Consider the following 98,738-nt stretch of genomic DNA (forward strand, 5'->3'; position numbering starts at 1 on the left):
GCAATGGCCTCCGGCAGGATCAACCGGAATGGGTCTCCCCCGTAGTGGGGGAGGGGTGTGGCGGGATTTCCCTCTCGGAGAGAGGGAGATCACCATATATCATTGCGTGGTCCGTTCGTGGTTCAGTAGACACCAGACAGGTGTCACCGAACCATCAAGGCTAACATCAGATTCCATCTGTACGGCGGACCGCAGGGGTGGAATCCTCATTCCGTGTCCGACTCAAGCGAAACGTCGGATGGGTATAAACCCATTGAATCCGTTTCGCCCCGCGGCGTCGATCGCCACGGACGTCGGAATGCGAGCGCGGACGGAGTTCAACCGCCCGCAGTCGCGTAGTGTTCTTCGCATTACTGTCTGATGCGTGGGTTGTACTTAACCCCGTTGATTCCGAACGATTTTCGAAAAATGGTGTTAGATATGTGTGTTCGTCTAACAACGTCCTGGCAGAGTACCGGTAGGATGGACGTTCGACCAATTGGTATTTTGACGCGATCGACGACTGGTCACGCGCGAGCGCACGTGAAACAAGTAACTGGCAACGACCGACTTCCGAATAGCCGGAGACGAGCGAACCGACCCTCTTTATAACGGGGGCCTTTATAAGGGAGGGCAGAGATAATCCGACAGAGTATGAGTGCGCCGGCAGATTCCATCGAGATTCAGAACGTTGTCGCATCGACCGGTATCGGCCAAGAGCTCGATCTCGAAGCTCTCGCCGAGGACCTCCCCGGAGCCGACTTCAACCCGGACAACTTCCCCGGGCTCGTCTATCGAACGCAGGAGCCGAAGGCAGCGGCCCTGATCTTCCGTTCGGGGAAGATCGTCTGTACGGGCGCAAAGAGCATCGACGACGTCCACGAGGCGCTCGGAATTATCTTCGAGAAGCTCCGTGGCCTCAGCATCCCGGTCGACGAGGACCCCGAGATCACCGTCCAGAACATCGTCTCCAGCGCCGACCTCGGTCACAACCTGAACCTAAACGCGCTCGCGATCGGTCTGGGCCTCGAAGACGTTGAGTACGAGCCCGAACAGTTCCCCGGTCTCGTCTACCGGATGGACGAGCCCGAAGTCGTCATCCTGCTCTTCGGGTCCGGAAAGATCGTCATCACCGGCGGGAAGCGGACCGACGACGCGAAGACCGCCGTCGAAGAGATCGTCAAGCGCATCGACGATCTGGGCCTGCTCGGATAACAGACCCGAACGTAACGCGGCGGCCGCCGACGGGTGGGAGCCGACGAGGAGCGACAGCGTAATGACAACCGCAGTATAACGTTTTGATCGAATGACCGCGCGCGAGGATGTCGCGTTTTTGACCGGATCGGAGATCCGGATAGCCGTGCTACGGGCGCTTCGTTCGGGCGATGCCCGCCCGAGCGAACTGGCTGCGGAATGCTCGTGTGCCCGCGAGACCGCCCAGCGTGCGGTCACGGCGTTCGTCGAACGCGGGTGGGCCGAGAAGGTATCCACGAGCGACGGGTATCGTCTCACGCGTGCGGGGGAACTCGTCGCGAGAAGTTACGACGAGTTCGAGGAGTGTATGGACGTTGCCAACCGCTTCGAACATCTCCTCTCGAACCTGCGTGGGACCGCCGAGGAGATAGAGTGTGAGACGCTATCGGGGACGACGTACGCCCAGTCGACAGCGGAGAATCCACACGCACCGATCGACCGGTTTCTCGCCATCGTCGGAGACGAACCCGTAGAGCAGTTCCGTGGGGTCACACCGATCGTGAGCCGCGTTTTCAACGAGGCTGCTAGCAGCGTCATCGGACCGGAGACCCAGGTGGAACTAATCGTCGATAAGGACGTGCTGCAGACCTCCGCTACGGAGTATCCGGAGTCGCTCGAACGGGCGAAAGGCCTGGACGGATTCACGCTGTACGTGTCACAAGAGTCGCTGGAGTTCGGACTCCTCCTCGTCGACGGACACGCCTATCTGGGTGCCTACGACGAGCACGGGAACCTCGTTGCGAGTGCGGACAGTGCAGAAGCCGGGTTCGTCGAGTGGGTGACTGAGGCGTTCGCGCGCGTTCGAGCGAACGCGACGGAGTGGGACTAGGTCCGGAGAAATCGCCCTGCAACCGGGAAAAAGTGTTTTACCCACACTCCCGTGTATACTGCATAGCGTCAGGGAGTCCTATGGATCTCACAGAACGCATCGAACGCCGCCGAAACCGGAGCAGCAACAACGAGCTTATCGTCGATCGCGACTCGCTGAATCCCGCGATGCATCTCTCCGAGCCGGTCGGCCGAGAAACCCTCTTCGAGGCCTTACTGGACGCGATCGACCCACTTTTCGATCACGCCGTGCCGCCGAACACCTACGTCTGGGGACCACAGGGCTCCGGAAAGTCGGCCATCGTGACCGCGCTCGTATCGGTGCTCGATGCGGAGATGAGTGCCCGCGACCCGTTCTACACCGCCACCCGGAGCGGAAGCGACCGCGACGACGTCCGTGTCGTCTATCTCGACGCACGGCGGGCCGCGAGCCGCTTTCGACTCTATCGGGAGCTGCTCGACAGTCTCCTCGTAGAGTCGGTCCCGAGACGCGGGGTGAGCACCGATGCGCTGCGCGAGCGGATCGAGACCGTCACGGCCGCGAGCGAAACCGTACTGGTCGCCGTCGATCACCTCGGAGAACAGACGACAGTCGATCTGGCGGACCTCTATACGTTCTTCGAGCCGTTCGAAGACCTCGCGTGGATCGGTGTCGGGCGGACGTCGCCCGAGAAACTGTCGCTCCCGATGCCGGAACAACAGGTCCACGTGCCCGCGTACACGTACGAGCTCGTCGACATCCTCACGGTCCGCGGGTCCCGAGGGCTCTCACAGACACTCGATCACGTCCACGCACAGCGACTTGCGGACTGGGCCGACGGCGACGCCCACAACGCGCTCGCGGCCCTGTTCCTCGCCGCGAGCAACGCGGAAACCGACGGGGCAACGCGGCTCCGTGACGAGGACATCGACGCCGGGAGAGCAGCCGTACCGAGAGATGGCGTCCCGATCGGGCAAGTGCTGGCACTCTCGGACAACGAACGACTGGTTCTCGACCAGCTACTGGAACTCTCACTCGACGGCGAGGCGCGGATCGAGACCGCGGCCGAGCAGATCGCCGAGCGGACCGACCTGACTCACGGGACGGTCAAACGACTACTGTACGAACTCGCGCAGTTCGGCGTTCTGGAACGGCGGGAGGTCTCCGTCGGCGCCCGGGTGGCCGGGCGACGACCGAGCGGCGTCGCGCTGAACTTCGCCCCCCGACTGCTTACTGCACTGCAAGGCGGATGAGCACGACCTACATCGGCGCGCTGGATCAGGGGACGAGCGGAACCAGATTCGTCGTCTTCGACGAACGCGGCGATCCGATCTCGGAGGCGTTCACCAGTCATCGTCCGACGACACGCGAGGGCGACCGCGTCGAGTACGACCCCCTCAAACTGTGGGGCTGTGCGACCGACGCGATCCGGCGCGGACTGGTGCAGGCCGATGTCGGCTCGGCGAGTGCGCTGCGTGCGCTCGGCGTGTCGAGTCAGCGCCAGACGGTGCTGCTGTGGGAGGCGGAGTCCGGAACGCCGGTCACGAACGCGATCAGTTGGCGCGACCGGCGGACGACCGAGCAGATCACGGAGCTGACTGACGAGGAGCGACGGTTGATCCGCGAGCGAACCGGGCTCGAACCGGACCCGTACTTCGCCGCGCCCAACGCCAACTGGCTCCTCGATCACGGTCGCGGTCGGTGCGGCGACGAAGGCGACTACCGGGGAGAGGGTAGCAGCCGTCTGCACCGCGGCAGTGAGGATCAGAGCGGCCTCCGTGAACGGGCGGAAGCCGGCGAGGTACTTCTCGGCACCGTCGACTCGTGGCTCCTCTACAATCTCACGGGCACGCACGCGACGGACGTAACCAACGCCGCCCAGACGATGCTGTTCGACATCCACGAGTTGCAGTGGGACGACGACCTCCTGGACCTGTTCGACGTGCCGCGAGCGGCGTTGCCTGCGGTACGCGCTTCCAGCGACCCGTCGGGGTTCGGCACGACCGATCCGAACGGTATCCTCAACGCTGCCGTTCCTGTGACGGGCGTGATGGGCGACCAGCAAGCGGCGCTCCTCGGACGGGTCGCGTGCGGCGAGGGCGACGCCAAAGTCACCTACGGAACGGGGAATTTCTTCCTGCAGAACACCGGGAGCGATCCGGTCGCGGCCGACGGCGACCTTCTGACGACGATCTGGTTCCAGCGGGCGGGTGCGGAACCACGCTACGGGCTCGAAGGCCCGGTCTTCGCCACGGGCGCGGTGTTAGAGTGGTTCCGAACGATCGGGCTGCTCGAAGACGCGAGCGGACTCGCAGAACTCGATAGCACGGAGTCGCCGGGTGATCTGCAGCTCGTGCCGGGCTTCGGCGGGCTCGGTGCACCTCACTGGGTGCCGGACCTCCGGGCGGGAGTGTTCGGGCTACGCAGAGAAACCGACCCCGACGACGTACTGCGAGCGGTCGTGGAGGCGATCGCATTCGGGACGCGGGCAGTCCTCGAAGCGGCCGAAGCCACGACTGGAATCGAACAGCGCCCCCTGCTCGTCGACGGCGGCGCAATCCAGGACGACGAGTTCGCGCAGTGGCAGGCCGATCTCCTCGATCGGCGACTGGTTCGCTCGAACGTGACGCAGACGACGGCACTGGGCGCAGGGTTCGCGGCGGGTCTCGCGACAGGAGTGTGGGATTCGCTCGACGACCTCGCGCCCTGTCAACCGACCGGGCGGGCATTCGCGCCGTCTGGAGACACGAGTGCAGTCGAGACGGCGTACCAGAACTGGTGCGACCTCGTCGACACCATCGTCGGGCGGCACGACACACGATAATATTTATCTTCGATAGGCTAGCTACGAATAATCTATTTAGAAAGGGCTATTTCACGCGATAGAAGTCCCAAGACGGTTTCAGATGCATACACGGGATCAGCAGCGAGCGGAGCACGGCAACGCGAGCAATCCTCAAGACAGCCGACTGCCGCAAAAGAGCGTCCGGTAACGTTGTGTACTGGACGAGTAAACGAGCGTTTCAGCTATTAATAGCGCTATTTTCGGAGATGACGAGTAACATACACCTATGTATTATGTTTATTCACCAAAGATTTATTGCAATTTCTCGTCAATACCTTTATTGCTGGTAGCTATGTTCTCAATGAAAGACTCCGCGACGCGACGCAAGATCCTCGCATCGGGCGGTGCAGTCCTCGGCGGGAGTCTCGCTGGGTGCCTCAGTGGCGGCGACAGTGGAAGCGGTACTGGGGACGGCGACACCGGCGGCGGGACGACGGGCACGGGAGGCGACGGCACCGCTGGGGGGAGCGGGAGTTGCTCGGGTGAGACCTACGAGGTCGGCTACGGCGACTCCCAGACGACCGTCTGTTCGGATGCCTTCCCGACCGACGAGAAACTGTACGTGTACGCGGTTCAGTCGGGGTGGATGAACTGGCCGGAGGTAATGCAAGCGTTCAAAGAGCAGTACGGCGTCCAGCTCAACGACGACGACCGGTCGTCGGGTGAGGCGCTACAGGACGCCCGCTCGCACGCGCAGAACCCCACGCACTCGGCGTTCAACGGCGGGTACACCTACGCAATCCAGGCGATGCAGGACGGATTGACTCAGGCGTACAAACCGGCGAACTGGGACAAAGTCCCCGACAGCGCGAAGACCGACAACGGCCACTGTACGGGGACGCGGAAGGTGACGACGGCGCTCACCTATCGGAAGGACCTCTTCGAGGAGCGCGGACTCGACGAACCGCAGACCTGGGAGGACCTGAAGCACCCAGACATTATGCAGGACCTCGCGCTGCAGACGCCGCAGGCGGCCGTCGGGCTCGCAGCGGCCCTCTCGATCAACAACGCCTACGGCGGGTCCCTCGACGACGTCCAGCCGGTGATCGACTACTACAACGAGATCCAGGACGGGGGTGCGGAGTTCACCGACAACTTCCTGGCGCAGTTCACGAGCGGCGAGTACGGCTCGTTCATCCGCTACGACTACTCGGGGCTGGACCTGAAGTACAACGTCGAAGACATCGCCGAGGAGAACGTCGGCGTCGCGCTCCTCGAAGGGCCGAACGGGGAGGCCGGCGCGTTCAACGCGCTGTACGGCTACGCGATGCTGGCGAACGCACCGAATCCAGAGGCGGTGAAGAAATTCATGGACTACGTGCTCTCGCTGGAAGGCCAGCGGAAGTTCCTCAAGGCGTACGCGCGGCCGATCCGGGCCTCGGAGATGGAAATGCCCGACGAATTCCCGCCGCAGAGCCGATACGACAAGACACAGTTCACTGTCGATCAGTCGGCGCTGGTCGAAAACCAGGAGACGATCATCCAGGACATCACGCGCGGAGCCGGCCTGTAAGCGATGGCGGCCGATCAAGTATCGATGGGCACGCGGGCGACGGGTGCGGTCCGGACCGCCGTCGGATCGGTAGTGTCCCCGACGTCCGAGCGACAGCGGGAGATACGGCGCATCGTCGCCCTCTGTCTGCCGTTCTCTGTGCTCTTGGTGTTCTCCGGCGTCTTCCCGCTGACGGAGATGTTTCGAATCAGTTTCTCCGAAAGTCGGCTCGTGACCGAGGGCTTCACCCTCGAGTACTATCGGACGATGGTGAACGATCCGTACTATCGGAACATCGCCTTCAACACGCTGTGGTTCGCGGCCGCGACGACGGTCGCGTCGATCAGCATCGCCGTCCCCGTGGCGCACGCGCTCGAAAAGTACAGCCTTCCGGCGAAGTCGGTGATCCTGACGATCCTGTCGTTCCCGAACAGCCTCCCCGGGATCGTCGCGGCGTTTATGATCATCATCCTGTTCGGAAACACGGGCGTGTTCACCAACCTCCTCGCGTTCCTGTCGGGGCAATCGCGGATCGACGTCGCCATCTCGACAGGCGTGTTGGGGCTGTTCTTCGCGTACCTCTACTCGATGATCCCGCGCGCGCTCCTGTTGCTCCGTGGAACCTACTCGGAGATCAACACGGACGCCGAGGAGGCGGCCCGCGTGTTGGGAGCGACGCCCCTCCAGACGTTCCGCTACGTGACGCTCCCGCAGATCAAACCGGGGTTGATCGGCGCGTTCATCCTCGTGTTCCGGACCGGACTCGCCATCTTCGGAACCGTCCTGATCCTGAAGGGACTGCTCGTCTGGACGCTCCAGATCGACCGTGAACTCGCCCAGGGCTTCAACATCGCGCAGGCCTCGGCGATGGCGACGATCTGGTTCGTCTTCGTGTTCGGGTTCACGGTGCTCGCACTTCGGTACACGAGTGCGGAGGTGAGCATATGACAGAACGATTCCAACAGGGCAGCCTCTCTGCCCGCTTCGGGCGGCCAGTCGTCACACTCGTGTTGGTGCTGACGCTCGTCTTCCTCGCGTTCCCGGTCGTGATGACGTTCGTCAGTTCGTTCGCCTCCGATTGGTTCGGCGTCTTCCCCAGCGGCTTCGTCACGGTACAGAACTGGGAAGACGTCATCGTCGGTACCGGCGTCGGTGCCGACGTCGCAGTCGGGTCCTCGCTGGCGTACAGTACCGGGCTCGCTCTCGGTGGAGTCGTCATCAACCTCATCGTCGGCGTGCCGATCGCGTACGCGGTCGCACGCTACGACTTCTGGGGGCGAGACTGGGTCAACGTCTTCGCGATTCTCCCGCTGGCCCCCGGGATCATCCTGGGTGTGGCCTTCCTCCGGACGTACCCGGACCTCTCGACGTCCGGTATCGCCCTGATTATCGGCTACTCGCTACTGAAAGCGCCGTACATGGTGATGGCGGTGCAGTCGAGTTTTCAGTCGATGGATCTCCAACAGATCGAAGAGAGCGCCCGCTCGCTCGGTGCGTCGTGGCCGCGCACGTTCCTCACGGTGATCGTCCCGAACGCCCGGACGGGCATCATCGCCGGCTCGATCATCTCCTGGACGCTCGCGGCCGCGGAGTTCAACTTCTCGTACATCGTCTACTCTCGCGGGACGCCGCCGCTCGCGATCTTCCTGTTCAACAACATCACGAACGCCTCGTTCCTGAACGCCGCCGCCGCCGTCTCGGTGTTCTTCCTGCTCATCGCACTGGTCACGATCACGCTGCAGATCGTCGGTAACAGAGGGACGATTCGGAGGGTCTAACGAATGGCAAAAGTCTCACTCGAAAACGTCACGAAACGCTTCGATTCGACGGTCGCCGTCGACGACGTCTCGATCGACATCGCCGACGGCGAAGTGATGGGAATCGTCGGCCCGTCCGGCTGTGGGAAGACGACGGCGCTCCGGCTGGTCGCCGGCTTCGAGACCGCCACGGACGGGACGATCCGCTACGACGACGAGGACGTCACGCCCGTCCCGCCGGAGAATCGAAACGTCGGCTTGGTCTTTCAGTCCTACGCGCTGTTCAACAATATGAGCGTGCTCGGGAACGTCACGTTCGGCCCGAAGATGCACGGCGTCGGCAAAGCTGAACGCCGAGAACGCGCGCGTGAACTACTCGAGCTCCTCGACATCGAGGAGTTGGCCGACCGCGACCCCCAGACACTCTCGGGCGGCCAGCAGCAACGCGTCGGCCTCGCCCGCGCGCTCGCGATCGAACCACGGATTCTGCTGCTCGATGAGCCGATGACGGGGCTCGACGCGAAGCTGAAACAGACCCTACGGCAAGAACTCGGCCAGCTGCTCGACGATCTCGGCGTGACGACGTTGTACGTCACGCACGACCAAGAGCAGGCGATGTCGATGTGCGATCGGATCGCCGTGATGAACGACGGCCACCTCGAACAGATCGGCACGCCGGCCGAGATCTACGAGGAGCCGGCAAACGAGTTCGTCGCGGGCTTCATCGGCACCGCGAATCTGCTCGATGCGACAGTCACGGACGGGCGGATCTCGTTCGGATTCGGCGACGTCGACGCGCCCGACGGACTCCGATCGAGCGGCGACGTGACGGTCCTCGTTCGCCCGGACGACATCCGCGTCGGCGACGGTGAAGGCGACGCCGCTGTCGAAGTGACGAACCTGTTCTATCAGGGCGAGCACATCCAGGCGACGGGGACGCTTGCTGACGGCCAAGAACTGACGCTCCAACTGGATCGGTCGCTGACGAACGTCGAAACGGGCGACACCCTGTCGGTCGGCTTCGATCCGGAGACGCTCCACGTCATCCGCTCGACCAAGTGACTGGTGAGGAACGACCAGATGGCTGTGGAAGAACGGCCAGATGGATGTAGGAGAGCGGCCAGATGGCTGTGGGGGACGCCGAGCGCCATCTAGCGCCCCTTATTTACTGTCACTACCCGTATTGGTGGTAATTTTTAAGATGACGACCCGAGAAGATGTTTGTTGGGCAAATGACTGATCCAAGCCTCGAAGACGCGCTGGACGCGGCGGGTAGTCCGATGGACTTGCTCCGTGAAAACCGGGGCCGACACCCCTATCCGGTCCCCAGTGAGCACACGAACTGGATCGAGGAGGAACGGAGTTGGCGAGAGACGTGCAGCCTGTCGGACCTCTCTCACCACCAGAAAGACCTCTACGTCGAGGGCCCCGACGCGCTGGCCGTATTCGTCGACCTCGGAGCCAACGACTTCGAGGGGCTCGAGCCCGGTCAGGCCAAACAGTTCGTCGCCTGCAACACCGACGGCTACCTGATCGGCGACGCGATCCTGTTTTACCTCGACGACGAGCGGCTGAAGCTCACCGGCACGCCGATCGCGCCGAACTGGGTCGAGTACAACCTCGAAACGGGCGATTACGACGCGGTCGCGACAGCAGACGAGCGGTATCACGACAAGGACGAACCGCACAGAACCTTCCGGTACCAGCTACAGGGGCCGAACGCGCTCGACGTGATGAGAGCCGCAGTCGAGGGGTCGCTCCCGGAGATCCCGTTCTTCAATTTCGCCGAGGTGACGATCGCCGGCGTCGACGTGCGCGCGTTGAAACACTCGATGGCGTCTGACGTCGGCTTCGAGATCTGGGGGCCGTGGGGCGCGAGCGAGACCGTTCGGGAGGCGATCCTCGACGCCGGCGAGGACCACGGCCTCCGCCAGCTCGGCGAGAAGAGCTACAAGGCACAGGGCTCTGAGAAAGGCTGGATCGCTCGTCCGCTCCCCGCGATCTTCGGCGACGAGATGGCGGAGTATCGGGAGTGGCTGGACGGGGACAGCTACGAGGCGAGCAGCACGCTCGGCGGGAGTTTCGCCGCCGACGACGTATCCGAGTACTACCTGAATCCGATCGAACTCGGGTACGAGCGATTCGTCGATTTCGACCGCGACTTCCCCGGCAGAGACGCGCTCGCGGAAATGGCAGAGTCGTCGCAGCGCCAGAAAGTAACGCTCGTCTGGGACGACGACGACGTCATCGACCTGTTCGCGTCGTTACTGCGAGACGGAGAGACGTACAAGTACTTCGACCTCTCGATGCCCTACTGGGCGGTCTTCCACTACGACGAGGTCCTGAAAGGCGGTGAGACCGTCGGTCTCTCGAAGTACTTCGGCTACACCTACAACGAGCGTGCCGTCCTGTCGCTAGCACTCGTCGACGAGGAGTACAGCGAACCTGGAACCGAGGTGACCTTGGTGTGGGGCGAACCGGGCGGTGAATCGCCGAACCCCAAAGTCGAATCGCACACGCAGACGGAGATCAGCGCCACGGTGGCGCCGAACCCGTACGTCGAGGCCGAGCGCTAGCGCAGCCAAAGATTATTGTAATTTGGTAATCAATTTCTTTATTGATGCGTATCGCACTTCCAGTAACCAAACAGCTCCGTCGATCAGCGTCGGATCGGTGGGCCGTACAGGCCTCGGAGACGCCCGACGATCGGAGGGTGCTCGCCGGGCACACAGTCCCGGACGGCCAATGAGCGTCGCCGACCACGAGGCCGTGATCGTGGACCTGGATGGGACGGTCTATCTGGGCGACAAACTCATCCCGGGTGCCGGCGAGACCGTGCAGTTGCTGCGCGAGGAGGTCGGAGAGGTGCTGTTCCTCACGAACAAGGCCATCGCCCGACGCAGCGACTACAGCGAAAAGTTGCGACGGCTCGGCATCGACGTCGAGCGCAGTGACGTCGTCAACTCTGGATGGGTAACCGCCCAGTACGTCAGCGAACGCTTCCCTTCCGCGGCGGCGTTCGTCGTCGGCGAAGCCCCGCTTCTCGAGGAGTTCCGGGAGGCGGGCGTCACGACAGTGACAGAGACGCCGGGCGACATCGTCGTGGCATCGATGGACCGCCACTTCGACTACGACACGCTCGAGACCGCGCTCCGAACGCTCGAAGACGGTGCGCCGTTCCTGGCGACGAATCCGGACCGGACCTGTCCGACTGAGAAGGGTGCCATCCCGGACGCCGCGGGGATGATCGGCGCGATCGAAGGCGTGACGGGACAGACCGTCGACGAGGTGCTCGGGAAGCCGTCCGCGACGATGGTCGAGACGGCGCTCGGGGAAGTGGGCGTCGACCCCGGCGACTGCCTGATGGTCGGCGACCGGATCGAGACGGACATCCGGATGGGAGACCGTGCCGGGATGACCACCGTCCTCGTGCTCACCGGAGTGACTGACCGCGAAATGATCGCCGACGTGAACGTCGATCCCGATTACGTCCTCGACTCCATCGCCGATGTCGAAGCTCTCCTCGTGGAGTGACGGTCCGTCGCCGGAGTCGACGATGCCGACAGCGTACTCGGGACCGGAAGTCCGGTCAGACGTCGTCGCTCTCGGTCAGGACGTCTTTGACCACCTGAGGATCCTCCAGAAGCTGGTGCTTCGTGTAGCTCCCCTCGGCGCTTCCACCGCTGTGTTTGGACTGCTCGATGATGTCGAGGAACGCGTGTTCTTTCAGTAAGTCGCGGACGCGGCGTAGCGAGAGCGTATCCGAGCCCTGACCGTCGCAGATGTTCTCGTAGACCTCGTAGACGCGACTCGTTCGGAATCCTTCCTGTCGCTCGCTCGACAGTGAGAGGATCGCGAGGGCCTGCAACACGTACCGGGAGTGCGGCGTCGACCCGCGGATGAGTTCGCGGAAGCGATCTGTCTCTGCACGCTCGCGGGCCTGCGTCACGAACTCCTCGCGAACGATCTGTGCGCCTTTCGATTGCGCAATCTCACCGGCGTACCGAAGAATGTCGATCGCCTTGCGGGCGTCACCGTGTTCTCTGGCTGCGAGCGCTGCCGCGCGCGGGATCGTCGAGGGGTCGAGGACGTCGTCGCGGAAGGCGTCCGACCGCGCCTGCATAATGTTTCGGAGTTGGTTGGCGTCGTACGGCGGGAAGACGAACTCGCGTTCACAGAGGCTGGATTTGACGCGTTCGTCCATCCGGTCTTTGTATTGGATCTTGTTGCTGATGCCGATCACGCCGAGCTTGCACTGGTCGATCTTGCCGGCCTCCCCCGCCCGCGAGAGTTGCATCAGGATGTCGTCGTCGGAGAGCTTGTCAATCTCGTCGAGCAGAATCAAGACGACATCGTACTGTGCATCGAGGATGCGCCACAGCCGTTTGTAGTACGTCGACGTGCTGAGCCCCTTATCGGGGACTTTGATGCCCGTGACTTCGGATTCGTTGACGCCGTCCGCGATGGTTTGGACCGCTTGCGTCTCGGTCGTGTCCTGCGCGCAGTCGACGTAGGCGAACGTCGCTTTCACGTCTTCCTCGCCGGCGGTTTCCACCAACCGCTGTGAGACGTACTTCGCACAGAGCGACTTACCCGTACCCGTCTTGCCGTAGATGAGAACGTTGCTCGGACTCTGACCGAAGATCGCCGGATTGACCGCCGCCGCCAGATCTGAGATTTCGTCGTCGCGACCGACGATCCGTCCTTCCCCCGGAAGGTGGTTGATCTCCAAGAGCTCTTTGTTGGAGAAGATGGGGTCCTCTCGGGTGAAGAGGTCGTCGCTGGTGTTCGGCATACTACAGGACACCGGGTTTCCGGTGAAATGCGTTGTTATTTCCCCCGGTTCGACGGTACTGCTGTCGGACACGTTTTCGGGAAGCATCGCGACGTCCTGGGGTATCGGGCATCTTCGTACGGTTATGTCCGACGGATGACGGCCACGTTGTTCCGACGGTGCACGGCGACTGATTCGACAGACCACCAGACGACACACACACCACGTTTCCGGTGAACGGGGGAAATACCGGGGGGAGGTCCAGTTGAAACAGGGGATCGGTTTCACCGGAAACACGGTGTGTGGCGAAGCGGTAGAATCTCGCCGACAACGGTACTTCCCAAGCGAGGACGCAGATACACACTGAGACAGGCCAATACGTGGGATCGTCGGCTATCGGTATTCCACGGCGAACAAGTTTGATCGTATCGCTGTGGGGTTCTCAGAGCGTCCGTCCGATACCTGCTCGAAAAAGCGTCGCGGTGTCTCGGGACCGTTTCCGATCGAACTGCTTCGATGAAGCTAGTTTATTATTTTCCGATTGGGGTCAATGGTCGGTAACGAGTATCTAGTATATATTTGTTGCTTTCTAGAGGACAGATATTGGTTCGGTACGTGCGGATGCGTGATCGTCGTCGCTCGTGGTGAGGGGGACTACCAGCGGGTTTCACCGGAAACGTGGTGTGTCTCCGCGTGGAATTCACCACACTTCGACTGCTCTTGGCATCGCGAGTGAGGACTGCGATCTTTCGGGGTTACACGATAAGGCTGGGGAAGAAATTGGAGATAGCTATCAACTCAAGCCGCTCTAATTACGCTCAATCTGAAATAGTCGGCCTCGGATCCGATTCTTCTTGCCGTTTCACCGGAAACTCGGTGTGTTCCCGTGAGAAACTGAGGATCTCGTCCACCAAGTCGAGACTGCTGTTTCGAAGGGGGACCCAGTTCCCGGTTTCACCGGAAACTCGGTGTTCGCGATTCACCTTCACACGATGTTCGCCGGACCCAGTCCGCTGGCATTTCATCGGAAACACGGTGTGGGTGGCTTTGACGGATGTGGGCGCCGTTTTCTGGACACACTCTTCGCCTGTCCCCTTCGAGTCGACGCCAACAGCCGAACTCGAACCCACGTAGTCGCAAACCGTTTCCCGGTCGGGACCGTCCCGAGAGACAATGACGGAAGAGGAGGGGACTGGCGGGCCAACTGCACCGGAGGGGGCGTCTCCCGAAGCGACGCCTGCCGACGGTTCTCACGACACCGACGGCGCTTACGACACCGACGGTTCTCACGACGCCGATACGTCTACTACTAACGTCGATCTCGATCGCTTCCACGACGTACTGGAGGCGGAGGGCCGTCCGGTCGTGACGGCCTGGGAAGTCGCACGCCGACTCGACACGACGCAGTCCGCCGCCGCCGCAGATCTCGATGCGCTGACTGACGACGGGGCGGTCGAACGGGTGAACGTCGAGACGGACCCGATCGTCTACTTTCCGAGCGAGTGGGCGAAACTCGCCGAGCGCGAGCGGATCGTGCTGTTCCCGGAACGGCGACAGATCGTGGTCGACCAACCGACGCAGTACACCCGCGCGCAACTCTCCCAGTTCGCCCACCTCGTCGACTCCACGGGCGAGCGGGCACGGTCGACCACTGACCGGCAGACCGGCACCCGCGGCTACATCTACGAGATCCGCCAGGAGGACGTCTGGCAAGCTCCCTTCGACGATCTCGCCGACTTGCTGTCGCTGATGCGGTCGGTGCTCCCGCGTCGGTCACCCCCGCTCGAGGAGTGGGTCGAATCACAGTGGAAACGCGCGAACCGGTTCCGCTTGTTCACTCACGAGGACGGATACGTCGTCCTCGAAGCCGCCTCCGAGAGCCTGATGGGCAACGTCGCGCGGCAGAAACTCGACGACGAACAGCTCGTCGCGCCGATTTCGGATACGCAGAGCTGGGTTCGCGACGGCGCCGAAGCCGAGATCAAGCGGATCCTCTACGAAGCGGGCTACCCCGTCGAAGACGACCGCGAACTCGACACCGGAGAACCGCTCGACGTGGACCTGACTGTCGACCTGCGCGCGTACCAGTCTGACTGGGTCGAGCGCTTCCTCGATCAGCGCTCCGGCGTCCTCGTCGGCCCCTCCGGCGCGGGCAAGACCGTGACCGCCATCGGCGTCCTCGCGGCGGTCGGCGGCGAGACGCTGATCCTCGTGCCCTCGCGGGAACTCGCCGCACAGTGGCGTGCCGAACTGCTCGAACACACGACGCTCACCGAAGACCAGATCGGTGAGTACCACGGCGGGCAAAAGGAGATCAACCCGGTCACGATCGCGACCTACCAGACGGCGGGGATGGACCGTCACCGCTCCCTATTCGACTCCCGCGGCTGGGGGCTCGTCGTCTACGACGAGGTCCATCACATCCCCTCGCGGATCTATCGACGCAGCGCCGACCTCCAGACGAAACACCGACTCGGACTGTCGGCGACGCCGGTGCGCGAAGACGACAAAGAAAAGGAGATTTTCACGCTCATCGGACGCCCGATCGGCACCGACTGGTCGAAGCTCTTCGAGGCAGGGTACGTACAAGAGCCCGAGGTACAGATCCGATACGTTCCCTGGGGCGAGGAGTTCGCCCGGAACGAGTGGGCGAGTGCGGACGGCCGCGACAGACATCGGATCGCAGCCGAAAATCCCGAGAAGATCGACGAAACGCGGCGGCTCCTCGACGCGCACCCGGACGCGAAGACGCTCGTCTTCGTAGATTGGCTGGACCAGGGCGAAGCCCTCGCGGACGCGCTCGAGGTGCCGTTCGTGAGCGGCGAGATGCCCCACCACCGTCGCGAGCGCGTCTTCGAGTCGTTCCGCGCGGGCGATCTCCGAACCCTCGTTGTCTCGCGCGTCGGTGACGAGGGGATCGATCTCCCGAACGCGGAACTCGCCATCGTCGCCTCCGGACTCGGCGGGTCTCGCCGGCAGGGAGCACAGCGCGCCGGCCGGACGATGCGTCCTGCTGGCGGATCACAGGTGTACGTGCTCGCGACCCGCGGAACCTCCGAAGAAGACTTCGCGCAGCGACAGATGCGCCACCTCGCCGAGAAGGGTATCCGCGTGACTGAGACGGACCGCAGCACCCGGAAATCGGACGGGGAGAGTTCGGCATCCGAGGCCTCGCCCGCGACGACCGATCCCGCCGCAAACGGCGAGGAGTAAGCAGCGGATGGCCGACCAGCGCCGGGACGTCGACACCGCCGCGTGCGCGCGCCATCTGGCCGACAGCGAGCGCCTCGCTCGATACCGTTCACGACTTCAGGACTCGCTCACCGATCCTCCGGTCGCTGACGCGTTCGAGGCGTGGCAGCGGTACGTTCGCGAGCGACACGGCGACGTCTTCGCCACGCTCGCAACCGCGGACGGCGATCGATCTATAGGCGGCGACGACCGGTCTACTGTCGGCGACGACCGACCCACTGGCGAGGTTGATCAATCCCTCGCTGAGGTTTCCCAACGGAATGACGACGTCGCCCGCGACCTGTTCGTCGAAACGCTCGCGTTCGACTACCTCCTCACCGAGATCCTCGATGCGGTCGAACGAGCGTTCGAGTGCACGGTCACACGCTCGCTCGCCTCGGACGCCGCGATTCCGTTCACGCCGAATTTCGAGGCCGTGCACGAGTCGATCTCATCCCATCTCGACACCGGAACCGCGGACGCAGGAGGCGACTTCGAAACGTGGGCGTCTACCTTCGCCCGCGAGGCTTCGAGTCGGGACGTCGCACTCCTCCATCGTGAGTGTGTCTCGCCGCTCGCCCGTCGCGCGTTCGGCCGCTACGACACACCGCAGGGACTCGCCGCACTCGCCGTCGACTCTGCCTTCGACGGCGGATCCCCTTACGACGGGACGCAGACCCGAGACGAGACACCAGCCTCCGATGAGACACCAGCCCACCACGAGACGTCGATCGCTGCCGATCGGCCACCTGCCGACCTCCCGCTCGTAGTGGACCCCGGCTGTGGCGCCGGTGCGTTTCTCGCTGCGACGGCGACCCGGTATGTGGACGCTCTCGTCGAGAACCCACTGAACGCCGACGGTAGTCACGGGACGCCCATCCAGGCCATCTTCGATGCCGTCCGGGGCTTCGACGTTTCACCGACAGCCGTCCGTGCTTCGCGCTTGGCGCTGGTACTCGCCGTGCGACCGTTGCTCGCCGCCGCCGACGGGTCGCCGACCGTCGCACCGCGGGTCGTTCTCGGCGATGCAGTCGACGCGACCGCAGACGACCCTCCGCTCGACGGTCGGCGCGCGGACGTCCTCCTCGCGAATCCGCCGTGGCTGACCTGGGATTCGCTTCCGGAGGGCGCGAAAGACCGGTGGCGAGCGGGACCGTTCGAGGAAGCCGGACTCGAGCTGTTCGATCACACCGGCGCCGACGCCCGACTCGGATACGCGAACGACGACCTCTCCGTGCCATACGCATTGACGTGTCTCCACCGGCTCCTCCGTGATGGCGGTCGCGCTGCGCTCGTCCTCAAACGGGATCTCCTCACCGGCCCCGCTGGGGCACGTCTCCGTCGACCGCAGGTGGGTCAGCGCTCGATCACGTACGACCGCGTCCACGACTTCGGCTCGTTGTCACCGTTCACCGACGTCGATGCGGGCACCGCGCTGTTCTCACTTCGTCTCTCGCCCGACGACGGCAGATCACCGTTCCCGACTGGCGAGGGTATCCCGACCTGTCGATGGACGGATGCTCCGGCGACGACGTCGGCTCGCTACGTCGACCGCTCCGATGGAACGTCAGCGTTTGAGTCGCTGACGCGGATGTGGGCCTCGTTCGACCGTGTGGAGACCCGTCTCGTCCCCGCAGACCCCGAAAATCCGACGTCACCGTGGATCCGCGCCGACGCCGAACGAAGTGCACTCGGTTCGAGTCCGTATCGAATCCGTCACGGCGTGAAAGACGACGCAAAGGCGGTTTATGCCCTCGACCGGCAGACCATCGAGAAGCAGGAGCTCGAATCCGAGCACGTCTTTCCGTATCTGAAATCGAAACACATCGTAAAGTACGGGCTGTTCGGCCACGACCTGCAACTCGTCCCCCAGCGACAGGCGGGCGAGGACAACGAACGCGAACTCAAGCAGGAAGCGCCGGCGACGTACGCGTATCTCGACGCGCACCGCGAACGGCTCACCGATCGCGGGTCGTCGTGGTTCGACGATGGGCCGTTCTACTCGCTCTTCGGGCTCGGCTCGTACACGTGGTCGACGTACAAGGTCGTCTGGTGCCGGCTCGGTTTCAAGCCGCACTTCACGGTCGTCTCCACAGTTTCTGACCCTCTCGTCGGTGAGAAGCCCGTAATACCTGGCGATCACTGTATGTTCGTCGGGACCGACGACGAAGACGAAGCGCACTACCTCTGTGCGCTCCTCAATTCGGCACCGTACCAGCGCTGTCTCCGTACCATCTCTTCGGGCGGGAAGTCGAGTCTCTCGAAGTCGACGGTCGAACGTCTCGCGTTACCGGAGTGGCGATCGCGTCCGCGGCAGCGACAACTTGCGGAGCTCTCACAGCGTGCCCACGCCATCGTTCCCGACCACGTCGACTGCTCGAAGCGCGCGTACAACCGGAAGACGATCCCCGAGCTGCAAGCCGTCCAGACCGACATCGACCGCACGGCAGAACAGTTCCTATCGGTTCTCGACGAACACCCATCGCCCGAGGGAGAACGAACCGGACCGACTGACGGCGACGATGAGTAACCCTTAAGTCCAACAGCGGCGCTACGTTGAGGTGCCCGCCCTTAGCTCAGCCTGGTAGAGCAGCCGACTGTAGATCGGCTTGTCCCCCGTTCAATTCGGGGAGGGCGGACTTCCTTTCCTGCCGAATCGTAGCAGACATCTGAATTCGGTTGTCACCCGATCTGCACTGATCGTCGAAATCGCTCGGTTGCTGGATGGTGAGGACACATACCTGAGACGCCTACTCCTCACCGATGCGTTCGGTCGGCCCCTCCTCGGCCGGCGACTGAAGCTCGACTGTATGACCGGTATGGCGGGCGTGAGTCTCCGCCCAGCGCCGCGCAGGCCGTTCTTCGAGGTAGCGGTCGCCGTCGGGACATTGCCGACAATCGACGAGCCAGGGCGTCACGTCGTCGGGGAAGTGGCCGGTGTGGCGTTCGTGATCGAGCGCGAACTGTTCGACGGCTCGGTTCCCCGCGTATAGTTCGTCGAGTTCGTAGTGGAGGTCCCACTCGCGATTGCACCGTGAACACGAGACAGTCGGGACCCCGTCCTCGGGCGCGTCTAGGGCCGGTTCGTCGACCATACCACTCTATGTCTCCCAATTCACTTCTGTTCTGCCTTTGTCGGCCCGGAGCCGAGCGCAATGAGATCCGTCTACGGATCGATGTGATGCACGGCCTCGGGAGACAGCAGTCGCCCGGTCGGTAAGGCGATCCAGCCGTTCGGAAGCAGCCGAACTCTGCCCTGGTGAAGAACTCGTTCCTGTTCGAAGTCTCCGTACACTGTCGCTTTCTCGTATTCGACGACCGATTCGGCGGTGAACTCCTCCGTCAGTTCGTCCCATATCGACGTGGTTGAAATGACCATATCCAACAGACGGTCCGTTCGCGTAATGTTCCTTGCTCCAACCCCAGTCGAAATGGGCTCTCGATATCGACCTTCGATTACGTCGAATCCGTGAACGGCCGTCTATGGCCCCCTCGATTCCGGACGCGGAGTGATCTGCTCACAGGAACTCGGTATTCTGCGGCCCGTTCGTGATGTGCACCTCGAACGGCATCGTATCTATGGCATCCTGTTCGACGAGGTGCCAGTAGGTTTCGGCCATCTCGTCGGGATCGAGAAACGTGTCCTCGGAGCGATCGGGGAACCGCTCGCGGGCGTTCGGCCCGTCGATCTGGCCGTCGATGACGACGTGTGCGACGTGTACGCCTTCGGGTCCGAACTCCTGGGCGATGTCCATTGCCATCCCGCGCGCGGCGAACTTCGCGGCGGTGAAGCCGATCGTCCCGCCGAGACTCCGCACCGCCGAGGTCGCCCCGGTGAAGATGACCGTTCCGCCGCCTGAATCGAGCATATCACCCACTGCCTCTTTCGAGCAGACGAACGCGCCGCGGCCGCCGACCTCCCACGCCCCCTCGAACTCCTCGACGCTCGAATCCATCAGTCCCTTCCACGACGCGCCACTGGCGTGGTTGACGAGGACGTCGACGGACCCGAACTCCGCTCTGACCGTGTCGAACCCGTCTCGAATCGCCTCGACGTCCCGGAGGTCGGTCGGGACCGCGAGCCCGTCTCCCGGTTCAGGAAGGTCGGCAGCCAACTCCTCGATGAAGTCGGCCGTCCGGGCGAATAGCGCGACGCGACAGCCCTCGGCGGCGAACCGACGGGCGAGCGATTCGCCGAGTCCGGGACCGACACCGGCGATGACAGCGGTACGTGTCATACCAGTACATTGTCTGGTCGCGTCAAAACGGTGGTGGCTACGCGGGGTGTCAAGTTGTGGCGCTGTGGCCGTCTTCGATCGATCCGAGACGTATTACGGCCTACTCCGGTCGTCGGACAAGGAGCCCCGTGACCAGGGTGAGTGCGATGAGCCCGGCGGTGTATCCGAATCCAGGTGTGTCGGCCGCAGTCGTGAGGACTCTTTCGGTAGATGCGGTCAAGGTAGACGTACTCGTGGCTGTCGTCGTGGGATCCGGTGTCGGGGAGTTCTGCTCCGAAGCAGCCTCCGAGGCCGCAATTGCGAACGTCGAGAATCCTGGCGTCTCAGCCCGGAACCGCCCGTCGCCTAGCGCGGTGGTGTTGAGACCCGTCCACGTTCCGTTGTGATACCGATAGACTGTGACCGATTCGGCGGAGGTGTTCTGTAGAGCAGTCTCGTTCACGCGGACGACGATCTCACCGCTCGTGATCTCTTCGTTTCCGGCCGTGTGGCTCACATTGAGGTAGCCGATCACCGATCTCTCGGTCGTAGCTTCATTCGACGACTCCCGCTGGAGCGGTGCCTCGACGTTCGTCGCGTTGGCTTCCGAGAGGCCGATCGTCGTGTTGGTATCTGTGCCAAAGGACATATTGACGCGTTCGACGCCCCACCCGGACTTCCGCGTCTGGTTTTGCACACCGTTGGAACTCACTTCAACGGAGACTGTTTCGTTCGCGGAGATGTTTCGTGCTGTGACATTGACCATCTGGTTCGCCCTTGCCTCCGCCCGATCAACCGTAGCGTTCCCGGTCGTTTGCAATCGCGTTTGATTGCTCAGATCGACTGCTTGCGCAGAGGTATTTGCACCTGGTGCCTCCGGAGTCTCTGGACTCTGGGTTGTGGACCGGGTGTCACGTTCGTCAGAATCACCCGACCTATCTGCGTCGTCTGACTCGTCAGAGTCGTCCGAATCGGCGTTCGATTCTTCGGTCTCTGGATCTGAGTCACTGGGATCTACACCGGTTTTGTACTCCTGATATGCGTCCGGGTGGACCTGTTTCAAAATCACTTCTACGGCCTGTATGACCCGAGGCGCGGGTTGCTGTAGATAGTTCGTGTTTACGCTGATTATCTGGTCGTTTTTCACGGCTGTCGTCGAGTTGTACGCCGGATTTTTGGGAACGGAGACGCCTGACGGCGTGACGATCCAATCCGGATTGATCTTGACGACAGTCTCGTCGTTGATCATCTGAAAGCCCGTGATTCCTTCCTCTGCGGCACCGTTCACCAGACCCCCCGTCTCCATCACGCTCCCGATGAAGGTATTGGCGCCGGAGGTGTACCCGTAGAAGACGTTGAGTCCGACGGGTGTCGATTCGTCCGCGAGTGCCGCCTCGATATCCTCGATGGAACGTCGCATCTCGTCGGCTCGGGCGCGGCCAGCACTGCACTCGCCGACGAGACGACCAGTGGTCTCGGTCTTGTTAGCGACGAATTCGAGAGAGGTCCCTGTCCCGAACACGTATACGGGGATGTTTGCGTCGCGTATCTGCTGAATACGGTCGGGCGTGTACGAGTGCGTCGTGTTCGGCACGAGCACCAGGTCCGGCTCGACATCGATCACTTTCTCGACGCTCGGGCCACCTGCGCCGGAGACGTTCGCTTTCTCGTCGGCCCCGTCGAGATAGGTCGCATACTGTGAGACGCCGACAACCCGATCTTTGGCTCCGATCTCCCACATCGTCTGGGCGGCACTCGGGTTGAGCGTGACGACCCGCGTCGGCGGTTCTTCGATCGTCACAGTGTGTCCCGTGACGTCTGTCTCTGTGATCGGAAGATCACAGGTACTCTCACTCGGTGTCGGTGTTGGAGTCGGCGTTGGAGTCGGTGTTGGAGTATCCGTCGTAGTTGTAGTGGGTGCTGTTGTCGTTGCAGTAGACGTGGTGGTTGTTGTAGTGGATGCTGTTGTCGTTGCAGTAGACGTGGTACTCGTCGTGCTTTGATCGAAAACGACTGCATCTCCCACCGAAGCTTGCGATTGTGCTGGATTCGCTGCAGTAGCGATCGGGCTGAGCAGAATCAACCCGACTAGCATCAGTAGACGGTATCGCATTGTACTGTGCTCGAAGACGACGCAAAATGAACTTTTCTTATTGCAATCAATATTGTATATCCGGTCACTGACCACAGCTGGTAGTGTGAGCGGACGGGCTATCACGGAACAGCGAACGCTGCGCTAACGTCTCCACAGGCCGGTGCGTCGTCGACAATACGCACAAGGCGTGCTGATACAGAGCCCGTTCACGAGCGATCCACCCCTCAGTTCCGCTCGTCCCTCACTCGACGGCTGCCAGAAACTCGATTACCCCCGCAGCACGTTCACCGGGCGTGATGCGTTCGGCGTCTGCGTCGAACTCGACGACGCCTTCGTCGGCGAGTTTCGGGACGTGCGTGTGATACAGCGAGATGTACCGCCGCTCGCGACAGTTCGGTCCGACGTCGTCGTCCTCGACGCCTTCCTCCCAAGCGACGAGGCGCGTCGCCAACTCCTGCAGTGTCCATTCGGGATCCTCCGCGAGCGCGTAGAGTACGTATCGCCGGCGTCGATCATTCAAGATTGAAAACACGGCATCGCGCTCGAGGACCGCGGGATCGATCGGGTTCTCGGACGACTCCGACCCAGTTTCCTGACTCGGTCGACTCCCGAGTCCTGACGTCCCCCCATCCCGATTTTCGTTCTCAGTCACGACAATCGATGTACAACTCGGCGACCCATAATTACTGTGGTCTTACTAACACTTTCAGGGCACAACTGCGTCGGTGAAACACATCTCGACCAAAGCGGACTCACCGCAGGCCTGCCGATGCCGGGGTCGCCTCTCGATCGTCGGGTATCCCGTCTCGATTTTCGTCTTTGGGCACCTCGTGCTGTCGTCTCAACGGTGAATCGTATCCTCCGCGGAGGGCAGCATCCACTGGACGGTCTCAGCGGGTCGTTTGTAGACGACGGTCACGGGTTTGTCGACGATCCGAACGACTTTGTCCGCAGTACTCCCGAGCAACATCTCTTCGACCGCGCCCAGTCCACGCGAGCCGATCACGACGATGTCGATGTCGTTCTCGTCGACGTAGCGCTCGATCTCTTTGTGGGCCATCCCGGTTCGGACGGCAGTCACACAGCCGAGCCCCGCTTCCTCGGCCAACTGTGCCACCTCGTCGGTGATCGCTTCGCCGTGTTCGAGGTACTCCTCGCGCTTTTCGTCCTCGGCTTCGGTGATCGGAACGATCTTGGCCTCGAACTCGTCGACGACGTGCAGCGCGTGAACCGTCGCATCCAGTTCGCTCGCCAGTCTGATACCCTCCTCGACCGCGTTGCCCGCCTGTTCGCTCCCGTCCGTCGGAATGAGGATGTTGTCGTACATCTCACAGTAGTAATCAGATACCAAATGATTAAAAGTAATGTTCACACGTCTCGTGGGGGGTGGCTCGACAGAACCGTGGAGCGATCGCAGTAAGATACAATACGTCCGCGGAGAAGCGTTCCACAATGCGGTCCCATCTTTCGTTGGACCGACGTGGCGTCTCCCCAGTTGTTGGCGCCGTCCTGATGCTTGCCATCCTCGCCGCCCTCGCCGTCATCCTCGGAACCCTCGCGGTCGGGATCGACTCTCCCAACGACCCGTCGCCGCAGTACGGCTACGAGACGGATCACGTGGCTGACGGCTCCGGAAATACGAACGACCGGCCCTACGTGACCATCACCCTGACGCAGGGACGTATCGAACCCGGCGAAGATTTCTACGTCGTCGATAGCGACGGGAATCTGATTCGCTGGGACCAGGTCTGGACGACGTCGGGTCCGCTCACGGCCGGCGACTACGCACACATCGACGGCTACGGCAGCGATTCGGCACTGAATCCCGCCTGCGAAGGTGAGGTGTATCGAATGGTCCACCGCCCCGACGACAGTCAGGGGTCGGTGCTCATCGAGGCTGAAATCACCACGCCGGCCGTCGGAAACGCGACGAGTCACTGCTGATCGACGCTTCCCTCTCGTCGGCTACCGAAACTACGTAGCGTCTAGTAGCCAGTTGTATTGAAAATATAACAGTTTATCCGAGCGAAGCCCGTTGGACCTATTCGATGCCATCGCCCCAATCCCCCACTCACGTGGTCGTACGCCGCCCGATGAACGACCACGGCGCGATGACCGTCGAGGTGTGCGAGACGAACGAGACGCGACACCTCACCGAATACGCGTCCCCCGAACTCCGCCGGCGACTCGAAGCGCTCCCGTCCGGAACGACTGTCCCGCTGACGATGACCCGCGTCGGCGTCCGCTCGAACGTCTGGCGCGCGTTCGACCTCCCCGAGCGCCGGGCGACTGTCACCCGGTCCGCAGATCCCGCCGACCTCGACGGACCGGTACGACCAATGCACTGACGCGCCGGTGCGAGTGGTGCACCGACGCGCCGAGGTCCCCCCGAGACCGATCCGAGCGCGCGCCGACCGACCGGGCATTTATCGTTCGCCGCCTCCGAGCGGTGTGGTATGTCCTCACCTTACGAATACCCCTACGTAACGACGCACGAAGTCCGCTTCCGCGACCTCGACGCCGTCGGCCACGTCAACAACGTCGTGTACGCGACGTACTGCGAACAGTGCCGCGTGAAGTTCTTCGAGGAGATTCTCGGCGAAGGTCTGAGCGACCTCAGCATCGTGGTCGCCCATCTCGAAATGGACTATCGCACCCCGATCGACGACATCGGAACCGTCGACGTCGCGCTGGACGTCACCGACGTGGGCCGCACCTCCTTCGAGACCACCTACGAACTCACCTTCGAGGGTGCGGTCGCGGCCACCGGCTCGTCGGTGCAGGTCGTCGTCGACCCGGAGACTGGCTCGGCGGCCCCGTTACCCGAGAAGTGGCGCGAACTGCTCCCGAAGCCGTCCTAATCAGCGGGCCACGCCGCCCTACGCTCCCTCCCGCTGTCCCCGATTGCGACGAGGTGCTCGCCACGCTAGCCCGAACACTCAACGGGGACGAGACTGTATGCAGTATTGATGACACGAGTAGCCATCGTGGGCGGCGGTCCCGCCGGCCTCTCGGCAGCCCTCTTCACGGCGAAGAACGGTCTCGACGCACTGGTCTTCGACACCGACGAGACGTGGATGCACAAGGCGCACCTGTTCAACTACCCCGGAATCGGCTCGCTCGACGGCGACGCGTTTATGCAGACGGCGCGCCAGCAGGCCGACGATTTCGGGGCCGAACGCCACCAGGACGTCGAAGTCGACGACGTGGACGTGACCGACGACGGCTTCGTCGTCAGCGCGGGCGACGACGACCACGAGGTCGACTACCTCGTGCTCGCGACCGGCGCGAACCGCGACCTCGCGGAGTCGCTCGGTTGTGACTTCGACGACGACGGCACTGTCGCCGTCGACGTGACGATGGAGACGAGCGTGGAAGACGCCTACGCGACCGGCGGGATGATCCGCGCCGAGGAGTGGCAGGCCGTCATCTCCGCCGGCGACGGCGCCGCTGCCGCGCTGAACATCCTCACCAAAGAGAAGGGCGAACACTACCACGACTTCGACACGCCCTCTACCGCCGCGGAAGTCTTCGGCGACTTACGCGACGACGACGCCTGAGACCGGGACGCTTCCCGCCGGACCCCTCGATCGAAGTCACCCGACGACGGCATACACGCGGCCTGTCTGGTCGGCGACAAACACCGCGCCGTGGCCGATCGCCGGCGGGGCGTCGACCCACTGTCCGAGCGACAGCCGCCAGCGGACGTCGCCGGAGGCCCCCGCGAATGCCGAGAGCGTCCCCGCGTGATCCCCGACGTAGACGGTCTCTCGCTCGCCGTCGCCCGCTCCACCCACGGCGGGGGTCCCGTGCACCGCTCCTTCGGCCGACGCACGCCACGCCACGGAGCCATCGGTCCGGTCGAGCGCAACCACCTCCCCGACGCTCGTGCCGACGAACACGCGCTCGCTCGTCGTCGCCGCCCCCCCGTATATCTCGCCGTCGAGCGTCTGCTCCCAGCGGTGGTCGCCGTCGACGGTGTACGACGCCACGCGTCCGGACTCGCTGGCGACGACTACCGCGCCGTCAGCGACGGCGGGGCCAGCCCGGACCGGCGCGTCTAACGAAACCTCCCACTGAACGCTCGCTTCGGCGAGGTTGCTGTCGCCGGTCCCGCCGGTCCCGAGCGCGAGGAGTCGGCCGGCCCGCGTCGCGACGAACACCCGGTCGCTCTGTACCGCGGGAGCACCGCTCACCACCGCCCCCAGATCTCGCCTGAGACGCAGATCACCGTCGCGTGCGTCGACGGCGGCGATCCCCTCGGCCGTTCCGACGTACGCGACGCCGTCGGCGTAGGTCAGCGGCGAGCGCGGATCGACGTCCAGTGAGGTGCCCCAGAGCTGCTCGGGTTGCGGAAAGTCGATGTGTGGCGTCCGCGTCGCCGTCGGTTCGTCTGGCCCCGGCGTCGCGGTCGGCGTCGGGGTGGGCTGCAGATCAGTCGTCGGCGAGTCGCCGTAGTCGATCGTCCGCACGCGGTTGAAAACGCCGTCTCCGCCGCCGCTGAGCAACGTCTCCCGCGACGAGCCGGGCTCGTCACCGAGAAACACCGGTGTGAGGCTCGGCCCGCCGACGCTTCCGATGCGGGACAGTTCGAGTCCGTCCGTCGCGAGGAGGTCGTACGTGCCGCCGTCTCTGTTTCCGCCCGCCACCGTCCGCGGGCCGACTACCGGTCCTGACATCGTCTTCGGACGGAATGGAAACTCCCACCGTCGGTCGCCCGTGTCGACGTCGAACGCGAGGACTGTGCCGTACTGATCGCCCGCGTACGCGACGCCGTCGGCGACCTGGACGTCGAACCGGACGGGCGCGTCCGTCTCACCGCGCCAGCGGACCTCGCCGTCGTCTCGTCCGACCGCGACGACGCCCGCGTTCGTTCCGAACAGGGCGACGTCAGAATCGAGGACGGGATTCGTCCCGGCGTCGATCGTCGAGCGCCACGTCACGCTCCCGTCGTGGGCCAGTTTGACTGGCCCCTCCCCGAGGACCACGACGCACACGCCGTCGGCCGCGGCCGTCGGACCGCGAGTCACCCAGTCGCCAACCGTCTCGCGCCAGCGCGTCTCACCTGTCGCCGCGTCCACCGCATACACGTGACCCCGGTGCGTCCCGCAGTAGACGACGCCGTCGTGGTATCCCGGGGGTGCGGTCGGATTGCCGTCGAGGGGCACCGACCAGCGTCGATCGCCCGTCTCGGTGTCGAGTGCGGCGAACACGCCGGCATCGTCGGACGCGCCGCTTTCGCTTCCTCCAGTCTCGTCCGTCCCCCACCGCCGCGCCGTGACGTAGGCGACGCCGTCGACGACGACTGGTGGGTACGAACGACTCGGCTCGCCCGCCTGCCAGCGCGTCTCGCCCGTCGCGAGATCGACTGCGACGACGCCGCCGGAGAACGTGCCGACGAACGCGTGCGACCCGACGACTGTCGGCGCGTAGAGGATTCCACCGGGGAGGTCGATCGTCCGCTGGTGCTGTCCGGTTGCGGCGTCGAGCACGACGAGCCGTTCGCGTTCCGGGACGACGACGCGACCCGACCCGACGGCCGGCGGAAACTGCGCCGCGTCGACAGTGGCCGTCCAGCGTTCCTCGCCCGCGGCGTCGACGGCGGCGACGCGTCCGTCTTCGGCGACGACGAACGCGCCAGTGTGGTCTGCTGAACTGTCTGCTTCGCCACCCACGCCGACCGCCGCGCCGATCGTTCCGGCGCTCGCCGTGGTCCACCGGACGCTCGGCGAACTGAGTGGTCCGGTGCCGGCCGCGACGCCGGTGTTCGCCGCGTCAGCGCGGGCCTGCGGCCACGGCCCGATCACCGACGGTGCCGGACCGCGACCGGGAGATGTGTCCGTCGGCGACGACGCGGTCTCGGTGGCCGTGTCGCCCTCGGTGTCGGTCCCGGTCGTGCCGATGCCGCCGCACCCCGCGAGGGGGAGTCCCGCGCCGACGGCTGCGACGCTCGCGAGGACCCGGCGTCGGGTGGGTCGATCGTCGGCCGCGTTGCTGTCTGCGTCCGCGTTCCTGTCGCTGGTCCCCTCGCGATTGCAGTCCGCGGTGCTGTCGCCGTTTACGTCGCTCTCGATCCGCTTTTGCGGACCGGTCTCGGGTCGGGCGGGTGTATCCGACGCGTCAACAGGTGGAGGGCCTGACATACTGTCAACTGCCCGAGCGACCGACAAGTGCTTTCGGTGCGCGTCGCCCCTACTCGAGTAGTTCCTTCGTCTTCCGGTGTCGCGCTCGAAACATCGGCTCGAAGCCGACCACGGCCAGTGGCGAGGCGGTCCGACCGAGGCCACCTCCGGGGAGTTCGTACTCGACCTGATCGTCGAGTATCGTCTCCTCGCCGTCGGCGATAAACCGGTGGGTGTGGACCCACTTCGCGAACGGACCGCCGCGCATCTCGTCCCGGAACATCGCCCGTTCCTCGCCGGACTCGCGGTCGGTGATTACCGACGTCCAGCGCTGTCGCGGTCCGACGCCGAACGGCCGCATCGACATCTGGATCTCCGATCCCGTCTCCAGAATCTCGGGATCGCGGTCGCCGTCGGGACCGGTGACGGCCTCGACGTGGAGGTTCATCCACCCCGGCGTCAACGCTTCCAGTCCGGAGACGCGCGAGTGAAAGTCCCAGACCTCAGAGAGCGGTGCGGAAACCCGTGTCAGCCGCGAGTACGTCGCCATAGGGGAGAGAGGACCCGACGAGACAAAAGCGACGTGGGCGATTCGGCCGAGACTCGGCCGATAGATCGCTGTCGCCGACCGTTGGGAGATCCGCTCTGTCGTGCCTGCTCACCGTGCTCGCTGCACAATCCATATCTCGGTTTACATTTCAAAAAATGCTCACGAGGGATTATGACACAGTGTAACATACATTCGAACGTGAGTCGAGGATGACTCCGAATCGCACAGCAAACGAAACAGTAGTCGAGGCGTACGTGGACGTTTGGAACGAACGGGACTACTCACGGATCCCAGACCTCGTGTCCGACTCGTTCGTCCTGTACGATCCGGCCGTCCCGGAAGACGTGGGCACGGGCCCGGTGGGTGAAGCGCGCGGCCCGACCGGGTTAGTGTCCTTTATGAACCGGCTGGAGCGTGGCTTTCCCGACTTTCAGTTTACCGTCGCCGACCTCGTCGCGACGGACGATCTCGTGATGGACGAAGTGACGTTCACGGGGACCCACGAAGGCGTGTTCAACGGGGTGCCGCCGACGTATCGGAGCGTCGAAATCCAGATGATGGCGAAGTTTCACATCGAGGAGGGCAAACTGCAGGAACACCACGTCTACTTCGACCAACGGGAGTTTATGGACCAACTGGGGCTCACCTTCCCGACGGTCATCGCGCAACTGCCCACGCTCGTGCGTGGGAAAGTCAGCCTGCTGTGAGCGGTCTATCTGCCGTGAGGGGGCAAAGTGAGGAGCGCGGTCTGGACCGCTCCTCGATCTCTCGTCACAGAGCGGCTTAGAGCGTGAACCGCGTGACGCTCGTTCCCGCCTGCTTCAGATCGACGTCGGTCGCGGCCGCGACGGTGATCTGGTTTTCTCCGTGTTCGATGTCGAGTGACTCCTCGAAGGACCCCTTCTCGGGCACGACGATTTCGGTCTCCGAAGGCGTCTTGATCGCCACGATGGCCGCATCGGTTCGCCCCGAGACGACCAGTTCGTCGCGCATAAAGCGCGTACTGACCTGAAGCCGCGGCCCCGCCGGCACTTCGCCCTCGACGTACCGCTCGCGGAGCACCGACGGCATCTCGACCGGTTCGCCGACGTCGATTCCGTGTGCGAGGCGGACGTACTGCGCCATCGACCACGCCAGCGGCGTCGCCGCGCCGGTCCCTTCGCCGAACGCCCAGTTGTACTGCGTGCTGTGCTCGCGGTCCCAGACCTGCTCTGCGAGCATCCGGCCGGAGTTGGCGAAGCCCGCCATCGTTTCGAGGAGGTTTCGGGGATCGAGCGCGTCTTCGTCCGGGCCGTAGAGCAGTTCGTACTCTCCACGCTCGCCGGTGAAGATTGGCCAGAGTCGGCCTTTGCCCTTCGATTCGATCGACCACGGCGCGCCCTCCTCGTCGACTGCGCGCTCGCCGTAGCCGTCGCCGTTGTACCGATAGAACGCCGGACCGTGCGGCGTATCCACGCGGATCGTCTCGTCGACCTCCGTCACCGAATTCCGAATTATCTCGTCGTCTGCGGGCTTGATTCCCAATCGGGTGAGTTCGAGGAAGCCGGCGTCGATGATCTCGCGTTCGTCGAGCGTCGGTCCGTTGTTCGCGAGCGTCCGGAGGTGCCCTACGTCGGGGTCGCCGTCGCGGGTGATCCGGACGTAGTAGGGCGTGTTCGTGTGGCGTTTCGTCCCCGTCTCCGTGGCGGTCCACTCCTCGACGCGGTCGGCCCAGTCGTCGGCCAGCGCCTGCCAGATGAGCGCGTCGGCGTCGTGTCCTTCCTGGATCGCGATGTCGGCAGCACACCCGAGACCGGCGATCTCGGCGGCGATCGACGACGGGGAGTAGCCCGCTTCTTCCTCCCAGCGCTCCTGGGCCGTCGGCGGCCCGTTCCGGGCCACGTAGTCAGCGGAGCGTTTGACGTTGACGTAATCGTACTCCGTATCGGCGAAGTCGACGCCGTGCTCGCGGAGCATCCACGCCATCACCTGCGGGAACGAGATGTTGTCCATCTGCTCGCCGCCCCAGCGCGTCCGCCCGTTCAGATAGGTGTTCTGCGGGATGAACCCCCGCTCGTCCTGCTGGAAGCGGTAGATGTACTCGAGCGCCAACTGCGCGGTCTCGATGTCTCCCACCGCCTCGAAGACGGTGAAGACCTGATAGAGATCGCGCGACCAGACGAAGTTGTAGCCGTAGCCCTTCGCTTCGGTGGCACTGACGGCCTCGCCCCACGGCACCGACGGCGAGGCGATGCCGGCCCCGAGGAACGTCTTGTCCTCGACGGCGCGCAGGCTCATCAGACACGTCTTGTACTGATTCGCGAGCGTGTCGTCGTCTGCGACGGAGGCCGGGAGCTCTTTGTCCGCGAGGAAGTCGTCCCAGGAGTCGACGTAGTCCCGCCGGACAGTCTCGTAGCCGCGGCTGAGCGCCCCCGCGGCCTCACCGAGCGCGGCCGCGGTGTCGGCGTCTTCGGCGAATCCGAGTGCGATCCGGTCGGCGACTCCCTCGCCGACGCCGAGGCGGCCGACGAGGACGACGTTCTCGTCGTCGACGCTGTTTTGCGGCGTCGGCGCGGCCCCGTCCGAAAAGAGTTCGTTGAGGTACTTCGAGCCGGCGACGCCGACGGTGGCCCACTCGAAGCGGCCGGCGGTCGCCATCGCGGCCGCGACGCTGTACTCCGTCCCGTCCTCGTCGATGAGGAGCGGTTCGACGTCGCCGCGCTGATCGTACGCGCTGGCGTCGCGGGCGACCAGGTGATAGCCGTCCGGACCGCCGAGCCGGAGCCCGCGGTCGGTCGTGCCCGTGTTCGCGAGCGCGGTGTCCGCGATGGCGTACAGTTCGTACTCGTTGTCGTCGTCGGCCTCGAAGTCGACGTCGACGAGCAGCGCGTCGTGTTCGGGGTCAGTCACGTACTCGGCGTGCAGGCGCCACTCGTGACCGCGGCCGTCGCCGGTCTCGGAGACGACGTGCCGGAACAACAGCGCGTCGTCATCGACGATCTCGACGCGCCGATCGATCGTGTCGGCCTCGTCGTCGCGGCGCGTCTCGTTGTACGTCCGGGCCGTGTAATCGGAGTCGGCGGCGGCGTCGACGACGAGGAGATCCAGCGTGCGGAGATTCATCAGGTCGACGCGGGGGAACCGAACCTCCGTCAACGCCCCCTCGGTCAGCGTGAACCACACGCGCGAGGGATCCTCGGACGTGTGGTCTGCGACGGTCCCGACGCCGTACTTCTCGCCGGTCGTCCAGCGCGGCCGTCCCGTCGGCCCCGACGGCGCGGACTTCGGGGCCGGCAGGGCGTCGTGGGCTTCGAGAACGCCCGTCGCGCGGAGGCGCATCGCGTGCGACCACGCGAGCGGCGTGGCGCTGTCGGGCGTGCCGTCGTCAAACACCTGCTCTGCCAGGTAGCCGGCGCCCGTACAGAACGGGCCCTTCGGACGGATCAGGTGGTACAGTTCCGTCGCGTACTCGAAGAAGTCCGCGGACGCCGCTTTCCGCCCGTAGTTGTCCAGCAGGACAGCGAACCCCGCAGCGGCGTTCGCGCCCCACGCGGTCGCGACGGACCACACCTTCTCGTCGTCCTGTTCGGCGCTGCGCCAGTAGTCCCCCTCGAACCGGATGATACCCGCGACGTCGTCGCCCGCCGACTCTCGATAGAGGTCGTCGAACGCCGTTCGCATATGTCGCTCCAGCCGAGAGAGCGTCTGCGTCGGGATCTCGTCGAGTTCGTCGACGTCGTCGTAGGCGGCGAACGCCTCGACGAGGGCGAACGAGCCCGAATCTAATCGTGAGTCACGGTCGCCGTTCCCGTCACGGAGACGGAGCGCGTACACCTCGTAGTCGTCGTCCCAGAGCAGATCGAGGCCCGCGAAGACGGCGTCGGCCTGCGCTTCGGCGTGGACCGCCAGGTCGGTCTCCACGGGGGCCGCGGCGACGCTCGCGTACGCGTGCAGGAACGTCGCCGTCGTGTGGACGAACCGGCCGATCATATTCTCCCAGGCGTTCTGACACTCCCGCGGGAGCCCGTCGTCTGCGAGATCCGAATCGAGTGCGGCGACGCCGGCTTCGATCGTCTCCTCGATCCGCTCGGTGAGCGACGCCGAGAGATCAGACTGCCGCTCTGTCAAGAGCGTCGCGAGGTAGGTGACGACGCTCGCCGTCTGGTCGGCCTGGTGTTCGGGCGCGTCTGATCCTTCGATCTGTGCGTTCGCCCAGCCAGGAGCGAGCGATCCGTCGATCGCCCACACCCGGTGGGGCCACGAGCCGTCGTCGAGTTGGGTGTCACAGAAGAACGCGGCGACGGTCGAGAGCCGCTCTGTCAGATCGAGGTCGAGCAGTTCGTCGCTCCGAAGAAGGTGTCGAGCGGACTCGGCCTCGTCGCGGAACCACGTGTAGCCGTAACCGCCCGAGTGCGTGTAGAAGGGATCGAACTCGGGGCCGGCGATGTGCGCACCGGAGGGCGCCGTCAGCAGCGAGAGCGCCCGCAGATCGGCGCGGACGGTTCGCGGTCTCGGCACGTCTTCGGGGACCGCCACCTCGGCACGTTCGCGGGCAGCAGCGCGAATCTCGTCCGCCGTGGCGTGTTCGAGCGCGCAGTTCCGGAGGTCCGCCAGTGCGTCCTCGCGGTCGACCTCGGTGTGATCAGACAACTGCGTGACGAGCGTCGTCTGTACGCCCCGGTCTTCGCGTTCGAGCGGCGCGGAGACGACGATGTCGCCGCTGAGGTGCGTGTCCTCGTAGCGTTCGAGCACGGCGTCTCGGGGGAGTTCGAACGCCTCCGAGGAGAGCATCTCCTCGAATCGCTCGGGGACCTGCGCGCGGACGTCGTCGAGGCCGGTCGAAGCGGTGACGTAATCGTGCTCGTCGCGGTGGAACACCTCGACGGCCTGGGTGTCGTTCGGACCGCCGCGCTCGTGAATGAGGCGACCGACCTGCGTCTCGCTGCTCTCGGGAGCGAGCGTCAGAAAGGCCGTCAGGTGTGCGTCGGTCGGGATCGCTCCGCGGAGTTCGACGTGGGTGACGTGTGCGCGACCCAGCGTCAGGTCGTACTGGTGGACGGTGTAGGAACCGGCGTTGTACTCCGTCTCGACGAGGGTCGTCTCCCGATAGTAGTGCTGGCGCACGCGTTCGAGTTCGTCGAACCAGCGTATCTCGCCGTCCGCCTCGATCGCGAACCGCGAACGGTCGATCCCGTACAACCCCGAGAGCGCCGCGGAATAATCGCGGAGGGCGCCGTCAGCCCCGACGTAGACCAATCGATCGCCGTGCCCGGAGAACGCGCCGTCTGTCGTGGGCAACTCCCCCGGAAAGCGCCCGTCACGGTCGCGCTTGTACTCGTTCAGCACGGTCCGAAGTCTCATACACACGCACCAGTGTGCCCGCGACATAAGTATTGGCGGGAAACGCACGGTGGCCGCCGGGAATCTCTCCTTGTTGTAACCGCTCCCGCGGAATTTGAAACGATCGATGAAAACAGACGTCAGAGGGCGGGGCAAAGACAAAGTCCCGAGGAATCGTTGACATCAGTATGCAACACCCAGGCCCCCCTCGCTTCGTCGCGGTCGGCGAATCCGTTCAGCTCGCGCCTCGGGACCCCGATCCGGAGGCGACGTACAGCTGGCGCGTTCGGAGCGCACCGGCGGCGAGCACGGCCGAACTCCCCGACGACGAGCCGGTCGTCGAGTTCGTCCCCGACGCTGCGGGTACGTTCGAACTCGAACTCGACGCACCCGACGGCATCCACCGACTCACTATCCGCGCGTTCCCGGGCGAACTCGCTCCCGCGGACCGCGTCAGCGGCGCCAGCGGTGTGAGTGGCTGGAGCGGCTTCCAGAGCGGGTCGGGACGGCGACCCGGCGAGAGCGGCGGCGTCTCCGGATCAGGGTCGGGGGCCAGATCCGGGAGCGGCGGCGGCGGTCGACCACGCATCCAACTCAGAGGCAGCGTCGAAGGAAGTACGCTCGTCGTTCGCGCGGACCCGCAACCGCATCCCGACAGCGACGTCGACCGCGAGGAGATGGCCGTCGAGTTCCTCGTCGACGACCGCGACGACGTCGACGAGAGCAAAATCGACACGGAGGGCTGGGAACTCCGGATCCCGACCGTGGCAGTCGGCGACCGCGTTCGGATCCACGGTGTCGCGGTCGCGGAGGCCTACAGCGTCCCCGACACCATCGAATTCTGCCGGGAGGTCGTCCCCGACGGCAGCGGCGAGGGGCGCGCCGTCACGCTCCCGTCGGAGCCCCGGCCGGCCGAGAGTGCAGACACCGATTCGGGGGCCGTCGTCGAGGAGCGACACGCCTTCGAGGTCGTCCGACCGAACGACCCGCCGGAGTGGGCGAAAGACGTCACGCTGTATGAGATCTACGTCCGGGGCTTCGCGGGTGACCCAGCCGAGATCGAATCCGAGACAGTCTTCGAGGCCATCGAGGAACGGCTCGATTACCTCGCCGACCTCGGCGTCGACTGCCTGTGGCTCACGCCGGTGCTCGAGAACGATCACGCGCCGCACGGCTACAACATCACCGACTTCTTCAGCATCGCCGAGGACCTCGGCGACCGAGAGGACTACGAGCAGTTCGTCGCGGCCGCCCACGACCGCGGGATGAAGGTTCTGTTCGATCTCGTCTTGAACCACTCCGCGCGGGACCACCCGTTCTTTCAGGACGCCTACCGCAATCCCGACTCCGAGTACCACGACTGGTACGACTGGCAGGACAGCGGCGAACCCGAGACGTACTTCGACTGGGAGTACATCGCCAACTGGAACTTCGCGAACCTCTCGGTCCGCCGGCACCTCCTCGATGCGGTCGACACGTGGTTCGAGGTCGCAGACGGGTTTCGGTGCGATATGGCCTGGGCCGTCCCCGACACCTTCTGGCGGGAACTCCGCGAGCGAGTGAAGTCCCGTGACCCCGAGTTCCTCCTGCTGGACGAGACCATCCCCTACGTGGCGGACTTCCACGACGGGATGTTCGATATGCACTTCGACACCACGCTGTACTTCACGCTGCGGCAGGTCGGCCGCGGCGACGCCCCCGCCGAGGCGATTCTCGACGCGGTCGACCAGCGCGCTGGCGTCGGCTTCCCGCCGCACGCGGCGTTTATGCTCTACATCGAGAACCACGACGAAACGCGGTACGTCGTCGAGTGCGGCGACGAGGCCGCGATGGCTGCCGCGGGTGCACTGGTCACGCTCCCCGGCGTTCCGATGCTCTACGGCGGCCAGGAACTCGGCCAGCGCGGCCGCCGCGACGCCCTCGCGTGGAACCACGCCCGCGAGGAGTTCTCCGACCACTACGAACGCCTGCTCGACATCCGTTCGGAGATTCCCGCACTCGGCTACGAGGGCGCGCTCGAACGGATCGACTACGAGACCGACGCCGACGGCGCGGTCGCGTTCGCCCGCGAACTCGACGACACCTACGTCTGCGTTCTCAACTTCGCGGCCGATCCGGCGACAGTGACGCTCGACGACCGCGACGTCGACGCGACGGATCTGATCACCGGAGAGTCGCGTGCGACAGCTGCGGGCCTGGAAGTCGACGACGTGGCCGTCTTCCGCGCGAAATGACGCCACTCCCTCGCGTTTGCGCTCGAGCCGAAACCCACAGATACGAGTTACCTCGGCTCGTACCGCGATCCAGTGACTGACTCGTACGTCTGCCCGCACTGTGGGCGTGTGGAAGACCGCCCCTACCGGGTCCGTCTTATCATCCTGACCTGTCCGGACTGCGGCGAGAACGGGCGGTTCCTCCACGAATCGCTCGTCGAGCGTCTCGACGAGGTGCCCGAGGCCGAACGCCCCGACGACTGGGGTGAGATGCCGCTCGACGAGCGCCTACAGTACGCGGTCCGCGAGGGTCTTCTCCAGCTCAGTTTCACCGGTCCGCTCTGAACGCTACACTGTCGGACAGAACGATGTGAAGATCAGACGACGCTCGCGTTCGTCGCGACAGACACTCCGGCGACGTAGTCGCCGTCGGGACCGACCCACGTACCTTCTGAGCCACACTCCGTCGTCAGCCGACAGATACGCGTCTCGGGCGGCCAGACGACGCGAACGCCCTCCGGGGTCGACTCGACGGTCGCCTCCTGCCGGTAGGTGATGCTCGATCCACCGACGCCGACGAAGGTCACGACCAGGTCGACCTCGCCGCGCCCGTCCGCCGCCAGCGGCACGTTGCGGAACCGCGAGCCGCCCTCGAAGCGCAGATTCTCCGCGCGGGCCGCGTCGGGGCCGATTCGCCACGCGACGGTGACCGTCTCGTTCGTCCGCGCCGCGTCGGGGACCGCGTAGCGCGCGTAGCCCTCGGGCGTCTCGACGCGGACGCTCACGCTCGTCGCCTCCGCCGGAATCCCGAGCGTCGTCTGTGCCCGGACCGCATCGCCGTCGAGAACGCGAAGGCGCTGGATCTCTGGGTTCACGGGCGTCGCCGCGCCGGTCCAGACGCCCCGATACGTGAAGCGATACGGCGTCCGGTTCGTCGCCGCCAACACGGCGAGGTCGCGGTCGGGACCGCCGTCTGTCGCGTACACCACGTCGCCGTCGTAGCCGGGATCGTAGCGGAGGTACTGGAAGGGATGGGCCTGCCAGTCGCCGTAGGGATCGGGCGTGAACACGAGCGCGTGGTCGAACGAGCGTTCCTCGAAGGGTTCGTAGGTCGCTTCGAGACTATCGGTGCGCTGGGCGTTCGCCGCGAACGGTTCCTCGACGACGGCCAGCTCCGCGGAGGCGACGACCGGTGCGGCGAGGACGAGGCCGACGAGGAGCGCGAGTCGGGCGCGGCGGCGCGTGGTGTAGGCGCGGAGCGTCGAGACGGCGCCACGCGCGAGGAACGCGGCTCCTGCGGCGGTGAATATCGCGACCGGAACGAGTGCATCGAAGTGGTAGAACGGCCCCAGGAGATCGATGAGGCCGTTTCGGAGGCCGTTGTGTGTCCCCCAGAAGTACGCCTCGCCGAGGAACACCGAGGGGACGATCGCGAGGAGGACGGCAGCGGCCTCCCAGCTTTGCATCCCGTCTGCGGGATCGAATCGCTGCTCTAGAGTGCCGCTACCGAGCGAACTCGGCGTCCCGGCCCATCTTCGAATCCGCCCGCGATCGCGCCACGCCGCGGCACCGACGCCGACGGCGGCGAGTGCGGTGCCGATTCGGCCGGCCGTCACCCACTCGGTGAAGAAGTACTCGGTGATCGTGACGGTCGTCTCGGCCGCCAGCGCAGGCGTGTAGTCCCGTTCGTAGTTGAGGATCTCGTGGGGGCCGAAGCCGATGCCGTCGTTCGGCGCGAACGCCGCATAGGGGAAGACCAGCGGGTCGCCCGTCACGACTGCGTTGTACGCGAGCGCGACGCCGACGAACGCCGCACCGGGCACCGCGATGGCGAGCGCGCGGGCGAGCACGCCTCGGAACTGGGGTGTCCACCCCGCGTGCCGCCACGAGACGCCGAGCGAGACGAGCGTGTGGCCGATGAACGGGAGCGCGAACAGGACGGCCGTGTAGGGGCGAGCGAAGAACGCCACTCCGATCGCCGTGCCCGCGGTTGCTCCCCACCGCAGGCTCCCGGTCCGCGCGGCGCGGATGTAGGCGACGGCGAAGGCGACGTTCAGGAGCGTCGTCGGAGCATACGAGAAAAACGTCGACGACGTGAGGAGAAACAGCGGCGACCCCGCGAGCGCGAGCACTGCGAGCAGTCCCACCCGTCGGTCGAAGGCCGCCGCGCCGAGGGTGTAGACCCCGAGAGCGGTGCCGGCGGCGACGAGGCCGAGTGAAATGTTCCAGTCTCCGAGGACCCGTCCGACGGCGAAGATTGCCGGCGCGACCGGCGAGTACTTGCCGTACATCCGGACGTTCTCGCCGCCACCCTCGACGACGAAGAACCACGGCCGGACCGCCGCCCACGGGATGTCGCCGGGGCGGAGAAAGAGCGTCCCCTCCAGCAACATCGCGGCCTGATAGAGGTAGACGCCCTCGTCGTCGTTGACCGAGTGGTACGGAAAGAGATCGATCGCCAGGTAGTAGACGAGTGCACCGACGGCGACCGCGAGGAGGACGGCGAGGACTCGTTCGGGCGCATCACGCGCGGCGGCACGAAGCCGCTGTGAGAGGGCGCGTCCGGCGGACGAGAGGGGTCGTCGCCGGGACACGGATCAATCGCTGTACCGGGAGTCGTCTTCGGGGCGCTGTTCGCGCGGGAACCACGCGAGTTCGTGGTCGGCGTCGAGTTCGAGGCCGACGGGGCCCGAGTCGGGGATGTTCTCGTCGTGGTTGTGCATACACTGGACGGACTCGCCGGTGTCGAGTTCGACCTCATACAGGAACGTCGGGCCGAGGTATCGGCGAGCGACGACGTTGCCGCAGGCTTCGACGCCCTCACAGTCCAGTCGGCGGACGCTCACGTCGTCGGGGCGGACGAGCAGGTCGACGCGCGTGCGGTCGTACTCCGGAGCGAGCCCGTGGATCTGGTCCCGCGGGACGGTGCCCAGGTCGGTCTCGACGACGTCGCCGGAGACGTAGCCGGGAATGAAGCTCGCATAGCCGAGGAAAGCGGCGACGAACCGCGATTCGGGGTGCTGGAAGACGCCTTCTGGGTCGCCCACCTGCTCGATTTCCCCGTCGTTCATTACGGCGACGCGATCGGAAATCGAGAGCGCCTCCTCCTGATCGTGCGTGACCGAGATGGCGGTCACGCCCGTCTCTTTGATGATCTGGCGGACCTCCTCACGCATCTCGACGCGGAGGTCGACGTCGAGATTCGAGAACGGCTCGTCTAAGAGGAGGATCTCTGGTTCGGGAGCGAGCGAGCGCGCGAGGGCGACGCGCTGCTGTTGGCCCCCCGAGAGCTGATCGGGATAGCTATCGCCCTGCCCAGCTAGGTCGACCAGTTCGAGGAGTTCGTCGACGCGCTGGTCGACTTCGTCTTTCGGCCGGTCTTTCAGCCCGAAGGCGATGTTCTCGCGGGCGGTGAGGTGCGGGAAGAGGGCGAACTCCTGGAAGACGACGCCGACGCCGCGCTCTTCGGGCGGCACGAACGTCGATCCCGAAACCGAGCGGCCGTTCAGCCGCACCGCGCCGCCGTTGGGTCGTTCGAGCCCCGCGATGAGCCTGAGCGTCGTCGTCTTCCCACAGCCGGACGGACCGAGGAGGGTCAGAATCTCACCCTCGCGGACCGATAGCGAGAGGCCCTCGACGACCGGCTCGGAGCCGTAGGACTTCTGTAGGTCGTCTAATTCGAGGACGACCTCCTCACCGACACCGGCCGTCAACGGCTCCGTCTGTCCGTCGCTGGCTGTGTCAGTTCGGTACTTCGCGTTCGACTCCACCGGTGTTTGCGTGCTATTTGACATCGTATCCCTCTTGTCTGAGAATCACGAGCATCGAGAGCCCCGACACGAAGAGCAGGACCAGCGCTGGCACTGCCGCCTGTCCGAAGTACCCCGATTCATATGCTGTCCAGATATGTGTGACGAGCGTGGTAAAACCCGACGGTCGCAGCAGAAGCGTCGCCGGTAGTTCCTTCATCGTCGTCAGGAACACGAGCGCCGCCCCGCCGAACAGCCCCGGTGCGACCAGCGGGAGCGTGACGTACCGGAACGCCCCCACGGAGGTCCGACCGAGCGTGCGGGCGGCCTCCGGAAGCGCTGGGTCGACCGAGAGGAACGACGCCCGGAGCGAGCCGACCGACTGCGGTAGGAACCGGATCACGTACGCGAACACGAGTAAGTACAGCGTCTGGTAGATCGGCGTCGCGTACTGGCTCCCGAAGAACACGAGCGCGAGGCCGAGGACGACGCCCGGAACCGCGTAGCCGATATAGCTGACGCGCTCGAACGCCGTCGGAAGCAGGCCGTCGTATCTCGCCGAAAGGTACGCGACCGGCAGGCCGGCGACGACGGCGACGGCGGCGGCCGCGGCCGCGACGACGACCGAGTTGGTCACGTAGGACCACTGGAACGCCAGCGACTGATTCACCGCCGTCGACGCGGTTCCGAGCCACGACAGCAGGATCACGACCGGGACGACCAGCGCCAAGCCGGCGACGAGCGCGGCGAACCCCATCGCCAGGTACCGCCACTTGCCCAGGGAGACGACCCCGCGCGAACGGCCCCCGGCCGTGGTCCGCTCCTCGCCGCGGACGCGCGCCTCGAGCCAGAGGATGAAGAGCGTCACCGCCACTAACTGCAGCGAGAGCAGCGTCGCGGTGTCGCGGCCGAACGTGCCGAACTCGACGAAGATGACACGCGTGAACACGTCGTAGCGCATAATCGAGGGTGTCCCGAAGTCGGCGAGCGCGTACAGCCCCGAGAGCAAGGCACCCGCGGCGACCGCCGGGCGGATCTGCGGGAGCGTCACCCGCTTGAACGTCTCCCAGCGGTCGTGTTCGAGCGTCCGCGCGGCGTCGATGAGCGTCGTGTCCATCGACTTCAGCGACGCCCGCGCGGTGATGTAGACGTAGGGGTAGGTGTACAGCGTGAGGATCAGTATCGATCCTTCGAGCCCGTAGATCTCCGGGATCTTCTCGACGCCCAGCGGTGCGAGGAGTCGCTGAAAACTCCCCTGCGGCCCGAACGCCGAGACGAACGCGAACGCTCCGACGTAGCTCGGGATGACGAGCGGCAACGAGACGACGATCGTCCAGAAGCGGCGGAACGGGAGGTTCGTCCGGACTGTCAGGTACGCCAGCGGGACGCCGATCAGGACGCACGCGGCCGTCGTCAGCGTGACTAAAACGGTCGTGTTGACGAACACTTCGAGCGTCGTCGGTCGCGTGAGAAGCGCGATCGCCTCCGAGAAACCGACGTCGAGCCCGGTCTTCACCAGCCACAGAATCGGAAGGAGCACCGCGGCCGACACCGCGGCTGCGGCGATCGAGACTCCGAGCGGGAGTTGGGTCTCTTCGTCCGCGTCGTCGTCCGCGCTCGTCCGGTGTTCTGTGGCCATCGTAGGCGTTTCAGCCCCTTAGAGGACGCCGGTATCTCGAAGCAGATCGATCGTTCCTTCGAGATCCGACAGTTGTGAGAGGTCTATATCCTCGGGCGGGTTCAACTCGTCGATCGACGGGAGCCGGCCGATCGGCTCGATCTCGGGGACGAGCGGGTACTCGAAGGTCGTCCGCGCGAAGTAGTCCTGCGCTTCCGCCGAGAGGAGGTGTCGGACGAAGTTCGAGGCGAGCGTGGCGTCGTCGGCGGTGTCGAGGACGGCCGCGCCCGCGACGTTGAACACCGCACCGGCGTCGTTCTGCGTGAACGCGGTCCGGAGCGGCGTCCCGGTGCCGCGGCGTGCGAGCACGCGCTGGATGTAATAGTGGTTCGTCAGGCCGGCGGCGATCTCGCCGTCGGCGACCGCGCGTGCGACCTGGAACTCGTCGCCGTACTGGCTCACGCCGAGCTCTTGCATCCCGGTGAGCCACTGCCGCGTCGCCTCGTCGCCTTCGAGGATGCGCATCGCGGTGATGAACGCCTGGAACGAGGAGTACGTGGGAGCCCACCCGAGTTGGTCCTGGAAGGCCGAGGTCTCGGGGAAGGCCATAATGCTCGTCGGGATGTCCGACGCCGAGAACGTGTTCGTGTTGTAGGGGACCGAGCGCGCCCGGCCGGACGTTCCGATCCACGAGCCGTCCGGGTCGCGGAAGTTCGAGGGGACGAAATCGAGAACGTCCTGGGGGAGAGCCTGGGTTCGGTCGCGGTCCGCGAGCGCACCCAACGAACCGGCGTTGACCGAGTAGAAGACGTCAGCGGGGCTGTTTTGTCCTTCCGTGATGATCTGGTTGACCAGTTCGGCCGCGGAGTTGTACAGCGGCCGAACGGTGAAGTCGGGGTAGCGGTCCTCGATGAAACTGATCAGTTCGCCGACGAGCGCCTCACCGCGTCCGGAGTACAGCGTCAGTTCGCCTTCGAGGTCGGGCATCTCCGCCATCGACACACCGGCGGAGAGGTCCCGCTCGCCGAACGGCGAACGACCGGAACCGATCTGTTGAGCCGTCTCCTCGCCGCCAGCGGTGTCCGTTTCCGTCTCGGTCGTCTCGCCTCCCGGCGTGTTGCAGCCGGCGACGCCGGCCACGCCCGCCGCCGCGGCCGCCTGGAGGAAGCGGCGGCGCGTCCGGGACGTGTTGTCTGATCCGTCCATACTGAATTTAGGCCCGCCTAAAACCTATATACCTTCCGGTTCACGTACGTGATCTGTCCGGCCTGACGACGAAAGATTCGGCTGAAAAGGAAGCTACGAGGTCGACATCGAGCGTCTGACCCGAAACGCTGTGGGTCAGTCGTCGGCGACGGCGGCGTCGCGCGGCGGTTCGGCGTTCGATTCCTCGATCTCCGAGAGACAGTCGAGCCAGTCGAGCCAGTACTCGCCGCAGTGATTCAGGAACGCACCGTTGTTCCACTCGGAGAAGTCTCCCTCGGCGAACGCCCGTGCCATCGCGTCGGCGGCGGCCGTCCAAGAGTCGGCGTCGTCGCCGACGGCGTCGACGACTTCCCAGACGTGTTCGTTGAGTTCGAGGCCCGGCACCTCGTTGTTCAGGTCGTCGAACGTCGGCCGCGGCGCCTTGTTGTGTTCACAGAGCGGGTAGCCGTTGACGACGTCTTTCTCCAGGAGGTCGGCGGCGCGCTTGAGGAACACGCCCGACCAGATGTCGTCGAAGCGGCCGACGTCCCACTCGTTGTCGTCCATCGGCAACTGATAGAACGCGGGGATGACCTCGCGCTCGAACGCGAGATTCATCGAACAGACCGTCAGATACTGGCCCGATTCGGCGACGAAGTCGCCCTCGAAGTCCTCGTGTCTCGTGCGCGTCTGTGCCTGGCCCTGCAGGTCGCCGTCCATCAGGATTCGGACGGCGTCGAGGTCGGGGACGTTCGTCCACAGGCCTTGGGAGGCGACCACGTCGCTGAGTTCGCTGCGGCCGGTCTCGACCGCCTCGTCCATCGCGGAGTAGGGGTACCCGCGCGGGTAGAGGCCGTGCTCGTCGGCGTTCTGATAGAGCACGTTCACCCAACGCTCGTCCGAGCGGACGGACTCGACCTCGTCGGTGCGGTCGAGGTTCGCCAGGTGACGGCCGAAGAAGTCCCACTCCTCGTGCGGCAGCGTGTCGTCGTCGATGAACACGCCGCGCTCGAACCGCGGGTGCGCCCACATATAGAGCAGTCCGAAACTGGTCTGGGCGTGCGACGCAGCGGGGATCAGGTGGGAATACGCCGAGAGCCCCTGCTCTTCGAACCACGCCTCGCGCCGCGACCCGTCGTAGACCGCGCCGTCGACGCCTTCTTCGTCGAGCATCTGCTCCATCGCTTCGACGTCACAGAAGTCCTCGGTCACGAGGAGGACGAACAGTCGATCGAGGTCGAAGCCGTGCTCGCGCGCGTTCTCGAAATACGTCCGCATACAGTCGTACTCGCGGATGGTCGGCACCACGACACAGACATCCTGCTTCATCACCGCTAGCTCTTTAGGCCACCCTAAAAATCTTGTCGCTCTGTAGTCGCCGCCCCTGAGGGAGTCACGATCGCGGCGTTCTTCCCGCCCGAACGACGTGGTAGAGCCGTGTCGGGAACGAATACGCGAGCTGACGTCGCGGTGGGTCTCCGCGCGGGCGTCTTGCTCACACTCGCGGCCGCTGTGGCGTGGGCCTCGGGTGCCCCCGCGGTGTTTCCGAGTCTCGGCCCCTCCGCGTTCGTGCTCTCGACGGATCCTCCCGGTCCATCCGATCGGACGGTCGTCGGCGGGCACGCTGTCGGCGTCGCTGCCGGGCTCGTGGCGTATCTCGGCGTCACCGCCGTCGTGGCCGTCCCCTCGTCGCCGCTCGTGTTCGACCCGCCGTGGCTGCTCGTGAGCGGCGTCGGCGCGGTCGCGCTCACCACCACCGGAATGCGATTCGGAAACGTGGTGCATCCGCCAGCCTGCGCGACGACGCTCATCGTCGCACTCGGGGTACTCGAGCCGAGAGCCGCACTCCTGGTCGTCCTCCCGGCGGTCGCTTCCCTGCTCGTCGTCGACCGAGTGCTTTCGTACGCTTTCAGTTGCTACTAGCCCGTTCGAGGTTCCGCGCCGAGTGAGGTCCGTTCGGCGCGATGCGCTCACGTGCTGAGTGCGTCCAGTAGGTGGATCGCTTCGGCCTTCGCGAGCGGGTCGTTCGCGTTCCCGCAGTGCGGCGACTGCACGCAGGCCGGACAGCCGTCCTCGCAGTCGCAGTCGTCGATCATCGTCCGGGTGCGGGAGAGCACGGTCTCGATCTCACCGTACCCGCTCTCGGTCAACCCGACGCCGCCCGGATAGCCGTCGTAGACGAAGATCGTCGACTGGCCCGTGTGTGGGTGATACGGTGTCGAGAGCCCACCGATGTCGCCGCGGTCACAGAGGAACGACAGCGGGAACAGCGAGATCATCCCGTGCTCGGCGGCGTGGATGCCGCCGTTGAAGCCGTACTCGCCGCCCATCTCCCGCACCTCCCGCTCGACGTCTTCGGGGACGGTCACGTACAGCGCCGTCGTCCGCAGCGTCGTCTCCGGGAGGTCGAGCGTCTCGCGGCCGATCGCCTCGCCGCGCCGCGGATCGCGTCGCTCGAAGCCGGTGATCTGCTTTCGCATCGTCACCTCGGCGAACCGGACCTCCGTGTCGGGGCGGGCCGACAGCGACTTCGCTCGCCGGTCTTTCTCGACCGTTATCGTCTTGTCGTGCAGGACGCGGGTGTAGTAGTCCGCCCAGGTCGGCTGCAACAGCGCGGTGTCGCGGTCGAGGTCGAGTTCGGTCACCTCGTACGTCGTCCCCTGATGGTGGTAGATCGCGCCCTCGTGGGCGTCGCGCAGCGCGTCCGCGAACGAGAGCGACGATAACACCTCGTTCGAGCGCGCGTCGAGAAGGTCGACCTCGCGGGTCTCGATCGTCCGGAGGCTCATCTCGTGTTGAGGGCTCCCGTCGCCGTCGTGGAGCCAGCGGATGCCGCGCTCGGTCTCGCGGCGTTCGAGCCGTCCGTCTTCGAGCAGCGACGCGACGACGTCCGGGAACGCCTCGCCGAAGTGCGCTTCGTCGCCCGTTTTCAGCCAGTTTTCCGCGGCCGCGGAGGCGACGTGATCGGGCAGGAGTTCCTGGTTCTCGGGGTCGCAGACGGCCCGTTCGGGATCGCCGTCCCAGAACTCCGCGGGATGTTTGAGGAGGTACTGATCGAGTTGGTCCTCGCCGCCGATCAGCACCACCAGCGCGTCGTCGTCGCCGCGCCCGGCCCGTCCGGCCTGCTGGAACGCCGACATCCGCGTGCCCGGGTAGCCGTCGATGAGCACGGCGTCGAGTTCCCCCACGTCGACGCCGAGTTCTAGGGCGTTCGTCGACCAGACGCCGCGGACCGACCCGTCGTGCAGTCCCGCTTCGATCTCGCGCCGGCGGTCGTGCTTCAGCGCGGCCTGATAGGCCGTCACCGACGCCGCTTCGTCGTGTTTGCCGCGCTCTCTGAGGTCTGCGGCGCTCTCTGTCGCGTACCGCTCGGCCGTCTGTCGCGCCCGCGTGAACGCGAGGGTCTGGTAGCCGCGGGCGACGAGGTCGACGAAGAGGTTCTTCGTCTCGACGTGACTCGACCGGCGGCGACCGCTGCCGCCGCCTCCGGTCCCGCTGCTGTCACCTCCGCCTCCGCTGCCGTCTCTCTCGTCGTTCCGGTACTCCGGGGGATTCCACAGCAGCCAGTGTTTCGCCCCGGTCGCACTCGCGTCGTCGTCGACGAGACGGAACGTCCCCGCGTCGCGACCGGTCACGCGCGCGGCGTGCTCGATCGGATTGCCGATGGTCGCCGAACAGCAGACGTACTGCGGATCGCTCCCGAACCGTTCGCAGATCCGGTTCAATCGCCGGAGCGTCAGCGCCACGTGGCTGCCGAAGACGCCGCGATAGCCGTGGACCTCGTCGACCACGACCGTCTCCAGGGAGCCGAAGAACCACTCCCAGAGCCGGTGGGCGTGGGGGAGCAGCGCGTAATGGAGCATATCCGGGTTCGACAGCAGCACTGTCGGGCGTCGGTCGCGCACGTCGCGCTTCTCCGACTTCGACAGCCGTCCGGTGTACTGGTCGACGGAGACGCGGCTCCCGAAGCCGAGCCCGTGTGCCAGATCCGAGAGCGTCTCCTGCTGATCCGCGACGAGGGCGTTCTGCGGGCCGAGATACAGCGTCCGGCCGCCGTGATCCATCGCGCGCTCGAACGCCGGGACGGTGTAGGCGAGACTCTTCCCGCTCGCCGTAGGCGTCGCGAGCACGACGTTCTCGCCGCCGCGAACGGCGTCGATGGCCGCCGCCTGGTGGCGATAGAGCCGGTCGATGCCGCGATCCGACAGCACGCCCGCCAACCGCGATTCGAGGTCGACGTCGGCGTAGACAGCCTCGCGCCCGTCGACACGGCGGTGATCGCGTATCTGTTCCGCATAGTACGGACGCGACTTCAATTGCGCGAGGAGTTCGTCCACGATATCCTCTGTCAGGACGACAGCGACCTGACCGTTACGGTCGTCGCAGGTGGCTCCGGCAGCGGTCACCCGCCGCGGCGTCCCGGACTACGCGACCGACGACCCGATCGCCCAGCACGGTTTTGCCCGCACGGTTCTAACTCCGAATATGCGCGAGTACGACGCGGTACTCATCTACGACGGGGAGTGTCCCTACTGCTCGATCGCCGCGCGAGCGCTCCAGCGCCTCGACGACGTCGGCGCGATCTCGTGGTACGACGAGGCGGCCCAGACGTTCCTCGACGCCCAGTTCGGGGAGGAGCCGTTCGCGATGTTCCTCGTCGACCGTCGCCGAAAACGCGTCTACGCCGGCCGCTCCGCGGCCGAGGAACTGGCGGAGCGAGCCGGGACGCCCGGCATCGTCGGCTCGCTCGTCCGCGACAACTACGACCGGATCGCCAAGGTCGTCGGGGCCGCGAGCGGGCGCGGACGCGACCCCGACGACTACCACGAGATCTACCCGCTCGACGACGACGCCGAAGCGCTGTTCGATGGGCTCGTCGAAGCGGCCGAGCCGGAACCGGAGGCACTCGCCTGAGCGATGCCCGGCGAGGATTCCAGTGCCGTGTCGACAGCAGCGTCGGCAGACTGCGTCGTCGTCGGTCCTGACGCCATCGCCGAGGGCAAAGACGCGCTCGACATCGGGGCTGGCGATGCACCGCCGGGGACGTACGCACTCGTATTCGAACTCAGTACTGCGGCGACGATCTCGGTGGGGGCGCTCGGGACGACGACGTTCCCGGCGGGGGCGTACGCCTACGTCGGCAGCGCGTTCGGTTCGAACGGTCTGGGCCGCGTCGACCGCCACCGCCGCGTCGCTGCCGGCGAGCACGACGTCACACACTGGCACGTCGATTACCTAGGTGGCCATCCCGGAGTCTCGCTGGACAGCGTCGTCGCCGCACCCGACGCAGACGCCGAATGCCGCCTCGCACGGGAGTTGCTGCGGATGGCGGACGCCGATCAGAAATTATCCGACGGCAGTCCGACGAAACCGCGAGGGGCGGATGCGAGCCGAGAGCTCGCGTCGTCACCGACCGAGGGATTTGGCGCGTCCGACTGCGACTGTCGAGCACACCTCGTTTCCGGACCGGACGCAGAGACGCTGCGATCGGCAGTGCTCGAAGCGGTTCGAACGGTGCTGTGAGAAGACGCAATACGGACACGCCGCGCCGGTCCGGGCAAGGCCGGCGCGGACGGTCGGCCGTTGACTCGGCCGTCGGTTCCGATCGAACGTCGTCGACCGGGCTAATACCGTAGCCGAACCATCGGCTAATTGCCGGTTGTCAGAGGCACCCCGGCACTAAGACAATTCTCCGTCCTGATACTTATATCCTCTTACCGATATTGGGAGCGTTTGGGGGAAGATGCAACAGTTCTGTTGTCCTAGCTTATAAATACGGCAGAGAATATTCACTCGGAGTCCAGTATTAGCGAAACATCGTCGGCGACAGGTTCGTGATATCACGTCGCCGTCCTTCGATTTCTCGAATTTGATATCTCGAAATGGAGCATCGACGCTCGCTCAAAGTCTTCGGCTGCCGACGCCTCCGCTGGACGGCGGCCGATCAGAACTACTCCGCGTCGAACATTCCCGTCGACATATACCGCTCGCCGCTGTCCCAGAAGACCGTGATCACGAGCGGGCAGTCGTCGGCGTCCGTCTCGTCTGCCGTGTCGTGTTCGGCGGGAGCGGGCGCGTCCGGGTCCTCGATGACGTATCCCGGTTCCGGGTCCGCGCAGTTCGCATCGGGGTCAGCGATGCGCTCGGCGACGCGCTTGGCGGCAAGATTCGAGGCTCCGGACGACTGCCCGACGAGGATGCCCTCCTCGCGGGCGAGGCGGCGACACTCGGCCTCCGCGTCGTCGATCGTGACGGTCTCGACGTCGTCGAGGAGATCCGTGTCGAGATTCGGGCTGACGAAGCCCGGTCCCATCCCCTGGAAGTCGTCGATGCCCGGTTCGCCGCCGGAGAGGACGGCGTTGTCGGCGGGTTCGACCGCGACGATCTCCATCTCGGGGAACGCCTCGCGGAGTCGCCGCCCGATACCGGTGATCGTGCCGCCGGTACCGACGCCCGCGACGAGGGCGTCGACGGTGCGGTCGCCGATCTGTTCGAGGATCTCCTCGCCCGTGGTCAGGTAGTGCGCCCGGGGGTTCGCGGGGTTCTCGAACTGTCGGAGCTGGACCATTCCTTGCTCGGCTTCCAGTTCATCCGCACGGTCCTTCGCCGTGGAGATGTCACCGTCGACGAGTTCGATGTCGGCCCCGTAGGCCTTCATAATCTGGCGGCGCTCGGGCGACTTCGACCCGGGCATCACGACCGTGAGGTCGTAGCCTTTCGCCGCGGCGACGACCGCGAGGCCGATCCCCGTATTCCCGCTCGTCGGTTCGACCAGCGCGTCACCGGGTGTAATCTCACCCTCGCGCTCGGCGCGCTCGACCATCGCGAGCGCGGGGCGGTCCTTCGCCGAGCCGCCGGGGTTCTTCGATTCGATCTTCGCTGCGACTGTCGCCCCCTCGGGCGAGTCGACGCGGACCAGCGGCGAGCCGATGGTCTCCAGCACGTTCCCGTTCATCACGCCGTCCTTCGTCGGTCGGGCACAAGACGGTGACGACGTTGGCCACGCAGTGCCGGTCTCACAGACTGACGGGGGTCCAGGTCGTTGTGACCGACAGCCATCGCGAACTTTACCCGCTCGGCTGTCGTAACGCCGCGTATGTCAGAAGCCGATTCGGAACCCGAGACGGCCTCGGGAACGCTCGAAACGATGCAGCCGAACCCCGCGTGGAACGCCGACGCCCACGAGGACGCGGTCGAGGCACTCGCCGCTGACGACCTCGTCTTCCGCGTCTGGGGTGGCGACTGGTGCGGGGACTGCCGGGGCCAACTCCCGGACTTCGCCGCCGCGCTCGATGCTGCCGGCGTTCCCGAGGAGTGCGTCCATCACTACCCGGTCGAGAAGGAGGACGACGGGAGCAAGACCGGCCCGCTCGTCGAGGAGTACGGCATCGAACTGATCCCGACGGTCGTCGTCGAACGCGACGGCGAGGAAGTCGCACGGTACGTCGAAACCGAGGCGGTCCCGATCGCGACGTATCTCGCAGAGCGACTGCAAGCGTAGCGCTACTCTCCCCCGTCTCTCACCCGCACACACGTCTCACTTGACGGACAGTCGACCGCTCAATTGGTAGGCAGTCGAATCGTCACGACGCTGCCACGAGGGTCGTTCTCCTCGAAGGTCAACACGCCGTCGGACTGCTGGACGACCAGATTGACCAGCCAGAGGCCGATGCCGCTGCCGTGATACAGCGGGCCGATCTCTTGGTCTTTGCGCAGCACGTCCCGTTCCATCTCGGGGATGCCAGGACCGTCGTCTGCCACCCGGATCTCGATCGTCTCCTCGCCGCACTTGACGGTGACGTCGACACCCGGATTGGGACGGTCCGTGTGAACGAGCGCGTTCTCGATCAGTTCCTCGACCGCCCGTGAAATCGACGGGAGAGTCCGGACCGTGCATTCATCGGGGGCGGTCAGCGACACGTCGCCGTCGGGGTACTGCTCTCGGATGTTCGAGACGACAGCCTCGACCACCGTCGACAGATCGACGCTCTTGCGGGGCTGCGGCTCGGAGAGCAGATTCGTCACCTCGCGCTGCTTGCTCACGTTCTCGATGATGCGATCGCTGGCGTCGATAATCTCCTGCGCGTTCTCGGTGGCACCGCCCGACCCGGTGTGCTGGATGACGTCCGCGTACCCCTGGATGATGTTCATATCGTTCCGGAGGTTGTGCCGGAGCGTCCGATCGAGTATCTGCAACTGCTGGATGCGGTTCTCCCGCTCAGAAACGTCTCGAATGAGGCTTATGACTCCGACAACGTCGTCGTCCGCGTCCCGGAGGTAGAAGACGGTCGTCTCCCCGGGGAAGACCTGTCCGGACTTCTTCTCGTAGCCGATCGTCTGGGAGAACCGCCGCTCGTCGGCGTGGTCGCCGATCGCTCGGCCCATCTGTTCGAACTCAGCGTCGTCCTCGTAGAGGACCTTCACCGACTTGCCGGCGACGTCCGAGAGGTCGTATCCGAACAGACTGGTGAACTCCGAGTTCGCGTTCGTGATCCGGCGGTCGGTGTCTGCGACGACGATTGCGTCACGGATGCTGTCGAACAGCAACTCGTAGCGCTGCAGGAGTTCCTGTTCCTGTTTCTTGCGCTCGGAGATGTCTTTGTGGACGCCCACGAAGTGCTCGATCTCGCCGCCGTCGTCGGTGATCGGAGCGATCGTCTGATTGACGACGAACTGCTCGCCGTTCTTTCGCTCGTCGACGATTTCGCTCTCCCAGACGTTGCCGGCGAGCACCGTCGCCCACATCTCCTCGTAGAACGCGTCCTCGTGTTCGTCAGATTTCAGTATCCGCGGATTCTCGTCGAGCAGTTCGTCTTCCGTATAGCCCGTCATCGCCTCGTACGCCGGATTGACGTACTGGATCGTCCCCGCTCGATCCGTGATGACGACGGCGTGCCCCGAGTGCTCGACTGCCTGCTCGAACTTTCGGGCCTCGTCTTCACGCCGCGCTAACTCCCGGTAGAGGGTCTTCTGTGGCTCCGTGATCCCGGTTTTGACGACCGAAAGGTAGACCAGATAGAACGACCCGAACTTGAGGAAGTGCCCGACGGCGTTCGAGATGCCGTACACGTCGATGTAGGCGGTGAAGGCCAGTTCCGAGACGGCACCGAGCACGATTGCGGCGGCCAGCAGTTTGTAGACAGGCGATTCGAACCGGTCTCGCTGCTGGCGCAACAGGAACAGCGAGGACGTCAGGAGGCCGATGATGATGTACTCGCTGAGGATCTTGAAATCGGTGAGGCCCTGCCCGGCCACGTAGGCGCGCGGGAACAGATCGAAGACGAACATCGAACCGAGGCCCAGCGCGACGACGGTCGCGTAGCCGCCGACGAGCGCCGAGATGAACCCGTCGCTCCACTCGCGCAGCGGCGGATGCTCGGACTTGGAGACGACGCCGAGCGCTCCGGCGCCGACGAGCGTCGCGCTTTCGAGATAGCGCGCGAAGATCCACAGTTGCGTCGGGAGGTCGGCCCCGGCCTCGGGGAAGACGCCCATCCCCTTGTACGCGAGCGTATGTAGCAGGTCGACACCGCCGACGAACAGGTAGCCGACGCCGAGGATGGCGAAGAACTGATTGCCGAGTTCGTCGCGTGCGCTCCAGACGACGGTGAAGACGGCGAACGCGACGGTGATACTGAATAGTTCGACGATGCTGTGAAAGAGCAGGTAGTTCTGCGTCTGGACGAGATACAGGACGACGACGCCGACGAATCCCAGGAGAAGATGGCGGGCGAGACTGGACAGTCGAGTGCCACCTTCCATTGGTTGCCGACTTTCGTCATAGAACGAAACTCTTACTACTTCGCTGTCGGCGGAAACCGCGCTACGCTTCGTCGTCTTACTCGCCGTTCTCGCCGTTTCCGCTGCTCTTCTCTCCGCTCCGAACGTCGAGTCCGTCGACGTCGTCGAGCGAGAGGTCGTCGGTCTCCAGTGTATCCAGCTCGGGATCGCCGCCGACCTCGCTCTCGAACCAATCGAGTGCCTCCGATAGCGAGTGTGTCGGCGGCGAGCAGGTGCGACCCTCACAGACGTACACTGTCGGCTCGCCGTCGCGCTGCTCGCGGCCCTTCCAGACCGGTGGCGCGTCGTCGACGCCGAGCACGTCGAGCCACGCGGCGAGGCCGTCGTCCGTCGGCGGACGGGGAGAGACGACGGCGTCCGGGAGATACGTCGAGGCGAGCGCCGTTCGGACGGACTCGGGCAGGCCGACCGCTCCACGAGCAGCGGTCCCGGCCGCCGCGTCGCTCCCATCCGTCGACACGTCGGCGGCGATCACCACTTCGGTCCCGCCGCGGGCGCGCTTCTCCGCCGCGAGCGCCAGCGAGACGTGTTCGAGCGGCCGTCCGCGGACCCGGTTCGCGTGGGTGTCGAGCACTGCGTCGGCGACGTCTGCGAAGCCCTCCTCGGGCGCGAAGGCGTCCAGATCGACCAGCAGCGACGCTGCCACGCCGGCACTCGACGGCGTCGACTGATCCTGTAGCTCCTGGGGGCGCGTGACGAGCGACTCCCCGTCCGCGGGCGTCAGATACAGCGTCCCGGCGTCGGCGTCGTAGAACTCCGCGACGACGACTCGGACCAGATCGAGCGCGAACGCGAGGTGGTCGACGTCGCCGGTCGTCTGATACACCTCGAACGCGCCGCGCGCGAGGAAGGCGTAGTCGTCGAGATAGCCCGTTCCCTTGACGTCGCCGTCCTTGTAGCGCCGGGCGAGTCGCTGCTCGTCGGCGTCCCACAGGTGCTCGCGCACGAACGAGAGCGCGTCGACCGCGAGGTCCGTGTAGGTGTCGTCGCCGAGGACGAGGCCGCCGCGAGCGAGATTGGAGATCGCGAGGCCGTTCCACGACGCGAGGATCTTCTCGTCGCGGGCGGGCCGCACGCGCTCTTCGCGCGCCTCGAACAGCGCCTCGCGGGCCTCGTCGAGCCGGTCGACGATCTCCGATTCCGAGCAGTCGTACCGCTCGGCGAGGTCGGGGATCGACGCTGCGATGGTGAGCACCGTCGATCCCTCGAAGTTCCCGCCGTCGGTCACGCCGAAGCGATCGCACGCGATCTCGGCCGTGCGCTCGTCGTCGATGGCGGCCGCGACTTCCTCGGGCGTCCAGACGTAGAACTTCCCTTCGTCACCTTCGCTGCGGGCGTCGAGCGTGCTGTAGAACCCGCCGTCGTCGTGCCGGAACTCCCGATCGAGGAACGCGAACGTCTCGCGAGCGATCGTCGCGTACGTCTCGCGGCCGGTGAGTTGGTACGCCGCGAGGTAGATCCGCGGCAGTTCGGCGTTGTCGTACAGCATCTTCTCGAAGTGCGGGACGGTCCACTCCCGATCGGTCGCGTAGCGGTGGAAGCCGCCGCCGACGTGGTCGTAGAGGCCACCGGCGGCCATCGCGTCCAGCGTTCCGGTCGCGGCCGACAGTGCCTCCTCGGTTCCCGACCGAACGTAGGATCGCAAGAGCGCCTCGACCCGACCCGGTTGCGGAAACTTCGGTCCGCCGGAGCCGAAGCCACCGTACTCCTCGTCCGTCGCTCGGAGTGCCGCTTTCGCGACGTTGCCGAGCACGTCCGCGCCGAGCGTGTCGTCGGCGTCGTCGCTCGCGGCCCCGGGCCCGCCGGCCGGCGCCCCGCCTGTCGATCCGCTCGTCGAGGTCGTCTCAAGGCGGTCACGCAAGGCGTCGGTCCACTGGTCGGCGCGGTTCTCGATCTCCTCGCGGTCGGTCTCCCAGGACGCGGCGAAGGACCCACAGATGTCGAGGAAGCCGGGGGCGTTTCCGCGCCGCTGATCCTCTCGCTTCGGGAAGTACGTCCCGACGTAGAACGGCTTGCCCTCGGGGGTCAGCCAGACCGACAGCGGCCAGCCGCCCCCGCCGGCGACGAGCTGGCAGATGGTCTGATAGATCCGGTCGAGGTCGGGGCGCTCCTCGCGGTCGACCTTGATCGGGACGAACGACTCGTTCAGCACGGACGCGACTTCCTCGTCCTCGAAGCTCTCTTCGGCCATCACGTGACACCAGTGACACGACGAGTAGCCGATCGAGAGGAAGATCGGCCGATCGGTCGCCTCCGCAGCCGCGAGCGCGGCGTCGTCCCACGGCTGCCAGTTGACCGGGTTGTCGGCGTGCTGGCGGAGATACGGGCTCTCCTCCTCGTCGAGTCGGTTCCGAGCTAGGGGATCGTCCATACGGGCCGTACGACGCTGCCGTGCAAAAACAGTGTGACGTGTCGTGGTCGCTGTCGCGTCGGTTGCGGTCGTTCGAGAGGGTGCCTCTTCCGCCGCCCTACTACACGAACGTGCATATACGAATACCGAAAAAGAGCAACCTTTACACTCCCGTGTGTATGTCCTCCGGGTATGTCTGACTCGGAGACGGTGCTTCTCGTCGGTGGCGGCGGACGCGAACACGCGATCGCCCGCGCGCTGACTGACGATCCGGCGTGTGACCTCTACGCGTGTGCGAGCAACCGCAACCCCGGTATCACGGCGCTCGCCGAGGGCTTCGAGACGATCGCTGAGACGGCCGCCGAGGAGGTCGTCGCCTACGCGACCGACGTCGGTGCCGACCTCGCGATCATCGGCCCCGAATCGGCGCTGGAAGCCGGCGTCGCCGACGCGCTCGACGAGGCCGGCGTCTACACCTTCGGTCCCGACGCCGACGCCGCCCGCATCGAGACCGACAAGGCGTTCCAGCGGGAGTTTATGCAGTCCGAGTCGATCCCGGGCTGTCCCGACTTCGCCGTCTTCGACGATATGGACGCCGCCTGCGACTACATCGACGACTACGAGGGCGACCTCGCGGTCAAGCCCGCGGGCCTCACCGGCGGCAAGGGCGTGAAGGTCATCGGCGACCAGGTGACCGCCGAAGAAGCGAAAACGTACCTCCGCGAGAACGACTACGAGCAGGTCGTCCTCGAAGAGCGCCTCGTCGGCGAGGAGTTCACCGTGCAGGCGTTCGTCGCGAACGGCGACGTCCGGCCGACGCCCGCCGTGCAGGACCACAAGCGCGCCTACGAGGGCGACGAGGGACCGAACACCGGCGGGATGGGAAGCTACAGCGACGCCGGCCCCGAACTGCCGTTTATGACCGCCGCGGACTACGCCGACGCGGTCGAGATTCTGGAGGCGACCGTCGACGCGCTGCCGGACTACAAAGGCGTCCTCTACGGGCAGTTTATGCTCGGCGCCGACGGTCCGAAAGTCGTCGAGTTCAACGCGCGCTTCGGCGACCCGGAGGCGACGAACACGCTCCCCGTCCTCGATACCTCGTTCCTCGACGTACTGACCGCGGCCCGCGACGGCGAGTCGCTCCCGCAGCTCGAATTCGCCGGCAAGGCGACAGTCTGTAAGTACGCCGTCCCGGAAGGCTACCCGACCGACCCCAAGAGCGGTGCGAAGATCACCGTCGACGAGGACAGCGTCGGCGACGCGCTGCTGTTCTACGCCAGCGTCGACGAGCGCGAGGACGGCCTCTACACCACGACCTCCCGCTCGTTCGCCGTCGTCGGCGTCGCCGACTCCATCGACGAAGCCGAAAAGCAGGCCGAAGACGCTCTCGCTGCTGCGGGCGACGGACTCCGCGTGCGCCACGACGTCGGGAAACCTGACCTCGTCCAGCGCCGGATCGACCATATGGCCGAACTGCGCGGCGAGTAACGACGGGGGAACGTCGCGAGAAACGCTCGCTGACGATTGCGAGACGCGCTCGCCACCTATTGCGGGACGCGCCCGACGAGCGAACCTTTTGGTCACTGCCCGAGAAGGGGCGGTCGTGAGCGACGACGCCGACTCTCCAGACGACGCGGACGACCCCGCTGCCGACGACGGTCGCAGACACGGCCGCGTCCAGCGGCATCCGACGCCGGGACCGCTCAACTCGCTGCAGTACTGGACGGACGCGAAGCCGGTCTGGCGCGTCGCCCTCAACTACGTCCTCGTGTGGATCGCCCGGATCGCTCCTTCACTTCGGGTCCGCAACTGGGCGCTCCGCCGTCTCGGCGTGACCGTCGGGAGGGGCGTCTCCTGGGGACTGGAAGCGACGCCGGACGTGTTCTGGCCTGAACTGATCACGCTCGGCGATCACGCCGTCGTCGGCTACGACTCGGTGATCCTCTGTCACGAGTTCTTACAGGACGAGTACCGGACCGGGGAGGTCGTCGTCGGCGACCGCGCGATGATCGGTGCGAAAGCGGTGATCCTCCCGGGCGTGCGGATCGGCGAGGGCGCACAGGTCGCGGCGAACTCCCTCGTGACGCGGGACGTCCCGCCGAACGCGACCGTCGCGGGCGTCCCGGCGCGACCGATGGGAGAGAGTGCAGAGGACGAAGCAGACAGCGACGAGTAACGAGCACGAAAACGGCGACGAGCGCGGCACCGACGACGGAACCGGCGAGTGACGAGCGCGGCATCGACGACAGAAGCGCCGGTGAGAGGCGGCGAAGCTACTCCCGAATACGAACGACGCCTTTCTCGAACACCGTGCTGTTGGGCACGATGAACTCCTCGCCGTCGTTCTCGACGTGTGTGACGAACAGATTCACTTCCTGGACGATGCCGCGCGCGTCGCCGATCTGGACCTCGTCGCCGATCGCGTACGGTTGATTCAACAGGAGATACGACCCCGCGGCCCCGGATTTGAGCAGCTCCGAGAGCGCGATGCCGCCGAGTAACACGAGCGCGAAGAGGTACGCGGCCAGGAGCACGACGAGCGCGAGCGTGGCGACGCCGAGTTGCGATAGCGCGATCAGGACGGCCACGTAGAACACAGAGAACTTCGCGAGGCGCGGGAAGACGCCGATCTGCGGGAGTTTGATACCGGTGAGTCGCTCGCCGACGACGAGTTGGACCTTGTCGCCGACGACGACGCCGACGATGAGGATGATGACCGCGAAGAAGAGTTGCGGGAGGAACTGTACTGTGCGACTCCAGAAACTGGCTGCGACGGTGACGTTGCCCACCGAAAGCACCGCCAGGAACGTGATTCCGAGGACGAAGAACCGGACGAGCGTGCCGAGTACTTCGACGGTGGAGGTATCGAACTCACGCGCCGTCCGCTCGAAGGCTGTGCCCTCGATCGCCTCGGGGACGCCGAACCGCACGAGCGCGCGCGTCGTCAGCGTGCCGAGCACGGCGGCGGCGATCAGGCCGACCACGACGACGAGTAGCGCGGCCCAGACCGCACGCGGGATGGCGTCGAAGATGTCGAGGAACTGCCCGGGGTCGAACTGCAACACGGTGTGTGTCGACAGTAGGCCCTCCCCCGTCATCAGTACTCCTCCGGATCGATCTCCAGGATGATCTGCCCGCCCTTGAACGCCCGGACGAGGCCGTCGGACTCAGACAGCACGATGGCCGTCGCGTTCGTGTCGCGGGTGATCGCCGCGCCGGCCATGTGGCGCGCACCGAGCCCTTTCGGGATGTCGACCCCTTCGGCCGCCGGTTCGAGGTAGCGATACGCGCTGACGATCTTCCCCGAGTCGGAGATGACGAACGCGCCGTCCAGGCGGGAGAACTCCTTGAGCATCACGTTCACGATGGGGTCCCCGACGTGGACGTGGGACTTCTCGAAGGGGTTGTAGCTGAGCGGGCGGGACTTGTTCATCACCTTGCCGGCGTCGCCGACGACGAACAGCGCGCCGACCGGCTTGCCCTTCTGTCCCTTCTTGCCGAGTTCGATCGCGACCTCGAAGACGTCGCGGATGACGCTCGGATCCGCCCGCGAGTTCGCGAACAGGTCGTAGATGCCAGAGCGCATCGACTCGTCGATGCGGACCCGAACGAGACCGTCGGCGTCGCCGTCGAAGACCCGGACGCTGCACGCGACGACGTCGCTCTCCTCGACGAGTTCCTGTTCGAGCGCGCCCTCGACGCCGAATCTGATCCGGTCGCTGACGTTGTCGAACTCCAGCGGCAGTTCGACGTACGTCTCGGCCTCGACGGCGTTCTCGGGCGCGATGACGACCAGTTCCTCGTCGATATCGGCGTCTGCGAACCGCTCGTAGTGGGAACTGCTCGGCGAGAAGAGAAATACGCTCTCGACGTCCGACACGAGATCGCCTAGGAGGTCCGATAACGCCGACATTGCTACCGCTATTCTCCGGGCGCTGTAAAGCGTTGTGGGACGTTCTCGAAGGTGATAGCCGTCAGACGGACGACTGACGGGGGACGACGAACAAAAGAACGATTGACAGGTCCGGGCGGGATCGCGTTCGCGTCAATACGACTTCGCGAAGTATGCGGTCTCGACGGCGTCCTCGCCACAGATCGCGCAGTCCTCGTCGTGGTGGATCTCCGCCGCAGCGTCGTCGAGGGGTACCATCACGATCTCGGCGGCGATCGGCTCTTTGATTTCGGCTTCACACGCCTCGTCGCCGCACCACGGCGCCTTGACGTAACCGCCGTGCTGCCCGAGCGTGCCCAGGATCTCCGCGCGGTCTGTGGCCTCGCGGACGTTCTCTTCGAGGTTCTCCTCGGCGGCGGCGTACAGCTTTGCGTACACCTCGTCGAAGTGGGACTCGACGGTCTCGACGATGTCGTCTCTGTCTTCTTCAGTCGACTCGCCGTCGGGCCGGTGGACCAGCGTGACCGTCCCGTCGTCGGCCTCGTTGGGGCCGATCTCCATCCGGACGGGGACGCCTTTCAGCTCCCACTCGTTGAACTTGAAGCCGGGGTTGCGCTCGTCGCGGTCGTCGAGTTCGACGCGGATGCCGGCGGCTTCGAGATCCGCGGCGATGTCTTCGGCGTATTCGAGGACGTCCTCCTTCGTGTCGGCCTGCCAGATCGGCACGATGACGATCTGCTCGGGCGCGATCGCGGGCGGCAGAACGAGCCCCTGATCGTCCGAGTGCGTCATGATGAGCGCGCCGAGCGCCCGCCAGGAGAGCCCCCACGAGGTCGTGTGCGCGATCTGGGTCTCCTCGTCCTCGTCGGTGTAGGTGATGTCGAACGCCTCCGCGAACGAGGTGCCGAGGTAGTGGGAGGTCGCTCCCTGGACGGACTTGCCGTCGGGCATCAGCGCTTCGACCGTCGTCGTCGTGTCCGCGCCGGGGAACTTGTCGTGTTCGGGCTTCGCGCCGCGGAGGACGGGCATCGCGAGCAGATCCTCGTAGGTCTCCTCGTACTGATCGAGGCGGCGCGTCGTCTCCGCCCAGGCGTCCTCGCGGGTCGCGTGCGCGGTGTGACCCTCCTGCCAGAGGAACTCTTTCGTCCGGAAGAACGGCTTCGTCTCCGTTGCTTCCCAGCGAACGACCGACGCCCACTGATTCACGCGCAGCGGCAGGTCGCGGTGACTGCGGACCCACTGGGAGATGTAGGGCGTGATGATCGATTCGGAGGTCGGGCGGACGGCGAGCGGCTCTTCGAGTTCCTGATTGCCGGCGCGCTCGACCCACGCGACCTCGGGGTCGAAACCTTCGACGATGTCTTTCTCCCGTTCGAGGTAGCTCTCGGGGATGAAAAGCGGGAAGTAGGCGTTCTGAACGCCGGTGTCTTTGAACAGGCCGTCGAGGTGGCCCTGGATGCGCTCCCAGAGTTCGTACGCGCGGGGACGCGTGACGATGAAGCCGCTCATCCCCTCGGGCGCGTAGTTCGCGAGGCCGGCCTTCTGGACGACTTCGGCGTACCACTCGCCGGTGTTGTATTCTTTCGACTCGGTGATGCCGAGTTCCTGGTCGTCGCTCATTACGTATTTCGAGCCTCAGGGCGGTCTTAAATCCCCTGATAGGACGGCTGGGACTTCGTTATCGGGGTTCGGCGGGCGCCGAAGACGCGGGAAACGTCGCACGGCTCACTCCGGGATGCCCAGCGACGACACCCGACGCGCGGACACGCCACGTGCCGACGGGCTAGCACCCTCATTCGAGCCGGTCGGGATCGACCGCGAAGGGGCTCTCGGTCTCCTGCCAGCCCCACCCCGGGAGTCGCGTCTGGAATCCCGCGGCGAGCGCCGCGTCGAGGTCGTCGATACCGGCGCCGCCGTCCGAGTGCGTCAGCACGTCGGCGTAGTGGAACGTCGCCTGCGCGAGCAGCGACAGCGGCGCGCCGCCGGCGATCGTCGCGGCGAGTTCACGCCCGAGCACCTCGTCGACGACGAAGCCGGGATAGTCGCCCGCGACGTCCAACTCGCGGAGGAGGCCGACGTAGGCGGCGACGTTGACGGCGACGTCGCCGTCGGCGAAGACGCGTTTGACCTCCTCGCGGTACCGTTCCGTCTCGACTGTATCGACGGTCACGTCGAACTCGTTGGCGAGTCGCTGCCGCGTCTCGTTGATGATCGGTACCACCTCGTCGCTTCTGTCTAGGACCCACGCGGCCTCGGCCGCGACGCGGTCGGGAGTAACGTCCATACCCGCCACGAAGACCCCTCAGGGTTTCGACTTTGCGAAGGCTTTTATACGCCGGCCGAAGTATTCTGGATTAAGCGGGTTCTCCCTGCCTCTTCGCAGCTAGAACCGCAGAGATTGCCGTTCACAACGTCGTCCTATGCTCTCTCACGCGACATCGTCGTATCCCCGCATCGACGGAGTGTTCGCACTGCCGGTTCCGCTTCAGGAGACGGGTACCCCGATCAATCGTCCGTCCGTGACGATCCCGACGGAACGCTCTCAGTTATGAGTTCAGTAGATACGCAACTCGAGGAGTTGAAAGCAGAGATCACAGCGGAACTGCCGGCCGACATCTCGGTGTCGGACGTCACCTACGAAGGTCCGGAGCTGGTCATCTACACGCGCGATCCGAAGCGGTTCGCCCAGAACGGTGACCTCGTCCGTGACCTCGCCGGCAAACTCCGCAAGCGCATCACCGTTCGCCCTGATCCGGCGGCGCTCTCGCCGCCCGACCAGGCTCGCGACCGGATCCGCGAGGTCATCCCCGAGGAGGCCGGCGTCACCGACCTCGACTTCCACGAGGACACCGGCGAGGTCGTCATCGAGGCCGAAAAGCCCGGGATGGTCATCGGCCGCCACGGCGCGACGCTGCGCGAAATCACCCAGGAGGTCGGCTGGACCCCCGAGGTCGTTCGGACGCCGCCGATCGAGTCCTCGACGGTGTCGAACGTCCGCAACTTCCTCAAACAGGAGCGCGACGACCGCCGGCAGATCCTCGAACGCGTCGGCCGACAGATCCACCGCGAAGAACTCGCAGACGAACAGTGGGTCCGCATCACGACGCTCGGTTGCTGCCGCGAGGTCGGCCGCGCCTCGTTCATTCTCTCGACGGCCGAGACGCGCATCCTCATCGACTGCGGTGACAAACCCGGCTCCGACGACGTCCCGTATCTGCAGGTGCCCGAGGCGCTCGGTGCGGGCGCGAACTCGCTCGACGCGGTCGTGCTGACGCACGCCCACCTCGACCACTCGGCGCTCGTCCCGCTTCTGTATAAGTACGGCTACGACGGGCCGATCTACACGACCGAGCCGACCCGGGATCTGATGGGCCTGCTCCAGCTCGATTACCTCGACGTCGCCGCCAAGGAGGGCCGAACGCCGCCCTACGAGTCCGAGATGGTCCGCGAGGCGATCAAACACACCATCCCGATCGAGTACGGCGACGTCACCGACATCGCACCGGACGTGAAACTCACGTTCCACAACGCCGGGCACATCCTCGGGTCTGCGGTCTCGCACTTCCACATTGGCGACGGCCTCTACAACGTCGCGTTCTCCGGCGACATCCACTACGAGGACACCCGTCTGTTCAACGGCGCCGTCAACGACTTCCCGCGCGTGGAGACGCTCGTGTTGGAGTCGACCTACGGCGGCCGCGACGACTACCAGACCGACCAGGAAGATTCCGAACGCGAACTGCTCGACGTCATCAACGAGACGTACGACCGCGGCGGCAAGGTCGTCATCCCGGCGTTCGCCGTCGGGCGCTCTCAGGAGTTGATGCTCGTCCTCGAAGAGGCGATGCGGACCGGCAAGATCCCGAGTATGCCCGTCCACCTCGACGGGATGATCTGGGAGGCGACCGCGATCCACACGACCTATCCCGAGTACCTCCGCGACGACCTCCGGGACCGGATCTTCCACGAGGACGAGAACCCCTTCCTCGCCGACGAGTTCAACCACATCGACGGCGGCGACGACGAGCGCCAGGACGTCGCCGACGGCGATCAGGCGATCATCCTCTCCACCTCGGGGATGGTCACCGGCGGCCCGATTATGTCCTGGCTCAAGCACATCGGCCCCGACCCGGACTCCCGCCTCGTCTTCGTCGGCTACCAGGCGCAGGGGACGCTCGGCCGCCGTATCCAGAACGGCTGGGACGAGATCCCGATCGGCGGTGACCGCGTCGGGCGCTCGGAGACGCTGAAACTGAAGATGGACGTCGAGACGGTCGACGGCTTCTCCGGACACGCCGACCGTCAGGGCCTCGAAAACTTCGTGAAGACGATGAACCCCCGTCCCGAGAAGATCCTCTGTGTCCACGGCGACGAACGCTCCGTCCAGGACCTCTCGTCGGGACTGTACCACGATTACCACCTGCGGACGTTCGCGCCGAAGAACCTCGAAACGTTCCGCTTCCTGTAGGCCTCACAGCGCTTTTCGCGTCGATCCCGTGCGAATCTTATTATCACCTGCCCGCGGAACGGTCGTATGCGCCTCGCGCTGATCGCTCACGACGAGAAGAAGCCAGACATCATCTCCTTCGCTCGAAGCCGGCTCGACGACCTCGAACGGTTCGACCTGATCGCCACGGGCACCACGGGCAAACGCCTCCGAGAGGCGACAGGACTCGACCTAGAACGCAAGCGGTCCGGGCCGATCGGCGGCGATATGCAGATCGGCGCCGAGATCGCCGACGAGAACTGTGATGGCGTCGTCTTCCTCCGTGACCCGCTGACGGCGCAACCGCACGAACCCGACATCACCGCACTCTTGCGGATCTGCGACGTGCACGAAGTCCCGCTGGCGACGAATCTCGCGAGCGCTGACGCCGTCCTCGACGAACTCGTCCGCGCTCTGGACGGCGAGTCGTCGTAGGCGACTTGCCCTCCCGATTTTCGAGGTCCGGTCCGCGGCTGTCACTCAACTGTGGAATCTCAGCGTTGAGAACTGCGCCCCGAGACTTAATCCCGAGAGAGTGCAAGCGCCCGCTATGCCTCTTTCCCGAACGCCCGACCCGTTCTCTGTCCGGTCGTTTGCACTCTTTGCGACGTTCCTCGTCGTCGGTTCGCTCCTGGTCGCGGCGGTACCTGTCGCAGCACAATCGAGCGGCGGCGATGGTTCCACCGCGGGCAGTACCGACACGGACGAGCGCCGCTGCTTCCCGGATAGCGGCCACGACATCACGATCGGCGACGGCAACCCGCACATCAACGTGACTGTCCACACGTCGCTGTTCACGAATCCCGCGCCGCCGAGCGCGCTCGGACTGGCGGCCGAGGGCGTCGCGGTCGGCTCGGAGATCATCGAACTCAGAACCGGCGTCGTCTTCGAGGGCGATCCGGAGACTGTCTCGGCGAGCGGCGTCTGGGACTCGTTCGTGATCCTCTTCGACTACCGGTTCTCGCTGCCGATGTTTTCGGACGCGATCGACGACTCTACCTACGAACCGAGCGACGGCCCGGTTTCGGGCGTCGATACGCGCGACTGTTGAATCGGCTACGGACTGTCGGATCTCCGTTTCAGCCCCGTCCCCGTCTCCACTATTCGCCGCCGGCGGCTGCCGGATCGACGACCGACTCAGCGACTTCATCGACGCCGACCCGGTCACAGAGATCGTACAGCGGACACGCCTCGGGACCATCCAGACAGGCCGGCTTGCGCGCGCTGCAGTACTCGCGGCCGAACTGGATCATCGCGGTGTGTCCGAAGCCGCACTTTTCGGGCGGCACGTCGGCTTCGAGATGTTCCCTGACGGTTTCGTGGTCGGCGTCGGCCGGGGCCAGCCCCATCCGCCGCGCGATTCGGTGGACGTGAGTGTCGACGGGGAAAACGCCGTCGCGCCCGCCCGAGAACAGGAGCACGCAGTCGGCGGTCTTCGGACCGACGCCGTGGATGTCCAACAGCGACTCGCGCACGTCGCTCGGTTCTTCCTCCCGGACGAACGCGTCGAAACCGTCCGCGCCGCCGTACTCCGCGCAGATGCGCTCTGCCGCGCCGATGATCATCTCCGACTTTTGATTGTACAGCCCGGCCGAGGAGATGGTCTCGGCGAGTTGGGACTGCTCGGCGTCGGCGAGCGCGGCCGCGAGGTCGCTGTCGTCGCTCCCGTAGCGTTCCATCAGCGCGTCGTGGGCGGGTTGGCTCGCGACGTCGCTCGTGTTCTGTGAGAGAATCGTCCGGACGAGCGACTCGAAGGCGTCCTTTCCCCCGTATGTCTTCTGCCAGTAGCGTCGGCCGAGTTCGTCGACCACTGCCTCCGCGCGCGTGCCGGCCTCACCGGTCTCGAACACCGCGGCCGCGCTCCCGTCCGCGCCGCCGCTGATGTTCTCTTGCGGTTCCTCGGGCATACTCCGAGGTTCGGCGGCGCGCGAAAAAAGTCGTCGGCCGATCCCCGTCGGGAAACGCCCACGACGACCCGGTACGGCGACGTCAGTCCTGATCGCGTTCGACGACGAGTTCGAATCGGACGTCTGCCCCCGCCGTGAGCGCGTCGACGAGTTCTCGATCGAAGTCTGCGGCGGCGGCGTCGGCGCCGACGAGAATCGTCCGGTCGTCGACGTAGTCGCTCGTGCGCCCGACGTGACTCCGCTCGTTCTCGAAGACGAGGTCCGGGTGCCCGCGTCCGTCCACAGTTTCCGTGTAGGTGTCGCCCTCGTCGGTCGTCACCGTGAGTGTGGCTATGATCGTCGCCTCGGGATCGCGGCAGGCCTCGACGAAAGCGTCGTCGAAGTCGGCCGGGACGCGGTCCGCCTCGACGGCGAGGATACAGTCGCCGGCGGGAGTGAGCCAGTCGTCGCTGGTCACCTCGAACGTACTGCTGTGCTCGGCTGTCACGTTCTCGTGTCCGCGCGCGTGGACGACTTCTCGCTCTCGCATACGCGGCCTTCGGCGACGCCCCCGTAAGTCTCGCTCGGTCGGCGATTCGATATGTGCTATGTGAAACAGTACCACTGTTGTTTATATACCCACGCTGAGCACTGGGAACGACTCACACGGCGCACAGACGGGGTGTGACAGGCGTTTTCAGCCGTCGAGACCACCGGCAGATTTATATGTAGTAGACGACAAGAAGTAGATACCAGAACGCCTCCGGCGTTCCGGCGGCACAGCACGCAGAATGATCGGGAATTCTTATCCACGGTCGGCAGCGCTCGAAGAGCGGCCGCCACGGTCCGGAGCGGTGATGGTATCGAGGTTTGATTACGCATGGTGACGCAGCAAGACGTTCTTCAGGACTACGACGTACAGGAACTCAAAGATTCGGACAACATCGAGCTTACAGACGACAAGCTCGAAAACGGCTCGAAAGGTCAGCTCATCAAGGTCGCTGGCCAGCTCCGAGACCGACGAAACGAGCTCAACCAGATGGCCTCCGAGCGCGCATCCAAGCGCGACGACCTGAACGCGAAGACGCGTGAGAAGGTCGACGAGGCTCAGGAACACCGCGAGAAGCGTGACGAGCTCAACGAGCAGGTCCAAGAGCACAAAGAAAGCCGAAACGAGCTCAACGCGAAGGCCAACGAGCTGTTCGACAAGGTCGAGCAGATGAAAGAGGACCTCGAGCTCGACGACGGCAAGGACATCGAGGAGCTCGAAGACGAGATCGAGCAGCTCGAATTCCGCCAGCAGACCGAGGTGCTCTCGACCGAAGACGAGCGCGAACTCATCGAGAAGATCGAGGACAAGCGCGAGGAACTCCGCCAGAAGAAGGAGAAGGTCGAGGACAGCGGCGAACTCGAAGAGCTCATCGAAGAGGCCGAAGAGGTCCGCTCGGAAGCCTCCCAGCACCACCAGAAGGTGACAGAGCTCGCCGACAAGGCCCAGGAACATCACAACCAGATGATCGAGGCCTACCGCGAGGCCGACGACATCCGTGACGAGGCCGACGCGATGCACGAGCTGTTCGTCGAAGCCCAGGAGTCCGCCGACAAGCACCACGAGGACTTCGTCCGCGTCCAAAAGCGCCTCCGCGAGCTCGACAAGCAGGAAGAGCAGGAGCGCGAGGACGAGCGTGCCGAAGAGCGCGAGGCCGCCAAGGAAGAAGCCGAGGAGATCTACCAGAAGTTCAAGGAAGGCGAGACCCTCGACACCGAGGACCTGATGAAGCTCCAGAAGACGGGGCTGCTCTAAACGCCGGCGACCTCCGGACCGACCGGTTCGGAATTCTTCGATCTATACCGCGGTTTTCGTTTTCACCTTTTCGACGGACCCAGTGAGCGCGACGTGTCTCGATCGGTGCCAACACGCCCATAGGCGGTCAACCGTCGCTCTGTGTCCCGAGGCGTTCAGCTCAGCTCCATATCTTCGAGTTTGTCTTTTCTGTACAGGTCCAGTTCGGCCACGGTGTTCCGATTCGACTGGCTCAGCGCATAGATCACCGCGTCCGCGACGTCCTCTGGTTCCGTGACCTCCCCTTCCTCGAACGCGTCCTCGAACGCGGTCCCCTCCTGGCTGTTGAAGTTGGTGCGAACCTCGGACGGATTGATCACCGTCACGCCGATGTCCTCGTCGCCGATCTGTGCGGCGAGCGACAGGGCGAACCCTCGCGTCCACCACTTCGAGGCCGCGTACACGGGCGACGTTCCGCGCGGGTATTTCCCGGCGATGCTCCCTGTGAACACGATGGTGCCGCTGCTCTCTCGCAGGTGGGGGATCGCTGCGCGCGCGGTGTAGAACATCCCATCGCAGTTCACAGCCATCATCGTTTTGTAGTGGTCGGTCGGCATCGACTCGACGTCCCCACTCAACGCGAGGCCGGCGTTGCTCACGACCGCGTCGAGTCGACCGAACTCGTCGACGACCGCCTGTATCATCGCCTCCACCTGTGACTCCTCGGTCACGTCGGTCGGGATCGCGATCGCCTCCGCTTCAGTCTCGGTCTCGATCTCGTCGACGATACGCCGCAGTTCGTCTTCCGATCGGGACGCCAGCGCGACGCTGTGTCCGTTCTCGGCGAGCGCACTCGCCGTTGCCCGTCCGATTCCGGAACTAGCACCAGTCACCAGCGTGACGTTCTCGCCCATCTGTTGTCTCACCAGCACAGACAGACGCACCCACCCCTGAAAAATGGTGACGTGGGCGGTCGCCGAACGCCGTTCGCGCGGCGACGACGTGCAAACGCTCCGCTCGTGCCCCACGCACGTTCACTTCTGCTCGGCTGACCGGGAGTAATTTAACTGAGTGATACCTTCTCACGACCGTGACCACGCTCGTCCTCTGTGTCGACCGGTCCAACGATATCGGCCGAACGGCGGGGCTGGAACTCCCGATCGTCGGGTGGGAGCCCGTCCAGTCGCTCGTCACCGACGTCGGACTGGCCGATCCGGAGGATTCGAGCGTCAACTGCCTGTTGGAAGCGCTCCGCGTCGCCCGCGACCTAGATGACGAGCGCGAGGAGACGGTCGTGGCGGTCGTCTCCGGCGGCGGCGACTCGTTGGTCGGGGCGGACCGATCCCTCTCGGCGCAGGTCGACGCCCTCGTCGAGGAGTACGACCCGGAGTCGGCGGTCGTCGTCCTCGATTCCGCGAACGACGAGCGGGTCGTGCCCGTCGTCGAAAGTCGGGTCCGCATCGACTCGGTCGACCGCGTCGTCGTCCGGCAGGCCCACGACATCGAGTCGACGTACTACCTGCTCAAGCAGTTCCTGGCCGACGAGGAACTCAGAACGACCGTTCTCGTGCCGCTCGGCGCGACGCTTCTGTTTATGCCGATCCTGTTGACCCAGTTCGCGCCGACGGTCGCTCTCGCGGGCCTCGCGGCGCTTCTGGGCGCCGTCCTGCTGTACAAGGGGCTCGCGATCGACGAGTACCTCGCGGAGATCCCAGAGCGGGTGCGCGCCGCGTTGTACTCCGGCCGGGTGTCGGTCGTCACCTACGCGGTCAGCCTCGGGTTGGGGCTCGTCGGCATCTTCCTCGGTGCGCTCTCGGTGACACCGCAGTTCGGTCCCGAGTCGATCGTCCTCCGGACGATGCAGTTCACCTACAGCGCCGTCCCGTGGCTCGCGCTCGCGGCGCTCACCGCGAGCGCCGGACGGTTACTCGACGAACTCATCGGGACCGACGCCGTCAGCACCCCCTACCTGAACCTCCCGTTCGGGGTCGTCGCCCTCGGCTTGGTCGTCCGCGGGTTCGCCGGCTGGTTCCTCCAGCGCGAGGCCGTCCTCGCGGACCCACAGGTTCTCGGGTACGTCGTGACGCCACAGCAACGGCTCGCGGGCTTCATCGTCGCCGGGATCGTCATCAGCATCGTCGGCGTCCGGGTCGCGGCGAGTATGAGCGGCGAGGGATTCGACGACGTGGCGCAGTGAGTTTCCCATCAGGCTGGAGCTTTTATTCACACGATCCGATCTCTCGATATGTCCGAACGGAACGTCCGCGGCGGCGAACTCGCCACCTGTAGCGCCGATCCGACGACTGGCTTCGAGCGCGACGGCTGCTGTGGAACGCATCCCGACGACCGGGGACGACACGAACTCTGTGCGGTGATGACAGACGAATTTCTGAGGTTCAGCAAAGAACAGGGCAACGATCTCGTGACGCCGCGGCCCGAGTTCCAGTTCCCCGGGCTCGAACCGGGCGACCGCTGGTGTCTCTGTCTCGGCCGGTGGCTCGAAGCGCTCGACGCCACGCGGACCGAGCGCCTCCCGGAGACGACCGTTCCGCCCGTCGTTCTCGAAGCGACGAACGAGGCCGTGTTAGATTCCGTCGAACTGGAGACGCTCGAAGCCCACGCGTACGAGACGTGAGACGCATCTATCGTCGGGGTTGCCACTGATTCCGCACCCGACCACGGCTGTCGGGCGATCGGGTGAGCGAAGGCTTGCAAATGCTACTGTAAGACGATGACCGTGTGGTCGCGGGAGTGCAGTCGCGGCATCGGGTCGTCGCGTCACTGCCGCCCCGCCCGCCTCACCGTACGCTTCGGCCCGCTCTCCGGCGGGCGAATCGTTCTCCCAGAGCCGTCGAACGCCGAATTAGGACGCGCGAGCGCGGTACTCACCGTGTTTGACGCCGATCGCGACGCAGATGATTCCGAAAACGAGCATCGCGGGCGTCACCATCATCAACACCGTACTCGTGGCCATCACGCCCGCGGCGCTGAGAACTGCTGTCCCGGCGACGATCAGCGCCAGAAGAACGCCGGCCGTCGTGGTCAGGTTGAATTCCATACGGATGGGCGTTAGCACCCGTGCGACAAATGGGTTGCTGCCGTTCGCGTCCGCCGAGAACGAACGTGGCGCCGACCTGTCGACAACGCTGAACGTCGGCACCGACAGCGAGCTGCCTGACGCCGTCTTAGACCGCGCGTCGGTTCACCAGGGCGCGAAGTCGGGGTCGATACGGCGGTCCGTCCGCTCGATCGCGTCGATCTTCGCGACGTCCTCGTCGTCGAGATCGAGGCCGAGCGACGCCCAGTTGTCGACGATGTGCGCCTCGCTCGTCGCTTTCGGGATGGCTGTGACGCCCTTCTCGCGGAGCCACGCGAGCGACACCTGCGCCTCGCTGGCGTCGTGCTTCTCGGCGATTTCGGTCAGTTCGGGGACGTTGAACACCTCTCCACGGGCGAGCGGCGAGTACGCGACGACTTCGACGTCGCGCTCGGCGCAGTGCTCGCGGAGGTCCTCCTGGGGCAGCAGCGGGTGCAGTTCGACCTGGTTCGCGAATATCGGCGCGTCGGTTCGCTCGATCGCCTCGTCGATGTGTTCGGGCTCGAAGTTGCTGACGCCGATGCGTTCGACCTTCCCGTCGTCGACGAGCTCGTCGAAGGCCCGGAGCGTGCCTTCGGGGTCGTACTCGCGGGATGGCCAGTGGACGTACAGGAGGTCGACGTAGTCGACGCCGAGCCGATCGAGACTCTCTTCGGCCGTGGCGAGGACGTCGTCGTACGCGAGGTTGTCGATCCACACCTTCGTCGCGAGGAAGACATCCTCGCGGGGGACGTCGGCTGCGGCGATCCCGCGCCCGACGCTCTCCTCGTTGCGGTACGCCTGTGCGGTGTCGATGTGACGGTAGCCCGCTTCTAGTGCCGTCTTGACCGCGTTCTCGCACTCCTCAGGGTCGTCGTTCTGCCACGTGCCGAGTCCGAGCATCGGCATTCCGTTCGCGAGCGGTACGCGTTGCTCTTGGTGATAACTCATATCCGATGAAGGTCGCTCGGCCGATTAGATGTTTGGATATCGGACGACGAGATCACTCGGTGAGTCGCTGTTTCGCGAACCGTGCGAGCAACGGCAGGTCGTCGAGGTGGATGAGTTTCGAGAGGCTGCGAATACTGCCGTCGTTTGCATCGCTGAGCGTGTCTACGTCCATCGCGTTCAGGTCGTTCATCAGGCGGTCGTACCGTTCGTTCGGCGCGAGATACAGCAGTTGGGTCATCGTCAACCGCGTCCGCATATCCGGTGCGACGCGGGCGTGCCAGAGGGAATCGTAGATAGACATCGCGTCCGCGGACGTGTCCGTCTCCGAACCCATCAGGCAGCGGTCCGCAGTGATGGCAGCGGCCCGCGCAGATTCCATACACTTGTGGATCCCTTCGCCCCACAGCGGATCGATGGTCGGAACGGTATCGCCGATAGCCATGAATCCGTCCGTGCTGAGGTCGTCCGGCATCTGGATGTGTGCACTCCCGCGGTGCTGTTGTTTGTCCGTGAGTCGCTGGGCGTCGGCGAAGCGGGGGTCGGTCTCCAGCCAGTGGTGGAGGTGGTCGTCGATGCTCTTCGACGTGTCACCGTACTCCTGGTAGCTCTCGTTTTGGATGTAACACAGGCCGACTTTCGCCGTGTCGCCGCCGGTGTGGAAGATCCACGAGTAGCCGCCGGGTGCGTACTCGTGGTCGAGGCGCAGCATCATCGCGTCAGTGAGATCTGCGAACTCGGGGTGGTCGATAGCGACGCCTTCCATCTCCCACTCGATGCCGATCGCCTGATGCTTCCGCTCGAGATCGCAGACGTCGAGTTTCTTCGCGAGCGGCGCTGCTGGCCCCGTGGCGTCCACGACGATTTCGCCGTACACAGTCTCGTCGCCGGCGTACTGCACCCCGACGACGGACCCGTCCTCCACGATGGGGTTGTTCACGCGTGCCTCGAAGCGGTACTCCGCGCCGTGTTTGCGCCCCTCGGCGACAAGCCACCGCTTGAAGTCGGCGAACTCGAGCACGGCACCGGGCTGGTTCTGAACGAAGTGCTCGCTGGGGGATTCGAGGACGACCTCGTCGGTGTAGTTCATCACGACGTCGTCGGGGATCCCGAACGCGCCCGTCATCGACGCAAAGGTTCCCGCTGTCGACTTGTTCGACTGCCTGGGGAACTGGTCTTCGGGTTCTGCCTCTAGCACGAGTACGTCGTACCCGCGCTGTGCGAGGTCTCGCGCGCACTGTGCTCCGGCCGGCCCTGCGCCGGCGATGACGACGTCGTAGTTCTCAGACATAGCGTAGTTCCGTAGTGTACGTCGGCTGCAGATGCTGGTGTACTGTTGCAGTGGTCGTGCGGACACCGCGCTGGAAGTGCTGTCTCGTCCGCTCGCGTCTTCGATCGGTTCGTACGGCGTCCGCAGTCATTACTACCTCACATCGGCGCGTAAGTAAAAAACGCGCCGGAACACTCTTGTTCCCCGTGAGACGGCGAAATCCCGCACTCGAAAGCAACACAGTGCGTGTGGCGTCGCTTGCATCTCTGCCTCTCCGAAGACAGTCGGAGACGAGTGACCGCATCCGGCGACGCCGACGACGGGTCGACGACGAGGACTTCCGACGCCGCCGTCCCCACGGTGAACACCCTCTGTGGGTCTCCACCAACGAGGATGTCGTAGGCTCGATCGGCATAGTTGTCCTCTTGCTCTGGGCGTCTTACAAATGAACGGTACCGGCCTCCTGTCCCTCCCTCGTTCGTTTGCGCACCGCCAATAGTGACAGCGATATTTTAGGTGGCCAATAGAGTTATGTGTAGCATCTCTCGGGTTTCGCGCAGTGATAACTGCGGGCCTAGGCTCTTATTGACACGGAAACAGCTGACGACAACGAATGATAACTTCACTTCGCCGTCTCTTCGATCGGTTGACTATCGACCGACTCGACGTCGGTCCGAAGCTCGTCCTCGCGTTCGTGCTCGTGGCAGCGCTCGTCGGAGTCACGGGTTTCGTCGGCTACGGAGCGGTGGGTACGGTAGACGGGGAGGCGCACGTGATCGCCGAGGACGGGGAGAAGATGGACGCCGCCGCGCAGCTCATCATCGCGGTCGAACAGCAGCGCGCCGCGGTCCAGTCCGCACAGCTTGAGGAACCGGGCGCACGCGAGTCGTTCCAGCAGGCGAATCAACGCTTCTCGGAGGCCGCCGCTCGGTTAGAGGATACACACCTAAGCGCGAGCCAACAGGAACAGTTCAGGGAACTCCGATCGAAACACGAGACGTATACCCAACTCGGAGAGGAGTTCTTCGCTGCGCGAGCCGCCGGAAACGCCGGTGTTGCTGCCGACAGAGCGGCCGAGATGGAGGCGCTCCGAACGCAGATGGAAGAGCTAGCCCACGGCATCGAGGCCTCGGCACAGGAGGACTTGGCGGCGCAGGTCGCTGCGGCTGATCAGGTCACCCAGCGAACACAGCTCCAGATTCTCGGGCTCACTGTCGCCGCGTTCGTCTTCGCCGTCGCAATCGGGGTGTTCGTTGCCCGACGGATCAGACGACCTGTTTCGCAACTCTCTGACGCCGCCATTGCAGCCAGTGAAGGCGACCTCGACGCCGATATCGAGGAGCACCCCGAGAACGACGAACTCGGTCGAATGGTCGACGCGTTTCAGACGCTCCAGGAGAACCTCCGCGGCACCGTCGACGAACTCGACTCCGTCAGTCAAAACCTCCAACAAGGAAACTTAGGGCAGGACATCGACACGTCCTATCCCGGAGTCTACGGCGATATTCTGCTGCGGATCGACGATGGGACCGACCAGCTCACCGGGAGTTTCAACGATATCAAGGACGTCAGCGATGCCCTCAGCGATGGCGATCTCGATCAGGAGATCGACACGGACCGTCCCGGTGCGTACGGCACTGTCCTCTCGAATCTCGACGAGGGAGTCGGCCAACTCCGTGCGAACGTCGGCAGCATTCAGCAGATAGCCACTCAAGTAGCAGCATCGAGCGAGGAGGTCTCCAGTAGCGCCGAAGAGATCAAGCAGGCGAGCGAGGAGGTCGCCGGCTCTGTCGAGGAAATCTCGGAGGGCGCCGAGAACCAGAGCGAGAGCCTTCGGGAAGTCTCCGCCGAAATGAATGATATGTCCGCGACGGTCGAAGAGATCGCCTCCTCCGCCGAGGAGGTTGCCGCGACGGCTTCGACCGCCGTCGAGCGGAGCCAGGAGGGGCAGGAGTACGCCGCAGCGGCGACACAGGAGATCACGTCGATCGAAGAGCACGCTGACCAAGCAGCCGCTCGCGTCGACGCGCTCGACGACGAGATGGAAGAGATCGGTGAGATCACCGAACTGATCACCGACATCGCAGAGCAGACGAACCTGCTCGCACTGAACGCCTCGATCGAGGCCGCCCGGGCCGGTGAGGCGGGCGACGGGTTCGCCGTCGTCGCCGAGGAGATCAAAGGCTTAGCGCAGGAAGCAGCGCAGGCGACGAACGAAATCGAAGCCAGCATCTCGGACGTGCAGGCGATGACCGCCGAGACGACAGACGAGATGGAGGCGATGGATCAACAGGTGCAACGCGGCGCCGACACCATCGAGGACGCCATCGAGATGTTCGACGAAATCGCGGCCGCAGTCCAGCAAGCGGAGGGCGGAATCAGAGAGATCAGCGCCGCCACCGACGACCAGGCCGCCTCCTCGGAGGAAGTCGTCGCGATGGCCGACGAGGTGTCGAGTGTGAGCGAGGAGACGGCCGCAGAGGCGAGCAACGTCTCGGCAGCGACCGAAGAACAGGCCGCCTCGCTGTCGGAGGCGACGGACAACATCCAGCACTTGACCCAACTCGCGGAATCCCTCCACGAGCAAGTCTCGGAGTTCGAGATCGGTGACACCGCGGACATCGACGAGTCAGTCGCGTCGGAGACGGACGCCGGAACGGTCCCGGCACCAACCGGCACGGGCGGTGCGGCCGCAGCAGCGCAGACCGATGGTGGCGACCACACGGCTGGCTTCTCCCAGTAGCGACCCACCACCCACGAGTACGTGCCGTCGAAAAAATCAGACGCGGTAGCGCGCTTCGTTCAGTAGAACTCGCGGACGAGGTCCATCGCGCCCTCGGGAGCACCCTCGTCGATCTCGGACATATTCTCGTCGAGACCGTGCTTCTGGTCGTACGGCACGGATGATTCGTCCTGCCAGATGACGCCTTGGTACTCCTTGTCGGCGTCGAGGATCTTCTCTTTGGCGGCGTCGTAATCCGTGCGGTCGTGGCCCTCCTCGGCGACGTCGACGAGGCTGTCGCGGAAGTAATCGTAGGTGTCGACGTCGTTGAACGTCACGCAGGGGCTGAAGACGTTGACGAAGCCGAAGCCGTCGTGCTCGATGGCCTCCTGGACGATCTCGGCGTGTCGCTGGGCGTCAGTCGAGAACGACTGCGCGATGAACGTCGCGCCCGCAGCGAGCGCGAGCGCGAGCGGATTGACCGGGGGCTGCTGGGGGCCTTCCGGCGTCGTCGACGTCTCGAAGTCCTCGCGCGAGGTCGGCGAGGCCTGGCCCTTGGTGAGGCCGTAGATGCGGTTGTCCATCACGACGTACGTCATATCGACGTTACGTCGGACGGCGTGGACGAAGTGGCCCGCGCCGATGGAGTAGCCGTCGCCGTCGCCGCCGGCGACCATCACTTCGAGGTCGGGATTGGCGAGTTTGACGCCCGTGCCGACCGGGAGCGCGCGCCCGTGCACGCCGTGGAGCGCGTACGAGTGCATATACGTCCCGATCTTGCCGGAACAGCCGATCCCGGCGACGACGAAGGTGTTGTCGGGATCGTTGCCCGTGTTCGCGAGCGCCTTCATCATCCCGTTCATCGTCCCGAAGTCGCCGCAGCCGGGACACCACGTCGGTTGCTTGTCAGATTTGAAGTCCGTGAATCGAACGTCCGAGCTCATTGGTCTGCCTCCTGTAGGGCCGCTTTGATGTCTGCTGCGAGTTCGTCGGCCTTGAATCGCACGCCGTCGTACTTGTTCACGCGGTCGACCCGCGAGAGCGTGTCGTGTTCGACGACGTCGGCGAACTGGCCGGTGGCGTTACACTCGACGACGACGACGTTCTCCGCCGACTCGACTTCCTCGGTGAGGTCCGGTCGCGGGAACAGATACGGGACCGAGAGGAACCGCACGTCGACGTCCTCCGCTTCGAGGAAGTCGATCGCTTCGGTCATCGCGCCCTCGTTCGATCCCCACGAGATGACGAGGTTCTCCGAGTCCGGGTTGCCGAACTCACGCGGCGTCCAGTCTTCTTCCTCGCGCGCGGTCTCGACCTTCCGGGTGCGCTTGTCGACCTGCTCGACGCGCATCTCGGTGTCTTCGGTCCGTCGCCCGAGCTCGTCGTGTTCGAGACCCGTCGACATATGGGCGCCCTCGGCCGTGCCGGGGAACGCGCGCGGCGAGACGCCGTCGTCGGTGATCGCGTGCGGCTGGAACTGGCCCTTCTCGTTTTGCCACTCGTCGATCGTCTCCTCGTCGACGACCTTGCCGCGCTCGATCTCGACTTCGTCCATATCGAACGCTTCCGGCGGGAATGTCTGCTCGGTCACGGCCATCGCGAGGTCCGCGGCGATGTAGACCGGCGTCTGGTACTTTTCGGCGAGGTTGAACGCCTCGACGGTCTTCCAGAAACACTCCGAGATCGACGTCGGGCCGAGGACGAACCGCGGAATCTCGCCGTGGCCGCCGTACAGCATCATATTCAGATCGCCCTGTTCCTGCTTGGTCGGCATCCCCGTCGAGGGACCCGAGCGCATCACGTCGACGATGACGAGCGGCGTCTCGCTCGTGGCGACGAGGCCGAACGTCTCGGCCATCAGGTCGATCCCGGGACCCGACGTCGCCGTCATCGAGCGCGCGCCCGCTCGGGCCGCGCCGAGTGCGATGTTGATCGCCGAGAGTTCGTCTTCGGCCTGCACCACGTGGCCGCCGAACTGCTCGATTCGGCCCGTGAGGTACTCCATCACGTCCGTCGCAGGCGTGATCGGGTAGCCGGCGTAGAACTTACAGCCCGCGGCGATGGCACCCATCCCGATGGCTTCGTCTCCGTTGAGCAGGACGTAATCGGCGTCGGTCGTTTCGAGTTCGTAGTCGAACTCGTGGTCGTACTCCTCGGCGACGTAGTCGCGACCCTTCCGGGCCGCCTCTTTGTTGTTGTCGACGAGGGCCTGACCCTTCGAGCCGAACCGTTTCTCTAAGGCGCTGTCGAGGTTCTCGATCGGGAAGTCCGACACCTCACACGCTGCACCGAGGGCGACGACGTTGCGCATAATGGCACCGCCGGCCTCCTCGGCCAGCCGCTTGAGAGGGACGTCCAGTCCGATCATCCCCTCGGGGATCTCGACGTTCTCCATCGTCGTTCGGTCGCCGTCGTAAATGATGACCGAACCCTCGTGGAGTTCGTCGAGGTTTTCCTCGATCGTGCGCGGGGTCAGTGCGATGAGCACGTCGAGGCGGTCGACGACACTTTGCACGGGGTCCACGGCGGTCCGCACCTTGTACGCCGTGTAGCCGCCACGGATCCGGGACGCGAAGTCCTTCGACGTGAATACGTGTCGCCCGGCCCGGGAAAGTGCCTGGGCGAAGATTTTCCCCGTCGAGTCGATGCCATCGCCGGCTTCGCCGCCGATGGCCCAGTTGAAGTCCGCAGGCATGTGGCTAAGGGGTTCCCTTGGATCTAAGAAAAGCCTTCTGAAAAGCATTGAAAAAAGGGGCGATTTGTCAGCCCCGAAAGTTTACGAACAAACGAGTATACTCCGAATACCGAACATACTGAGAAGCGAGTAGCAAATATTGCGCGAGTAATTGACCGTTCGTCCACAAGCAATTTCGAACGCGTGACGGGGAAGGGGCGGACCGACCGATCGGGAGTTCCGGAGCTTTCGATCCGGGTGTGCTCTATCGGCGCCGGAAGGCAAAGTCCTTCTCACCGGACGAAGAACGTGGGCGTATGGACGCGACAGTCGCCGTCGGCGCCGTCCGAGACGTCGGACCGCAGACGGTCGCACTCGAGTTGGAGTCTCCGGACGGATTCGACGCCGAGCCTGGACAGTTCATCAAACTCGCCGCCACTGTGGAGGGCGAGGAGTACGCGCGCTTCTATACGCTCTCCTCGCCGGGCGTCGACGACACCTTCGAGGTCACCGTCGGCGTCGATCCCGAGGAGGCCGGCCCGTTCAGCCAGTTCCTGCTCGACCTCGAAGTGGGAGACGAACTCGACATCTCCGGGCCGTTCGGACAGAGCTACTACGAAGGAGAATCGCGCGTCGTCGTGCTCGCGGGCGGGCCGGGCGTCGGGCCCGCGGTCGGCATCGCCGAGGCCGCTGTCGACGACGGCAACGAGGCCGCGATCGTATACCAGACAGACGCGCCCGCGCACGGGAACCGCCTCGACGCACTCCGGGAGGCGGGGGCGTCTGTCGTCGTCGTCGACGGCGCGATCGACGAGGAGGTCGCCGCCGCAGTCACCGGCGCCGACGACGAGCAGGTGTTCGTCTACGGCTTCGCGGCGTTCGTCGAGGACGCGACGGCCGCGCTCGACGTCGCCGGCATCGATCCCGACGACGCGAAAGTCGAAAACTTCGGCTGAGGACGGTCGTACTGTCGAACAGACGCCCGTGAAGCAGTGCGGCACCGGGGGGAGCCGAGCATCTTCACATCGGTCTGTCCGACAGTATCAGGATTCGATTTCTTCGACGGCGGGCCAGACCCGCCAGACGGCGACCGCGAGACTGCCGACCAGCCACACGAGCAGACCGACAGTGTTCAAAAGCGGGTCGCCTGCATTCACTTCCGCGCCGCCGACGACACCGACCGCCGTCGAGAGCACCAACCCGCGGAAGGCGCTGTTCGGGCTCAGCGCCAGGAGCGCCGTGAGGCCGCTCTCGGGGAGCACGCCGCTCGCGAGGCCGGCCACCAGCGCGGTGTCGATGCCGAGAACGAGCGCGAGCGCCAGCGCGGCGGCGAGGGCGAACGCCGTCCGGACGGTTCGCGCCGCGGCCGAGATCGCGATCGTCGCGGCGAGCACGACGAGCGTGAAGACGGCCGCGAGGACGACGAACCGAACGTAGCGGACGCCCGAGTCGGCCGCGGCGTTGATCGCCAGGAACGTCGGGATGTCCGCCGTGAGGAACGGGACGAACAGCCCCACGACGAACAGCGTGGCGACCACGACGCCGACGAGCGCGAGCGCGCGCCCCAGATAGACCCCGCCGACGTAGGAGACCCGGCGCACGTCGTACGTCCGGAGGACGTCCAACTCGCCGGTCTGGCGGTCGCCGAGGATCGGTCGGTAGCCGAACGCGACTGCGAGCAGCGGGACGAGCACCTCGACGAACGTCAGCAGATCGAGCGTCAGCGGGACGAACCCGCCGCCACCGCCCGTTCCGGCCCACGCGACGCCGACGACGCTCAGCGTGAACGCCGCCGAGAGCGCGAGGAGCGCGGGCGTCCGGGCGATCGTCCGAAGTTCGCGCGTCGCGACGACGAAGAGGTTCGTTCGGAGGCGGGCGAACCCGCTCTGTCTGGATTCCGCGCTCGCTTCATCGCCCTCGTCGGTCGTCGCTTCGGGCTGTTCGTCTTCCACTGCGGCCTCGCTCGCGGACGCGTCGACCTGCCCGTTGCCCGCGGCCGTCGACCCGTCCGCCGGCCGCGCGTCGGCGCTCTCGTCAGCGTTCGACTCACTCACCGCCCGACACCTCCTGTGCGCTCTGTCCCTCGTCGATGCCGGCTCTAACGGTCGATTCGCCCGCCTGCGCGCGGACGATCCGGAGGAACGCCTCCGAGAGCGACGCCGCCTCGGTGTCTTCGAGGAGTTCTTCGGGGGATCCGCTCGCGACGAAGCCGCCGTCGTCGAGAATGTAGACGGTTTCAGCGTGGGCCTCGACCGCCGGGAGTTCGTGCGACGCCACGACGACGGCGGTGCCCTCTGCGGCGAGTTCGCCGACGACCTCGAACAGCCGCTCGACCATCGCCGGGTCGAGGCCGCTCCCGGGTTCGTCGAGGATCAACACCGCGGGATCACCGAGCACGGCCTGTCCGAGCCCGAGTAATCGGGTCATTCCACCCGAGAGCGATCCGACCGCGCGATCCGCGACGTCTCCGAGGCCGACCCGGTCGAGCGTCGCCGCGACGTCCTCGTCGTCGACGCCCTCGAGGAGTTCCGCGTAGAATTCGAGGGTGTCGCGCGCGCTGAATCCCTCGCGGAACGCGGGCTGCTGTGGGAGATAGCCGACGCTGCGTGCGCCACCGGCGCGGCGTGGCACCGTGACCGAGCCGTCGGTGGGCGGACTGACGCCGGCGAGGATCTGCAGGAGCGTCGACTTCCCGGAGCCGTTCGGGCCGACGAGGGCGACGACCTCGCCGCGCTCGACCGTCAGCGAGACGCCCGAGAGGACGTCGACGTCGCCGAACGACTGTTCGACGCCCGTCGACTGGAGCGCCGCGGGTCTGTCGTCGCTCACGCTGTCGCCTCCGGGGCTGTCGCGCGCCGATTCGGTTCTGCGCCGATCCGCCGGTCGTCGACTGGTCTCGTCATCATCGTCTCCTCGGTAGTCGCGTTGTCGTTCGTGGACCGTTCCTCCGCGAGGAATCCCTCGGTATCGACCGCCCGCGCGGCGGCGATCGTCTCGGGGTGGAACGGCTCCGTCCGGGCGTGCGTGTCGACGACGCCGGACTGTCTGAGCCCCGAGACGGCGTCCTGGACGCGACGGAGCGTCGCGACCGCGGGCGACTGCGCCAACGCGGTCGCGCCCGAGACTGTCCCGATTCGTGAATCGACCGACCCGGACGGGCGGTACGGGCGGTCGTAGATACCGTCGTCGTTCCCGTCGGGGATCGGCAGTGCGCCCCAGTGGTTGCCCACCCCGCTGTGTGACCAGGTGCGGAGCGGTCCGATGGTGGACTCCACCGTCTGTTCGTTGTCGACGAAGTCGTTTCTGAGCACCCAGTTCGACGGGAGGATGTCGCTCGCGCGCACGCCGATCTCGTTGCCGATGACGACGTTCTCGGCGAACGTGTTGCGGTCGCCGGCGACCTGGAGCCCGCGCTCGTTGTCGACGACGACGTTTCGCGCGTAGTAGGAGTCGCCGCCGGCGGGGACGATGCCGTACGTGCTCTGTCGGACGTCGTTGCCCACGATGATGTTGTCCGTCGGGCGAGTCATCACGATGACGCCGGCCTGCGCGTTCCGGACCGTGTTGTTCGCCACCAGCGACTCGGAGGTGTACATCTCGTGGACGCCGTAGCGACCGGGATCGGCGCGGTTGTCCCGGACGACGCTCCCGTCCGCGCGGTGGGTGTAGACGCCGTCGCGGCCGTCGATGAACACCGAGTCCTGGACGACGCTCCGCGCGCCGATGAGCACGACGCCCATAAAGCCCTCGCGGGCCGTCGGAGCGCCGCGAACCGTCAGATTCGTCAGCGCGGAGTCGGGGCTCTCCCGGACGATGACACCGCTCGCGGAGGTGTCGATTTCGACGCTCGCGACCGAAGCGCCGGCCGCCCCGTCGAGGACGATCGCCGCGTCGCCGTAGCCGTACGCCAACTGCACCGTCGTATCCCAGTCGACCGAGCCGTTCCGGAAGTCGCGGCCGCGGCTCCCGACGTCGCCGACGCCGGTGACGCGCAGGTCGCGGACGGCCGAGCCGTCGCCCTTCAGAAAGACGACGCTGCGGTTTCCGTCACCGTTGATGACCGTCTCGGGTCCCGCGCCCGCGAGCGTGACGGACTTGTTCACGACCACGTCGTCGACGTCGTACGTTCCCGGCGGGAGGTAGACGGTCGTGTTCGGCGGTGCAGCGGCGATGGCGTCGGCGATCGTCGCCGCGGTAGCGACGTCGCCTGTGGCCGAGGCGTCTACCGCAGAGCCGTCCGTGGCGGAGCTATCCGCGTCGACGACGACGCTCCGCGGTCGATCGCGGCGCTCGGCGGTCTCTGTGACGGTCTCGTTCGCCCACTCGTGTCGGGCGTCGATCGACGCCTCGAACCGATCGAGCCGGGACGGCAGCGGGTCGCCGACGCGGGATTGAAGGGCCGCCCAGTCGACGACGTCGCCGCCGTACTGCTCGGCGAACTGCTCGGCGTCGCTGCGCTCGGAGAACGGCAGTATCACCGATCCGGACGGGATCGCCGCCTCGCTCCCGACGACGAAGTACGCGGATTCGGCGGGCGTCCAGCCCACGGCGCGGCCGCGCTCGGGAACGACGTACCCCTCATCGGTCAGATTGGGTGTGATGTCCGAGAAGTCCGAGACGTAGACCGCGAGCGGATCACCGAACTGCCGCTGGGCGCTCGCGTCGCCGAGTTCGCTGACGACGGTCTCGACGCCGACGTAGCCGACGACGTAGCGGTAGCCCGAGTAGAACACCTGCGCCCGCGGGAGGGCGAACCCCTCCGCCTCCGCGCGGCGTGTGTCGACGCCCGTCCCGCCCATACTCACAGTGTCGTCGAAGTCGACCGGGCGGAGCGTTTCGCCGCTCGCCGGCGTCAGGGCGAACGAGAGACTCGCGAGGACGAGCGTGAGGGTCACGGCGGCCGTCACCCACTTCGTCCCCGTCGACGACAGGATCGCCATCACATTCCGAGGCCGGCGACGACTTCGGGGGTGACTCCGTCGTGGGTCGTGAGCGACCCGCCGTGCTCGGACTGGAACGACTCGGCGTCCTCCCGGTTCGAGAAAGCGATCAGGTCACGGCCCATCGTTCCTTTCACCTCGGAGTCGACGACGTAGGTCACGTCGGTCGCCGAGACGAACGTCGACGCCTCGAAGTGTCGCGTGATGAGGATGTCGCCGCCGTCCTCGTAGGTCTCGTAGTCCACCGACGAGTAGTCGGTGACGTAGAACGCGACGTCCTCCCAGCCGCTGCCGTCCTTCTCGAACTCGTACTGGTAGGCCTCCCAGGTACTGTCGAAACGGGCCGGGTTCTCGTGGCCGTTCGGCTGTTGGTCCTTGTAGAAGATCTCGGCAGACGGTCCCGGATGTTGGCGAATCACCATCCCACAGACCTCACAGGTCGCCGTCTCGGGGATCGTGACTGCGGCCGGCGGCTCTGTGTTCCCGTCACCGCCGCCACCGAGACAGCCGGTCAACGAGACGGTCGCGGCCCCCGCACTCGCGAGCAGGAGACGGCGACGACCGACCGACGTCCCGTCGGCCTGCCCGTCGACTCCCGAGGGTTGCTCCTCACACATAGACCAAGCTACGCGACCGCGTAATAAAAGACTCTGGGCGATTCCAGGCTTTTGAGAGCAGATAGGTAGTGGCTCCCCTCCGAGACACATCGCCGCAGTAGTTCGGTTTCGACGTCTCGCTGACTGGGTCGCACAGATTTATCACCCGGTATTCGAAAACTGTGAGTGAATATGACTGACAACGGCGACGGAGACGGGGACCTCGAAGCGCGACTGGTCGAACAGGAGAGCTTCGAGCCCACAGAAGAGTTCGTATCGCAGGCGAACGTTTCGGATCCGGACATCTACGAGGAGTTCGAGGAGAACTGGCCGCACAGTTGGCGTCGCGCGGCCGACCTCCTCGACTGGGACCGAGAGTACAGCGAGATCCTCGACGACTCGAACGAGCCCTTCTACGAGTGGTTCCCGGACGGCACGCTGAACGTCTCCTACAACTGCGTCGACCGGCACGTCGAGAACGGCGACAAGAACCGCGTCGCCATCAAGTGGGAAGGCGAACACGGCGACACGCGGACCTACACCTATCAGGACCTCTACCGCGAGGTCAACGAGTTCGCGGCTTCCCTCCGCGACCTCGGCGTCGAGGAGGACGACGTCGTCACCCTCTATATGCCGATGGTGCCGGAACTGCCGATCGCGATGCTGGCGTGCGCGCGGATCGGCGCGCCGCACTCGGTCGTCTTCGCCGGCTTCTCGGCGGACGCGCTCGCGACGCGGATGAACTCCGCGGACTCTCGCTATCTCGTCACCTGCGACGGCTACTACCGCCGCGGCGACGCCCTCGATCACCTCCAGAAGGCCAACGAGGGCTTAGCGGGCGTCGACCACGGGGTCGACGCGACGGTCGTCGTCGACCGCCTCGGCGACGACGGCTTCGACCACGACCTGAAGGGCAACCAATACGCCTGGGAGGACCTGATGGCCGACCACCAGGGCGACCGCGTCGACCCTGTCGAGCGGAGCGCCGAGGATATGTTGTTCCTGATGTACACCTCGGGAACGACGGGCCAGCCGAAGGGCGTGAAACACACGACCGGCGGCTATCTCGCCTACACGGCGTGGACCTCCCACGCCGTCCTCGACCTCGAACCCGAGGACACCTACTGGTGCTCGGCCGACATCGGCTGGATCACGGGCCACTCCTACATCGTCTACGGGCCGCTCGCGCTCGGGACGACGACCGTGATGTACGAGGGGACGCCGGACTTCCCCGAGCGCGACCGCCTCTGGGAGATCATCGAGAAGTACGCCGTCGACGTGTTCTACACCGCGCCGACGGCGATTCGCGCGTTTATGAAGTGGGGCTCGCAGTTCCCCGAGCAACACGACCTCTCCAGTCTGCGTCTCCTGGGGACGGTCGGCGAGCCGATCAACCCCCGCGCCTGGAAGTGGTACTACCAGCACATCGGCGACGAGGAGTGCCCGATCGTCGACACGTGGTGGCAGACCGAGACCGGCGGGATGATGGTCACGACCCTTCCGGGCGTCTGTACGATGAAACCCGGTTCTGCGGGGCCGCCGCTGCCGGGCATCGACGCGCGCGTCGTCGACACCAACGGCGACGAGGTCGAGTCCGGCCGTGCTGGCTATCTCACCGTCGACAAGCCGTGGCCCGGAATGCTTCGGACGCTGTACAACAACGACGAGCGGTTCATCGAGGAGTACTGGGCGGAGTACTCCGACCCCGACGCCGACGAGTGGGTGTACTTCCCGGAAGACGGTGCGAAGATCGACGAAGACGGCTACATCACGATCCTCGGCCGCGTCGACGACGTGATCAACGTCTCCGGGCATCGGCTCGGCACGATGGAGATCGAATCCGCCATCGTTGGCGTCGAGGGCGTTGCCGAGGCCGCAGTCGTCGGCGGCGAACACGAGGTGAAAGGCGAGGCCGTCTACGCGTACGTGATTCTCGAAGACGGTTACGACGGCGACGACGAGATGCGCGAGCGCATCGTCGAGGGCGTCGAGGACGCCATCGGCCCGATCGCGCGCCCCCAGCAGGTGGTCTTCACGCCGGAACTCCCGAAGACCCGCTCGGGGAAGATTATGCGTCGCCTGCTCGAAGAGATCGCGAACGAGGAGGAACTCGGCGATACGACGACGCTCCGCAACCCGGAGATCGTCAAAGAGATCCAGGCCAAAGTCGAGCGATAAGCGGAGCAAAGCGCCCCGCGCCCCGATTCCTCTCTCGGATGCGGCCGAGTCACGGGCCGGCGTAGACGCCGTCAGCGTACAGCTAGCGGCGCGAGCGTTTTCCTGGTGTGTTCAGCACTGCGTACCGCGAGGGAACTCACCGTCGAAAAAGGTGGGGCTACAGATACGCGGCGTCCCAGCGGACAGGCTTGCGGCGGTTCCCACACTCGTTACACTCCAAGCGCTCCATCGTGTCGATCGCGACGTCGAAGCTCTCGTCGGCCCCGCACATCCACCCGTAGCGCTCGGTCTGTGCGTCGTCGAGGTAGACGGCGAAGAAGGGCGACTCGGAGCCGCGTACCGACTCGTCGTAGGCGACGTGGACGGTCCGATCGCCGACCTGCTTTTCGACGAGGCCGCTCGGCGCGGGTTCCTCCTCGTCGAGGAACGTCGTGAAGACCCGCTCGGTGAACGATTCGCCGTGGATGTCTACGGTCCGCTCGCCGACCTCGGTAAAGCCCTGTTCGTCGTAGAAGGAGACGCCCTCTCGGTTCTCGGTGAGGACGCGGCCTTCGAGTCGGTCGACGCCGGCGTCGACGAGCTCCTGCTCGAGACGCGCCAGGAGTTGTGAGCCGATGCCCTCACCGCGGTGGTCCGGGACGACGTGGAGCCAGTCTAGGTAGCCGACGGTCTCGCGACCGTCCGAAATCTCGCTCTGGGCGAACCCGACGACAGTGCCGTTGTCGAGCGCGAGGACGAACACCTCGGCGTCGTCGGTCAGCGACTCTCGCAGTCGCTCGGGGCTGTACCACTCGTCGACGGCAGCCGTGATCGTTTCCTCGTCGATCGCGTGCCCGTAAGAGGCGGTCAGCGATTCCGTTGCGACCCGTCGGATGTCGTCGACGTCTTCCGTCGTTGCGTCACGGACGTCCATACCCCTTATTCGTCGTCCCCCTACTTGACCTTCGGGGGCCACATATACTGGCCGGTGTATATAACCGGGGGTTCGATGTGACCACCGAACGCGCGCAGGACTCTGCGCTACGGCAGAAATATAAGTACAATGCTGTCACTCTAGTCATTATGGCTACAGACGGGCGCGACGAGGACGGGAGCCCCGAACCCGACGGCGGAAGCAGCGGCGCAGACGAGCAAGTCAACTTCGCCGTGAACATCGAGGGCGGCGAGACCGTCATCACGATGCGCGGCGACCGCGACACCGCCGTCGTCGTCCGCTCGGCGTCGGGCGAGCGGATCTACCTGCCGCCGGAGGACTTCGAGCGCGACGCGGTCCGACGGGATGGCAGCCCCTACCAGTCCGCACCGGACGACAGTCCGTACCGGGGGACGCGAGACAGCCCGTATCAGGGGATCCAGAGCGACAGTCCGTATCAGGCGGCCAGACAGAGCCTGCCGAGCGAGGGTCTCGTTCCCACTGCGGAGGGATACCGCATCCGACACCCCGAGCCCGTGACAGACGTACGGCTCCTTCGGTAGGACCGCAAAAACAGCACCGGCGCCTCCGATCGTCTCAGACGATCTCCTCGTAGAACGCGATGGTCTCTTCGACGACTTCGTCCCAGGTGATCGGATCGTACGTCGGCGCACCGTCGAGTTCGAGACCGCGCTCGATCCCGTCTGCGAGCGACTCCGATTCGGGCTCGACCTCGACGACGCACTCCTCGGAGAGTACCTCGTTGACGCCGCTCTCGGTCGCAACCACGCGCGTCCCGGCCGAGAGCGCCTCGGTGATCGTGATCCCGAACGGCTCGGCGAGCGACGGCGAGACGAACAGATCCGCAGACGCGTAGTAGTCGCCCAGTTCCGCCTCGGGCACGTAGCCGACCCACTCGATCTGGTCGTCGACGCCGAGCAGTTCCGCGAATCGCTTGAGCTGTGCCGTGAGATGCCCCGAACCGCCCATCACGAGCGTCACGTCGTCTCGACGGAGCTTCTCTAAGGCGTACACGAGGTGGGCGATCCCCTTCTGGTCGGTGTGACGACCGACGAAGAAGAGCATCTCGCCGTCGATTCCGAGTTCGGCTTTGAAGTCCCGCCCGGTCGTCTCACACTCGGAGAACCCGTTGTAGATGACCCGGCACTCGCCGCCGTACTGTTCGCGAACGTCGCCGGCAGTGAGTTCGCTGACGGCGATGAGGTGATCCGCGCGCTCGGCGAGTCGGCGCTCGGTCTCGACCTCTCGCTTCGGTGGATCGAGGTTCCGGTCGGTCGACAGCGAGTGGAAGGTCGTGACCCACTCGACGTCCGCGTCCGACTTCGCGCGCGACCCGGGGCCGTAGCCGAACCAATCGTGTGTATGGACGATGTCTGCGTCCTGTGCGCGCTCGGCGAACGTCGAACTCATCCGCCCCACGCGCGTGATGATGTCGCCGTCGCCGGTCGGCACGCCGACGATTCCTGCTCTGTCTTTGGGGGCGTACTCGGACGGAAGAACGAGTTCGACGTCGAGACCGCGCGCTCGCATTCCGTCGAACAACTCCCCGACGTGGGTGTCGAGTCCGCCGCTCACGTTCGGCGGAAACCCCCAGCCCAGCATCAGCACTTTCGGCGACATCTTGCTAGGAGTGACCACGCTCGCGCACATAAGTCCTGTCCGTGCTGCGTCTCGGGGGGCGCGGAGTCGACCGAATCGCAACCGAAATTCGCTTGCCGCGGGGGACCGAGCGGTCGGTATGCACGTCGTCGTCAACGCCGCGACGAGCGCGGACGGGAAACTCTCGACGCGTCGTCGCGAACAGGTGCGGATCAGCGGCTCCGAAGACTTCGCCCGCGTCGATCGGCTCCGCGCCGACAGCGACGCCGTTCTCGTCGGCATCGGAACGGTTCTCGCCGACGACCCACACCTCACGCTCGACGACGCGGCGCTGCGAGACGAGCGAGCAGCGCGTGGCGACGACCCCAACCCCGCCCGCGTCGTCGTCGACTCCAGCGGACGGATCCCACTCGATGCGCGGATCCTCGACGATGCGGCGACGACGTACGTCCTCCTCTCGGCGGACGCGACCCCCGAGCGCCGGGACGCGATTGCGGCGGCCGGCGCGGAGGTCGTCGTCGCCGGCGACGAGCGCGTGTCGCTTCCGGAGGCGCTCGATACGCTCGGTGACCGCGGCGTCGCAGATCTGATGGTGGAAGGCGGCGGCGAGATCATCTACTCGCTCTTCGCGGCTGACCTCGTCGACGAACTCTCGGTGTACGTCGGCTCGCTCGTCCTCGGCGGGCGTGAGGCGCCGACGCTCGTCGACGGTCCCGGATTCGTCGAGGACGTTCCGAAGCTGTCGCTCGAAGACGTCCGGCGCGTCGACGACGGCGTCCTGCTCAGCTACGAGGTACTCGGCCGGTGACTATCGGTCGTTTATCCGCTGCGTTCGCCGCCGTTGTATGTCGACGGCGCCGATACCGACGCTCTCGACGGTCGTGCGAGGCGGGCCCCAATCCTCGAAATAGGTAAAGGGCTGCCCCCAGTAGAGCGTGGTATGAGTTCGCCAGAATCGACCGGCGCGCCGATCCACGTCGAGAGCGCGGAACACTTCCAAGAACTTCTCGCCGAACACGAGATCGTCCTCGTCGACTACCACGCAGAGTGGTGTGGGCCGTGCAAGATGCTCGAACCCACAGTAGCGGAGATCGCCGAGGAGACCGACGCGACCGTCCTGAAAGTCGACATCGACGAACTGCAGGGCCTCGCGCGCGACGCCGGCGTCCGATCGGTTCCGACGCTCGAGTTCTACAAGAACGGCGAGCAGGCCGAGCGCGTCATCGGCGTCCAAGAGAAGAGCGACCTCGTCGGCGTCATCGAACAGCTGTCGAACTGAGCGCAGCAGTCGCGGCGGTCTGACGTCCGCTTGTAACCGCTTCGACGCCTCACGTCGACTCCTCTTCGAGTATCTCCCACGAGCCGATGGCTCACGCGCCCCCGAGAAAGTGCGGGAGACAGCCCGCACGTCACGTCGCGTCGGGCGCCCGCAGCGCGGCGACGTCGACGTCGTGATCGGTCACCGACCGGTGCTCCGAAAATAGCTTTTCGGCCTCGGCCGCCCGCTCCGTGAGGTGTTCGGTCGGACAGTCGTGACAGACCACGTGATAGACCCGGTCTCCGGGATCCGCGTCGGAATCGACAGCGCGGCTCATACCTGTTCTGTCGCGAGAAGTGGTGATAGCTAATCGTCGATTATCGAAGGCGGCCGTTCGAGAAAACGCGCCTTAATGCGGGAAGTACACGACTACCGTCCCGACGCCGCTGTCTGCCCGCGGTTCCGAGCCCTCGGTTGTGGAGAGTCGAATTCACTGGATTGGACCCGAATCCGCGGGACGGCACGCGAGTCCCACATCCGAACGGCGATCACACGACGCCGCGGGGAGGGCTTTTTACTTCGGAGCAAGTAGGGAGCGGTATGATCTCACTTGACGAAGCCGTGACGGCGCGACTCGAATCGCACGGCGAGCGGTTCGAGGTACTCATCGACCCCGACGCCGCTCTCGCCATCAAACGAGACGAATTCGAGGGCGACTTAGAAGATGTCATCGCCGCCGAGGACGTCTTCGAGGACGCCTCGCGAGGTGACAGACCGGCAGAGAAAGATCTAGAGACCGTGTTCGGAACCACAGACCCTCTCGAAATCATCCCCGAGGTCGTCCGCGAAGGGGAGATCCAGATCACCGCCGAGCAGCGGCGCGAGATGCAGGAACAGAAGCGAAAGCAACTCATCAACCGCATCGCGCGCAACGCCGTGAACCCGCAGATGGACAACGCGCCGCACCCGCCCGAGCGCATCGAGCGCGCCCTCGAAGAGGCCGGCTTCCGCGTCGATCCGATGGAGCGCGTGGAGTCACAGGTCGACGACGCCCTCGACGCCCTCCGGCCGGTCATCCCGATTCGCTTCGACGAGGTGACCGTCGCGGTACAGGTCCCGGCCAACTACGCCGGCAAGACCCAGGCACAGGTCCGCGAGTACGGGGACCTCGAACGCGAGGAGTGGCAGCCGGACGGCTCGTGGGTCGGCGTCGTCACCTTCCCAGCCGGGATGCAGAACGACTTCTACGACCTCGTCAACGAGATGACCTCGGGCGAGGCGGAGACGCGCATTATCAAAGACAAAGACGAACTCAGCACGCGGTAGCGATGCGGTAGCGACGGAGCCGAACTATCCCTTCTTGAATCCGACCAGGAAGCCGCCGGTGAAGCCAGCCGAGACCGACAGCGTCGAGAGAATCGTCGAGATCCAGTCCGGCGGCGTCCCGTTGGCGGCGCTCTGGGTCGTCTCGACGAACCCGGACGTGAGCCGCTCCCAGTCGACCGAGAGGATCCCGCGGGATTCGAGGAACTTGAAGAGCGCCAGTTCCAGACCGACGATCACGGCGATGATCTTGGCGACTTTCTTCGCCGCGAAGCCGATGATGCCGCCGATCACCGCGCCGCTCCCGAACTCCAAGCCGAGCTGCGTCGGGTCCAGCGACAGTTGTAACGAATCGAGCATACCGAAACTCTCCCGCCGCAGTATAAGTCGTTTGTGGGGATCGCGTGCCGATATCGGCCGACTGTCCGGGCTATTTTCCTCCGGTCAGAGAATGACGAGACGGGAGACACCCCTCTCGTGAGTCCACATTTTCGTGGAATGTCAGGCAATCGAGGCGGAAGTTACAAAGAATCCGGGTCGAAATGGGGACCTATCGGAATTATGGACGAACGCGACATTCGCCTCCTGAAAGCCATCTCTGATCTCGGGACCGGGAGCCCGGAGCGACTCCACGAGGAGACCGACATTCCCGTCTCGACGATCCACTATCGGCTGAACAATCTCCGCGAGGCGGGCATCATCGAGAACGATCTGTACGACATCGACCTGGAGAAAGTCGGACTCGGCGTCACGGTTCTCGTCGAGTTACTCACCGATTACCACGGGTCACACCACGATTTCGAGGACAAGATCCTCGCCGTCGAGGGGGTCTCGCAGGCGTACTTCACGATGGGCGAGACCGACTTCGTGGTCGTCGCACACCTCCCCGACCGCGAGATGGTCGAGCGCCTCATCACCGACCTCGAAACGATCGAGGAGGTCCGCCGGACGAACTCGACGTTCGTCGTCTCGACGCTCCGACACAGCACGCGGGCGCTGCAGAACTACGACTTGGAGACGCTACTCACCGAACTCGCAGACGAGTGAGAGCGTTGATCTACGGGTGTAGAGACAGGAGAGGCGGGCCGGGCGTGATCTGAACGCACGGTGAGGTGCTCGCTTCGTTGCGTGTGACCTCCCTGCAATTTTCCTCCCAACAGATCAGATGCGCGCCACTCGCGGAGTTGCTCGCGGCGAGAATACGGGCCGGACGCGATTTGAACGCGCGACCGTCTGATTAAGAGTCAGACGCTCTGCCGGACTGAGCTACCGGCCCACTGCATCCCTGAGTTCTGGTGGCGCAATTATATGTGTTTCCTTTCGGCCGACGGTCGGGAGTGACTCTCACGACCCGATTGAACTGACTCCGATCCGGACGCTCCGGCGTCGCCTCCCCGAGTGCCGCACCGCTGCTCACCAAACGAGTGCTGTTAAGTGGCGTCCGACCGGAGTTGGCGTCAGAATGAGCGCCGGGGTCACTATCTCGTCGATGTCCACCTACGCCATCCTCGGGTGCGGGAGCGTTGGCTACGCGGTGGCCGAAGAACTCGCCGAGGAGGGCAAAGACGTCCTCATCCTCGACAAAGACGAGAGCCGCGTCGAATCCCTCCGTGATCAGGATCTGAACGCACAACAGACGAACATCGCCGATCCCGACGTCGCCGACGCGGTCGCCGATCGAGACGTCGTCCTCATCCTCGCCTCCGACGTCGAGGCGAACAAAGCGGCGGTCTCGGCGATCCGCGAGCGCAACGGCGATCAGTTCATCGTCGTGCGCGCGTCGGACCCCGTCTCCGAAGACGAACTCGCTGAACTGGGCGCAGACGTCGTGATCAACCCCTCGGAGGTCATCGCGGACTCGGCGCTGCGGTCGCTCGAATCGGGCGAACTCGAATACAAGGCCCGACAGCTCGCCGAAGTGCTCGAAGGCGCGACGGAAGGGCTCGCGGTCCTCACGCACGACAATCCGGACCCGGATTCGATCGCCTCGGCGGTGGCGCTGCAGGCGATCGCCCGCGAGCACGGCGTCGACGCCGTGATCAACTACGACGGCGAGATCGGCCACCAGGAGAACCGCGCGTTCGTGAATCTGCTTGGGATCGAACTCGTCCCGCTCTCGGAGGGCAAGCCCCTCTCGGAGTACGGGGCCGTCGCGCTGGTCGACCACATGAAGTCGGGCGACCCCGACCTCGACGTCGACGTCGACATCTTTATCGACCACTACGAGCCCGACGAAGACATCGAGGCGGAGTTCACCGACGTCCGCCCCAACGTCTCCTCGACGTCGACGATCCTCACGAAGTACCTCCAGGAGTTCGACCTCTCGCCCAGCGAGGCGGTCGCGACCGCGCTGCTCTACGGCATCCGCTCGGAGACGCTGGATTTCAAGCGCGAGACGACCCCCGCAGATCTCACGGCCGCGGCGTACCTCTATCCCTTCGCCAACCACGACACGCTCGAACAGGTCGAGTCGCCCTCGATGTCGCCGGAGACGCTCGACGTCCTCGCAGAGGCCATCCAGAACCGCGAGGTCCAGGGGAGTCATCTTGTCTCGAACGCCGGCTTCATCCGCGACCGCGACGCGCTCGGGCAGGCCGCACAACATCTCTTGAAGCTCGAAGGCATCACGACGACCGCCGTCTTCGGCATCGCGGACGACCGCATTTTCCTCTCTGCGCGCTCGAAGGACATCCGGATGAACATCGGGAAGATCCTGCAGGACGCCTTCGCCGGCATCGGCGAAACGGGCGGACACTCCACGCAGGGCGACGTCGAGATCCCGCTGGGAATCTTCACCGGCATCGAGACGAGCGACGACAACCGCGATACGCTCTTGCAACTGACCGAAGAAGCCGTCCGGAAGAAACTGTTTCAGGCGATGGGCGTCGACAGTTCCGAGAGCGGCAACGGTAGCTGAAACGCTTCTCTTTTTTCGGCTTCAGGCGCCGTCAGTGGCCCGTTCTGCGAACACGAACTCCGCGTCGCTCCCCAGCGGATCGCTCACGATCTCGGTTCGGAGATTCCCGAAGCCGGCGTCCCGCAGTTGTGAGAGCGTGGCGTCGCGGCCGGGCGCCGAGAACAACATTCGACCGCCCATCCAGCCCCGACGCACCGTCTCGAAGCGACCGCGCGGCAGCGTCATCAACAGACGGCCGCCGGGACGCAATACCCGCGCGAACTCCCGGTACACGTCCGGGTGCGCCGCTCGCGGGACGTGGAAGACGGCGTGATACGCGGTGATCGCGTCGACGCTGTCGTCCCTTACTGGGAAGTCCCGCATCTCCGCCTGGAGAAGGTGGCTCTCCGGCACGTTCTCTCGGGCGAGTTCGAGGCCACGCCGGGAGATGTCGAGGCCGATGCTGCCTGGCGGGAGATTCGCGAGTGTCCGTGCGCCGTCGCCACAGCCGACGTCGAGGACAGTCGGGTCCGGTCCCAACTCGTCTCGGAGCCGCCCGAGTAAGTCGGCGTCTGAACCGCTCGGATCGCGCCGCTCGGCGTACGTCTCCGAAATATCCTCCCACGCCCGCCGGATCGCGTTTCGGTCCATCTTACTCTAGGAAGGCAGCGAGCCGCATAGGCGCGTCGGCCGGTTGGCCGGTCGGCGGCGGGCGCTCTCCGCTCAATAATCTCCGAGAACACCCAGGCGTCGGGCTCTGCGGGTCGCATACTGGAAGACCAGGTACCCGAAGCCGAGATAGCCGACGGCCGTCGCGAGGAGGAGCGCCAACTCGAAGGCGCTGAACTCCCAGAGTCGCGTCCCGTCGAGCATCGCGCGTTGGAGGAGGCCGCTGCCGTGCGCCAACGGGAGGAGGCTGAGCCACGGGACGTCCAGCGACGGCGCCGAGATCAGGACGACGAAGCCGAACTGTAGCAGATTGAGCCAGCTTCCGATCTGCTTGTACAGCAGCGTCACGCCGCCCGCCGCGAACCCGAGTCCGAGCACCGACGTGATGGTGAGCGTGGCGACGACGACGATGGTGAACAGATTGAGCTGGAGCGTCGTGCCGGTCATACCGAGCATCACGACGAGGATCACCGTCGACGTGAGGAACGTCCGGACGATCTTGGCGATCCCCTTCAGCATCGCGACGGGCGCGAACCCGAACGGCGTCATCACGTGCCGTTCCAGCGTCCCCCACTGGACTTCGCTGCCGATGTCGTTCGAGATTGACGAGTAGGCGCCGACCGAGAGCGTCCAGAGGAAGTAGCCGACCACGATTCCCTCGATCGAGTCAGTCAGCGCTCGGCCCGCGACCATCCGCCCGCCGTAGAACAACACGCCGAAGAAGAACAGGGCGATGACGACGCCGCCGATCGCGTTGGCGGGGTACCGAACGAACAGGATGGCCTCGCGGTAGAGGACGGCCCGCGCGAGGTGGAAGTACCCGGCCGGCTTCGGTCCCTGCCCCGCCCGTTGACCGGAACTCATCGCTGTTCCCCCCATCGCTGTGTCTCCGTCTCTTCCTCGCGGTCGCTGGTCAGGTCGACGAACACGTCTTCGAGGTCCGGATCGACCGCAGTGAGGCGATCGATCCGCACGCCCTGCTGTTCGAGCCGCGCCATCAGCGCGTACAGTCCGTCGCTGTCGGTCGTCACGTCGACGCGCGCGCCGGGACGACGCTCGAAGCGCTCGACGCCGGTCACGTCGAACGCTGCGCGGAGCTCCGCCAGGAGGTCGGCGTCGAAATCGCCGCTCGCGATCCGGACGCCGTGTCGCTCGCCGCGACCGAGGAGCGCGTCGACGCTGTCGTCGGCGACGATCCGCCCGCCGGACATAATCAGGACCCGATCGCAGACCGTCTCGACGACGTCCATATCGTGACTGCTGAGGATCACCGTCAGTCCTCGGTCCTCGGCGAGCCGCCGGAGCTCACGCTGGAGCGTCCGCGAACTCTCGACGTCGAGGCCGAGCGTCGGCTCGTCCAGAAAGATCACGTCGGCGTCGCCCGCCAGCGTACTCGCGAGCGACACCTTCTGCTTCATCCCGCGGGAGAGATTCCGGACCGCGACGTCGACTTTGTCCGCCAACTCCAGGCGTTCGAGCAGCCGCTCGTGGCGGTCGGCCACGGAGTCGGGGTCGATGCCGCCGATGGTCGCGAAGTACCGGAGATTCTCGCGGACGGTCAGGCGCCAGTAGTCGTTTCGCGCGCCTTCGAGCATCGCGTCGACGTGCCCGTACGCCGCCCGTGGGCGGTCCGCTACGTCTACACCGCAGATCCGGACCGAGCCCTCGTCCGGGAGCACCATCCCCAGGATGGACTTGATGAGCGTCGTCTTGCCGGCCCCGTTGGGGCCGAGGAGTCCGACGACCGAGCCCGGTTCGATCTCGAACGAGACCGAATCCACCACCGTGATGGCGTCGGAGCCCGTTCCGAACTGCTTCGAGAGTCCCTGGACGGCGACAGCGACGTCGGTGTCGTCGCCGGACCGCCTGCTCCCGTTCGCCTCGGCTCCGACGTCTGCACTGTCGGCCGTCGACCGCTCGGATTCCGGCCCGGTGGTGACGCTGCCGACGCCCGCCGCCCGCCCGTCTCCTCCATCCGCATCCATTGTCGTCTGGAAGGCGCGGAACTACAAAAGCTACAGCCGGTTCGCACCCCGTTGGGTCCCCCCGGCGAATCCGCCACCGTCGTTTAGTGACTGCCGACCTACCTGTCGGTATGAGAGCTGTCGCAGAGGCCGTGATCGACCGACCACGAGAGGCGGTCTTCGAGTATATGGACGTGCCCGAGAACCAAGCGCGCATCTCCCCGCGACTGTCGCGCGTCGAAACCCTCGGCGTGCTCGATAACGGCGGGAAGCGAGCGCGCTACACCTATCGTCTCGGCTTCCCGTTCCGTGGCGAAGTGCGCGGCGTCGTCCACGAACCACCGGAGCGGATCGTCTTCGAGCTGTCGGGCGACATCGAGGGACGCCTCCAGTGGACGTTCGAGACTGTCGACGATCGGACGCTCGTCACCTACGCCGCCGATTACGACCTCGGATTGCCACCGATTCTCGACCGCGTGCTCGGTCCGATCGCCGCCCGATACAACCGACGCGAACTCGAACGGACGCTGGCGAATCTCGACGAGCAGCTACAGTAGCGTTTGCAACTGAGTACACACCCGACCGCACGCGGTCGTGCGATCGGGTGAGTGAAGACTTGCAAACACTACTACGTCCGCACCGATCGACGCCTGACCTCTGAACCGTTCTCGACAACGCACACTCTCAAGTAGTCGGGTTCACGGTCACAGTCGGAGTCGAGCGCGACTCATCGGCGGCACACCGAGACGTGATTGCAGAAAGACGTCTACCGCTTCGACCGCGATCTCGACGACGCGGCCGGATTGCTCTCGTTACGTTCGAGACTCAGGGTGTCATAGAAGAGTTGGCACGCCCGTATGGGATTCGCTCAGTGCAGATGAACGCTGTATCACATCGGAGCATCATCTACTCAGCATCTGTCAGGAATCCTTTACTGAATATAGAAATTACAGTCAGCAGGCTCTGTTGAAATCCTCCAGCGTTGACATTGCGGAGAGAGACGCTTTTACCCGGATTACACGGTTCCAGTGGTAAACTGCCTTTTCAACAACGCCAGACTGCAAGAGGGTTTCAACAAAGCCAGTCAGCACAGTATCGAGATTTTCTTTTTTCAAAGGACTATGAGATACACAGGTTTAGACATTCTACCCCCTACAGAAGAAATCTGGCCGCAAGAAGACCGATAGTCATTATTAAAATTATTGTATAACATAAAATCTTAGACTTATCTGACGGCCTAAACCAGTTACTGGGTCTTCTAAACTTGTCTGCCCTCTCTGAGCGTGTCATAGAAACCATCTCATAGCATCTCACAACCCGGACCGTTCCCTCGCTCGTAGTTGGTGATGGCAACGACGAGTCGCAGGCAGAGCGCAAGGAACACTTCTGTTCGTGCGTGGACGCGGCCTCGGGCACGTCCGCGCCCGAGGCCGCAGTCCTTGACCGCGTCGTTGGTTCGTTCGACCCCTGTCCGGTGGTTGTACGTCTCCTCCAAGATGGATTGTTTCAGCTGAACGTCCTCACTGTGTCCCTCGATCCGGTCTTCAACTCTGTACTCGATGTCTTTCGGGTCGTCAGTGTTTCGCGGATTGTACGGAACGATTGGCACGACCCCTGCAGCCAGCAGGTGGTCGTGCCAATCGAGGATGTCATAGGCGGTGTCTCCAAGCATCCAAATCGGCTTGGCGACGGCGAGCGCGTCACGCGTGACGCGCATCGCCGTCTCTTGATCCGCTTGTTTGGTCTGTGTGAATTCAGCCGCTATCGGGATCTTTGCGCCGGTTGAGACAATCGTACAGCCGAAGCCGTAGTAGTACTCCTCGGCTGTTGGATCGTAGTTCCACGAGGCAGCGTCGTTGTATTGGATCGCTTCGACGTGGGTCGAGTCGATAGAATACGTGGAGTCGAGCAGGCCGCGGGCGGCGGCCTGCTCGACGAGCCTGTCGAAGATATCGTCAACAACGTGTTCGAGGTCGGTGAGAAAGCGGTCAACGGTGTCTCTGGATGGCGGTTTGTCGAGTCCGCAGTAGTACCAGACGAGACCGTTCTGAAGTTCCCGTGTAACTGGACGTGTGCCGTAGACATCCTCGTAGTAGCAGTGCAGAAAGCCACGAAAGAGATCTGGTGGCGAGTGGACTCGTGTTCGCCCCCGCTTGAGTGGTCAGCATAACTTCTGAACATTTGGGAGGAACGTCTCGATCCAGTCAGCGGCGAAACTCACACGATGGCTTAGCCTGAGGAATGTCTCGGTGAGGAATTCTCTAAAGTGGTCTTTGTCCTCG

General features: G+C 65.0%; 85 protein-coding genes, 2 tRNA genes and 1 pseudogene. 44 read left to right on the plus strand and 44 right to left on the minus strand.

Annotated features, from left to right (window positions below; all coding sequences use genetic code 11):
* Positions 1-633: 633 nt before the first annotated feature.
* The 11 genes from D3D02_RS13795 to D3D02_RS13840 all read left to right on the plus strand — a co-directional run bounded on the left by D3D02_RS13795 (position 634) and on the right by D3D02_RS13840 (position 11,669).
* Complete coding sequence (locus tag D3D02_RS13795; protein WP_089769931.1) at positions 634-1,194, plus strand: TATA-box-binding protein; 561 nt, start codon at positions 634-636, stop codon at positions 1,192-1,194.
* Between the two features lie 91 nt (positions 1,195-1,285).
* Entirely contained in the window at positions 1,286-2,062 is a 777-nt protein-coding gene (locus D3D02_RS13800; protein ID WP_121570579.1) for a winged helix-turn-helix domain-containing protein, read from the plus strand.
* Between the two features lie 80 nt (positions 2,063-2,142).
* Positions 2,143-3,294 (plus strand): Cdc6/Cdc18 family protein, encoded by a 1,152-nt coding sequence (locus D3D02_RS13805; protein WP_121570580.1) that lies wholly within the window; start codon positions 2,143-2,145, stop codon positions 3,292-3,294.
* Complete coding sequence (locus D3D02_RS13810) at positions 3,291-4,865, plus strand: FGGY family carbohydrate kinase (protein ID WP_121570581.1); 1,575 nt, start codon at positions 3,291-3,293, stop codon at positions 4,863-4,865. Before D3D02_RS13805 ends, D3D02_RS13810 begins: the two co-directional genes overlap by 4 nt.
* 313 nt (positions 4,866-5,178) lie before the next feature.
* Entirely contained in the window at positions 5,179-6,399 is a 1,221-nt protein-coding gene (locus D3D02_RS13815) for an extracellular solute-binding protein (RefSeq protein ID WP_233560660.1), read from the plus strand.
* A 3-nt stretch (positions 6,400-6,402) separates the two neighbouring features.
* Positions 6,403-7,326 (plus strand): ABC transporter permease, encoded by a 924-nt coding sequence (locus D3D02_RS13820; protein WP_199723106.1) that lies wholly within the window; start codon positions 6,403-6,405, stop codon positions 7,324-7,326.
* Positions 7,323-8,156 (plus strand): ABC transporter permease, encoded by an 834-nt coding sequence (locus tag D3D02_RS13825; protein ID WP_121570583.1) that lies wholly within the window; start codon positions 7,323-7,325, stop codon positions 8,154-8,156. The genes D3D02_RS13820 and D3D02_RS13825 overlap by 4 nt, the downstream gene beginning before the upstream one ends.
* A 3-nt stretch (positions 8,157-8,159) precedes the next feature.
* Entirely contained in the window at positions 8,160-9,197 is a 1,038-nt protein-coding gene (locus D3D02_RS13830) for an ABC transporter ATP-binding protein (RefSeq protein ID WP_121570584.1), read from the plus strand.
* Positions 9,198-9,367: 170 nt separating this feature from the next.
* On the plus strand, positions 9,368-10,711 hold the full coding sequence (locus D3D02_RS13835; protein ID WP_121570585.1) for an aminomethyltransferase family protein: 1,344 nt from the start codon (positions 9,368-9,370) through the stop codon (positions 10,709-10,711).
* Between the two features lie 44 nt (positions 10,712-10,755).
* A complete protein-coding gene (locus D3D02_RS21515) occupies positions 10,756-10,884 on the plus strand; it encodes a hypothetical protein (RefSeq protein ID WP_255410162.1) in 129 nt (42 codons plus the stop codon).
* Entirely contained in the window at positions 10,881-11,669 is a 789-nt protein-coding gene (locus D3D02_RS13840; RefSeq protein ID WP_121570586.1) for an HAD-IIA family hydrolase, read from the plus strand. Before D3D02_RS21515 ends, D3D02_RS13840 begins: the two co-directional genes overlap by 4 nt.
* A 55-nt stretch (positions 11,670-11,724) precedes the next feature.
* Here the strand turns inward: D3D02_RS13840 and D3D02_RS13845 are convergent, their stop codons facing one another.
* Positions 11,725-12,930: a Cdc6/Cdc18 family protein gene (locus D3D02_RS13845; RefSeq protein WP_121570587.1), complete on the minus strand. Its 1,206-nt coding sequence runs from the start codon at positions 12,928-12,930 to the stop codon at positions 11,725-11,727.
* A gap of 1,152 nt (positions 12,931-14,082) precedes the next feature.
* On the opposite strand from D3D02_RS13845, the gene D3D02_RS13850 reads away from it, so the two are divergent.
* The 3 genes from D3D02_RS13850 (at position 14,083) to D3D02_RS13860 (ending at position 18,779) form a co-directional block, all read left to right on the plus strand.
* Complete coding sequence (locus D3D02_RS13850) at positions 14,083-16,122, plus strand: DEAD/DEAH box helicase (protein WP_121570588.1); 2,040 nt, start codon at positions 14,083-14,085, stop codon at positions 16,120-16,122.
* A gap of 7 nt (positions 16,123-16,129) precedes the next feature.
* Positions 16,130-18,670 (plus strand): type I restriction endonuclease subunit M, encoded by a 2,541-nt coding sequence (locus D3D02_RS13855; RefSeq protein WP_233560661.1) that lies wholly within the window; start codon positions 16,130-16,132, stop codon positions 18,668-18,670.
* A gap of 35 nt (positions 18,671-18,705) precedes the next feature.
* A tRNA-Tyr gene (locus D3D02_RS13860) sits at positions 18,706-18,779 on the plus strand.
* Between the two features lie 111 nt (positions 18,780-18,890).
* Here the strand turns inward: D3D02_RS13860 and D3D02_RS13865 are convergent.
* The 4 genes from D3D02_RS13865 to D3D02_RS13880 all read right to left on the minus strand — a co-directional run bounded on the left by D3D02_RS13865 (position 18,891) and on the right by D3D02_RS13880 (position 22,158).
* On the minus strand, positions 18,891-19,235 hold the full coding sequence (locus tag D3D02_RS13865; RefSeq protein WP_121570589.1) for a hypothetical protein: 345 nt from the start codon (positions 19,233-19,235) through the stop codon (positions 18,891-18,893).
* A 71-nt stretch (positions 19,236-19,306) separates the two neighbouring features.
* On the minus strand, positions 19,307-19,519 hold the full coding sequence (locus tag D3D02_RS13870) for a hypothetical protein (protein ID WP_121570590.1): 213 nt from the start codon (positions 19,517-19,519) through the stop codon (positions 19,307-19,309).
* Between the two features lie 139 nt (positions 19,520-19,658).
* A complete protein-coding gene (locus D3D02_RS13875; RefSeq protein WP_121570591.1) occupies positions 19,659-20,378 on the minus strand; it encodes an SDR family NAD(P)-dependent oxidoreductase in 720 nt (239 codons plus the stop codon).
* Positions 20,379-20,478: 100 nt separating this feature from the next.
* Entirely contained in the window at positions 20,479-22,158 is a 1,680-nt protein-coding gene (locus D3D02_RS13880; RefSeq protein WP_233560662.1) for a PGF-CTERM-anchored ABC transporter substrate-binding protein, read from the minus strand.
* Positions 22,159-22,183: 25 nt separating this feature from the next.
* On the opposite strand from D3D02_RS13880, the gene D3D02_RS21200 reads away from it, so the two are divergent.
* Positions 22,184-22,360: a hypothetical protein gene (locus D3D02_RS21200; protein WP_233560663.1), complete on the plus strand. Its 177-nt coding sequence runs from the start codon at positions 22,184-22,186 to the stop codon at positions 22,358-22,360.
* Positions 22,361-22,693: 333 nt separating this feature from the next.
* On the opposite strand, the gene D3D02_RS13885 is transcribed toward D3D02_RS21200, so the two are convergent.
* Together D3D02_RS13885 and D3D02_RS13890 are read right to left on the minus strand one after the other, a co-directional pair.
* On the minus strand, positions 22,694-23,104 hold the full coding sequence (locus D3D02_RS13885; protein ID WP_121570593.1) for a hypothetical protein: 411 nt from the start codon (positions 23,102-23,104) through the stop codon (positions 22,694-22,696).
* A gap of 189 nt (positions 23,105-23,293) precedes the next feature.
* The gene (locus D3D02_RS13890; protein ID WP_121570594.1) at positions 23,294-23,779 is read right to left on the minus strand and encodes a universal stress protein; all 486 of its coding nucleotides are present in this window, start codon (positions 23,777-23,779) and stop codon (positions 23,294-23,296) included.
* A 125-nt stretch (positions 23,780-23,904) separates the two neighbouring features.
* Between D3D02_RS13890 and D3D02_RS13895 the strand changes: the two genes are divergently transcribed.
* From D3D02_RS13895 to D3D02_RS13910, 4 genes are all read left to right on the plus strand, one after another.
* Positions 23,905-24,396, plus strand: coding sequence for a type IV pilin (locus tag D3D02_RS13895; RefSeq protein WP_121570595.1), 492 nt, complete (start codon positions 23,905-23,907; stop codon positions 24,394-24,396).
* Between the two features lie 104 nt (positions 24,397-24,500).
* On the plus strand, positions 24,501-24,800 hold the full coding sequence (locus D3D02_RS13900; RefSeq protein ID WP_233560664.1) for a hypothetical protein: 300 nt from the start codon (positions 24,501-24,503) through the stop codon (positions 24,798-24,800).
* Between the two features lie 108 nt (positions 24,801-24,908).
* Entirely contained in the window at positions 24,909-25,313 is a 405-nt protein-coding gene (locus D3D02_RS13905) for a thioesterase family protein (protein WP_121570596.1), read from the plus strand.
* 108 nt (positions 25,314-25,421) lie between these two features.
* Positions 25,422-26,012, plus strand: coding sequence for an FAD-dependent oxidoreductase (locus D3D02_RS13910; protein ID WP_121570597.1), 591 nt, complete (start codon positions 25,422-25,424; stop codon positions 26,010-26,012).
* Between the two features lie 36 nt (positions 26,013-26,048).
* Here the strand turns inward: D3D02_RS13910 and D3D02_RS13915 are convergent, their stop codons facing one another.
* Positions 26,049-28,595: a PQQ-binding-like beta-propeller repeat protein gene (locus D3D02_RS13915; protein ID WP_121570598.1), complete on the minus strand. Its 2,547-nt coding sequence runs from the start codon at positions 28,593-28,595 to the stop codon at positions 26,049-26,051.
* Between the two features lie 49 nt (positions 28,596-28,644).
* Complete coding sequence (locus D3D02_RS13920; protein WP_121570599.1) at positions 28,645-29,124, minus strand: SRPBCC family protein; 480 nt, start codon at positions 29,122-29,124, stop codon at positions 28,645-28,647.
* 209 nt (positions 29,125-29,333) lie between these two features.
* Between D3D02_RS13920 and D3D02_RS13925 the strand changes: the two genes are divergently transcribed.
* Positions 29,334-29,831, plus strand: a complete 498-nt coding sequence (locus D3D02_RS13925; protein ID WP_121570600.1) for an ester cyclase — start codon at positions 29,334-29,336, stop codon at positions 29,829-29,831.
* Positions 29,832-29,907: 76 nt separating this feature from the next.
* Here the strand turns inward: D3D02_RS13925 and D3D02_RS13930 are convergent, their stop codons facing one another.
* Positions 29,908-34,464: a glycoside hydrolase family 15 protein gene (locus D3D02_RS13930; protein ID WP_121570601.1), complete on the minus strand. Its 4,557-nt coding sequence runs from the start codon at positions 34,462-34,464 to the stop codon at positions 29,908-29,910.
* A 167-nt stretch (positions 34,465-34,631) separates the two neighbouring features.
* Between D3D02_RS13930 and malA the strand changes: the two genes are divergently transcribed.
* Entirely contained in the window at positions 34,632-36,677 is a 2,046-nt protein-coding gene (gene malA, locus D3D02_RS13935; protein WP_121570602.1) for an alpha-amylase MalA, read from the plus strand.
* A 72-nt stretch (positions 36,678-36,749) separates the two neighbouring features.
* Positions 36,750-37,001 (plus strand): hypothetical protein, encoded by a 252-nt coding sequence (locus D3D02_RS13940; RefSeq protein ID WP_121570603.1) that lies wholly within the window; start codon positions 36,750-36,752, stop codon positions 36,999-37,001.
* Between the two features lie 32 nt (positions 37,002-37,033).
* On the opposite strand, the gene D3D02_RS13945 is transcribed toward D3D02_RS13940, so the two are convergent.
* The 5 genes from D3D02_RS13945 to D3D02_RS13965 form a co-directional block, all read right to left on the minus strand.
* Positions 37,034-39,250: a glycosyltransferase family 39 protein gene (locus D3D02_RS13945; protein WP_121570604.1), complete on the minus strand. Its 2,217-nt coding sequence runs from the start codon at positions 39,248-39,250 to the stop codon at positions 37,034-37,036.
* Between the two features lie 3 nt (positions 39,251-39,253).
* Entirely contained in the window at positions 39,254-40,450 is a 1,197-nt protein-coding gene (locus D3D02_RS13950) for an ABC transporter ATP-binding protein (protein WP_121570605.1), read from the minus strand.
* Positions 40,440-42,044 carry an iron ABC transporter permease gene (locus D3D02_RS13955; protein ID WP_121570606.1) on the minus strand — a complete coding sequence of 535 codons (1,605 nt, stop codon included), beginning with the start codon at positions 42,042-42,044 and terminating at the stop codon, positions 40,440-40,442. The genes D3D02_RS13950 and D3D02_RS13955 overlap by 11 nt, the downstream gene beginning before the upstream one ends.
* Before the next feature lie 18 nt (positions 42,045-42,062).
* Positions 42,063-43,229, minus strand: a complete 1,167-nt coding sequence (locus D3D02_RS13960; protein ID WP_121570607.1) for an iron ABC transporter substrate-binding protein — start codon at positions 43,227-43,229, stop codon at positions 42,063-42,065.
* A gap of 135 nt (positions 43,230-43,364) precedes the next feature.
* Positions 43,365-44,537, minus strand: coding sequence for an alpha-1 4-glucan-protein synthase (locus tag D3D02_RS13965; RefSeq protein WP_121570608.1), 1,173 nt, complete (start codon positions 44,535-44,537; stop codon positions 43,365-43,367).
* A gap of 108 nt (positions 44,538-44,645) precedes the next feature.
* Between D3D02_RS13965 and D3D02_RS13970 the strand changes: the two genes are divergently transcribed.
* A complete protein-coding gene (locus tag D3D02_RS13970; RefSeq protein WP_121570609.1) occupies positions 44,646-45,131 on the plus strand; it encodes an HPP family protein in 486 nt (161 codons plus the stop codon).
* Between the two features lie 47 nt (positions 45,132-45,178).
* On the opposite strand, the gene D3D02_RS13975 is transcribed toward D3D02_RS13970, so the two are convergent.
* Complete coding sequence (locus D3D02_RS13975) at positions 45,179-47,545, minus strand: DEAD/DEAH box helicase (protein WP_121570654.1); 2,367 nt, start codon at positions 47,543-47,545, stop codon at positions 45,179-45,181.
* A gap of 148 nt (positions 47,546-47,693) precedes the next feature.
* Here D3D02_RS13975 and D3D02_RS13980 point away from each other — a divergent pair, with 148 nt between their 5' ends.
* The gene (locus D3D02_RS13980) at positions 47,694-48,122 is read left to right on the plus strand and encodes a DCC1-like thiol-disulfide oxidoreductase family protein (protein ID WP_121570655.1); all 429 of its coding nucleotides are present in this window, start codon (positions 47,694-47,696) and stop codon (positions 48,120-48,122) included.
* Between the two features lie 3 nt (positions 48,123-48,125).
* The gene (locus D3D02_RS13985) at positions 48,126-48,731 is read left to right on the plus strand and encodes a DUF123 domain-containing protein (protein ID WP_121570610.1); all 606 of its coding nucleotides are present in this window, start codon (positions 48,126-48,128) and stop codon (positions 48,729-48,731) included.
* Positions 48,732-49,158: 427 nt separating this feature from the next.
* Here D3D02_RS13985 and D3D02_RS13990 read toward each other — a convergent pair whose 3' ends face one another.
* Positions 49,159-50,163 carry a PLP-dependent cysteine synthase family protein gene (locus tag D3D02_RS13990; RefSeq protein WP_121570611.1) on the minus strand — a complete coding sequence of 335 codons (1,005 nt, stop codon included), beginning with the start codon at positions 50,161-50,163 and terminating at the stop codon, positions 49,159-49,161.
* Positions 50,164-50,304: 141 nt separating this feature from the next.
* Here D3D02_RS13990 and D3D02_RS13995 point away from each other — a divergent pair, with 141 nt between their 5' ends.
* Positions 50,305-50,709 (plus strand): thioredoxin family protein, encoded by a 405-nt coding sequence (locus D3D02_RS13995; protein ID WP_121570612.1) that lies wholly within the window; start codon positions 50,305-50,307, stop codon positions 50,707-50,709.
* A 59-nt stretch (positions 50,710-50,768) separates the two neighbouring features.
* Here D3D02_RS13995 and D3D02_RS14000 read toward each other — a convergent pair whose 3' ends face one another.
* Positions 50,769-52,970: an MASE3 domain-containing protein gene (locus D3D02_RS14000; RefSeq protein ID WP_121570613.1), complete on the minus strand. Its 2,202-nt coding sequence runs from the start codon at positions 52,968-52,970 to the stop codon at positions 50,769-50,771.
* Between the two features lie 76 nt (positions 52,971-53,046).
* A complete protein-coding gene (locus tag D3D02_RS14005; protein WP_121570614.1) occupies positions 53,047-55,380 on the minus strand; it encodes a thioredoxin domain-containing protein in 2,334 nt (777 codons plus the stop codon).
* A gap of 171 nt (positions 55,381-55,551) precedes the next feature.
* Between D3D02_RS14005 and purD the strand changes: the two genes are divergently transcribed.
* Positions 55,552-56,850, plus strand: a complete 1,299-nt coding sequence (gene purD, locus D3D02_RS14010; RefSeq protein ID WP_121570615.1) for a phosphoribosylamine--glycine ligase — start codon at positions 55,552-55,554, stop codon at positions 56,848-56,850.
* Between the two features lie 115 nt (positions 56,851-56,965).
* On the plus strand, positions 56,966-57,538 hold the full coding sequence (locus D3D02_RS14015) for a DapH/DapD/GlmU-related protein (protein WP_121570616.1): 573 nt from the start codon (positions 56,966-56,968) through the stop codon (positions 57,536-57,538).
* 97 nt (positions 57,539-57,635) lie between these two features.
* Here D3D02_RS14015 and D3D02_RS14020 read toward each other — a convergent pair whose 3' ends face one another.
* The 4 genes from D3D02_RS14020 to D3D02_RS14035 all read right to left on the minus strand — a co-directional run bounded on the left by D3D02_RS14020 (position 57,636) and on the right by D3D02_RS14035 (position 61,538).
* On the minus strand, positions 57,636-58,460 hold the full coding sequence (locus D3D02_RS14020; RefSeq protein WP_121570617.1) for a mechanosensitive ion channel domain-containing protein: 825 nt from the start codon (positions 58,458-58,460) through the stop codon (positions 57,636-57,638).
* Positions 58,460-59,275 carry a diadenylate cyclase gene (dacZ, locus tag D3D02_RS14025; RefSeq protein ID WP_121570618.1) on the minus strand — a complete coding sequence of 272 codons (816 nt, stop codon included), beginning with the start codon at positions 59,273-59,275 and terminating at the stop codon, positions 58,460-58,462. The genes D3D02_RS14020 and dacZ overlap by 1 nt, the downstream gene beginning before the upstream one ends.
* A gap of 132 nt (positions 59,276-59,407) precedes the next feature.
* Positions 59,408-60,874 carry a proline--tRNA ligase gene (gene proS, locus D3D02_RS14030; RefSeq protein WP_121570619.1) on the minus strand — a complete coding sequence of 489 codons (1,467 nt, stop codon included), beginning with the start codon at positions 60,872-60,874 and terminating at the stop codon, positions 59,408-59,410.
* Positions 60,875-61,046: 172 nt separating this feature from the next.
* On the minus strand, positions 61,047-61,538 hold the full coding sequence (locus D3D02_RS14035) for a hypothetical protein (RefSeq protein WP_121570620.1): 492 nt from the start codon (positions 61,536-61,538) through the stop codon (positions 61,047-61,049).
* Between the two features lie 264 nt (positions 61,539-61,802).
* On the opposite strand from D3D02_RS14035, the gene D3D02_RS14040 reads away from it, so the two are divergent.
* The 3 genes from D3D02_RS14040 (at position 61,803) to D3D02_RS14050 (ending at position 64,791) form a co-directional block, all read left to right on the plus strand.
* Positions 61,803-63,722 carry a beta-CASP ribonuclease aCPSF1 gene (locus D3D02_RS14040; RefSeq protein ID WP_121570621.1) on the plus strand — a complete coding sequence of 640 codons (1,920 nt, stop codon included), beginning with the start codon at positions 61,803-61,805 and terminating at the stop codon, positions 63,720-63,722.
* A gap of 66 nt (positions 63,723-63,788) precedes the next feature.
* Entirely contained in the window at positions 63,789-64,175 is a 387-nt protein-coding gene (locus D3D02_RS14045) for a methylglyoxal synthase (protein ID WP_121570622.1), read from the plus strand.
* A gap of 115 nt (positions 64,176-64,290) precedes the next feature.
* Positions 64,291-64,791 (plus strand): hypothetical protein, encoded by a 501-nt coding sequence (locus D3D02_RS14050; protein ID WP_233560665.1) that lies wholly within the window; start codon positions 64,291-64,293, stop codon positions 64,789-64,791.
* Between the two features lie 49 nt (positions 64,792-64,840).
* Here D3D02_RS14050 and nth read toward each other — a convergent pair whose 3' ends face one another.
* Positions 64,841-65,647 (minus strand): endonuclease III, encoded by an 807-nt coding sequence (gene nth / locus D3D02_RS14055; protein ID WP_121570623.1) that lies wholly within the window; start codon positions 65,645-65,647, stop codon positions 64,841-64,843.
* Between the two features lie 82 nt (positions 65,648-65,729).
* A complete protein-coding gene (locus D3D02_RS14060; protein WP_121570624.1) occupies positions 65,730-66,176 on the minus strand; it encodes a DUF371 domain-containing protein in 447 nt (148 codons plus the stop codon).
* Between the two features lie 330 nt (positions 66,177-66,506).
* Here D3D02_RS14060 and D3D02_RS14065 point away from each other — a divergent pair, with 330 nt between their 5' ends.
* Positions 66,507-67,430: a coiled-coil protein gene (locus D3D02_RS14065; RefSeq protein WP_121570625.1), complete on the plus strand. Its 924-nt coding sequence runs from the start codon at positions 66,507-66,509 to the stop codon at positions 67,428-67,430.
* A gap of 155 nt (positions 67,431-67,585) precedes the next feature.
* Here D3D02_RS14065 and D3D02_RS14070 read toward each other — a convergent pair whose 3' ends face one another.
* Positions 67,586-68,335, minus strand: a complete 750-nt coding sequence (locus D3D02_RS14070; RefSeq protein ID WP_394337729.1) for an SDR family oxidoreductase — start codon at positions 68,333-68,335, stop codon at positions 67,586-67,588.
* Positions 68,336-68,499: 164 nt separating this feature from the next.
* On the opposite strand from D3D02_RS14070, the gene D3D02_RS14075 reads away from it, so the two are divergent.
* Positions 68,500-69,606 carry a DUF373 family protein gene (locus tag D3D02_RS14075; protein ID WP_121570627.1) on the plus strand — a complete coding sequence of 369 codons (1,107 nt, stop codon included), beginning with the start codon at positions 68,500-68,502 and terminating at the stop codon, positions 69,604-69,606.
* Between the two features lie 48 nt (positions 69,607-69,654).
* Positions 69,655-70,044: a DUF2237 family protein gene (locus tag D3D02_RS14080; RefSeq protein WP_121570628.1), complete on the plus strand. Its 390-nt coding sequence runs from the start codon at positions 69,655-69,657 to the stop codon at positions 70,042-70,044.
* A 228-nt stretch (positions 70,045-70,272) separates the two neighbouring features.
* On the opposite strand, the gene D3D02_RS14085 is transcribed toward D3D02_RS14080, so the two are convergent.
* The 3 genes from D3D02_RS14085 to D3D02_RS14095 form a co-directional block, all read right to left on the minus strand.
* The gene (locus tag D3D02_RS14085; RefSeq protein WP_121570629.1) at positions 70,273-70,467 is read right to left on the minus strand and encodes a hypothetical protein; all 195 of its coding nucleotides are present in this window, start codon (positions 70,465-70,467) and stop codon (positions 70,273-70,275) included.
* A gap of 144 nt (positions 70,468-70,611) precedes the next feature.
* Positions 70,612-71,436, minus strand: coding sequence for an aldo/keto reductase (locus tag D3D02_RS14090; protein ID WP_394337730.1), 825 nt, complete (start codon positions 71,434-71,436; stop codon positions 70,612-70,614).
* 52 nt (positions 71,437-71,488) lie between these two features.
* Positions 71,489-72,724: a digeranylgeranylglycerophospholipid reductase gene (locus D3D02_RS14095; RefSeq protein ID WP_121570630.1), complete on the minus strand. Its 1,236-nt coding sequence runs from the start codon at positions 72,722-72,724 to the stop codon at positions 71,489-71,491.
* 592 nt (positions 72,725-73,316) lie between these two features.
* Between D3D02_RS14095 and D3D02_RS14100 the strand changes: the two genes are divergently transcribed.
* The gene (locus D3D02_RS14100; protein WP_121570631.1) at positions 73,317-75,446 is read left to right on the plus strand and encodes a methyl-accepting chemotaxis protein; all 2,130 of its coding nucleotides are present in this window, start codon (positions 73,317-73,319) and stop codon (positions 75,444-75,446) included.
* Positions 75,447-75,505: 59 nt separating this feature from the next.
* On the opposite strand, the gene D3D02_RS14105 is transcribed toward D3D02_RS14100, so the two are convergent.
* On the minus strand, positions 75,506-76,369 hold the full coding sequence (locus tag D3D02_RS14105) for a 2-oxoacid:ferredoxin oxidoreductase subunit beta (protein ID WP_121570632.1): 864 nt from the start codon (positions 76,367-76,369) through the stop codon (positions 75,506-75,508).
* On the minus strand, positions 76,366-78,120 hold the full coding sequence (locus D3D02_RS14110) for a 2-oxoacid:acceptor oxidoreductase subunit alpha (RefSeq protein WP_121570633.1): 1,755 nt from the start codon (positions 78,118-78,120) through the stop codon (positions 76,366-76,368). Before D3D02_RS14110 ends, D3D02_RS14105 begins: the two co-directional genes overlap by 4 nt.
* Positions 78,121-78,416: 296 nt before the next feature.
* On the opposite strand from D3D02_RS14110, the gene D3D02_RS14115 reads away from it, so the two are divergent.
* Complete coding sequence (locus D3D02_RS14115) at positions 78,417-79,055, plus strand: FAD-dependent oxidoreductase (protein WP_121570634.1); 639 nt, start codon at positions 78,417-78,419, stop codon at positions 79,053-79,055.
* 87 nt (positions 79,056-79,142) lie between these two features.
* Here the strand turns inward: D3D02_RS14115 and D3D02_RS14120 are convergent, their stop codons facing one another.
* Genes D3D02_RS14120 through D3D02_RS14135 form a run of 4 tightly spaced genes read right to left on the minus strand, consistent with a single transcriptional unit; the run spans position 79,143 to position 83,656 of the window.
* Complete coding sequence (locus tag D3D02_RS14120) at positions 79,143-80,153, minus strand: ABC transporter permease (protein WP_255410164.1); 1,011 nt, start codon at positions 80,151-80,153, stop codon at positions 79,143-79,145.
* Complete coding sequence (locus D3D02_RS14125) at positions 80,146-80,928, minus strand: ABC transporter ATP-binding protein (protein ID WP_121570635.1); 783 nt, start codon at positions 80,926-80,928, stop codon at positions 80,146-80,148. The genes D3D02_RS14120 and D3D02_RS14125 overlap by 8 nt, the downstream gene beginning before the upstream one ends.
* Positions 80,925-83,039, minus strand: a complete 2,115-nt coding sequence (locus tag D3D02_RS14130; RefSeq protein WP_121570636.1) for a NosD domain-containing protein — start codon at positions 83,037-83,039, stop codon at positions 80,925-80,927. The genes D3D02_RS14125 and D3D02_RS14130 overlap by 4 nt, the downstream gene beginning before the upstream one ends.
* Complete coding sequence (locus D3D02_RS14135) at positions 83,039-83,656, minus strand: nitrous oxide reductase accessory protein NosL (protein WP_121570637.1); 618 nt, start codon at positions 83,654-83,656, stop codon at positions 83,039-83,041. The genes D3D02_RS14130 and D3D02_RS14135 overlap by 1 nt, the downstream gene beginning before the upstream one ends.
* Positions 83,657-83,827: 171 nt before the next feature.
* Here D3D02_RS14135 and acs point away from each other — a divergent pair, with 171 nt between their 5' ends.
* Positions 83,828-85,813 (plus strand): acetate--CoA ligase, encoded by a 1,986-nt coding sequence (acs, locus tag D3D02_RS14140; protein ID WP_121570638.1) that lies wholly within the window; start codon positions 83,828-83,830, stop codon positions 85,811-85,813.
* Between the two features lie 157 nt (positions 85,814-85,970).
* On the opposite strand, the gene D3D02_RS14145 is transcribed toward acs, so the two are convergent.
* Positions 85,971-86,726 carry a GNAT family N-acetyltransferase gene (locus D3D02_RS14145; RefSeq protein WP_121570639.1) on the minus strand — a complete coding sequence of 252 codons (756 nt, stop codon included), beginning with the start codon at positions 86,724-86,726 and terminating at the stop codon, positions 85,971-85,973.
* A 149-nt stretch (positions 86,727-86,875) separates the two neighbouring features.
* On the opposite strand from D3D02_RS14145, the gene D3D02_RS14150 reads away from it, so the two are divergent.
* Positions 86,876-87,289 (plus strand): hypothetical protein, encoded by a 414-nt coding sequence (locus D3D02_RS14150; RefSeq protein WP_121570640.1) that lies wholly within the window; start codon positions 86,876-86,878, stop codon positions 87,287-87,289.
* Positions 87,290-87,323: 34 nt separating this feature from the next.
* Here the strand turns inward: D3D02_RS14150 and D3D02_RS14155 are convergent, their stop codons facing one another.
* The gene (locus D3D02_RS14155; RefSeq protein WP_121570641.1) at positions 87,324-88,349 is read right to left on the minus strand and encodes a glycosyltransferase family 4 protein; all 1,026 of its coding nucleotides are present in this window, start codon (positions 88,347-88,349) and stop codon (positions 87,324-87,326) included.
* 136 nt (positions 88,350-88,485) lie between these two features.
* Here D3D02_RS14155 and D3D02_RS14160 point away from each other — a divergent pair, with 136 nt between their 5' ends.
* The gene (locus tag D3D02_RS14160; RefSeq protein WP_121570642.1) at positions 88,486-89,154 is read left to right on the plus strand and encodes a 2,5-diamino-6-(ribosylamino)-4(3H)-pyrimidinone 5'-phosphate reductase; all 669 of its coding nucleotides are present in this window, start codon (positions 88,486-88,488) and stop codon (positions 89,152-89,154) included.
* Positions 89,155-89,286: 132 nt separating this feature from the next.
* Positions 89,287-89,625 (plus strand): thioredoxin, encoded by a 339-nt coding sequence (gene trxA / locus D3D02_RS14165; protein WP_121570643.1) that lies wholly within the window; start codon positions 89,287-89,289, stop codon positions 89,623-89,625.
* Between the two features lie 130 nt (positions 89,626-89,755).
* On the opposite strand, the gene D3D02_RS14170 is transcribed toward trxA, so the two are convergent.
* Positions 89,756-89,941, minus strand: coding sequence for a hypothetical protein (locus D3D02_RS14170; protein WP_121570644.1), 186 nt, complete (start codon positions 89,939-89,941; stop codon positions 89,756-89,758).
* 263 nt (positions 89,942-90,204) lie between these two features.
* On the opposite strand from D3D02_RS14170, the gene D3D02_RS14175 reads away from it, so the two are divergent.
* On the plus strand, positions 90,205-90,930 hold the full coding sequence (locus tag D3D02_RS14175; RefSeq protein WP_121570645.1) for a ribosome assembly factor SBDS: 726 nt from the start codon (positions 90,205-90,207) through the stop codon (positions 90,928-90,930).
* Between the two features lie 24 nt (positions 90,931-90,954).
* Here D3D02_RS14175 and D3D02_RS14180 read toward each other — a convergent pair whose 3' ends face one another.
* Entirely contained in the window at positions 90,955-91,287 is a 333-nt protein-coding gene (locus tag D3D02_RS14180; RefSeq protein WP_121570646.1) for an FUN14 domain-containing protein, read from the minus strand.
* Between the two features lie 201 nt (positions 91,288-91,488).
* Between D3D02_RS14180 and D3D02_RS14185 the strand changes: the two genes are divergently transcribed.
* Positions 91,489-91,974 (plus strand): Lrp/AsnC family transcriptional regulator, encoded by a 486-nt coding sequence (locus D3D02_RS14185; protein ID WP_121570647.1) that lies wholly within the window; start codon positions 91,489-91,491, stop codon positions 91,972-91,974.
* 155 nt (positions 91,975-92,129) lie between these two features.
* Here D3D02_RS14185 and D3D02_RS14190 read toward each other — a convergent pair.
* Positions 92,130-92,203, minus strand: a tRNA-Lys gene (locus D3D02_RS14190).
* 186 nt (positions 92,204-92,389) lie between these two features.
* Here D3D02_RS14190 and D3D02_RS14195 point away from each other — a divergent pair.
* The gene (locus tag D3D02_RS14195; RefSeq protein ID WP_121570648.1) at positions 92,390-93,844 is read left to right on the plus strand and encodes a DHH family phosphoesterase; all 1,455 of its coding nucleotides are present in this window, start codon (positions 92,390-92,392) and stop codon (positions 93,842-93,844) included.
* Positions 93,845-93,865: 21 nt separating this feature from the next.
* Here D3D02_RS14195 and D3D02_RS14200 read toward each other — a convergent pair whose 3' ends face one another.
* From D3D02_RS14200 to D3D02_RS14210, 3 genes are all read right to left on the minus strand, one after another.
* Positions 93,866-94,474, minus strand: a complete 609-nt coding sequence (locus D3D02_RS14200) for a class I SAM-dependent methyltransferase (RefSeq protein WP_121570649.1) — start codon at positions 94,472-94,474, stop codon at positions 93,866-93,868.
* A gap of 72 nt (positions 94,475-94,546) precedes the next feature.
* Complete coding sequence (locus D3D02_RS14205; protein ID WP_121570659.1) at positions 94,547-95,356, minus strand: ABC transporter permease; 810 nt, start codon at positions 95,354-95,356, stop codon at positions 94,547-94,549.
* Entirely contained in the window at positions 95,353-96,477 is a 1,125-nt protein-coding gene (locus D3D02_RS14210) for an ABC transporter ATP-binding protein (protein ID WP_121570650.1), read from the minus strand. The genes D3D02_RS14205 and D3D02_RS14210 overlap by 4 nt, the downstream gene beginning before the upstream one ends.
* A 110-nt stretch (positions 96,478-96,587) precedes the next feature.
* On the opposite strand from D3D02_RS14210, the gene D3D02_RS14215 reads away from it, so the two are divergent.
* Positions 96,588-97,013 (plus strand): SRPBCC family protein, encoded by a 426-nt coding sequence (locus tag D3D02_RS14215; protein WP_121570651.1) that lies wholly within the window; start codon positions 96,588-96,590, stop codon positions 97,011-97,013.
* A 743-nt stretch (positions 97,014-97,756) separates the two neighbouring features.
* Here D3D02_RS14215 and D3D02_RS14220 read toward each other — a convergent pair.
* A pseudogene (locus tag D3D02_RS14220) lies at positions 97,757-98,617 on the minus strand (transposase); the annotation flags it as partial.
* Positions 98,618-98,738 lie beyond the last annotated feature (121 nt).

Source organism: Halobellus sp. Atlit-38R (genome assembly GCF_003665925.1).
Lineage (GTDB): Archaea > Halobacteriota > Halobacteria > Halobacteriales > Haloferacaceae > Haloquadratum > Haloquadratum inordinatus.

Bases quoted from the DNA above. Each gene is read 5' to 3' on its own strand.
- D3D02_RS13795 (WP_089769931.1), top strand. From the start codon at position 634: ATGAGTGCGCCGGCAGATTCCATCGAGATTCAGAACGTTGTCGCATCG.
- D3D02_RS13800 (WP_121570579.1), top strand. From the start codon at position 1,286: ATGACCGCGCGCGAGGATGTCGCGTTTTTGACCGGATCGGAGATCCGG.
- D3D02_RS13805 (WP_121570580.1), top strand. From the start codon at position 2,143: ATGGATCTCACAGAACGCATCGAACGCCGCCGAAACCGGAGCAGCAAC.
- D3D02_RS13810 (WP_121570581.1), top strand. From the start codon at position 3,291: ATGAGCACGACCTACATCGGCGCGCTGGATCAGGGGACGAGCGGAACC.
- D3D02_RS13815 (WP_233560660.1), top strand. From the start codon at position 5,179: ATGTTCTCAATGAAAGACTCCGCGACGCGACGCAAGATCCTCGCATCG.
- D3D02_RS13820 (WP_199723106.1), top strand. From the start codon at position 6,403: ATGGCGGCCGATCAAGTATCGATGGGCACGCGGGCGACGGGTGCGGTC.
- D3D02_RS13825 (WP_121570583.1), top strand. From the start codon at position 7,323: ATGACAGAACGATTCCAACAGGGCAGCCTCTCTGCCCGCTTCGGGCGG.
- D3D02_RS13830 (WP_121570584.1), top strand. From the start codon at position 8,160: ATGGCAAAAGTCTCACTCGAAAACGTCACGAAACGCTTCGATTCGACG.
- D3D02_RS13835 (WP_121570585.1), top strand. From the start codon at position 9,368: ATGACTGATCCAAGCCTCGAAGACGCGCTGGACGCGGCGGGTAGTCCG.
- D3D02_RS21515 (WP_255410162.1), top strand. From the start codon at position 10,756: ATGCGTATCGCACTTCCAGTAACCAAACAGCTCCGTCGATCAGCGTCG.
- D3D02_RS13840 (WP_121570586.1), top strand. From the start codon at position 10,881: ATGAGCGTCGCCGACCACGAGGCCGTGATCGTGGACCTGGATGGGACG.
- D3D02_RS13845 (WP_121570587.1), bottom strand. From the start codon at position 12,930: ATGCCGAACACCAGCGACGACCTCTTCACCCGAGAGGACCCCATCTTC.
- D3D02_RS13850 (WP_121570588.1), top strand. From the start codon at position 14,083: ATGACGGAAGAGGAGGGGACTGGCGGGCCAACTGCACCGGAGGGGGCG.
- D3D02_RS13855 (WP_233560661.1), top strand. From the start codon at position 16,130: ATGGCCGACCAGCGCCGGGACGTCGACACCGCCGCGTGCGCGCGCCAT.
- D3D02_RS13865 (WP_121570589.1), bottom strand. From the start codon at position 19,235: ATGGTCGACGAACCGGCCCTAGACGCGCCCGAGGACGGGGTCCCGACT.
- D3D02_RS13870 (WP_121570590.1), bottom strand. From the start codon at position 19,519: ATGGTCATTTCAACCACGTCGATATGGGACGAACTGACGGAGGAGTTC.
- D3D02_RS13875 (WP_121570591.1), bottom strand. From the start codon at position 20,378: ATGACACGTACCGCTGTCATCGCCGGTGTCGGTCCCGGACTCGGCGAA.
- D3D02_RS13890 (WP_121570594.1), bottom strand. From the start codon at position 23,779: ATGTACGACAACATCCTCATTCCGACGGACGGGAGCGAACAGGCGGGC.
- D3D02_RS13895 (WP_121570595.1), top strand. From the start codon at position 23,905: ATGCGGTCCCATCTTTCGTTGGACCGACGTGGCGTCTCCCCAGTTGTT.
- D3D02_RS13900 (WP_233560664.1), top strand. From the start codon at position 24,501: ATGCCATCGCCCCAATCCCCCACTCACGTGGTCGTACGCCGCCCGATG.
- D3D02_RS13905 (WP_121570596.1), top strand. From the start codon at position 24,909: ATGTCCTCACCTTACGAATACCCCTACGTAACGACGCACGAAGTCCGC.
- D3D02_RS13910 (WP_121570597.1), top strand. From the start codon at position 25,422: ATGACACGAGTAGCCATCGTGGGCGGCGGTCCCGCCGGCCTCTCGGCA.
- D3D02_RS13915 (WP_121570598.1), bottom strand. From the start codon at position 28,595: ATGTCAGGCCCTCCACCTGTTGACGCGTCGGATACACCCGCCCGACCC.
- D3D02_RS13920 (WP_121570599.1), bottom strand. From the start codon at position 29,124: ATGGCGACGTACTCGCGGCTGACACGGGTTTCCGCACCGCTCTCTGAG.
- D3D02_RS13925 (WP_121570600.1), top strand. From the start codon at position 29,334: ATGACTCCGAATCGCACAGCAAACGAAACAGTAGTCGAGGCGTACGTG.
- D3D02_RS13930 (WP_121570601.1), bottom strand. From the start codon at position 34,464: ATGAGACTTCGGACCGTGCTGAACGAGTACAAGCGCGACCGTGACGGG.
- malA (WP_121570602.1), top strand. From the start codon at position 34,632: ATGCAACACCCAGGCCCCCCTCGCTTCGTCGCGGTCGGCGAATCCGTT.
- D3D02_RS13950 (WP_121570605.1), bottom strand. From the start codon at position 40,450: ATGTCAAATAGCACGCAAACACCGGTGGAGTCGAACGCGAAGTACCGA.
- D3D02_RS13955 (WP_121570606.1), bottom strand. From the start codon at position 42,044: ATGGCCACAGAACACCGGACGAGCGCGGACGACGACGCGGACGAAGAG.
- D3D02_RS13960 (WP_121570607.1), bottom strand. From the start codon at position 43,229: ATGGACGGATCAGACAACACGTCCCGGACGCGCCGCCGCTTCCTCCAG.
- D3D02_RS13965 (WP_121570608.1), bottom strand. From the start codon at position 44,537: ATGAAGCAGGATGTCTGTGTCGTGGTGCCGACCATCCGCGAGTACGAC.
- D3D02_RS13980 (WP_121570655.1), top strand. From the start codon at position 47,694: ATGCGCGAGTACGACGCGGTACTCATCTACGACGGGGAGTGTCCCTAC.
- D3D02_RS13985 (WP_121570610.1), top strand. From the start codon at position 48,126: ATGCCCGGCGAGGATTCCAGTGCCGTGTCGACAGCAGCGTCGGCAGAC.
- D3D02_RS13990 (WP_121570611.1), bottom strand. From the start codon at position 50,163: ATGAACGGGAACGTGCTGGAGACCATCGGCTCGCCGCTGGTCCGCGTC.
- D3D02_RS13995 (WP_121570612.1), top strand. From the start codon at position 50,305: ATGTCAGAAGCCGATTCGGAACCCGAGACGGCCTCGGGAACGCTCGAA.
- D3D02_RS14000 (WP_121570613.1), bottom strand. From the start codon at position 52,970: ATGGAAGGTGGCACTCGACTGTCCAGTCTCGCCCGCCATCTTCTCCTG.
- D3D02_RS14005 (WP_121570614.1), bottom strand. From the start codon at position 55,380: ATGGACGATCCCCTAGCTCGGAACCGACTCGACGAGGAGGAGAGCCCG.
- purD (WP_121570615.1), top strand. From the start codon at position 55,552: ATGTCTGACTCGGAGACGGTGCTTCTCGTCGGTGGCGGCGGACGCGAA.
- D3D02_RS14020 (WP_121570617.1), bottom strand. From the start codon at position 58,460: ATGACGGGGGAGGGCCTACTGTCGACACACACCGTGTTGCAGTTCGAC.
- dacZ (WP_121570618.1), bottom strand. From the start codon at position 59,275: ATGTCGGCGTTATCGGACCTCCTAGGCGATCTCGTGTCGGACGTCGAG.
- proS (WP_121570619.1), bottom strand. From the start codon at position 60,874: ATGAGCGACGACCAGGAACTCGGCATCACCGAGTCGAAAGAATACAAC.
- D3D02_RS14035 (WP_121570620.1), bottom strand. From the start codon at position 61,538: ATGGACGTTACTCCCGACCGCGTCGCGGCCGAGGCCGCGTGGGTCCTA.
- D3D02_RS14040 (WP_121570621.1), top strand. From the start codon at position 61,803: ATGAGTTCAGTAGATACGCAACTCGAGGAGTTGAAAGCAGAGATCACA.
- D3D02_RS14045 (WP_121570622.1), top strand. From the start codon at position 63,789: ATGCGCCTCGCGCTGATCGCTCACGACGAGAAGAAGCCAGACATCATC.
- D3D02_RS14050 (WP_233560665.1), top strand. From the start codon at position 64,291: ATGCCTCTTTCCCGAACGCCCGACCCGTTCTCTGTCCGGTCGTTTGCA.
- nth (WP_121570623.1), bottom strand. From the start codon at position 65,647: ATGCCCGAGGAACCGCAAGAGAACATCAGCGGCGGCGCGGACGGGAGC.
- D3D02_RS14060 (WP_121570624.1), bottom strand. From the start codon at position 66,176: ATGCGAGAGCGAGAAGTCGTCCACGCGCGCGGACACGAGAACGTGACA.
- D3D02_RS14065 (WP_121570625.1), top strand. From the start codon at position 66,507: ATGGTGACGCAGCAAGACGTTCTTCAGGACTACGACGTACAGGAACTC.
- D3D02_RS14080 (WP_121570628.1), top strand. From the start codon at position 69,655: ATGTCCGAACGGAACGTCCGCGGCGGCGAACTCGCCACCTGTAGCGCC.
- D3D02_RS14085 (WP_121570629.1), bottom strand. From the start codon at position 70,467: ATGGAATTCAACCTGACCACGACGGCCGGCGTTCTTCTGGCGCTGATC.
- D3D02_RS14090 (WP_394337730.1), bottom strand. From the start codon at position 71,436: ATGAGTTATCACCAAGAGCAACGCGTACCGCTCGCGAACGGAATGCCG.
- D3D02_RS14095 (WP_121570630.1), bottom strand. From the start codon at position 72,724: ATGTCTGAGAACTACGACGTCGTCATCGCCGGCGCAGGGCCGGCCGGA.
- D3D02_RS14100 (WP_121570631.1), top strand. From the start codon at position 73,317: ATGATAACTTCACTTCGCCGTCTCTTCGATCGGTTGACTATCGACCGA.
- D3D02_RS14105 (WP_121570632.1), bottom strand. From the start codon at position 76,369: ATGAGCTCGGACGTTCGATTCACGGACTTCAAATCTGACAAGCAACCG.
- D3D02_RS14110 (WP_121570633.1), bottom strand. From the start codon at position 78,120: ATGCCTGCGGACTTCAACTGGGCCATCGGCGGCGAAGCCGGCGATGGC.
- D3D02_RS14115 (WP_121570634.1), top strand. From the start codon at position 78,417: ATGGACGCGACAGTCGCCGTCGGCGCCGTCCGAGACGTCGGACCGCAG.
- D3D02_RS14130 (WP_121570636.1), bottom strand. From the start codon at position 83,039: ATGGCGATCCTGTCGTCGACGGGGACGAAGTGGGTGACGGCCGCCGTG.
- D3D02_RS14135 (WP_121570637.1), bottom strand. From the start codon at position 83,656: ATGTGTGAGGAGCAACCCTCGGGAGTCGACGGGCAGGCCGACGGGACG.
- acs (WP_121570638.1), top strand. From the start codon at position 83,828: ATGACTGACAACGGCGACGGAGACGGGGACCTCGAAGCGCGACTGGTC.
- D3D02_RS14145 (WP_121570639.1), bottom strand. From the start codon at position 86,726: ATGGACGTCCGTGACGCAACGACGGAAGACGTCGACGACATCCGACGG.
- D3D02_RS14150 (WP_121570640.1), top strand. From the start codon at position 86,876: ATGGCTACAGACGGGCGCGACGAGGACGGGAGCCCCGAACCCGACGGC.
- D3D02_RS14155 (WP_121570641.1), bottom strand. From the start codon at position 88,349: ATGCTGGGCTGGGGGTTTCCGCCGAACGTGAGCGGCGGACTCGACACC.
- D3D02_RS14160 (WP_121570642.1), top strand. From the start codon at position 88,486: ATGCACGTCGTCGTCAACGCCGCGACGAGCGCGGACGGGAAACTCTCG.
- trxA (WP_121570643.1), top strand. From the start codon at position 89,287: ATGAGTTCGCCAGAATCGACCGGCGCGCCGATCCACGTCGAGAGCGCG.
- D3D02_RS14170 (WP_121570644.1), bottom strand. From the start codon at position 89,941: ATGAGCCGCGCTGTCGATTCCGACGCGGATCCCGGAGACCGGGTCTAT.
- D3D02_RS14175 (WP_121570645.1), top strand. From the start codon at position 90,205: ATGATCTCACTTGACGAAGCCGTGACGGCGCGACTCGAATCGCACGGC.
- D3D02_RS14180 (WP_121570646.1), bottom strand. From the start codon at position 91,287: ATGCTCGATTCGTTACAACTGTCGCTGGACCCGACGCAGCTCGGCTTG.
- D3D02_RS14185 (WP_121570647.1), top strand. From the start codon at position 91,489: ATGGACGAACGCGACATTCGCCTCCTGAAAGCCATCTCTGATCTCGGG.
- D3D02_RS14195 (WP_121570648.1), top strand. From the start codon at position 92,390: ATGAGCGCCGGGGTCACTATCTCGTCGATGTCCACCTACGCCATCCTC.
- D3D02_RS14200 (WP_121570649.1), bottom strand. From the start codon at position 94,474: ATGGACCGAAACGCGATCCGGCGGGCGTGGGAGGATATTTCGGAGACG.
- D3D02_RS14205 (WP_121570659.1), bottom strand. From the start codon at position 95,356: ATGAGTTCCGGTCAACGGGCGGGGCAGGGACCGAAGCCGGCCGGGTAC.
- D3D02_RS14210 (WP_121570650.1), bottom strand. From the start codon at position 96,477: ATGGATGCGGATGGAGGAGACGGGCGGGCGGCGGGCGTCGGCAGCGTC.
- D3D02_RS14215 (WP_121570651.1), top strand. From the start codon at position 96,588: ATGAGAGCTGTCGCAGAGGCCGTGATCGACCGACCACGAGAGGCGGTC.